Source organism: Mycobacterium sp. IS-1264, assembly GCF_001954195.1.
Taxonomy (GTDB): domain Bacteria; phylum Actinomycetota; class Actinomycetes; order Mycobacteriales; family Mycobacteriaceae; genus Mycobacterium.
The window spans coordinates 57,672-167,890 of the sequence record NZ_MBES01000058.1; the positions used below are offsets into that span (position 1 = coordinate 57,672).

The 110,219-nt window shown below is 67.6% G+C and carries 127 protein-coding genes and 1 pseudogene (2 of these 128 cut by a window edge); 94 read left to right on the forward strand and 34 right to left on the reverse strand.

The window, feature by feature from the left end; genetic code table 11:
* From rpsJ to A5744_RS12835, 14 genes are all read left to right on the forward strand, one after another.
* Positions 1-99: the 3' end of a 30S ribosomal protein S10 gene (gene rpsJ / locus A5744_RS12770; RefSeq protein ID WP_003873519.1), read on the forward strand. 207 nt of this gene lie to the left of the window's left edge; the window shows 99 of its 306 coding nt (coding positions 208-306); the start codon falls outside the window, past its left edge; it ends in the stop codon at positions 97-99.
* 14 nt (positions 100-113) lie between these two features.
* The gene (gene rplC, locus A5744_RS12775) at positions 114-767 is read left to right on the forward strand and encodes a 50S ribosomal protein L3 (protein ID WP_076061497.1); all 654 of its coding nucleotides are present in this window, start codon (positions 114-116) and stop codon (positions 765-767) included.
* Positions 767-1,429, forward strand: a complete 663-nt coding sequence (rplD, locus tag A5744_RS12780; RefSeq protein WP_076061499.1) for a 50S ribosomal protein L4 — start codon at positions 767-769, stop codon at positions 1,427-1,429. The genes rplC and rplD overlap by 1 nt, the downstream gene beginning before the upstream one ends.
* Positions 1,430-1,732, forward strand: coding sequence for a 50S ribosomal protein L23 (gene rplW, locus A5744_RS12785; protein WP_076061501.1), 303 nt, complete (start codon positions 1,430-1,432; stop codon positions 1,730-1,732).
* A gap of 29 nt (positions 1,733-1,761) precedes the next feature.
* Positions 1,762-2,604: a 50S ribosomal protein L2 gene (gene rplB / locus A5744_RS12790; RefSeq protein ID WP_076061503.1), complete on the forward strand. Its 843-nt coding sequence runs from the start codon at positions 1,762-1,764 to the stop codon at positions 2,602-2,604.
* 12 nt (positions 2,605-2,616) lie between these two features.
* Positions 2,617-2,898, forward strand: a complete 282-nt coding sequence (gene rpsS, locus A5744_RS12795; protein ID WP_007167837.1) for a 30S ribosomal protein S19 — start codon at positions 2,617-2,619, stop codon at positions 2,896-2,898.
* The gene (gene rplV, locus A5744_RS12800; protein ID WP_076061505.1) at positions 2,895-3,503 is read left to right on the forward strand and encodes a 50S ribosomal protein L22; all 609 of its coding nucleotides are present in this window, start codon (positions 2,895-2,897) and stop codon (positions 3,501-3,503) included. Before rpsS ends, rplV begins: the two co-directional genes overlap by 4 nt.
* Positions 3,503-4,330 (forward strand): 30S ribosomal protein S3, encoded by an 828-nt coding sequence (gene rpsC / locus A5744_RS12805; protein ID WP_076061507.1) that lies wholly within the window; start codon positions 3,503-3,505, stop codon positions 4,328-4,330. Before rplV ends, rpsC begins: the two co-directional genes overlap by 1 nt.
* A 3-nt stretch (positions 4,331-4,333) precedes the next feature.
* Positions 4,334-4,750: a 50S ribosomal protein L16 gene (gene rplP, locus A5744_RS12810; RefSeq protein WP_076061509.1), complete on the forward strand. Its 417-nt coding sequence runs from the start codon at positions 4,334-4,336 to the stop codon at positions 4,748-4,750.
* Positions 4,750-4,983, forward strand: coding sequence for a 50S ribosomal protein L29 (gene rpmC / locus A5744_RS12815; protein WP_076061511.1), 234 nt, complete (start codon positions 4,750-4,752; stop codon positions 4,981-4,983). The genes rplP and rpmC overlap by 1 nt, the downstream gene beginning before the upstream one ends.
* Complete coding sequence (rpsQ, locus tag A5744_RS12820; protein WP_139331329.1) at positions 4,980-5,378, forward strand: 30S ribosomal protein S17; 399 nt, start codon at positions 4,980-4,982, stop codon at positions 5,376-5,378. The genes rpmC and rpsQ overlap by 4 nt, the downstream gene beginning before the upstream one ends.
* Before the next feature lie 157 nt (positions 5,379-5,535).
* Complete coding sequence (locus A5744_RS12825; RefSeq protein ID WP_240563030.1) at positions 5,536-7,884, forward strand: arylsulfatase; 2,349 nt, start codon at positions 5,536-5,538, stop codon at positions 7,882-7,884.
* Positions 7,865-8,509, forward strand: coding sequence for a hypothetical protein (locus A5744_RS25035; RefSeq protein ID WP_240563031.1), 645 nt, complete (start codon positions 7,865-7,867; stop codon positions 8,507-8,509). The genes A5744_RS12825 and A5744_RS25035 overlap by 20 nt, the downstream gene beginning before the upstream one ends.
* Before the next feature lie 53 nt (positions 8,510-8,562).
* Positions 8,563-9,483 (forward strand): DUF4436 domain-containing protein, encoded by a 921-nt coding sequence (locus A5744_RS12835; protein ID WP_076061517.1) that lies wholly within the window; start codon positions 8,563-8,565, stop codon positions 9,481-9,483.
* Between the two features lies 1 nt (position 9,484).
* On the opposite strand, the gene pstS is transcribed toward A5744_RS12835, so the two are convergent.
* The gene (pstS, locus tag A5744_RS12840; RefSeq protein ID WP_076061519.1) at positions 9,485-10,606 is read right to left on the reverse strand and encodes a phosphate ABC transporter substrate-binding protein PstS; all 1,122 of its coding nucleotides are present in this window, start codon (positions 10,604-10,606) and stop codon (positions 9,485-9,487) included.
* Between the two features lie 201 nt (positions 10,607-10,807).
* Between pstS and A5744_RS12845 the strand changes: the two genes are divergently transcribed.
* From A5744_RS12845 to rplO, 16 genes and pseudogenes are all read left to right on the forward strand, one after another.
* Complete coding sequence (locus A5744_RS12845; protein ID WP_076061521.1) at positions 10,808-11,749, forward strand: DUF4436 domain-containing protein; 942 nt, start codon at positions 10,808-10,810, stop codon at positions 11,747-11,749.
* A 30-nt stretch (positions 11,750-11,779) separates the two neighbouring features.
* Positions 11,780-12,676, forward strand: a complete 897-nt coding sequence (locus A5744_RS12850; RefSeq protein WP_076061523.1) for a formylglycine-generating enzyme family protein — start codon at positions 11,780-11,782, stop codon at positions 12,674-12,676.
* A gap of 209 nt (positions 12,677-12,885) precedes the next feature.
* Positions 12,886-13,878, forward strand: coding sequence for a DUF4436 domain-containing protein (locus tag A5744_RS12855; protein ID WP_076061524.1), 993 nt, complete (start codon positions 12,886-12,888; stop codon positions 13,876-13,878).
* A 302-nt stretch (positions 13,879-14,180) separates the two neighbouring features.
* A complete protein-coding gene (locus A5744_RS12860; RefSeq protein ID WP_076061526.1) occupies positions 14,181-15,020 on the forward strand; it encodes a DUF4436 domain-containing protein in 840 nt (279 codons plus the stop codon).
* 36 nt (positions 15,021-15,056) lie between these two features.
* Positions 15,057-16,528 (forward strand): annotated as a pseudogene (locus tag A5744_RS12865) (HNH endonuclease signature motif containing protein).
* A 15-nt stretch (positions 16,529-16,543) separates the two neighbouring features.
* Positions 16,544-17,080 (forward strand): DinB family protein, encoded by a 537-nt coding sequence (locus A5744_RS12870; RefSeq protein ID WP_076061742.1) that lies wholly within the window; start codon positions 16,544-16,546, stop codon positions 17,078-17,080.
* A 176-nt stretch (positions 17,081-17,256) separates the two neighbouring features.
* On the forward strand, positions 17,257-17,625 hold the full coding sequence (gene rplN / locus A5744_RS12875; protein ID WP_076061527.1) for a 50S ribosomal protein L14: 369 nt from the start codon (positions 17,257-17,259) through the stop codon (positions 17,623-17,625).
* The gene (gene rplX, locus A5744_RS12880; protein ID WP_076061528.1) at positions 17,626-17,943 is read left to right on the forward strand and encodes a 50S ribosomal protein L24; all 318 of its coding nucleotides are present in this window, start codon (positions 17,626-17,628) and stop codon (positions 17,941-17,943) included.
* Positions 17,943-18,506 (forward strand): 50S ribosomal protein L5, encoded by a 564-nt coding sequence (gene rplE, locus A5744_RS12885; protein ID WP_076061530.1) that lies wholly within the window; start codon positions 17,943-17,945, stop codon positions 18,504-18,506. Before rplX ends, rplE begins: the two co-directional genes overlap by 1 nt.
* A 4-nt stretch (positions 18,507-18,510) precedes the next feature.
* A complete protein-coding gene (locus A5744_RS12890) occupies positions 18,511-18,696 on the forward strand; it encodes a type Z 30S ribosomal protein S14 (protein WP_076061532.1) in 186 nt (61 codons plus the stop codon).
* 19 nt (positions 18,697-18,715) lie between these two features.
* Positions 18,716-19,114: a 30S ribosomal protein S8 gene (gene rpsH / locus A5744_RS12895; RefSeq protein ID WP_076061534.1), complete on the forward strand. Its 399-nt coding sequence runs from the start codon at positions 18,716-18,718 to the stop codon at positions 19,112-19,114.
* Positions 19,115-19,131: 17 nt separating this feature from the next.
* Positions 19,132-19,671, forward strand: coding sequence for a 50S ribosomal protein L6 (rplF, locus tag A5744_RS12900; protein WP_076061536.1), 540 nt, complete (start codon positions 19,132-19,134; stop codon positions 19,669-19,671).
* Between the two features lie 38 nt (positions 19,672-19,709).
* Positions 19,710-20,078 (forward strand): 50S ribosomal protein L18, encoded by a 369-nt coding sequence (rplR, locus tag A5744_RS12905; RefSeq protein ID WP_139329682.1) that lies wholly within the window; start codon positions 19,710-19,712, stop codon positions 20,076-20,078.
* 22 nt (positions 20,079-20,100) lie between these two features.
* The gene (gene rpsE, locus A5744_RS12910) at positions 20,101-20,772 is read left to right on the forward strand and encodes a 30S ribosomal protein S5 (RefSeq protein WP_076061540.1); all 672 of its coding nucleotides are present in this window, start codon (positions 20,101-20,103) and stop codon (positions 20,770-20,772) included.
* Entirely contained in the window at positions 20,769-20,975 is a 207-nt protein-coding gene (gene rpmD, locus A5744_RS12915) for a 50S ribosomal protein L30 (protein WP_076061541.1), read from the forward strand. The genes rpsE and rpmD overlap by 4 nt, the downstream gene beginning before the upstream one ends.
* The gene (gene rplO / locus A5744_RS12920) at positions 20,972-21,412 is read left to right on the forward strand and encodes a 50S ribosomal protein L15 (protein ID WP_076061543.1); all 441 of its coding nucleotides are present in this window, start codon (positions 20,972-20,974) and stop codon (positions 21,410-21,412) included. The genes rpmD and rplO overlap by 4 nt, the downstream gene beginning before the upstream one ends.
* On the opposite strand, the gene A5744_RS12925 is transcribed toward rplO, so the two are convergent.
* Complete coding sequence (locus A5744_RS12925; protein WP_076061545.1) at positions 21,413-22,339, reverse strand: LLM class flavin-dependent oxidoreductase; 927 nt, start codon at positions 22,337-22,339, stop codon at positions 21,413-21,415.
* Positions 22,340-22,377: 38 nt separating this feature from the next.
* Here A5744_RS12925 and sppA point away from each other — a divergent pair, with 38 nt between their 5' ends.
* Positions 22,378-24,183 carry a signal peptide peptidase SppA gene (sppA, locus tag A5744_RS12930; protein ID WP_076061547.1) on the forward strand — a complete coding sequence of 602 codons (1,806 nt, stop codon included), beginning with the start codon at positions 22,378-22,380 and terminating at the stop codon, positions 24,181-24,183.
* Here sppA and A5744_RS12935 read toward each other — a convergent pair.
* From A5744_RS12935 to A5744_RS12945, 3 genes are read right to left on the reverse strand one after another with little or no spacing between them, the layout of a single operon-like run.
* Entirely contained in the window at positions 24,180-25,094 is a 915-nt protein-coding gene (locus A5744_RS12935; protein ID WP_076061549.1) for a class I SAM-dependent methyltransferase, read from the reverse strand. The genes sppA and A5744_RS12935 overlap by 4 nt on opposite strands.
* Positions 25,095-25,114: 20 nt before the next feature.
* Positions 25,115-26,029: a class I SAM-dependent methyltransferase gene (locus A5744_RS12940; protein ID WP_076061550.1), complete on the reverse strand. Its 915-nt coding sequence runs from the start codon at positions 26,027-26,029 to the stop codon at positions 25,115-25,117.
* Entirely contained in the window at positions 26,026-26,979 is a 954-nt protein-coding gene (locus A5744_RS12945; RefSeq protein ID WP_076061552.1) for a class I SAM-dependent methyltransferase, read from the reverse strand. Before A5744_RS12945 ends, A5744_RS12940 begins: the two co-directional genes overlap by 4 nt.
* Before the next feature lie 96 nt (positions 26,980-27,075).
* Here A5744_RS12945 and A5744_RS12950 point away from each other — a divergent pair, with 96 nt between their 5' ends.
* Complete coding sequence (locus tag A5744_RS12950) at positions 27,076-27,852, forward strand: SDR family NAD(P)-dependent oxidoreductase (protein ID WP_076061554.1); 777 nt, start codon at positions 27,076-27,078, stop codon at positions 27,850-27,852.
* Positions 27,849-29,063 carry a zinc-binding dehydrogenase gene (locus tag A5744_RS12955; RefSeq protein WP_076061555.1) on the forward strand — a complete coding sequence of 405 codons (1,215 nt, stop codon included), beginning with the start codon at positions 27,849-27,851 and terminating at the stop codon, positions 29,061-29,063. Before A5744_RS12950 ends, A5744_RS12955 begins: the two co-directional genes overlap by 4 nt.
* Here the strand turns inward: A5744_RS12955 and A5744_RS12960 are convergent.
* Complete coding sequence (locus tag A5744_RS12960; RefSeq protein ID WP_076061557.1) at positions 29,060-30,094, reverse strand: dihydrodipicolinate reductase; 1,035 nt, start codon at positions 30,092-30,094, stop codon at positions 29,060-29,062. The two genes, A5744_RS12955 and A5744_RS12960, sit on opposite strands and share 4 nt — an antisense overlap.
* A 583-nt stretch (positions 30,095-30,677) precedes the next feature.
* Here A5744_RS12960 and A5744_RS12965 point away from each other — a divergent pair.
* Both A5744_RS12965 and A5744_RS12970 read left to right on the forward strand, forming a co-directional pair.
* Positions 30,678-31,247 carry a TetR family transcriptional regulator gene (locus tag A5744_RS12965; RefSeq protein ID WP_083679287.1) on the forward strand — a complete coding sequence of 190 codons (570 nt, stop codon included), beginning with the start codon at positions 30,678-30,680 and terminating at the stop codon, positions 31,245-31,247.
* Positions 31,248-31,254: 7 nt separating this feature from the next.
* Positions 31,255-32,487: a cytochrome P450 gene (locus tag A5744_RS12970; RefSeq protein ID WP_076061559.1), complete on the forward strand. Its 1,233-nt coding sequence runs from the start codon at positions 31,255-31,257 to the stop codon at positions 32,485-32,487.
* Here the strand turns inward: A5744_RS12970 and A5744_RS12975 are convergent.
* Positions 32,484-33,131 carry a class I SAM-dependent methyltransferase gene (locus tag A5744_RS12975; protein WP_076061560.1) on the reverse strand — a complete coding sequence of 216 codons (648 nt, stop codon included), beginning with the start codon at positions 33,129-33,131 and terminating at the stop codon, positions 32,484-32,486. The two genes, A5744_RS12970 and A5744_RS12975, sit on opposite strands and share 4 nt — an antisense overlap.
* Before the next feature lie 65 nt (positions 33,132-33,196).
* Between A5744_RS12975 and A5744_RS12980 the strand changes: the two genes are divergently transcribed.
* The gene (locus tag A5744_RS12980) at positions 33,197-34,063 is read left to right on the forward strand and encodes an AraC family transcriptional regulator (RefSeq protein ID WP_076061562.1); all 867 of its coding nucleotides are present in this window, start codon (positions 33,197-33,199) and stop codon (positions 34,061-34,063) included.
* Here the strand turns inward: A5744_RS12980 and A5744_RS12985 are convergent.
* The 3 genes from A5744_RS12985 to A5744_RS12995 are packed head-to-tail and all read right to left on the reverse strand — an operon-like array spanning position 34,036 to position 36,544.
* Positions 34,036-34,914 carry an MBL fold metallo-hydrolase gene (locus A5744_RS12985; protein ID WP_076061563.1) on the reverse strand — a complete coding sequence of 293 codons (879 nt, stop codon included), beginning with the start codon at positions 34,912-34,914 and terminating at the stop codon, positions 34,036-34,038. The genes A5744_RS12980 and A5744_RS12985 overlap by 28 nt on opposite strands.
* On the reverse strand, positions 34,914-35,567 hold the full coding sequence (locus A5744_RS12990) for an L-fuculose-phosphate aldolase (protein WP_076061565.1): 654 nt from the start codon (positions 35,565-35,567) through the stop codon (positions 34,914-34,916). Before A5744_RS12990 ends, A5744_RS12985 begins: the two co-directional genes overlap by 1 nt.
* Positions 35,564-36,544, reverse strand: coding sequence for an NAD(P)-dependent oxidoreductase (locus A5744_RS12995; RefSeq protein WP_076061566.1), 981 nt, complete (start codon positions 36,542-36,544; stop codon positions 35,564-35,566). The genes A5744_RS12990 and A5744_RS12995 overlap by 4 nt, the downstream gene beginning before the upstream one ends.
* Positions 36,545-36,574: 30 nt before the next feature.
* On the opposite strand from A5744_RS12995, the gene A5744_RS13000 reads away from it, so the two are divergent.
* Both A5744_RS13000 and A5744_RS13005 read left to right on the forward strand, forming a co-directional pair.
* Positions 36,575-37,927, forward strand: a complete 1,353-nt coding sequence (locus A5744_RS13000; protein WP_076061568.1) for an FGGY-family carbohydrate kinase — start codon at positions 36,575-36,577, stop codon at positions 37,925-37,927.
* Complete coding sequence (locus A5744_RS13005; RefSeq protein ID WP_076061569.1) at positions 37,924-38,589, forward strand: GNAT family N-acetyltransferase; 666 nt, start codon at positions 37,924-37,926, stop codon at positions 38,587-38,589. Before A5744_RS13000 ends, A5744_RS13005 begins: the two co-directional genes overlap by 4 nt.
* Here the strand turns inward: A5744_RS13005 and A5744_RS13010 are convergent.
* Together A5744_RS13010 and A5744_RS13015 are read right to left on the reverse strand one after the other, a co-directional pair.
* Positions 38,586-39,503: a class I SAM-dependent methyltransferase gene (locus A5744_RS13010; RefSeq protein WP_076061571.1), complete on the reverse strand. Its 918-nt coding sequence runs from the start codon at positions 39,501-39,503 to the stop codon at positions 38,586-38,588. The two genes, A5744_RS13005 and A5744_RS13010, sit on opposite strands and share 4 nt — an antisense overlap.
* A gap of 7 nt (positions 39,504-39,510) precedes the next feature.
* Positions 39,511-40,422, reverse strand: coding sequence for a class I SAM-dependent methyltransferase (locus A5744_RS13015; RefSeq protein WP_076061573.1), 912 nt, complete (start codon positions 40,420-40,422; stop codon positions 39,511-39,513).
* Positions 40,423-40,596: 174 nt separating this feature from the next.
* On the opposite strand from A5744_RS13015, the gene secY reads away from it, so the two are divergent.
* The 11 genes from secY to A5744_RS13070 all read left to right on the forward strand — a co-directional run bounded on the left by secY (position 40,597) and on the right by A5744_RS13070 (position 50,265).
* Positions 40,597-41,922, forward strand: a complete 1,326-nt coding sequence (gene secY / locus A5744_RS13020) for a preprotein translocase subunit SecY (protein ID WP_076061575.1) — start codon at positions 40,597-40,599, stop codon at positions 41,920-41,922.
* Positions 41,919-42,464: an adenylate kinase gene (locus A5744_RS13025; RefSeq protein WP_076061577.1), complete on the forward strand. Its 546-nt coding sequence runs from the start codon at positions 41,919-41,921 to the stop codon at positions 42,462-42,464. The genes secY and A5744_RS13025 overlap by 4 nt, the downstream gene beginning before the upstream one ends.
* A 2-nt stretch (positions 42,465-42,466) precedes the next feature.
* Complete coding sequence (gene map, locus A5744_RS13030) at positions 42,467-43,270, forward strand: type I methionyl aminopeptidase (protein WP_076061579.1); 804 nt, start codon at positions 42,467-42,469, stop codon at positions 43,268-43,270.
* A gap of 63 nt (positions 43,271-43,333) precedes the next feature.
* Positions 43,334-43,879, forward strand: a complete 546-nt coding sequence (locus A5744_RS13035) for a sigma-70 family RNA polymerase sigma factor (RefSeq protein WP_076061581.1) — start codon at positions 43,334-43,336, stop codon at positions 43,877-43,879.
* Positions 43,880-43,957: 78 nt separating this feature from the next.
* Positions 43,958-44,716, forward strand: a complete 759-nt coding sequence (locus A5744_RS13040) for a zf-HC2 domain-containing protein (RefSeq protein WP_076061583.1) — start codon at positions 43,958-43,960, stop codon at positions 44,714-44,716.
* A 50-nt stretch (positions 44,717-44,766) separates the two neighbouring features.
* Positions 44,767-46,506, forward strand: a complete 1,740-nt coding sequence (locus tag A5744_RS13045; protein WP_076061585.1) for a thiamine pyrophosphate-binding protein — start codon at positions 44,767-44,769, stop codon at positions 46,504-46,506.
* On the forward strand, positions 46,487-47,134 hold the full coding sequence (locus A5744_RS13050; protein WP_076061587.1) for an SRPBCC family protein: 648 nt from the start codon (positions 46,487-46,489) through the stop codon (positions 47,132-47,134). The genes A5744_RS13045 and A5744_RS13050 overlap by 20 nt, the downstream gene beginning before the upstream one ends.
* Before the next feature lie 7 nt (positions 47,135-47,141).
* A complete protein-coding gene (locus A5744_RS13055; RefSeq protein ID WP_076061588.1) occupies positions 47,142-48,161 on the forward strand; it encodes a 3-oxoacyl-[acyl-carrier-protein] synthase III C-terminal domain-containing protein in 1,020 nt (339 codons plus the stop codon).
* Complete coding sequence (locus A5744_RS13060) at positions 48,161-49,207, forward strand: aminotransferase class I/II-fold pyridoxal phosphate-dependent enzyme (RefSeq protein ID WP_076061746.1); 1,047 nt, start codon at positions 48,161-48,163, stop codon at positions 49,205-49,207. Before A5744_RS13055 ends, A5744_RS13060 begins: the two co-directional genes overlap by 1 nt.
* A gap of 8 nt (positions 49,208-49,215) precedes the next feature.
* The gene (locus A5744_RS13065) at positions 49,216-49,713 is read left to right on the forward strand and encodes a MarR family transcriptional regulator (protein WP_076061590.1); all 498 of its coding nucleotides are present in this window, start codon (positions 49,216-49,218) and stop codon (positions 49,711-49,713) included.
* A gap of 3 nt (positions 49,714-49,716) precedes the next feature.
* Complete coding sequence (locus A5744_RS13070; protein WP_076061592.1) at positions 49,717-50,265, forward strand: TIGR03086 family metal-binding protein; 549 nt, start codon at positions 49,717-49,719, stop codon at positions 50,263-50,265.
* A 15-nt stretch (positions 50,266-50,280) separates the two neighbouring features.
* On the opposite strand, the gene mmsB is transcribed toward A5744_RS13070, so the two are convergent.
* The 5 genes from mmsB to A5744_RS13095 all read right to left on the reverse strand — a co-directional run bounded on the left by mmsB (position 50,281) and on the right by A5744_RS13095 (position 55,315).
* Positions 50,281-51,156, reverse strand: coding sequence for a 3-hydroxyisobutyrate dehydrogenase (gene mmsB / locus A5744_RS13075; protein WP_076061594.1), 876 nt, complete (start codon positions 51,154-51,156; stop codon positions 50,281-50,283).
* A gap of 12 nt (positions 51,157-51,168) precedes the next feature.
* A complete protein-coding gene (locus tag A5744_RS13080; protein WP_076061595.1) occupies positions 51,169-52,329 on the reverse strand; it encodes an acyl-CoA dehydrogenase family protein in 1,161 nt (386 codons plus the stop codon).
* A 6-nt stretch (positions 52,330-52,335) separates the two neighbouring features.
* Positions 52,336-53,856: a CoA-acylating methylmalonate-semialdehyde dehydrogenase gene (locus A5744_RS13085; RefSeq protein ID WP_076061597.1), complete on the reverse strand. Its 1,521-nt coding sequence runs from the start codon at positions 53,854-53,856 to the stop codon at positions 52,336-52,338.
* Positions 53,857-53,928: 72 nt separating this feature from the next.
* Positions 53,929-54,420 (reverse strand): pyridoxamine 5'-phosphate oxidase family protein, encoded by a 492-nt coding sequence (locus A5744_RS13090; protein ID WP_076061599.1) that lies wholly within the window; start codon positions 54,418-54,420, stop codon positions 53,929-53,931.
* 16 nt (positions 54,421-54,436) lie between these two features.
* A complete protein-coding gene (locus A5744_RS13095) occupies positions 54,437-55,315 on the reverse strand; it encodes an SDR family oxidoreductase (protein WP_076061600.1) in 879 nt (292 codons plus the stop codon).
* Positions 55,316-55,399: 84 nt separating this feature from the next.
* Between A5744_RS13095 and A5744_RS13100 the strand changes: the two genes are divergently transcribed.
* From A5744_RS13100 to A5744_RS13130, 7 genes are read left to right on the forward strand one after another with little or no spacing between them, the layout of a single operon-like run.
* Complete coding sequence (locus A5744_RS13100; RefSeq protein ID WP_076061602.1) at positions 55,400-55,972, forward strand: TetR/AcrR family transcriptional regulator; 573 nt, start codon at positions 55,400-55,402, stop codon at positions 55,970-55,972.
* Positions 55,973-56,004: 32 nt separating this feature from the next.
* The gene (locus tag A5744_RS13105) at positions 56,005-57,438 is read left to right on the forward strand and encodes an NAD(P)-binding protein (protein WP_076061604.1); all 1,434 of its coding nucleotides are present in this window, start codon (positions 56,005-56,007) and stop codon (positions 57,436-57,438) included.
* A gap of 32 nt (positions 57,439-57,470) precedes the next feature.
* Positions 57,471-58,010 carry a sigma-70 family RNA polymerase sigma factor gene (locus A5744_RS13110; RefSeq protein ID WP_076061605.1) on the forward strand — a complete coding sequence of 180 codons (540 nt, stop codon included), beginning with the start codon at positions 57,471-57,473 and terminating at the stop codon, positions 58,008-58,010.
* A complete protein-coding gene (locus A5744_RS13115; protein WP_076061607.1) occupies positions 58,007-58,711 on the forward strand; it encodes a Rieske (2Fe-2S) protein in 705 nt (234 codons plus the stop codon). Before A5744_RS13110 ends, A5744_RS13115 begins: the two co-directional genes overlap by 4 nt.
* A gap of 51 nt (positions 58,712-58,762) precedes the next feature.
* Complete coding sequence (locus A5744_RS13120; RefSeq protein WP_240563032.1) at positions 58,763-59,218, forward strand: cupredoxin family copper-binding protein; 456 nt, start codon at positions 58,763-58,765, stop codon at positions 59,216-59,218.
* The gene (locus tag A5744_RS13125; protein ID WP_076061609.1) at positions 59,215-60,147 is read left to right on the forward strand and encodes a metallophosphoesterase; all 933 of its coding nucleotides are present in this window, start codon (positions 59,215-59,217) and stop codon (positions 60,145-60,147) included. The genes A5744_RS13120 and A5744_RS13125 overlap by 4 nt, the downstream gene beginning before the upstream one ends.
* Positions 60,144-60,518 (forward strand): hypothetical protein, encoded by a 375-nt coding sequence (locus A5744_RS13130; RefSeq protein ID WP_076061610.1) that lies wholly within the window; start codon positions 60,144-60,146, stop codon positions 60,516-60,518. The genes A5744_RS13125 and A5744_RS13130 overlap by 4 nt, the downstream gene beginning before the upstream one ends.
* Before the next feature lie 17 nt (positions 60,519-60,535).
* Here the strand turns inward: A5744_RS13130 and A5744_RS13135 are convergent, their stop codons facing one another.
* Genes A5744_RS13135 through A5744_RS13155 form a run of 5 tightly spaced genes read right to left on the reverse strand, consistent with a single transcriptional unit; the run spans position 60,536 to position 64,387 of the window.
* Entirely contained in the window at positions 60,536-60,988 is a 453-nt protein-coding gene (locus tag A5744_RS13135; protein ID WP_240563033.1) for a lipoprotein LpqH, read from the reverse strand.
* Between the two features lie 58 nt (positions 60,989-61,046).
* Complete coding sequence (rfbC, locus tag A5744_RS13140) at positions 61,047-61,655, reverse strand: dTDP-4-dehydrorhamnose 3,5-epimerase (protein ID WP_076061613.1); 609 nt, start codon at positions 61,653-61,655, stop codon at positions 61,047-61,049.
* Position 61,656: 1 nt separating this feature from the next.
* Positions 61,657-62,652, reverse strand: coding sequence for a dTDP-glucose 4,6-dehydratase (gene rfbB / locus A5744_RS13145; protein ID WP_076061615.1), 996 nt, complete (start codon positions 62,650-62,652; stop codon positions 61,657-61,659).
* Between the two features lie 9 nt (positions 62,653-62,661).
* Positions 62,662-63,522, reverse strand: coding sequence for an LLM class F420-dependent oxidoreductase (locus A5744_RS13150; protein ID WP_076061616.1), 861 nt, complete (start codon positions 63,520-63,522; stop codon positions 62,662-62,664).
* 19 nt (positions 63,523-63,541) lie between these two features.
* Complete coding sequence (locus tag A5744_RS13155; RefSeq protein ID WP_076061618.1) at positions 63,542-64,387, reverse strand: LLM class F420-dependent oxidoreductase; 846 nt, start codon at positions 64,385-64,387, stop codon at positions 63,542-63,544.
* Positions 64,388-64,612: 225 nt separating this feature from the next.
* Here A5744_RS13155 and infA point away from each other — a divergent pair, with 225 nt between their 5' ends.
* The 8 genes from infA to truA all read left to right on the forward strand — a co-directional run bounded on the left by infA (position 64,613) and on the right by truA (position 69,135).
* Positions 64,613-64,834, forward strand: coding sequence for a translation initiation factor IF-1 (infA, locus tag A5744_RS13160; RefSeq protein WP_003418601.1), 222 nt, complete (start codon positions 64,613-64,615; stop codon positions 64,832-64,834).
* 33 nt (positions 64,835-64,867) lie between these two features.
* Complete coding sequence (rpmJ, locus tag A5744_RS13165) at positions 64,868-64,981, forward strand: 50S ribosomal protein L36 (protein WP_003879483.1); 114 nt, start codon at positions 64,868-64,870, stop codon at positions 64,979-64,981.
* Between the two features lie 164 nt (positions 64,982-65,145).
* Complete coding sequence (gene rpsM / locus A5744_RS13170) at positions 65,146-65,520, forward strand: 30S ribosomal protein S13 (RefSeq protein ID WP_076061620.1); 375 nt, start codon at positions 65,146-65,148, stop codon at positions 65,518-65,520.
* 3 nt (positions 65,521-65,523) lie between these two features.
* A complete protein-coding gene (rpsK, locus tag A5744_RS13175; RefSeq protein ID WP_076061621.1) occupies positions 65,524-65,943 on the forward strand; it encodes a 30S ribosomal protein S11 in 420 nt (139 codons plus the stop codon).
* 15 nt (positions 65,944-65,958) lie between these two features.
* Entirely contained in the window at positions 65,959-66,564 is a 606-nt protein-coding gene (rpsD, locus tag A5744_RS13180) for a 30S ribosomal protein S4 (protein WP_076061623.1), read from the forward strand.
* A gap of 75 nt (positions 66,565-66,639) precedes the next feature.
* Positions 66,640-67,683: a DNA-directed RNA polymerase subunit alpha gene (locus A5744_RS13185; RefSeq protein WP_076061625.1), complete on the forward strand. Its 1,044-nt coding sequence runs from the start codon at positions 66,640-66,642 to the stop codon at positions 67,681-67,683.
* Between the two features lie 32 nt (positions 67,684-67,715).
* Positions 67,716-68,297, forward strand: coding sequence for a 50S ribosomal protein L17 (gene rplQ, locus A5744_RS13190; RefSeq protein WP_076061626.1), 582 nt, complete (start codon positions 67,716-67,718; stop codon positions 68,295-68,297).
* The gene (truA, locus tag A5744_RS13195) at positions 68,269-69,135 is read left to right on the forward strand and encodes a tRNA pseudouridine(38-40) synthase TruA (RefSeq protein ID WP_076061628.1); all 867 of its coding nucleotides are present in this window, start codon (positions 68,269-68,271) and stop codon (positions 69,133-69,135) included. The genes rplQ and truA overlap by 29 nt, the downstream gene beginning before the upstream one ends.
* Here the strand turns inward: truA and A5744_RS13200 are convergent.
* Both A5744_RS13200 and A5744_RS13205 read right to left on the reverse strand, forming a co-directional pair.
* On the reverse strand, positions 69,132-69,713 hold the full coding sequence (locus tag A5744_RS13200) for a cutinase family protein (RefSeq protein ID WP_076061630.1): 582 nt from the start codon (positions 69,711-69,713) through the stop codon (positions 69,132-69,134). The two genes, truA and A5744_RS13200, sit on opposite strands and share 4 nt — an antisense overlap.
* A 32-nt stretch (positions 69,714-69,745) precedes the next feature.
* The gene (locus A5744_RS13205) at positions 69,746-70,558 is read right to left on the reverse strand and encodes a cutinase family protein (protein WP_240563036.1); all 813 of its coding nucleotides are present in this window, start codon (positions 70,556-70,558) and stop codon (positions 69,746-69,748) included.
* A 262-nt stretch (positions 70,559-70,820) separates the two neighbouring features.
* On the opposite strand from A5744_RS13205, the gene eccB reads away from it, so the two are divergent.
* Entirely contained in the window at positions 70,821-72,212 is a 1,392-nt protein-coding gene (gene eccB / locus A5744_RS13210) for a type VII secretion protein EccB (protein WP_076061752.1), read from the forward strand.
* Here the strand turns inward: eccB and mycP are convergent.
* Positions 72,177-73,487 (reverse strand): type VII secretion-associated serine protease mycosin, encoded by a 1,311-nt coding sequence (mycP, locus tag A5744_RS13215; RefSeq protein WP_139331337.1) that lies wholly within the window; start codon positions 73,485-73,487, stop codon positions 72,177-72,179. The genes eccB and mycP overlap by 36 nt on opposite strands.
* Positions 73,484-74,872 (reverse strand): type VII secretion integral membrane protein EccD, encoded by a 1,389-nt coding sequence (gene eccD, locus A5744_RS13220; protein ID WP_083679288.1) that lies wholly within the window; start codon positions 74,870-74,872, stop codon positions 73,484-73,486. Before eccD ends, mycP begins: the two co-directional genes overlap by 4 nt.
* A 132-nt stretch (positions 74,873-75,004) precedes the next feature.
* Here eccD and eccCa point away from each other — a divergent pair, with 132 nt between their 5' ends.
* The 11 genes from eccCa to A5744_RS13270 all read left to right on the forward strand — a co-directional run bounded on the left by eccCa (position 75,005) and on the right by A5744_RS13270 (position 85,849).
* Positions 75,005-78,682 carry a type VII secretion protein EccCa gene (gene eccCa, locus A5744_RS13225; RefSeq protein WP_076061635.1) on the forward strand — a complete coding sequence of 1,226 codons (3,678 nt, stop codon included), beginning with the start codon at positions 75,005-75,007 and terminating at the stop codon, positions 78,680-78,682.
* Positions 78,683-78,689: 7 nt separating this feature from the next.
* Entirely contained in the window at positions 78,690-79,943 is a 1,254-nt protein-coding gene (locus A5744_RS13230; protein ID WP_076061637.1) for a type VII secretion-associated protein, read from the forward strand.
* A 26-nt stretch (positions 79,944-79,969) separates the two neighbouring features.
* Positions 79,970-80,287, forward strand: coding sequence for a WXG100 family type VII secretion target (locus tag A5744_RS13235; protein WP_076061638.1), 318 nt, complete (start codon positions 79,970-79,972; stop codon positions 80,285-80,287).
* A 6-nt stretch (positions 80,288-80,293) separates the two neighbouring features.
* Complete coding sequence (locus A5744_RS13240) at positions 80,294-80,596, forward strand: WXG100 family type VII secretion target (protein ID WP_139331332.1); 303 nt, start codon at positions 80,294-80,296, stop codon at positions 80,594-80,596.
* Positions 80,597-80,764: 168 nt separating this feature from the next.
* A complete protein-coding gene (locus tag A5744_RS25040; RefSeq protein WP_240563034.1) occupies positions 80,765-81,265 on the forward strand; it encodes a hypothetical protein in 501 nt (166 codons plus the stop codon).
* 16 nt (positions 81,266-81,281) lie between these two features.
* Positions 81,282-81,431, forward strand: a complete 150-nt coding sequence (locus A5744_RS24655; protein WP_170874484.1) for a hypothetical protein — start codon at positions 81,282-81,284, stop codon at positions 81,429-81,431.
* A 253-nt stretch (positions 81,432-81,684) separates the two neighbouring features.
* Positions 81,685-82,128, forward strand: a complete 444-nt coding sequence (gene rplM / locus A5744_RS13250) for a 50S ribosomal protein L13 (protein WP_076061642.1) — start codon at positions 81,685-81,687, stop codon at positions 82,126-82,128.
* Positions 82,125-82,622, forward strand: coding sequence for a 30S ribosomal protein S9 (rpsI, locus tag A5744_RS13255; protein WP_076061643.1), 498 nt, complete (start codon positions 82,125-82,127; stop codon positions 82,620-82,622). Before rplM ends, rpsI begins: the two co-directional genes overlap by 4 nt.
* Positions 82,623-82,762: 140 nt before the next feature.
* A complete protein-coding gene (gene glmM / locus A5744_RS13260; protein ID WP_076061645.1) occupies positions 82,763-84,100 on the forward strand; it encodes a phosphoglucosamine mutase in 1,338 nt (445 codons plus the stop codon).
* A 46-nt stretch (positions 84,101-84,146) separates the two neighbouring features.
* Positions 84,147-84,476, forward strand: a complete 330-nt coding sequence (locus A5744_RS13265; protein WP_076061647.1) for a type VII secretion target — start codon at positions 84,147-84,149, stop codon at positions 84,474-84,476.
* A 2-nt stretch (positions 84,477-84,478) separates the two neighbouring features.
* Positions 84,479-85,849, forward strand: a complete 1,371-nt coding sequence (locus A5744_RS13270; protein WP_076061649.1) for a hypothetical protein — start codon at positions 84,479-84,481, stop codon at positions 85,847-85,849.
* A gap of 4 nt (positions 85,850-85,853) precedes the next feature.
* Here A5744_RS13270 and A5744_RS13275 read toward each other — a convergent pair whose 3' ends face one another.
* Genes A5744_RS13275 through A5744_RS24660 form a run of 4 tightly spaced genes read right to left on the reverse strand, consistent with a single transcriptional unit; the run spans position 85,854 to position 88,327 of the window.
* A complete protein-coding gene (locus A5744_RS13275; protein WP_076061651.1) occupies positions 85,854-86,897 on the reverse strand; it encodes an LLM class F420-dependent oxidoreductase in 1,044 nt (347 codons plus the stop codon).
* Between the two features lie 42 nt (positions 86,898-86,939).
* Positions 86,940-87,290 carry a nuclear transport factor 2 family protein gene (locus A5744_RS13280; protein ID WP_076061653.1) on the reverse strand — a complete coding sequence of 117 codons (351 nt, stop codon included), beginning with the start codon at positions 87,288-87,290 and terminating at the stop codon, positions 86,940-86,942.
* A gap of 32 nt (positions 87,291-87,322) precedes the next feature.
* Positions 87,323-88,162, reverse strand: a complete 840-nt coding sequence (locus A5744_RS13285) for a hypothetical protein (protein ID WP_076061655.1) — start codon at positions 88,160-88,162, stop codon at positions 87,323-87,325.
* Between the two features lie 9 nt (positions 88,163-88,171).
* Positions 88,172-88,327: an Rv1535 family protein gene (locus A5744_RS24660; RefSeq protein ID WP_170874485.1), complete on the reverse strand. Its 156-nt coding sequence runs from the start codon at positions 88,325-88,327 to the stop codon at positions 88,172-88,174.
* Positions 88,328-88,759: 432 nt separating this feature from the next.
* Between A5744_RS24660 and glmS the strand changes: the two genes are divergently transcribed.
* The 13 genes from glmS (at position 88,760) to groL (ending at position 102,266) form a co-directional block, all read left to right on the forward strand.
* Entirely contained in the window at positions 88,760-90,625 is a 1,866-nt protein-coding gene (gene glmS / locus A5744_RS13290; RefSeq protein WP_076061657.1) for a glutamine--fructose-6-phosphate transaminase (isomerizing), read from the forward strand.
* Positions 90,626-90,656: 31 nt separating this feature from the next.
* Positions 90,657-91,583: a DUF4436 domain-containing protein gene (locus tag A5744_RS13295; protein WP_076061659.1), complete on the forward strand. Its 927-nt coding sequence runs from the start codon at positions 90,657-90,659 to the stop codon at positions 91,581-91,583.
* Positions 91,584-91,586: 3 nt separating this feature from the next.
* Entirely contained in the window at positions 91,587-92,294 is a 708-nt protein-coding gene (locus A5744_RS13300) for a rhomboid-like protein (RefSeq protein WP_139329671.1), read from the forward strand.
* 10 nt (positions 92,295-92,304) lie between these two features.
* On the forward strand, positions 92,305-93,720 hold the full coding sequence (locus tag A5744_RS13305) for a bifunctional ADP-dependent NAD(P)H-hydrate dehydratase/NAD(P)H-hydrate epimerase (RefSeq protein ID WP_076061663.1): 1,416 nt from the start codon (positions 92,305-92,307) through the stop codon (positions 93,718-93,720).
* A gap of 20 nt (positions 93,721-93,740) precedes the next feature.
* Positions 93,741-95,126: a glutamate decarboxylase gene (locus A5744_RS13310; protein ID WP_076061665.1), complete on the forward strand. Its 1,386-nt coding sequence runs from the start codon at positions 93,741-93,743 to the stop codon at positions 95,124-95,126.
* A gap of 45 nt (positions 95,127-95,171) precedes the next feature.
* Complete coding sequence (alr, locus tag A5744_RS13315; protein ID WP_205866306.1) at positions 95,172-96,338, forward strand: alanine racemase; 1,167 nt, start codon at positions 95,172-95,174, stop codon at positions 96,336-96,338.
* A gap of 52 nt (positions 96,339-96,390) precedes the next feature.
* The gene (locus A5744_RS13320; protein ID WP_170874488.1) at positions 96,391-97,443 is read left to right on the forward strand and encodes an alpha/beta hydrolase; all 1,053 of its coding nucleotides are present in this window, start codon (positions 96,391-96,393) and stop codon (positions 97,441-97,443) included.
* Positions 97,436-97,897: a tRNA (adenosine(37)-N6)-threonylcarbamoyltransferase complex ATPase subunit type 1 TsaE gene (tsaE, locus tag A5744_RS13325; RefSeq protein WP_076061671.1), complete on the forward strand. Its 462-nt coding sequence runs from the start codon at positions 97,436-97,438 to the stop codon at positions 97,895-97,897. The genes A5744_RS13320 and tsaE overlap by 8 nt, the downstream gene beginning before the upstream one ends.
* Positions 97,882-98,514, forward strand: coding sequence for a tRNA (adenosine(37)-N6)-threonylcarbamoyltransferase complex dimerization subunit type 1 TsaB (tsaB, locus tag A5744_RS13330; protein ID WP_139331334.1), 633 nt, complete (start codon positions 97,882-97,884; stop codon positions 98,512-98,514). The genes tsaE and tsaB overlap by 16 nt, the downstream gene beginning before the upstream one ends.
* Positions 98,511-99,002, forward strand: coding sequence for a ribosomal protein S18-alanine N-acetyltransferase (rimI, locus tag A5744_RS13335; RefSeq protein ID WP_076061673.1), 492 nt, complete (start codon positions 98,511-98,513; stop codon positions 99,000-99,002). Before tsaB ends, rimI begins: the two co-directional genes overlap by 4 nt.
* A complete protein-coding gene (tsaD, locus tag A5744_RS13340) occupies positions 98,999-100,024 on the forward strand; it encodes a tRNA (adenosine(37)-N6)-threonylcarbamoyltransferase complex transferase subunit TsaD (protein WP_076061674.1) in 1,026 nt (341 codons plus the stop codon). Before rimI ends, tsaD begins: the two co-directional genes overlap by 4 nt.
* A gap of 242 nt (positions 100,025-100,266) precedes the next feature.
* Positions 100,267-100,569: a co-chaperone GroES gene (groES, locus tag A5744_RS13345; RefSeq protein WP_076061676.1), complete on the forward strand. Its 303-nt coding sequence runs from the start codon at positions 100,267-100,269 to the stop codon at positions 100,567-100,569.
* Positions 100,570-100,646: 77 nt separating this feature from the next.
* The gene (gene groL, locus A5744_RS13350) at positions 100,647-102,266 is read left to right on the forward strand and encodes a chaperonin GroEL (protein WP_076061678.1); all 1,620 of its coding nucleotides are present in this window, start codon (positions 100,647-100,649) and stop codon (positions 102,264-102,266) included.
* A 45-nt stretch (positions 102,267-102,311) separates the two neighbouring features.
* Here the strand turns inward: groL and A5744_RS13355 are convergent, their stop codons facing one another.
* Positions 102,312-103,535, reverse strand: coding sequence for a PucR family transcriptional regulator (locus A5744_RS13355; RefSeq protein ID WP_076061680.1), 1,224 nt, complete (start codon positions 103,533-103,535; stop codon positions 102,312-102,314).
* Positions 103,536-103,719: 184 nt separating this feature from the next.
* Here A5744_RS13355 and A5744_RS13360 point away from each other — a divergent pair, with 184 nt between their 5' ends.
* The 4 genes from A5744_RS13360 (at position 103,720) to A5744_RS13375 (ending at position 108,127) form a co-directional block, all read left to right on the forward strand.
* A complete protein-coding gene (locus A5744_RS13360) occupies positions 103,720-104,595 on the forward strand; it encodes a short-chain dehydrogenase/reductase (protein ID WP_076061682.1) in 876 nt (291 codons plus the stop codon).
* 61 nt (positions 104,596-104,656) lie between these two features.
* Entirely contained in the window at positions 104,657-105,550 is an 894-nt protein-coding gene (locus A5744_RS13365) for an alpha/beta fold hydrolase (RefSeq protein WP_076061684.1), read from the forward strand.
* A 28-nt stretch (positions 105,551-105,578) separates the two neighbouring features.
* Complete coding sequence (locus A5744_RS13370) at positions 105,579-106,448, forward strand: SDR family NAD(P)-dependent oxidoreductase (protein ID WP_076061685.1); 870 nt, start codon at positions 105,579-105,581, stop codon at positions 106,446-106,448.
* A 170-nt stretch (positions 106,449-106,618) separates the two neighbouring features.
* Positions 106,619-108,127 (forward strand): adenylate/guanylate cyclase domain-containing protein, encoded by a 1,509-nt coding sequence (locus A5744_RS13375; RefSeq protein WP_076061687.1) that lies wholly within the window; start codon positions 106,619-106,621, stop codon positions 108,125-108,127.
* Here the strand turns inward: A5744_RS13375 and A5744_RS13380 are convergent.
* Both A5744_RS13380 and A5744_RS13385 read right to left on the reverse strand, forming a co-directional pair.
* The gene (locus tag A5744_RS13380) at positions 108,124-108,870 is read right to left on the reverse strand and encodes a superoxide dismutase family protein (protein ID WP_170874486.1); all 747 of its coding nucleotides are present in this window, start codon (positions 108,868-108,870) and stop codon (positions 108,124-108,126) included. The two genes, A5744_RS13375 and A5744_RS13380, sit on opposite strands and share 4 nt — an antisense overlap.
* A gap of 37 nt (positions 108,871-108,907) precedes the next feature.
* Positions 108,908-109,243 carry a nuclear transport factor 2 family protein gene (locus tag A5744_RS13385; RefSeq protein WP_076061688.1) on the reverse strand — a complete coding sequence of 112 codons (336 nt, stop codon included), beginning with the start codon at positions 109,241-109,243 and terminating at the stop codon, positions 108,908-108,910.
* A gap of 70 nt (positions 109,244-109,313) precedes the next feature.
* Between A5744_RS13385 and A5744_RS13390 the strand changes: the two genes are divergently transcribed.
* On the forward strand, positions 109,314-110,201 hold the full coding sequence (locus tag A5744_RS13390; protein WP_076061690.1) for a LysR family transcriptional regulator: 888 nt from the start codon (positions 109,314-109,316) through the stop codon (positions 110,199-110,201).
* Here the strand turns inward: A5744_RS13390 and A5744_RS13395 are convergent.
* A protein-coding gene (locus tag A5744_RS13395) for a hemerythrin domain-containing protein (RefSeq protein ID WP_076061691.1) crosses the window boundary here: on the reverse strand, positions 110,193-110,219 show its 3' end. It continues 453 nt past the right edge of the window; only the last 27 of its 480 coding nucleotides appear in the window; its start codon lies beyond the right edge, outside the window — the gene reads right to left on this strand; it ends in the stop codon at positions 110,193-110,195. The two genes, A5744_RS13390 and A5744_RS13395, sit on opposite strands and share 9 nt — an antisense overlap.

Below are 110,219 nucleotides of genomic sequence, written 5' to 3' on the forward strand. Positions count from 1 at the left end.
CACAAGCGGTTGATCGACATCCTCGATCCCACGCCGAAGACCGTTGACGCGCTCATGCGCATCGATCTTCCGGCCAGTGTCGACGTCAACATCCAGTAGGAGATCCAGAACTCATGGCAAGAAAAGGCATTCTGGGTACCAAGCTGGGCATGACGCAGGTGTTCGACGAGAACAACCGGGTCGTCCCGGTGACCGTGGTCAAGGCGGGCCCGAACGTGGTGACCCGCATCCGCACGCCGGAGCGCGACGGCTACAGCGCCGTGCAGCTGGCGTACGGGGAGATCAGTCCGCGCAAGGTCAACAAGCCGGTGACGGGCCAATACAGCGCGGCGGGCGTCAACCCGCGCCGCTTCCTGGCCGAGCTGCGCCTGGACAACCCGGACGCGGCGGCCGAATACGAAGTCGGCCAGGAGTTGACGGCCGAGATCTTCGCCGACGGTGCCTATGTCGACGTGACGGGCACGTCCAAGGGCAAGGGCTTCGCCGGAACCATGAAGCGGCACGGCTTCCGCGGTCAGGGCGCCAGCCACGGCGCCCAGGCGGTGCACCGGCGGCCGGGTTCCATCGGCGGCTGCGCCACCCCGGCGCGTGTCTTCAAGGGAACCCGCATGGCCGGCCGGATGGGCAATGACCGGGTGACCGTGCAGAACCTGTTGGTGCACAAGGTCGATACCGAGAACGGCGTGCTGTTGATCAAGGGCGCGATCCCCGGCCGCACCGGTGGACTCGTGATGGTTCGCAGCGCGATCAAACGAGGTGAGAAGTGATGGCAGCCAACACCCTGAAGATCGACGTCAAGACGCCCGACGGCAAGGTCGAGGGCTCCGTCGAGCTGCCCGCCGAATTGTTCGATGCGCCAGCCAATATCGCGCTGATGCACCAGGTCGTCACCGCCCAGCGGGCGGCGGCCCGGCAAGGCACGCACTCGACCAAGACGCGCGGCGACGTCCGCGGCGGCGGCCGCAAGCCCTACCGGCAGAAGGGAACCGGACGGGCCCGGCAGGGTTCGACGCGGGCCCCGCAGTTCACCGGTGGTGGTGTCGTGCACGGCCCCAAGCCGCGCGACTACAGCCAGCGCACGCCCAAGAAGATGATCGCCGCTGCACTGCGCGGGGCGTTGTCCGACCGGGCACGCAACGGGCGCATCCACGCGGTCACCGAACTGGTGTCGGGTCAGACCCCGTCCACCAAGAACGCCAAGGCATTTCTGGGCACCCTCACCGACCGCAAGCAGGTGCTGGTCGTCATCGGCCGCAGCGACGAGGCCGGTGCGAAAAGCGTGCGCAACCTGCCCGGTGTGCACATCCTGGCGCCCGATCAGCTCAATACCTATGACGTGCTTCGCTCCGACGACGTGGTGTTCAGCGTTGAGGCGCTGCGCGCCTACATCGCCGCCGGCACGAGTTCTGCCGAGGAGGTAACGGCGTAGATGGCGACCATCACTGACCCCCGCGACATCATCCTGGCTCCGGTCATCTCCGAGAAGTCCTACAGCCTGCTCGATGACAACGTGTACACCTTTGTGGTGCACCCGGATTCGAATAAGACGCAGATCAAGATCGCCGTCGAGAAGATCTTCTCGGTCAAGGTCGCATCGGTGAACACGGCGAACAGGCAGGGCAAGCGGAAGCGCACCAGGACCGGTTACGGAAAGCGCAAGAACACCAAGCGCGCCATCGTCACGCTGGCGCCGGGCAGCAAGCCGATCGACCTGTTCGGAGCACCGGCCTAGCCGCGCGCGAGAGAAAGACACGATTAGACATGGCAATTCGCAAATACAAGCCGACGACCCCGGGCCGTCGCGGCGCCAGCGTGTCCGATTTCGCCGAGATCACGCGGTCGGAGCCGGAGAAGTCGTTGGTGCGCCCGCTGCACGGCCATGGTGGGCGCAACGCCCACGGCCGCATCACCACCCGCCACCGCGGTGGCGGTCACAAGCGCGCCTACCGGGTGATCGACTTCCGCCGCAACGACAAAGACGGTGTCAACGCCAAGGTCGCGCACATCGAGTACGACCCGAACCGCACCGCGAACATTGCGCTGCTGCACTTCCTCGACGGCGAGAAGCGCTACATCATTGCCCCGCAAGGACTCTCGCAGGGTGACGTGGTGGAATCCGGCGCCAACGCCGACATCAAGCCGGGCAACAACCTGCCGTTGCGCAACATCCCGGCCGGCACCTTGGTGCACGCCGTGGAGCTGCGGCCGGGCGGTGGCGCGAAGCTCGCGCGGTCGGCCGGGTCGAGCATCCAGCTGCTCGGCAAGGAGGGCAGCTACGCGTCGCTGCGCATGCCCAGCGGCGAGATCCGCCGGGTCGACGTGCGCTGCCGCGCAACGGTCGGCGAGGTGGGCAACGCCGAGCAGGCAAACATCAACTGGGGCAAGGCGGGTCGCATGCGGTGGAAGGGCAAGCGTCCTTCCGTCCGGGGTGTGGTCATGAACCCGGTTGACCACCCGCACGGCGGTGGTGAGGGCAAGACCTCCGGTGGCCGTCACCCGGTCAGCCCGTGGGGTCAGCCCGAGGGCCGCACCCGCCACCCGAATAAGCAAAGCAACAAGCTCATCGTCCGGCGCCGGCGCACCGGCAAGAAGCACTCGCGGTAGGAGTAGCGAACCATGCCACGCAGCCTGAAGAAGGGTCCGTTCGTCGACGACCACCTGCTCAAGAAGGTGGACGCGCAGAACGAGAAGAACACCAAGCAGGTCATCAAGACCTGGTCGAGGCGTTCGACGATCATTCCGGACTTCATCGGCCACACCTTCGCCGTGCACGACGGGCGCAAGCACGTCCCGGTGTTCGTCACCGAGGCGATGGTCGGCCACAAGCTCGGTGAGTTCGCGCCGACGCGAACCTTCAAGGGGCACATCAAGGACGACCGAAAGGCCAAGCGTCGATGAGCACCACTACGGAATTTCCCTCGGCGGTCGCCAAGGCGCGATTCGTCCGGGTGTCGCCGAGAAAGGCGCGCCGGGTCATCGACCTGGTTCGCGGCCGCTCGGTGGCCGACGCGCTGGACATCCTGCGCTGGGCACCGCAGGCCGCGAGCGAACCGGTCGCCAAGGTGATCGCCAGCGCCGCGGCCAACGCGCAGAACAACAACGGGCTGGACCCGGCGACCCTGGTGGTCGCCACCGTCTACGCCGACGAGGGCCCGACTTCCAAGCGCATCCGTCCGCGCGCCCAGGGCCGCGCGTTCCGAATCCGCAGGCGCACCAGCCACATCACCGTTGTGGTGGAGAGCCGTCCGGCCAAGGACCAGCGGTCCGCGAAGTCGACCAGGGCGCGCCGCGCCGAGGCCAGCAAGGCCGCCGCGAAGGCCCCGGCGAAGAAGGCCGCCGCCAAGAAGGCGCCGGCCAACAAGGCTCCCGCCAAGAAGGCTCCCGCGAAATCGGCGGCCAAATCCCCGGCCAAGAAGGCTCCCGCCAAGAAGGCGGCGGCTAAACCAGAGGCCAAATCCGCGGAAGCCGGAGAGACTTCTGAAGCGAAGGGAGGCTCCGACTAGTGGGCCAAAAGATCAATCCGCACGGCTTCCGGCTCGGGATCACCACCGACTGGAAGTCGCGCTGGTACGCCGACAAGCAGTACGCGGAGTACGTCAAGGAAGACGTCGCGATCCGTCGGCTGCTGTCCACCGGCCTGGAGCGCGCCGGGATCGCCGACGTGGAGATCGAGCGCACTCGCGACCGCGTCCGGGTGGACATCCACACCGCGCGTCCCGGCATCGTCATCGGCCGCCGCGGCACCGAGGCCGACCGGATCCGCGCCGACCTGGAGAAGCTGACCGGCAAGCAGGTGCAGCTCAACATCCTCGAGGTCAAAAACCCTGAGTCGCAAGCACAATTGGTGGCTCAGGGCGTCGCCGAGCAGCTGAGCAACCGGGTGGCGTTCCGCCGCGCGATGCGCAAGGCCATCCAGTCGGCGATGCGTCAGCCCAACGTCAAGGGCATCCGGGTGCAGTGCTCCGGCCGCCTCGGCGGCGCGGAGATGAGCCGCTCGGAGTTCTACCGCGAGGGCCGCGTGCCGCTGCACACCCTGCGCGCCGACATCGACTACGGCCTCTACGAAGCCAAGACCACCTTCGGCCGGATCGGCGTGAAGGTGTGGATCTACAAGGGCGACATCGTCGGCGGCAAGCGCGAATTGGCCGCCGCAGCACCGGCCGGCGCCGACCGTCCGCGCCGCGAGCGGCCGTCGGGCACCCGCCCGCGCCGCAGTGGCGCCTCGGGCACCACGGCGACCAGCACCGAGGCCGGCCGCGCTGCGGGCGCCGAGGAAACCCCCGCCCCCGAGGCCGCGGCGCCCGTTGAACCGCAGAGCACGGAGAGCTGAATCATGTTGATTCCCCGCAAAGTCAAGCACCGCAAGCAGCACCATCCCCGCCAGCGCGGCATCGCCAGCGGCGGTACGCAGGTGAACTTCGGCGACTACGGAATCCAGGCCCTCGAGCACGCCTACGTCACCAACCGGCAGATCGAGTCCGCGCGTATCGCGATCAACCGCCACATCAAGCGTGGCGGCAAGGTGTGGATCAACGTCTTTCCCGACCGCCCGCTGACCAAGAAGCCCGCGGAGACCCGGATGGGTTCGGGTAAGGGTTCGCCGGAGTGGTGGATTGTCAACGTCAAGCCGGGCCGGATCCTGTTCGAGCTCAGTTACCCGAACGAGCAGACCGCCCGTGCGGCGCTCACCCGCGCGATCCACAAGCTGCCGATCAAGGCACGCATCGTTACCCGAGAGGATCAGTTCTGATGGCAGTGGGAATTTCGCCTGGCGAACTGCGTGAGCTCACCGACGACGAGTTGACCGAGCGCCTGCGCGAATCCAAGGAGGAGCTGTTCAACCTCCGCTTCCAGATGGCGACTGGGCAGCTCAACAACAACCGCCGGCTGCGGACCGTGCGCCAGGAAATCGCGCGCGTCTACACCGTGCTGCGGGAACGAGAACTGGGCCTGGCTTCCGGGCCCGACGGTAAGGAATCGTGATGGCAGAATCCAAGACCGCGTCCAAGGCCGCCGCAAAGAAGGCCCCGGCGAAGGCGGCGGCGAAGGCCGCTCCTAAGCGCGCCGCCGCGCAGGACACCGCGGCGAAGGACAAGGGCCCCAAGCACACGCCGGCCGCCCCGAAGACCCGTGGCCGGCGCAAGACGCGCATCGGTTACGTGGTGAGCGACAAGATGCAGAAGACCATCGTGGTCGAGCTGGAAGACCGCATGCGGCACCCGCTGTACGGCAAGATCATCCGAACCACCAAGAAGGTCAAGGCGCACGACGAGAACAGCACCGCCGGCATCGGAGACCGGGTCGCGCTGATGGAGACGCGTCCGATCTCGGCGACCAAACGCTGGCGGCTCGTCGAGATCCTCGAGAAGGCCAAGTAGTCCCGAACGAACCCTCGGCGAGCAGTCGCAAAAGTCCCCATTTTGGACCGAGAATGGGGGCTTTTGCGTCTTCTCACAAATCTCAGCCGATTGATAACTGGCGCGTGTAATGTCCTCGGACGTTCGGTAAGTCACTACGAGGATGAGGCTGGCGGCCATGACCGAGTTTCAGGGCAAGATCGAGCTGGATATTCGCGATTCGGAGCCGGACTGGGGTCCGTACGCCGCGCCGACCGCGCCGCCGAACTCGCCGAACATCCTCTATCTGGTCTGGGACGACACCGGTATCGCGACCTGGGACTGCTTCGGCGGCCTGGTCGAGATGCCCGCCATGACGCGGATCGCCGAGCGCGGGGTGCGCCTGTCCCAGTTCCACACCACCGCGCTGTGCTCACCGACCCGCGCGTCGTTGCTGACCGGTCGCAACGCCACCACCGTGGGCATGGCCACCATCGAGGAATTCACCGACGGCTTCCCCAATTGCAACGGTCGCATTCCGCCCGACACCGCACTGCTGTCCGAAGCGCTCGCCGAACGCGGCTACAACACCTATTGCGTCGGCAAGTGGCATCTGACTCCGCTCGAGGAGTCCAGCATGGCGTCGACCAAGCGGCACTGGCCGACCTCGCGCGGTTTCGAACGGTTCTACGGATTCCTCGGGGGAGAGACCGACCAGTGGTATCCCGACCTGGTGTACGACAACCACCCGGTGAATCCGCCGGGCACACCGGAAGATGGCTATCACTTGTCGAAGGACATCGCCGACAAGACCATCGAATTCATCCGCGACGCCAAGGTGATCGCGCCCGACAAACCGTGGTTCAGCTATGTGTGCCCCGGCGCCGGACACGCGCCGCACCACGTCTTCAAGGAATGGGCCGACAAATACGCGGGCCGGTTCGACATGGGTTATGAGCGCTACCGCGAGATCGTGCTGGAAAAGCAGAAGTCGATGGGGATCGTGCCCCCGGACACCGAATTGTCGCCCGTCAACCCGTATTTGGACGTGACGGGACCGCAGGGCCAGGCGTGGCCGATGCAGGACACGGTGCGGCCGTGGGATTCGCTGGGCGACGAAGAGAAAAAGCTGTTCAACCGGATGGCCGAGGTGTTCGCCGGCTTCCTCAGCTACACCGATGCCCAGATCGGCCGAATCCTGGACTATCTCGAGGAGTCCGGCCAGCTGGACAACACCATCATCGTGGTGATCTCCGACAACGGCGCCAGCGGCGAGGGCGGTCCGAACGGATCGGTCAACGAAGGGAAGTTCTTCAACGGCTACATCGACACGGTCGAAGAGAGCATGAAGCTGTTCGACAACCTCGGCGGGCCGGAGACCTACAACCATTACCCGATCGGTTGGGCGATGGCCTTCAACACGCCCTACAAGCTCTTCAAGCGCTACGCCTCGCACGAAGGCGGCATCGCCGACACCGCGATCATCTCCTGGCCCGACGGTATTGCCGCACACGGCGAGGTCCGCGACAACTACGTCAACGTCTGCGATATCACGCCCACGGTCTACGACCTGTTGGACATGACGCCGCCGGAGTCGGTCAAGGGCATCCCGCAGAAGCCGCTGGACGGCGTGAGCTTCAAAGCGGCCCTTGCCGATCCGAACGCCGACACAGGGAAGCAGACCCAGTTCTACGCCATGCTGGGCACCCGCGGAATCTGGCACCAGGGCTGGTTCGCCAACACGATCCACGCGGCGACACCGGCGGGCTGGTCGCATTTCGACGCCGACCGCTGGGAGCTGTTCCACATCGAGGCCGATCGCAGCCAATGCCACGACCTGGCCGCCGAGCAACCCGAGAAGCTGGAAGAGCTTAAGGCGCTGTGGTTTTCCGAGGCTGACAAGTACAACGGCCTTCCGCTGGCCGATCTGGACCTCATGGAAACGCTGACACGTTTCCGCCCCTACCTGGTCGGCGAGCGGACCAGCTACACCTACTATCCGAACTGCGCCGACGTCGGCATCGGCGCCGCCGCCGAGATTCGTGGCCGGTCGTTTGCCGTGCTGGCCGATGTGACCATCGATACCACCGGCGCCGAAGGCGTTCTTTTCAAGCAGGGCGGCGCCCACGGAGGGCATGTGCTGTTCATCCGGGACGGGCGCCTGCACTACGTCTACAACTTCCTCGGCGAGCGGCAGCAGCTGGTTTCGTCGTCGGACCCGGTTCCGCTGGGCCGGCACGTGTTCGGCGTCGGCTATCTGCGGACCGGAACCGTCGCGAACAGCCACACCCCGCTCGGTGACCTCACGCTGTTCGTCGACGACAAGGAAGTCGGCACGCTCGCCGATGTGAGCACCCATCCCGGAACGTTCGGGCTGGCCGGTGCCGGCATCACGGTCGGGCGCAACGGCGGTTCGGGAGTGTCCAGTCGCTACAAGGCGCCGTTCGAGTTCACCGGTGGCACCATCAAGCAGGTCGACGTCGACCTGTCCGGCCGGCCCTACATCGACGTGGAAGCCGAAGTTGCGCTTGCGTTTTCGCGCGACTGAACTGGGCATCGGCCTGCTTTGCCTGTGCGTGGGCGTGGCGGTGGGCTGCGAGCGGACCACCGGTGGCACCGCCCCGGTGACATCCAGACATCCCGACCCGGCCGAGCCCGTACCGGGCGTCGAAGTCACCCTGCCCGACCACATCCCGCCGAACGCCGTCGCGTGCATGCCGCCACCGCCGACCAGCGGAAGCATGGCCAGGGCGGCGGTGGCGGATCCGGTGGCACCGATGATCGTCACGCCGCTGCCGGACGGCTGGAACTCGACTTCCGGCAGCGGCGACGTGGCGCTGACATCGACCGGCCCCGAAGGGATGTCGGTGAAGGTGACCATCACCCCGACGGACCTCGATCCCGGGGGAGCGTTCCTGCGCTACGCCGCCGACCTGCGCACGGCCAAGCCCGGCGTACGCCTCACCGTCGCACCGGCTCAGTTCTGCGGCTACAGCAGCCAGCTGCTGAACGGCATGGGGTCGGGCACTGCCTTCGCCGATCGCATCACCCACATCTGGACCAACACCAGGGCGTACCTGGTGGTCATCCATCTTGAAGGCCCCGCGGGCGCGCCCGGCTTCGATGCGGCGAAATCCACGGTGACGCAGCAGTTCGCGGTCGTAATCCCCTGAAAGTCCGTTTTCGTTGTTGGGCCGCTGCTAGCATCTGGCCCCGTGATGCCTCTATGACCGCCGGACCTCTGCCGCCGCCGGCGCCGGCCGGGGGGCGCGGCCGCCAGCTCGCGATCGCGTTCGCGATCCTGGTGGCCGTCATCGTCGTCTATGTCCTTTCGCTGATCGCCGTGCACCTGCTGGCCAAGTCGGCGCCCCCGCTGCCCGCGGTGGACCTGAGCAAGGTCGAGGCCGAGGACAGCGTCGTGCAGGTGCGCCTGGAGAAGCTGGATACCGTCGCCAACCGCTTGACGGTGAATGTTCTTGTCTATCCGAAGGATTCGCTGTACGACAAGAACTTCGGGGTGCTCACCACCGATGCCGCGGTTCGGCTGTATCCGGAGAACGACCTGGGGGACCTGCAGTACCCGGTGGGCAAGGCGCCGGCGCAAGTCAGCACCACCATCGGCGCGCAGGGTGATCCCGGAAACTGGCCGTTCGACTCCTACAAGACGGAGGTCATCGCGGCCGACGTGTTCACCGGCTCCGGCCCCAACCGCGAAAAGGCGCCCGCCCGTGTCGAAGCCACCGGGAAGCTCGACGGCTGGGACGCCACCGTCACCCGCGTCCACGATCCCGACGATGCCAACCCCAACGTGCAGGACAACGTGATCATCACGTTGCATAGGGCCAAGGGGCCGCTGATCTTCGACGTCGGCATCTGCCTGGTCCTGATCGCCCTGCCCGTGCTGGCGTTGTGGGTGGCCATTCCCGTGGCGTTGGGCCGGACCGCCTTCTTACCGCCGATGACAACCTGGTACGGCGCGATGCTGTTTGCGATTGTCCCGCTGCGAAACATCTTGCCCGGCAGCCCACCGTACGGTTCGTGGATCGACCAAGCCGTCGTGCTGTGGGTGTTGATCGGGCTGGTGGTCGCGATGGCGCTCTTCCTGGTCGGTTGGTGGCGCCAACGGGAGCGACGGCAAAAGCCCTGACCTACTGTGGGTTCGGTGCTCCGGTGATGGCGTCGACGGCGCTGGATACCCGTGCCTGGAAGTCGGACGACAGCGGGATGTAACCGCTTTTGTTGAGGTCGATCTGGCCGGGGCCGATGGCTGCCTGCAGAAATGCCTTGACCGCCTGGGCCACATCGGGGCTCGGGTAGGTGGAGCAGACGATCTCGTAGGTGGCCAACACGATCGGGTAGACGTCGGGCTGGGCGGGGTTGTAGAACGACGAAAGGTCGAGGACGAGGTCGTTGCCGTTGCCGATGATTTTGGCTCCGGTGATGGTCTTGCCGACCGTGTCGGTGCCGATCCGGACCGGGCGCAGCGACCTACGGCTCGCCGGAGTTTTGATCTCGGCGGCGTAAAGCCCTTGCTGCAGCGCGAAAGACAACTCGTTGTAGCTGATCGCGCCCTCGGTGGTTTTCACGGCCGCCGAGGTGCCGACGTTTCCCGCGGCGCCGGTGCCGACCCCGCCGTTGAACATCTTGCCCGCGCCCTTGCTCCACGCACCGCCCGACGCGGCCTGGAGGTAGGACTGGAAGTTGTCGGTGGTGCCGGATGCGTCGCTGCGATAGATGACCCGGATGTCCTCCGCCGGCATGGATGCGTTGAGCGCCGTTAGGGCCGGGTCGTCCCAGCGCGTGATGGTGCCGTTGAAGATCTTTGCCAGCGTGGGAGCGTCGAGCACCAACGAGTCGACGGAGCTGAGGTTGTAGGTGATGGCGAGGGGGCTGAAGACCACCGGCAGGTTCCAGGCGTCGGCGCCTCCGCATCGCTGCTTGGCGGCGGCGTATTGGTCGCCCGAGAGGGGCGTGTCCGATCCACCGAAATCGGTTTTGGCACTGAGGAATTCGCTGATTCCCGCGCCCGAGCCGTTGGCCGTGTAGTTTAGCGTCTGCCCGGAGCAGACCTTTGTGTAGGCCGCGACGAATCGGGTCATCGCATGGGCCTGCGCGGTCGAGCCGCTGGCGGCCAGGGCCTGCTTGCCGCCACAGTCCACCTTGGCCCCGGCGGCATACGCCAGGGTCGCATGGGAGTTGCTGCAGGCGGTGAGGGCGATGGCGCCCGCCGCGAGCACGCTCACGGCGGCGGCTGATCGCTTGTGCTTCACAGGCAGACATTTACCGCGACCGGATTAACAGGCAAACCAACACCGGATGAACGGGTTCGCTGAGAGGGTCGGCGGGTTGCCGGAAATTGCCTATTGATCGCGGAAATTTCGATTGCCCGCGCGGACCGCACCGGTTCGCTAACATCGAATCCTCGTGTGCTCGCCCACCGGGCTGCCGCAACCTCACGGAGGTCTTGACCGATGACCCACCAAGCTCCACCAGCGCCACCGCCCTCGACGCCTCCCACGCCGACGCCCGAGGCCGCGCCCGATGCTCCACCCAAACGGGGGGGACGGCGCACGCTGTTGGTGATCGGCATCCTGGTGGCATTCATCATTGTCTACGGCCTGTCGCTCTTCGGCGTCCACTTGCTGTCCAAATCGGCGGCACCGATCAAGCCGCCGGACTTGAACGCCACCGGCGACACCGTCGTGCTGGTGCGCCTCGAAAAGCTGGAAACCGTCGCGAATCGCCTCACGGTGAAGGTGCTGGTGATCCCCGAGGATTCCATGTTCGACAAGCGCCTCGACGTCCTCAAGACTGACACCGCGGTGCGGATGGACCCTCCTAACGATCTCGGCGACCTCCAATACCCGGCGGGCAAGTCGCCCGCGCAGGTTGCCACCACGATCGAGGCGCATGGCGATCCGAACAACTGGCCGTTCGACTCTTACAGCACAGACACCCTGTCGGCGGAGGTGCTCGTCGGGCAAGGCGATGCCCGCCAGTACATACCCGCCCGGGTGGAAGTGACCGGGGCACTGGACGGTTGGGACGTCAGCGTCCAGCGCGTGGGCGAGGCCAGCCAGGAGGCGGATCGCCCGGACAACGTCATCATCACGTTGCATCGCGCCAAGGGGCCGCTGATCTTCGACCTGGGCATTTGCCTGGTCCTGTTCGCCCTACCCACGCTGGCTTTTGCCGTGGCCATTCAAATCGCGCTGGGCAGACGGAAATTCGTGCCGCCCTTCGTGACGTGGTTCGCCGCCATGCTGTTCGCCGTGATCCCGATACGCAATTTCCTGCCGGGGTCTCCGCCGCCGGGCGCATGGATCGACCAGGTTCTGGTGATCTGGGTGCTGATGGCGCTCGTCGCTGCGATGGCCCTGTACATGTTCACCTGGTACCGACAATCGGACTGAGCCGCTTCGCGGCCGTCCTACCCTGAGGGAGTGCTCACCGAGCTAGTCGACCTGCCGGGCGGATCGTTCCGCATGGGCTCGACGAGCTTCTACCCCGAAGAGGCGCCGATCCACACCGTGACCGTCGCCGCATTCGCGGTGGAGCGGCACCCGGTGACCAATGCGCAATTCGCCGAATTCGTCGACGCCACAGGATATGTGACGGTCGCCGAGCAACCGATCGATCCGACGCTGTACCCCGGTGCGGACCCGGCCGACCTGTGCCCGGGAGCGATGGTTTTCCGCCCGACGCGGGGCCCGGTCGATCTGCGCGACTGGCGGCAGTGGTGGGGCTGGGCGCCGGGTGCGACCTGGCGCCATCCGTTCGGTCCCGAAGGCCCGGAAAGCACCGCCGACCGAGCCGATCACCCGGTGGTCCAGGTGGCCTATGCCGACGCCGCGGCCTACGCCCGATGGGCGGGGCGGCGGTTGCCGACCGAGGCCGAGTGGGAGTACGCCGCGCGCGGCGGCGCCACGACGACCTACGCGTGGGGCGACGAGGAGAAGCCCGGCGGCCGGCTGATGGCCAACACTTGGCAGGGCAGCTTCCCGTACCGCAACGATGGGGCGCTCGGCTGGAAGGGGACGTCGCCGGTGGGGACCTTCCCCCCCAACGGTTTTGGCCTCGTCGACATGATCGGCAACGTCTGGGAGTGGACCGCCACCGAGTTTTCCGCGCACCACCGGCTCGACCGGCCGCCGAAGGCCTGCTGCACACCAACGGGACCCGCCGATCCGGCCGTCAGTCAGACGTTGAAGGGTGGCTCGCACCTGTGCGCTCCGGAGTATTGCCATCGCTACCGTCCCGCCGCGCGGTCGCCCCAGTCGCAGGACACCGCGACCACCCACATCGGGTTTCGCTGCGTGGCCGATCCAGCGTCCGGCTAGCAACGTCGGGGGCACTCGCCGGTCGCGCCCGACTCGGGTCGTCCGTCCGGCAGGTGAACGGTGGATGTCCGGTGGGTGACGGAACCGCCATACGCACGCCGACATGCGATTTCGCCGCGCGGGCCGCGCGGCCGTTCGCTACCATCTGACGACGTGGCGCCCCGAAAAACTGGATCGCACCGGCCAGCTCCAGACCGGCTCCAGCAACGATGACCACGCAAGCGCGGCCGGCACCGCCCGCGGCCCCGTCGACGGACCAGCCGTCGCCGCCCGCCGTCTCGTCGACGGCGTCGTCGGGAAACGGGAAGCCACCGCAGAAGCCGAAACCCTCGAAACCGCGCATCGCGATCGGGGTGGGTGTCCTGGTGACCGTCGTCGCCGCCTACGCCCTGTCGCTGCTGGGCGTCCACTGGCTGGAAAGGTCGGAGGGGCCGCTGCCTCCGCTGGATCTGAGCCAGGGCGGGGGAGACGCGACCATCGTGCAGCTGCGCGTCGAGGAGCTGAAGCCGGTCGCACACCGCCTCTCGGTGAATGTGCTTGTGTATCCGGGAGTTTCGGCGTATGACAACCGCTACGACGTGCTCGGCACTGATGTCGCGGTGCGCCTGTATCCGACCAGCGACCTTGGGGACCTGCATTACCCGAGGGGAAAGGCGCCCGCGCAACTGAGCACCACCGTCGAGGCCCGCGGCGATCCCGGCAACTGGCCGTTCGACTCCTACCAGACCGAGCCGATCTCGGCCGATGCGTTCGTCGGAGCGGGCGACAGCCCCAAGAAAGTGCCCGCCCGCGTCGAGGTGACGGGGGAGCTGGACGGTTGGGACATCAGCGTCCACCGCGTCCACGACCCTGCCGCGCTGCCGACGTCTCGCGCCAGCGACAACGGAAATGTCGTCATCACCCTGCGAAGGGCCAAGGGGCCGTTGATCTTTGACCTGGGCATCTGCTTGGTGCTGATCAGCCTGCCTACCCTGGCGCTGTTGGTGGCCATTCCGATGGCCCTGGGCAGGAGAAAATTCCTGCCGCCGTTCGCGACCTGGTACGCCGCGAACCTGTTCGCCATCGTCCCGCTGCGCAACATCCTCCCCGGGGCCCCGCCGCCGGGCTCGTGGATCGACCAAGCGATCGTGCAGTGGGTGCTGATCGCCTTGGTGACGGCGATGAGCTTGTACATCTTCGCGTGGGTCCGGCAAGGGGACTGATTTTCGCGTGCGCCGGTGTCGGTGCTGTTAAATGCTTGTAAGAGCATAGTTTTACGCGCTGCTAGCAAACAGCTCCGTTGATAGCGTTTTACTTCGTGTCGGTGCTCAGAGACTTAGCTGCTGCCGCGGATGATCCCGCTGCCGAGGCGGCGGCCAAGTTCCTCGCGCCGGAAACCGTGGCGCCCGCTAGGGGCCCCACCAATGGCAGTGAAGCTCCGCCGGCCCCGCGACCCACTGCGACCCAGCAACAGGGACCGTCGCAGCCCGAGAAGACGGCGCATAAACCGCGACGACGACACCTCGTGCTCGATGTCTCCATCATCGTGGGAGTCGTGGTCGTCTACGTCCTATCCCTGCTCGGCTATCACTGGTTGGCCAGCGCCCCCGGTCCGTTGCCCGATCCGGACCTGAGCACCACCGACAACACCGTGGTGTTGGTGCGCTTGGAGAAGTTGGACACCATCGCAAAGCGCGTCGAAGTCAAAGTAGAGGTGATGCCGGACGATTCGATGGTCGACCATCGCCTCAATGTGTTGAACACCGACACGTCCGTGCGTTTCCTTCCGCACAACGACCTGGGAGACCTGCAATTCCCGGCCGGCAAGTCGCCGGCGCGGGTGACCACCACCATCGAGGTGCACGGCGACCCCGGTGACTGGCCTTTCGACTCATACCGGACCGATACCATCCAAGGCGACGTGCTCGTCGGAAGTGGCGAGAACCGTCAGTACATACCCGCCCGGGTCGAAGTGACCGGATCGCTGGAGGGCTGGGATCTCTCGGTCAGTCGAGTCGGGCGGGACAGCCACGACTCGGATCGCCCGGACAACGTCGTCGTGACGGTGAAGCGAGCCAAGGGTCCGCTGGTCTTCGACCTGGGTATCTGCCTGGTGCTCATCACGCTGCCGACGCTGGCACTGTTCGTGGCCATTCAGATGCTTACCGGCAGGCGACAATTCTTGCCGCCCTTTTCCACTTGGTACGCGGCGATGCTGTTTGCCGTCGTGCCGTTGCGCAACATCCTGCCCGGCACCCCGCCCGCTGGTTCGTGGATCGACCAAGCCGTTGTGATCTGGGTGCTGATTGCGCTGGCCACGGCTCTGGTGCTGTATATCGCCGCGTGGTACCGCCACTCGAGCTAGGGCGGGTTGTCGTAGGGACGTGCCATACTCGAACACATGTTCGATGGACGGCTGCACGAGTACTGGGAGCCCCCGCAGACCCAGGGCTCGCGGGCGCTGGTGGACCGCATGTGCGCCTCGTGGCGAGCCGAGGCCCGGGCGGCCGCGGCTCGGCTGGACGCCATTGGCGAACTGTTCGAGATGCGGCGGGCCCAGCGCGGCGAGCGGCCCGACTGGGCAGTGGACACGTGGGCCTCGGTGGGGGCCGAAGTGGCCGCGGCGTTTCGGATCAGCCTGGCGCTGGCCGGCAGCTTCATGCGGTACGCGCTGGCGATGCGCGAGCGACTACCGGAGGTGGCTGCGGTTTTTCGCGCTGGCGACATCGACTATCGGATGTTCCAGACACTGATGTATCGCACCGATCTGATCACCGACGCCGACGTGCTGGCGGCGGTGGACGCGACCCTGGCCGCCAATGTGGTGCGGTGGCCGTCGATGACCCAGGGCCGATTGGCCGGGCAGGTCGACAAGATCGTCGCCAGGGCCGACGCGGATGGGTGCGCCGGCGCCGAAAGAGCCAGGGCGACCGCGAGATCTGGATCGGCGATCGGGTCGCGGACGGAGTCTCGGAAATCCATGGCAGCATGCTGACCCCAGATGCGCACGCGCTGGACCAGCGGTTGAACGCGTTGGCCGCCACGGTATGTGAGCATGACCCGCGCAGCCAGCAGCAGCGCCGCGCCGATGCCCTCGGGGCGCTGGCCGTTGGGGCCGACCGGCTGGGATGTCGATGCGGGCGGCCTGATTGCGCCGCCCGAAAACGCCGGCCGGCCTCGCCGGTGGTGATCCACGTGATCGCCGAGCAGGCCACCCTCGACGGCCGCGGTAGCGCCCCGGGCTCGGAGCTGGGCGCCGACGTGCTGATTCCACCCGAGCTGCTGGCCGAACTAGCCAAGTCGGCCAAGCTGATGCCGCTCATCCACCCCAGCGATGCCCCACCCGAAAATGGTTATCTGCCCTCGGCCGCGCTGGCCGATTTCGTTCGGTGCCGGGACCTGACGTGCCGCTGGCCCGGCTGTGACCAACCGGCCGTCGACTGCGATGTGGACCACACCATCCCCTATAGCCAGGGCGGGCCCACCCACGCGAGCAACCTCAAGTGCTATTGCCGCACCCATCATCTGGTTAAGACGTTTTTCGGCTGGACCGAACAGCAGCTGCCCGACGGCACGCTGATTTTGACCTCGCCGGCCGGGCGGACATATGTCACCACCCCGGGCAGCGCGCTGCTGTTCCCCAGCCTGTGTCGCTCGATGGGTGGCATGCCCGCCGCCGAGGTCGACGTGCCCCAGGATTACTGCGCCGAGCGCACCGCGATGATGCCCAAGCGGCGGCGCACCCGCGCCCAGAACCGCGCGAGCGCCGTCGCCATCGAGCGCAACCACAACCGCCGGGCCCGCCTGGAGCGCCAGGTGCTTCTGGCCGGACCCGCCCCACCCCCGGAAGACGACGAACCGCCACCGTTCTAGGTGGAGGATGTTCCCATGCCCGCGCCGCTGCCGCCGCTCGCCGAGGAGGATCACGTCTGCGATGTCTGTGGGATCGCATTCGCCGAGACCCGGATCGACGACGCGCTCGGCGTCATTGCCGGCATACCGGACGCGGCGCGGGATGCCGCGCACGCGATACCCGCGGAGGCTCGCCGGGTTCGGCCCGGTCCCGGTGTGTGGTCGGTCAACGAGTATGTCTGCCACCTGCGGGACGTCTACGTGAGCTTCACCATCCGGCTGTACCGCGTCCGCACCGAGGACCAGCCGGCGTTCGAGCCGATGTACAACGACCTGCGGGCCCGTCGTTTCCGCTACAACGAGTGCGACATCGAAGCCACGCTCGACGAGCTGGCGAGGGCGGCGGCGGGTTTCCGCGACGAAATCGCACGAGTGCGCGACGACGGCTGGGACCGCGTGGGGTCTCGGTTGCCGGGGGAGATACGCACCGCGCGGTGGCTGGTGCGGCAGGCGATGCACGAAGGCGTTCACCACCTCGGCGACATCCGCGGCATCGGCGAAATCGCCCGCTGACGGCAATTCGCCGGCAAATTTGGCCCTGAGCTGGCCGTCCCCTAGACTCTAGGGGTTGCCTTGGGCAGACCTCGGCCGGTGTGAATCGGCCCCGCGTGCCCTTCGGCCACACAGACCGCGCACGTCAGGTTTTGGGTTTCCCCTGCCGTGCACACGCAACCAGGTCAGGAGATCGAGTGATTCAGCAGGAATCGCGGCTGAAGGTCGCCGACAACACCGGCGCCAAGGAGATCTTGTGCATCCGGGTGCTCGGCGGTTCGTCGCGACGCTACGCCGGCATCGGCGACGTCATCGTTGCCACCGTCAAGGACGCCATTCCGGGCGGCAACGTCAAACGTGGTGAGGTCGTTAAAGCCGTCGTCGTGCGCACGGTCAAGGAGCGCAGACGTCCCGACGGCAGTTACATCAAGTTCGACGAGAACGCCGCGGTGATCATCAAGCCCGACAACGACCCGCGCGGAACGCGTATCTTCGGCCCGGTCGGCCGCGAACTGCGCGAGAAGCGATTCATGAAGATCATCTCGCTGGCCCCGGAGGTGCTGTAGATGAAGGTCAAAAAGGACGACACCGTCCTGGTGATCGCCGGTAAGGACAAGGGCGCCAAAGGCAAGGTGCTCAAGGTCTACCCGGACCGCAGCCGGGTGTTGGTCGAGGGCGTCAACCGAATCAAGAAGCACACCGCGGTTTCCACCACTCAGCGCGGGGCCCGGTCCGGCGGCATCGTCACCCAGGAAGCCCCGATCCACGTTTCCAACGTGATGGTGGTCGACTCGGACGGCAAGCCCGCCCGCATCGGCTACCGGCTCGACGAGGAAACCGGCAAGCGGGTCCGCATTTCCAAGCGCAACGGCAAGGACATCTGATGACAACCGCTGAGAAGGTGCAGCCGCGCCTTAAAGAGCGCTACCGCAACGAGATTCGGGACGCGTTGCACAAGCAGTTCGGCTACGGCAACGTCATGCAGATCCCGACGGTGACAAAGGTCGTCGTCAACATGGGGGTCGGCGACGCGGCCCGGGACGCCAAGCTGATCAACGGCGCGGTCAACGACCTGGCGCTGATCACCGGGCAACGCCCCGAGATTCGCAAGGCGCGCAAGTCGATCGCGCAATTCAAGCTGCGCGAGGGCATGCCGATCGGCGTGCGGGTTACCTTGCGCGGCGACCGGATGTGGGAGTTCCTCGACCGCCTCACGTCCATCGCGCTGCCACGTATTCGTGACTTCCGCGGGCTTTCGCCCAAGCAGTTCGACGGTGTCGGCAACTACACCTTCGGTCTGGCCGAGCAGTCGGTGTTCCACGAGATCGACGTCGACAAGATCGACCGGGTCCGCGGCATGGACATCAGCGTCGTCACCTCGGCGACAAACGACGACGAAGGACGAGCGCTGTTGCGGGCCCTCGGCTTTCCCTTCAAGGAGAACTGACTAGATGGCTAAGAAGGCACTGGTTAACAAGGCCGCGCGCAAGCCGAAGTTCGCGGTGCGCAGCTACACCCGCTGCAGCAAGTGCGGCCGTCCGCGCGCGGTGTTCCGCAAGTTCGGGCTCTGCAGGATCTGCCTGCGCGAGATGGCGCACGCGGGTGAGCTGCCCGGCGTGCAGAAGAGCAGCTGGTGACGGGACATAGGACGCAACTATGACGATGACCGACCCGATCGCGGACTTCTTGACACGTCTGCGCAACGCCAATTCGGCCTACCACGACGAGGTGAGCCTGCCCCACTCGAAGATCAAGGCGAACATCGCCCAGATCCTCAAGAGCGAGGGCTACATCAGCGACTACCGGACCGAGGATGCTCGGGTCGGCAAGTCGCTGGTCATCCAGCTCAAGTACGGGCCGAGCCGCGAACGCAGCATCGCCGGTTTGCGCCGGGTGTCCAAGCCGGGCCTGCGGGTGTACGCGAAATCCACCAATCTGCCGCGGGTGCTCGGCGGCCTGGGTGTGGCCATCATCTCGACCTCCTCGGGCCTGCTGACCGACCGTCAGGCAGCCAGACAGGGCGTGGGCGGCGAAGTCCTCGCATACGTGTGGTGAGGGGTTGAGGAAAAGCCATGTCGCGCATTGGTAAGCAGCCGATTCCGGTCCCCTCCGGAGTCGACGTCACGATCGAAGGCCAGAACGTCTCGGTGAAGGGACCCAAGGGCACCCTGGATCTGAAGGTCGCCGAGCCGATCGCCGTGTCGCGCAACGACGACGGCGCCATCGTGGTCACCCGTCCCGACGACGAGCGGCGCAACCGCTCCCTGCACGGGTTGTCCCGCACCCTGGTCTCCAACCTGGTCACCGGTGTCACCGAGGGTTACACCACCAAGATGGAGATCTTCGGCGTCGGCTACCGGGTCCAGCTCAAGGGTTCCAACCTCGAGTTCGCGCTGGGATACAGCCATCCCGTGGTGATCGAGGCCCCCGAGGGCATCACATTCGCGGTCCAGTCGCCGACGAAATTCACGATCACCGGGATCGACAAGCAGAAGGTCGGCCAGATTTCGGCGAATATCCGCCGCCTGCGCCGCCCCGACCCCTACAAGGGCAAGGGCGTGCGCTACGAGGGCGAGCAGATCCGCCGCAAGGTCGGAAAGACAGGTAAGTAGCCATGGCGAAATCACAAGCTGCCGCCGTGCGAAAGTCGGTGGGGCAGAGCGTGTCCGAAGCGCGACGGGTCTCGCGGGTGCGCAGGCACGCGCGGCTGCGCAAGAAGATCTCGGGCACCGGCGAGCGCCCGCGTTTGGTTGTGCACCGGTCCGCGCGGCACATACACGTGCAGTTGGTCAACGACGAAAACGGCACCACGCTGGCCGCCGCGTCGTCGATCGAGGCCGATGTGCGCGGCGTGGACGGTGACAAGAAAGCCCACAGCGTGCGGGTCGGTCAACTGATCGCCGAGCGTGCCAAGGCCGCCGGCATCGAGAGCGCGGTGTTCGACCGCGGCGGATACACCTACGGCGGACGGATCGCGGCGCTGGCCGATGCCGCACGCGAGAACGGATTGAGTTTCTGATGACAACTGGAAGGACCGCATAATGGCGGAGCAGCCAGCCGGCGGGCAAGGCGCCCCAGAGGGCCGCGACGCGCGCGGTGACGGCCGCGATTCCCGCGGCAGGCGGGACGGCGGCGGCCGAGGCCGCGACCGTGACGGCGACAAGAGCAACTACCTGGAACGGGTCGTCGCCATCAACCGCGTCTCCAAGGTGGTCAAGGGTGGTCGGCGATTCAGCTTCACCGCACTGGTCATCGTCGGTGACGGCAACGGCATGGTCGGCGTCGGTTACGGCAAGGCCAAGGAAGTCCCGGCCGCGATCGCCAAGGGTGTGGAAGAGGCACGCAAGGGCTTCTTCCGGGTTCCCTTGATCGGCGGCACCATCACTCACCCGGTGCAGGGTGAGGCGGCCGCCGGCGTGGTGCTGTTGCGCCCGGCCAGTCCGGGTACCGGTGTGATCGCCGGTGGCGCGGCCCGCGCGGTGCTGGAATGTGCTGGGGTGCGCGACATCCTGGCCAAATCGTTGGGCAGCGACAATGCGATCAACGTGGTGCACGCCACCGTCGCCGCGCTCAAGCTCCTGCAGCGTCCCGAAGAGGTGGCCGCCCGCCGCGGACTGCCGATCGAGGACGTCGCCCCGGCCGGGATGCTCAAGGCGCGACGTGAGAGTGAAGCGCTGGCGAGTGCGACCGCGGCCCGGGAGGCGCAGCCATGAGTCAGCTGAAGATCACCCAGGTGCGCAGCACCATCGGGACACGCTGGAAGCAGCGCGAGAGCCTGCGCACGCTGGGACTGCACCGGATTCGCCATTCGGTGGTCCGCGAAGACAACCCGCAGACGCGCGGCCTGATCGCGGTGGTGAGCCATCTCGTCGAGGTGGAGCCGGCCGAGACGGGCGCCGGAGGTAAGACCAAATGACACTCAAGCTGCACGACCTACGGCCCGCGCCCGGGTCGAAAACCGCCCGCACCCGCGTCGGCCGCGGGGAGGGCTCCAAGGGCAAGACCGCGGGCCGTGGCACCAAGGGCACCAAGGCCCGCAAGAACGTCCCGGCCACCTTCGAGGGCGGGCAGATGCCGATTCACATGCGGCTGCCCAAGCTCAAGGGGTTCCGCAACCGTTTCCGCACCGAGTACGAGATCGTCAACGTCGGCGACATCAACCGGCTGTTCCCCAAGGGGGGCGCCGTCGGGGTGGACGACCTGGTGGCCAAGGGCGCCGTTCGCAAGAACTCGTTGGTCAAGGTCCTCGGCGACGGCAAGTTGACCGTGAAGGTCGACCTGTCCGCGCACAAGTTCAGCGGCAGCGCCCGCGAGAAGATCACCGCCGCGGGCGGTTCGGTCACCGAGCTCTAGTCACCGCAGCTGCGGAATCACCTCCGCGGCAAGGCGTTCCATCTGCGCGCCGTTCTCCGCGACATCCGCGGCGACGGGGTTGAGCAGCAGCATCTCCGCTCCGGCATCGATCACCTCGCGCAGTCCGCGCGCCACGTCGTCGGGTGTACCCGACACCGGAACCGCATCGATGCCCGACATTTCGCCGTAGATGCGGCGCAGCCCGGCGAGCACCCGTTCGCGCGCCCGCGCGGCATCGTCGTCGATCATCAAATAGACCCGCTTGCCGATGGTGAAGTGCGCCGGGTCTTTGTGTTGTTCGTCGAGTTCGCGGCGCACGATGCCGACGGCTTCGGCGAACGCTTCGGTGGTCGAGGAGCCCGCACCCAGAAACGAGTCGCCGTGGCGCACGGCCCTGGCCAGGGCCTTGGGAGCGAGGCCGCCGAACCAGATCGGGGGGTGCGGCCGCTGCACCGGCTTGGGCTGGATGGGAAGGTCGTCCACGTCACGGAACCGGCCGTGAAAGCTCACCCGGGGTTCGTCGGACCAGGCCGCCTTCATCAGGTCCAGGCCCTCGGTGAAATAGCTTATGTAGGTTGACTTCTCGACGCCGAACGCGGCAAACCTGCGGAATCCGCCGCCGGGTGCGACGCCGACGTCGAGGCGCCCGTGGCTGAGCCGGTCCACGGCGGTCACGGCCGAGGCCAACTGAAGCGGATCATGCAACGAGGACACCAGCACGGCGACCCCGAGGCGCAGTCGCTGGGTGCAGGCCGCGCAGTACGCCAGCAGCTCCAGCGGCGCCAGCAGGGGTGCGTCGCCGACGATCTGCTCGAGCACCCAGCCTCCCTCGAACCCGAGTTCCTCCGCGCGCGAGAGAAACACGCGCAGCCCCGCGTCATCGAAGCCGTCGAAGTCGAATTGGGGGATGGCGATCGAGAACCTCACCCCACCACCGTACGGCGGCCGATCGGTAGGCTGCGGTCATGTTCGGCTTCCTGCCTTCGCTTCCCGGCATCGCACGGTGGGGGGACGAGGTGCGTGCCGTGGCCGGTCGCGTCGATACCGCCCGCCATCACGGCGTGCCCAATGGCTGCGTGCTCGAATTGAATTTGCGCTCGGTGCCGCCGGAAAGCTCGGGCTTCGACCCGCTGGCGTTCATCACCGGGGGCGGCCGGCCGATGGCGCTGCGTGACGCGGTCGCCGCGATCCACCGGGCCGCCGGGGATTCCCGGGTCGCGGGGCTGATCGCCCGCGTGCAGCTTGCGGCGGCGCCGCCGGCGGCGGTTCAGGAGCTGCGCGAGGCCGTCGCGGCCTTCACCGCCCGCAAGCCGTCGCTGGCGTGGGCCGAGACCTATCCGGGGACGCTGTCGTACTATCTGGCTTCGGCATTCGGCGAAGTGTGGATGCAGCCGTCGGGAAGCGTCGGTCTGGTCGGCTTCGCCAGCAGCGTCACCTTCCTGCGGGACGCGCTCGACAAGGCGGGCATCGAAGCCGAGTTCGTCGCGCGCGGCGAATACAAGTCGGCGATAAACCGATACACCGAGGGCGGGTTCACCGACGCCCACCGTGAAGCCGTCACCCGAATGCTGGAAAGTCTGCAAGACCAGGTGTGGCAGGCGGTCGCCGAATCACGCAGCCTCGATCCTGCCGGGCTCGACGCGCTGGCCGACCGGGCCCCACTGTTGCGCGAGGAGGCCGTCGCCTCCGGTCTGATCGACCGGATCGGCTTCCGCGACGAGGCATACGCGCGGATAGCGGAACTGATTGGTGTGGAAGGAATTTCGCCCGAGTCCATCGACTCCGATGAGAACGCTCCGCCGCGGCTCTACCTGTCGCGGTACGCCGGTGCGGCCCAGTCCAGGTTGGCCCCGGCCTTGCCGCCGATTCCCGGCCGCCGCCCCAAACCCACGCTCGCGCTGGTCACCGTCGCGGGCCACATCGTCGACGGGCGCGGCGGGCCCCAATTCCTGCCGTTCGGCGCCTCAGCCGTCGGCGGCGACACCATTGCGGCGGCACTGCGGGAGGCGGCCGCCAACGACGCGGTGTCCGCGATCGTACTTCGGGTGGACAGCCCGGGCGGCTCGCTCTTCGCCTCGGAGACCGTCTGGCGCGAGGTGGCGCGGGCCCGCGCACGCGGCAAACCGGTGGTGGCGTCCATGGGCTCGGTCGCCGCGTCCGGCGGCTACTACATCTCGATGGGTGCCGACGCGATCGTGGCCAGTCCCGGCACGATCACCGGGTCCATCGGTGTGTACAGCGGGAAGTTCGTTGTGCGCGATCTGAAGGGGCGGCTGGGGGTGGCCTCGGATACCGTGCGCACCAACGCAAATGCCGATGCCTGGTCGATCGACACGCCGTTCACGCCGCAGCAGCGGGCCCATCAGGAGGCCCAGGCGGACCTGGTCTACGCCAACTTCGTGGAGCGGGTGGCCGAGGGGCGCAAACTGAGCGCCGATGCCGTTGATGCCGTGGCGCGGGGGCGGGTGTGGACCGGCGCCGACGCCCTGGAGCGCGGTCTGGTCGACGAACTCGGCGGCCTGCGAACCGCCGTGCGCCGGGCCAAGGTCCTGGCCGGCCTGGACGAGGACACCGATGTCCGCATCGTCAGCTACCCGGGCTCGTCGCTACTGGACTTCGTGCGACCCCGCGCGTCGTCGCAACCGGCCGCGGCGTCGCTGCCGGACGCGCTTGGCGCACTGCTCGGCCGGTCGATTGCCGGCATCCTCGAGGACGCCGGGCGGACGCTGTCCGGCACACACGTGCTGTGGCCGGGGGAGTGGCGCTTCTAGCCGGTGAGCCCGCCGCTGATGAAGATGATTTCGCCGAGCGGGTCGTCGTTTTCGGGAGGGGGGACCTCGATGCCGTTGCGCCGGAACAGTTCGGTGCGCGTGACGCCCTCGACGTCCCACCCAGAGGTCCGCAGATAGTCGACGACATGGTTGCGTTCGCCGGTATAGACCAGCGACGCCATGTCGATGTCGACGCCGTGATCCCGGAAGGTACCGGACATCTCCCGCGCCCGCTCGACGTCGAAATCGATGATGCCGGGCACGAATTCGGTGGCGATGGTGCTCCCGGGCGCGCTGAGCGCGGTGATGTTGTCGAACAGCCGATCCTGGGCCTCCGGCGGCAGGTAGATCAGCAGGCCTTCGGCCAGCCACGCCGTCGGCGCGTTGGTGTCCAGCCCGGCCGCCTTAAGCGCCGCCGGCCAGTCGCCGCGCAGGTCGATGGCGACCGTGCGCCGCGTAGCGGTGGGCTGCGCACCGATGCCGGCCAACGTGGTGGTCTTGAACTCGATCACCCGCGGCTGGTCGATCTCGTAGACCACCGTGCCGCCCGGCCACGGCAGCCGGAAGGCGCGCGAGTCCAATCCGGACGCCAGGATCACCACCTGACGCACGCCCGCGGCGGCGGCGTCGAGGAAGTAGTCGTCGAAGTACTTGGTGCGCACCGCCATTCCGTCGATCATCGCCTGCATGCGCACCGGCGAGGCGTTCTCGATCGCGTCCAGGTCGAGCTCGCCGTCCATCATCTTGGTGAACAGGTCTACCCCCACCGCGCGCACCAGTGGTTCGGCGAACGGGTCGTTGATCAAACCGCGCGGATCCTTCGTCGCCATGGCGCGGCCGGCCGCGACCATCGTCGCGGTCACGCCCACGCTGGACGCCAGATCCCAGTGGTCGTCGTGCGTGCGTGCCATGAGAGAAGCCTAGCTAGGCCCTACTTCAGGATGGCGGCCACGTAGCTCAAGTCGCCGAAGGAGGCCGCCATCGCGTCTTCGGGAAACTCAAACCCGTTGCTAGCGTACAACTCCCGGGCCGGGTGGGCCGTCACCTGCCATCCGTGGCTGTTCAGGTAGTCGACGACGACGCTGCGCTCGCCGCGATAGAACAGGTCGGCCGCGTTGAGGTTGAAACCGAAGCGCTGCCAGCGCTCGGAGATGCGCTGCAACCGCTCGTCGGTAAACGCGTTCGGGTCCGGGACGTGTTCGGTGGCCAGCCGGCTGCCCGGCGCGCTCAGCGCGGTGATGTTGTCGAACAGTCGATCCTGGGCGTCCGGGGGTAGGTAGGGCAACAGGCCTTCGGCGCTCCACGCGGTCGGCTGCCCGACGTCAAAACCGCTCTCCCGCAACGCCGCGGGCCAGTCGTCCCGCAGGTCGATGCTGACGGCACGGCGTTCGGCGGTCGGGTCGGCGCCCAGGCCGGCCAGCGTGTCGGTCTTGAAGGCGATGACCTGCGGCTGGTCGATCTCGTAGACCACCGTGCCCGCCGGCCACGGCAGTCGGTAGGCCCTGGTGTCCAGACCGGAAGCCAGGATGACCGCCTGTCGCACACCGTCATTGGTGGCGCCGGTGAAGAAGTCGTCGAAAAACCTGGTGCGCACCGCGATCTGCTCGCGCCGCGCCTTGCGGTTGAACAGCGGGTCGTCCTCGAAATCGAGCTCGCCGTCGATGATGCGGACGAACGGATCCAACCCCACGGCGCGGACCAGGGGATCGGCCAGTGGATCGTCGAGCAGCGCATCGGGCCCCTGCGACGCCACGGCGCGGGACGCGGCGACCATGGTCGCGGTCGCTCCCACGCTGTGCGCCGGTCCCCAGCTATCGCCGTCGGTGCGTCCAGAGCCGACTGTCATTTCAGGTATCCGCTCACGTAAACCATGTCGCCCATGCGCGTGTCGTCGTCCTCGAAGGGTGGAAGTCCGTTGTCCGCGAACAGCTCTCGGATGCTGATCCCGTTCAGTTCCCAGCCATGATCGGCCAGGTAGGGAGCCGCTTCGTTGCGCTCACCAAAGTAGACAAGCCCCGCCATGTCGAGATCGAAACCGTGCGCACGCCAGCGCTCGGAGATGCGTTGCATGCGTTCCTTCAACTTCTCCTCGTCCCCGGGCTGCGGGTTGGGCGCGCTCTCGGTGGCGAACCGGCTTCCCGGCGCGCTGAGTTCGGTGATGGTGTCCAGCAGGCGGTCCTGCGCCTCGGGCGGCAGGTAGCCGAGCAGACCCTCGGCGCTCCACGCGGTCGGGCGGGCCGGGTCGAATCCGGCGGCGCGCAGCGCGGCGGGCCAGTCGTCGCGCAGATCGACCGCGACCGTTCGCCGCTCGGCGGTGGGCGTGGCGCCCAGCTCGGCCAGCGTGCGGGTCTTGAATTCGATGACCTGCGGCTGGTCGACCTCGTAGACGACGGTCCCGGCCGGCCACGGCAGCCGGTACGCGCGCGAATCCAGCCCCGAGGCCAGGATCACGACCTGCTCGATACCCGCGTTCGTCGCGTCGATGAAGAACTCGTCGAAGAACTTGGTGCGCACGGCCATGTTGTCGGCCATCCGCGACATGGCCCCGGGGGATCCCCCAGATTCAGCGGTGCCGTCGTGCACGTCGTTGAGCTCGCCGGGGCTCACCTCGCCGGTCGCCAGCCGGGTGAGCAGGTCCACGCCGACCGCTCTGACCAGCGGCTCCGCGTAAGGGTCGTCGATCAGTGGGCGCTCGTCCCGGCTGGCCACAGCCCGGGCCGCCGCGACCATCGTCGCGGTCACGCCGACGCTGGACGCCAGGTCCCAGGTGTCGCCCTCATACCTCGTGGAAGTCATGTTCTCCCCTACCCGGAAATAGTCCGTCTAATATTTAGCCAATATAACAAGCGCCAACCACTGTACGCCTATTCCATTTCGCGGCAACCTTGACGGATGGCATACGCGGCAGCGGGTAAACGGGTGCTCATCACCGGCGCGTCGTCGGGTCTGGGGGCGGCCCTGGCGCGACGGCTCGCCGCCCGCGAAGCGGTGGTGGGACTGATCGCCCGCCGCCGGGATCGCCTCGACGAGGTGCTGGCCGACTGCCGGCGCAGCGCGCCGGAATCGGTGATGTGGGTGGCCGACCTGGCCGACACCGCCGCCCTGGGCGAGCTGGCGCGGCGTGTGTGGGACGGACTCGGCGGCATCGACGTGCTGATCAACAACGCCGCGATGCCGAAGCGCCGGCCCGTCATCGACCTGGATCCGGACGAGGTGGAGAACGTCATGCGGGTCAACTTCTTTGCGCCGATGCGTCTGATGCTGGCGCTGCTGCCGCGGATGCTGGCGCGCGGCTCGGGCCTGATCGTCAACGTGTCCAGTGTCGGCGGCCGGCTCGGCATCATTCACGAAACCGCCTATTGTGCAAGCAAATTCGCGTTGTGCGGCTGGAGCGAGGCGATGGCCGTGGACCTCTACGGCAGCGGCGTCGCGGTGAAGCTCATCGAGCCCGGCCCGGTCGACACCGAGATCTGGGATCACCCGGGCAGCGAGGAGCCGCTCTACCAGGGGCCCAAGGTGCCCGCCGACGAGGTGGCCGAAGGCATCATCGACGCCCTGGGCAGCGACACGTTCGAGCACTACGTTCCGGACATGAAGGCCGTCGTGGACGCCAAGAACGCCGACCTCGATGCGTTCATTGCGGGCACGGCCGCGATGGCGCCGCGGTGAAGGCGCTCGTCTACGGCGTCGCGCCGGAGGCGTCGCCCGGACCTGAGGACGCACTGACCCACAGCCCGGTCGCACTGCAGGAGATCGCGGATCCGCAACTGCCGCATCAGGATTGGGTGCTCACCCGTCCCCGCCTGACCGGCATCTGCGGTTCGGACTCCAAGCAGATCCTGATGGACTTCGGCGAGGACGACGTCGACAACGCCATGGCCGCGTTCTGTTCCTTCCCTCAGGTCATGGGCCACGAGGTGGTCGCCGACGTGGTCGCCGTGGGGCCCAAGGCGCGCGGGCTGGAGATCGGGCAGCGCGTCGTGCTGAACCCGTGGCTGTCCTGCGGGCCGCGCGGCATCGAACCGCCCTGCCCGGCCTGCGAAAGCGGCGACTACAGCCTGTGCTGGAGCTTCACCGACGGCGACATCAAGCCCGGCATCCACACCGGGGTGTCCGCCGATGTCACCGGTGGATACGCCGAGCTGATGCCCGCCCACGACAGCATGCTGTTCGGCGTTCCCGACTCGATTCCCGACGAGCTGGCCGTGTTCGCCGACCCGTTTTCGGTGTCCCTGCACGCGATCACCCGCCACCCGCCGCCCCGCGCGGGCCGCGTGCTCGTCTACGGGGCCGGCTCGCTGGGGTTGTGCGCGGTCGCGATCCTGCGGGCGCTGTATCCCGAGGTGGCCGTCGCCGTGGTGGCGCGCTTCGATGCCCAGGCGCAGTTGGCCCGGCGGTTCGGGGCCGCCAAAGTGCTCGCACACGAACCGCGCCTGGCCGTCATCGAAGAGCTCGTGGCCTGGGGCGGTGGCCGGCTGCGCCAACCGCTGCAGGGCCTGCCCATGGCCTACCCGGGACCGATCGACGTCGTCTACGACACCGTCGGCAAGCCCGAGACGTTCGAGGTCGGGGTGCGGGTCCTGCGCTCGCGGGGGACGCTGGTGAAGGCCGGCGTGCACGCGCCCGGCCGGTGGGAGTGGAGTCCGTTGTATTTCAAGGAGATCAGCTGGGTCGGGTCCAACGCCTTCGGGATCGAGGAGGTCGAAGGCCGGCGTCAGCACGCGATCGCGCACTACCTCGACCTGGTCCACGCCGGCCGGGTGGACCTGGGGCCCATGCTGACCCACACGTTCCGGCTCGAGCAGTGGCGCGACGCGTTCCTCGCGATCGCTAACCAGGGCCAGAGCGGCGCCGTCAAGGTCGCATTCGACCAGCGCTAGACCAGCGCGCCCGGGGATCCGGTGATGGGCAAGTCAATCGGGGTGATGACGTCCGGTCGTGCGTCGCACAGGAACGGGATGGCGTTGACGGCCGCGACCGCGGTGCTGTCCATCAACACGGTCATGACGTCCTCTCCAGGGTGGCCGAACCGGATCGTCGCGTCGACATGTGGCTCGCCTTCGATCACCACGCTAAAACCCTTGGGGTCGGTCCACTTTGGCTCGAGCGCGTCGTCGCTCATGGTCCAGCAGATGGCCAGCTCGACCACCGGGCGACCGCCGCGATAGCCGCGATAGGTACGCCGTTGGCCCCCGGCGGTGCCCGCGGCGTAGTCCACCCAGCCCAGATTCAGATCCCGGGTCAGCACCGCGGGCTCGACGAATGCCTCCTTGGAGTCGAGCTCGGTACCCAGCATCGTGGCGATCATGTCCAGCGTCTCGAAGTAGCCGAGGCCGTATCGTTGCTTCTCCGGGTCGAGGTGGGTCACCGGCTCACGCGGCGGTTTGCCGAATCCGAGCACCTTCCACACGTCTTGCACGGGATAGGTTGTGCAGTCCAGCGTTTCGACGAGCTTGACGCTGCGCACCCGCGGGCAGGCGCCGGTCAGGAAGCCGGCGACGACGTTGATGAAGCCGGGCTCGAATCCCGTTCCCAGGAACGTGGATTGGCCCTGTCGCGCCGCCTCTTCGAGCGCCGGGAGTTCGACCGGGTGATGGGTGCCGGTCACGAAGTCGCCCGTGGTGACGACGTTGATGCCGCGGCGCAGCATCGTTTCCACCAAGTCGTAGTCGATGGCACGCGGCATGTAGTTCACGCAGTCCGGCGCGAGATCGAGCAACGCGTCGACATCGCTCGTCGCGGTGACTCCCGTCGGGGGTCGATCCGCGAGCACGCCCGCGTCGCGGCCCACTTTGTCCGCGCCCAGGGCGTGTACGCCCACCACGTCGAAGTCGTCACGGTCGAGCAGGATGCCGAGCGCTCGGCTGCCGATGTTGCCGGTGGACCACTGGACTACCCGGTATGGCGCCATGGCTCACCGTAACTGTTGACTACGTCCAACCGCAGTCGCAGCGACTGGCTGATCTCACAGTCAGCGCGATTTCCCAGTTACGGAGTTGTCGACTCGCCGGGAGGCGCAGACTTTCGGACCCAGAAGTTACCCACAAACTTGGCCCATCTGCCCGTCAGTGGGGCTCGCCCCCTCGCAATGGCCCAAATGGTATCTGCGCACGGCGTTAGATTTGTCGAGGCAAGCCTGATGGCCAGCGGGTTCGGTGATGCTGGCACAGGGATCGTCGGCGCGTGCTTGTGCTGGTGGCATGCAGAGGGGTGCCAGTGTTATGGCTGCTGCCGCCGCCACGCCCGTTATTGCCCGCTTCATCAGTTCTTCCCTTTCTGACCCCAATGGGCGCAGTGCGACAGAGCATCTGGAGTGGTGACAGTAACGGCGTATTAGTTTCGGCAAGTTGCGTCGATGTGAAGACTTTGGGACGCTCGCGGCGTTTCGCGCGCATCGGGTTCAGGGTCAACCGGGAAGCCGTGCTTGAGCGTAGACGAACATTGTTCTAATCTGAATACTGTTCGAAACCGAACGCTGTTCGAAAGGGGCGCATGTGACGGCGGTGTCCAATGCGCCGGTGCTTCGCTACGGGGCCCTGGACCGGGCCCACCTGACGAAGCACCTGCTGCGCCTGGCCAAGCGAGTGGGCGTCAGCCGGGTCACGATGCGCGAGCTGGCAGCGGAGGCCGGCACGGCGGCCTCGTCGGTGTACTACCACGTTCGCGACAAGCGGGAACTGCTCGATCTGCTGATCGAAGCGGTGCTCGCACAGATCGAGGTTCCGGAGGAAGGCGACTGGGAAGCACGTTTGATCGCGCTCTATGCCAGCGCGTGGAAGGTACTGGTCGGCGTGCCCGGGATCGCGGCTCTGCTGCAGGAGCATCCGCACACCACCGCGGCCACCGCGATGGATCTCGCCTCTCGCGAAATTCTGCGCGAATCCGGCTTGACTGCCGAGCATTTCGAGGCGGCGCACGCGGCGTTGTACATCCACCTACTGGGATCCGTGCAACTCGAGCACACGCGCCGCGCGGGTGGCGCTGCCCGCGGGGTCGACGACAAGGCGTTTACGTACGGATTGCGCCTCATCATGGCGGGCCTGCGCGGCGAGCTCGAGAAGTGAAGCGCACATGACAGACACGGCAATCGATCTCGCCGAGCCCTCAGTGTGGGCCTCGCGCTTTCCCGACGACATGTTCGCCGAGTTGCGCGCCAGCACGCCGGTGTTTCATCAGCATCTCACCGACCGCGTCAGATCCACTGTGGGCCGCGAGTTTTGGGTGTGCACGAAACATGCCGATGTCGCGCGAGTGCACCGCGATCACGAGTCGTTTACGGCGACCCGCGGACCGCTGATTCAGGACGTAGCGCTGTTCGATTCCTATCCGGCGATCGTGAGCATGGACCCGCCGGATCACACGATTCGGCGCAAGGTCATTGCCCGCGCGTTCACCCGACGCGCGGTGGCCAAGTTGGAGGAAGGCATCCGGGCTCGGGCCAAGACCATGGCCGCTGCCCTGCGTGAGGCCGGCGGTGGTGAGTTCGTCGATCTGGCTGCGGGATTGCCAATCTCGGTGATCGGCGACATCGTCGGGATTCCCGATTCCGACCGCCCGCATGTATTCGGCTTGATCGACCGGGTGTTGAAGACTGCCGGCGCGCAGATGTCCGTGCCCGACGGGGATGACTTGCTCCCGTTCATGGAGCTGTTCCAGTACGCCAGCTCGCTGACCGCTCACAAGCGTGACCATCCCGTGGACGACATATGGAGTGCGTTGTGCACCACGGAGATCACGGAAGAATCGGGCGAGAGCTTTTTGCTGCCCTCCAATGAACTCGAAATCTTCTTCTTCATCCTCGGCTTGGCCGGCGCCGACACGACTCGAAACGCGCTGTGCGACGGCATGCGCGCCTTCGCGGCCAATCCGGACCAGATCGCAGTCTATCGATCCGACCCGGATGCGCGGCGGACGGCGGTCGAGGAGGTGATCCGTTATTCCACGCCGATCATGTTCTGGGTGCGTGGAGCAACCATGAATGTCATGATCGGCGACGTCCTGATCCCCGAGGGTGCGCGCGTGGTCACGATGTTGCGCTCGGCCAACCGCGACGAAGACGTCTTCGAGGATCCATACCGGTTCGACATTCGCCGCGATCCCAACCCCCACCAGTCCTTCGGCGGGGGCGGCGCTCATCACTGTCTCGGTGCGATGCTTGCGCGGGCGGAAATCCGGGCCGCCCTCGACGAGATCTTGCTCAACACCGGCGCCATCGAAGTCGGGGAGCCGAGGCTAACGCTCCCCGATCTCTGCAACAACATGACCGTATACGAATCGCTCCCGGTCAGTCTGGGCCAGCGCTAGGTGGGACGGGTCGCGCGATAGTAGGTGAGCCGTCCGACCACGCGTTGGCGATGCGTGGCGACTTCGGTGCAGTCGAAACCGGCACCGCGCAACAGGCGCGGAATCGCGTCGCCGAGATTGCCGGCCGCGTGCGGGCTGCGCCTGATGAGCCGCGCCAGCACGCCGGCGTCGGCCGCCGTGTCACCGCCGATATCGACCAGGTGCAGCCTGCCGCCCGGGCGCAGAACACGGAAGATCTCCTCCGCCGCAGCGGTTTTCGCGTCGTCACTCACATGGTGCAGCATCATCGACGACAGCACCCGGTCGAATTCGCCGTCGCCGTACGGCAGCCGCTCGGCGTAGCCGCGCTCGAAGCGGACCCCATCGGTCTTTCTCCGCGCCCGGTCAAGCGCCCGCGGGTCGGGGTCGCACCCAACCGCGTCCAGGTGGGGGTAGCCGCGTTTGGCGCGAATGATGAGATTGCCGGTGCCGCAGCCGATTTCCAGCACGCGACGGCAGTCGGCGAGCTCGGCCTGCGCGATCAGGGACTCGTGGACCCTTTTCATGCCCAGTAGGCGAGAGATCAGGTCGTAGCAGGGCAGCAGCGCGTCGTGGCCGGCGGCGGGCAGATAGTCATGTGGATGATGTTTCGTCACAGCATCCATGGTGAACCGGTGAACTGACCGAGAATTGGGTGATCATCGGTGAAAGTAGGACTATCTTTGGCGACATGACACGTCCAGCACGGATGGTTCGGCAGCGTGCCGGAGTGCCGATCTACGAGTACCGGACCGATCCGGACACGCCGCCGGTGTCGGTGGTGCGGTCGGGGCCCGAGGATTTCGTCGAGCGCGGTCGCCACATTCACGACTTTCCGGCGCTTTGGTACCTTCCCGCGGCCGGGCTGGTCCACGTGGCGGCCGCGGGTCAGGTGCTCGACCCGGAGCGGCTCGAGCATCGAGACGCCGGGGTCGCCGTGTTCTTCGACCCCGCCGCGCTCGGTGAAGACGCGCGATCGCCCTGGCCGGCGTGGCGGGCGCACCCGCTACTGTTCCCGTTCCTGCACGGCCAGGTCGGCGGGATACTGCGCCTGGATGTGCCCGCAGCGCGGCGGGCGGCGTGGGACGCGGCGATAAGTTCGATCGAAACCGAACTGCTCGCGCGCCAGGACGGCTATCGGCAGGCGGCGCTGGCACATCTGACCCTGTTGCTGATCGACCTGGCCCGGTTGGCCGGGCCCGTGGTGGCGGAGCTGCGGCGCAGCGGCGAACCGCTGCTGGCCGAGGCGTTCGACGTGATCGACCGGCGTCATGCCGAGCCGTTGTCGCTGCGCGACGTCGCCGGCGAACTCGGCATGACCCCGGGACACCTGACCACCGTGGTGCGCCGCCGCACCGGGCGCACGGTCGGGGAGTGGATCATCGAACGCCGCATGGCCACGGCTCGCGCGTTGCTCACGGAAACCGACCTGCCGGTCGCGGAGGTCGCACGGAGGGTCGGCGTGCCCGATCCCGGTTACTTCAGCCGGCTATTCGGCCGGGCGCACGGCGCCTCGCCCCGCGAATGGCGTCACAGGGATTCGATGTCCAGCCAGTAGTCGACATCGAAGCGATCCTCGACGGCGCGGATCGTCGCACCGCCGCGGCCGGCATAGTGCGCGGGTATCACGGCTGCGTTCGCGCGGGCGGCCTCGGTGAATATCCGGCGGCGGGTGACCGCGGCGGCCGGGGCGTCCACGTCGAAGGCGCAGGCGTCGTCGGGTCGGCGCAGCTGCAGCGGGCTGTGCGTGAGGTCGCCGACGAAAACCGCGGTCCGACCGGCATCCAGCCAGAGCACCGACGAACCCGGCGTGTGGCCCGGCGCGGGCCGCAGCCGCAGCGACTCGCTGATCCGATAGTCATCCGACCATTGCACGATCTGCCCATCGACGGGCAAGACGCTGTCGGCGAACACGAGTTGATTGCCGGGCTCCTGACCCGCGGGTCCGTCCGGCGAGAAGTGGTGGTAGTCGGCGGCCGGTACCAGGTATCGGGCGTTGGGAAACGTCGGCACCCAGGTGTCGTTCTCGCGCATGGTGTTCCAGCCGACGTGGTCGGAATGGATGTGGGTGTTGACCACCACGTCCACAGCGCTGCGGTCGATGCCCGCCGCGGCAAGCGCCGCCAGGAACCCGGTGTTCAGGTGGTCCAGGAACGGCATGTGCGGACGGTCGCGGTCGTTGCCCACGCCGGTGTCCACGACCACGGTCAGCCCGTCGACCTCGATGACCCAGCTCTGGACCGCGGCGTGCCACCGATCGGTGTCGGGATCGAAGAAGTCCGGCACCAGCAGGTCGGCGTTGTCGCGCCACCCGGACGGCGGGGTTCCGGGGAAGAACCGGGTACCCAATTCGAGCGGAAGTTCCAGTACCCGCGCCACGCTCGCCCGCCCAAACCGGACCCGGCCCATCAGGCGTTGGCGCGCAGGTAGCCGTAGACCATCCCAAAGTTGCGGTTCACGTCCTCGGGGATATCCACCGGCCCACCGAGAGCCCTTGCGCCCCAGACGATTTGCGCGGTGCGCTCGACCAGCGCGGTGATGTGCATGACCTTGTCGGGGCGGGGTCCCACGGCCACCAGGCCATGGTTGGCGATCAGCGCCGCGCCCCGGCCCTCGAGCGCCTTGACCGCATTGACTCCCACGTCCGGTGTGCCGGACGCGGCGTATTCGCTGCACCGAACGTCGCCGCCGCAATAGACCGCGAACTCGTCGATGCACGCGGGAATCGGCTCGTGCGCGATGGCGAACATGGTCGCCCAGACGGGATGGCTGTGAATGACGCTGCCGATGTCGTCGAAGGCCTGGTAGCAGGCCAGGTGCAGCTTCATCTCCGACGATGGCGCCCGGCCCTCCGCGGCCTTCAGCACCGCGCCGTCGGGATCGACGAGCACCAGATCGTCGAGTTGCATGTCCTGGTAGTCGACGGATGACGGCGTGATGACGATGTTGCCGTCGGAGCGCCGGGCCGAGATGTTGCCGGCGGTTCCCTCGACCAGGCCCCGGCGCAGCATGTCCTTGGCGGCGTCCAGCACCGCGGTTTCCGGGTTGTCAACAAATTTCATGAGGCCAGCACCTCCGGGTTGACGATATTGGCGGGTGTCTTGCCGGACAACAGCGCTTCCAGGTCGTCGGCAACCATCTGCGCCTGCCGTGCCTCAGTGTTCCACGTGGCGCCCCCGATGTGCGGGGTCAAGACGACGTTGGGCATGCCCACCAACGGGTGATCGGTCGGCAGCCATTCGCCGACGAAGTGATCGAGGCCGGCGGCGGCCACCTTGCCGGCGCGCAGGGCGTCGACGAGCGCGTCGGTGTCGTGTAGCTGAGCCCGCGCGGTGTTGAGGAAGACCACGCCGTCGCGCATGGCCGCGAACTGCTCGGCGCCGATCATGCCGGCCGTGTCGTCGGTGACCGGCGCGTGCAGCGAGACGACGTCGGCCTCGCCCAGCAGTTCGTCAAGGCCGTGGCGGGCTTCGTCGTTGTACGGGTCGTAGGCGATGACCCGCATGCCCAGCCCGGCCAGCCGCCAGCGCAGCGCGCGGCCGACGGCACCGAGCCCGACCAGCCCGGCGGTGAGCCCGGCGATCTCCCAGCCGCGGAACCGCTGATACGGGATGACACCGTCGCGAAACATGTTGCCGCCGCGGACATCCGCGTCGGCCGTCAGCAGGTGGCGGGTGGCGGCCAGGAGCAGCGCCAGCGTCATCTCGGCGACCGCGTCGGCGTTGCGGGCCGGGGTGTTCAGCACCGGGATCCCGGCGGCGGTGGCGCCGGGCACATCGACGTTGTTGGGGTCGCCGCGGGTGGACGCGACCGCGCGCAAGTCCAAGTCGAACACCGGGCCCCCGACCGAGTCGCTTTCCACCACAACCACATCGGCGGCCTCGGCGGTGATCCGCTCGGCCAGCTGCTCCGGGCCGTAGATGCGCAGCGGGCTCTGGTCGATCCACGGGTCGTACACCACATCGGCCAGCTCCTGCAGCTTCGCGAACCCCGGTCCACGCAGCGGGGCGGTCACCAAGGCGCGCGGTCTTGACGTCACGAACCCCAATGCTGGCGTACGGTGACGCGCGTGTCACGTGAAGGCCTCACAATCGGCATCGACGTGGGCAGCACCGCGGTCAAGGCGGTGGCCGCGGACGCCGACGGCCGCGTGGCGGCCCGGGTGCGGATTCCGCACGCCTTGCGGGTGCCGGCGCCCAACCGGCTGGAACACGACGCCGACGAGGCGTGGCGCCGCGGCCCGCTCGCTGCCCTTGACCAGCTCGGCCCCGGGCCCGACGCGCGGGCGGTCGCCGTTGCGGCGATGGTCCCCTCGCTGACCGCCGTCGACGCCGCGGGCACGCCGCTGACACCGGGACTGCTGTACGGCGACGAGCGGGGCCGGGTGCCGGGCGCCGACCAGCAGCAGCTGCCGGCGCTGGGCGAGGCCGCCGAGTTCCTGCGCTGGACTGCCGCCGAGGCGCCCGACGCGGCCGGATACTGGCCGGCGCCGGCGGTGGCCAACCACGCCCTCGCGGGCGAGGCACTGATCGACGTTGCCACGGCGGCCACCGCCTTCCCCCTGTTTGACGGGACGGGCTGGGACCCGGCGGCATGCGCCGACCGCGGCGCGTCCGTCGAGCAGATGCCCCGGGTGGAGACGATCGGGACGGTGGCGGGGCAGGTGCGCGGGAGCGGCGCCCTACTGGGCATCGGCGCCATCGATGCGCTGTGCGAGCAGATCGTGGCCGGCGCCGACCGCGACGGCGACGTCCTGGTGCTGTGTGGCACCACCCTGATCGTGTGGAACACGATCCCCGAGTCGCGGCAGGTGCCCGGCCTGTGGACCATCCCGCACACCGCCCCCGGCTTGAGCAAGATCGGCGGTGCCAGCAATGCCGGTGGGCTGTTCCTCGGCTGGGTCGATCGCATCCTCGGGCCGGGCGACCCCGAGTCGGTCGACCCGCGCCGGGTGCCGGTGTGGTCGCCCTACATTCGCGGGGAGCGCACGCCGTTCCACGACCCGGACCGGCGCGCCGTGCTCGACGCCCTGGATCTCACCCACGACGCCGCCTCGCTGCGGCGGGCCGCATACGAGGCGTCGGGCTTCGTCGTCCGTCAGCTCATCGAGCTCAGTGGCGCGTCGGTATCGCGGATCGTCGCCACCGGCGGTGGTACCCGGCTGCGGCCGTGGATGCAGGCCATCGCCGACGCCACCGGCCGGCCGGTCGAGGTGTCCGCGGTCGCCGAGGGCGCGGCGCTGGGGGCGGCTTTCCTCGCCCGCATCGCGGCCGGCCTCGAGACGACGATCGACGACGCGGCCCGCTGGGCCGCCACCGACCGCGTCGTCGATCCCGACCCTGCCTGGGTGGGGGCGGTCGAGGACCGCTATCGCCGGTTCCTGGAGCTGGGAAATCGGCGATCTTCTAGGCTTGTGCAATGACCGATCACGACCGCAAAGCCGCCCGCCGCGAGATCGCCGACGCCCTGTTGAACGCCCTGGAACGCAGGCATGAAATCGCCGACGTCGTGGTCGAGTCCGAAGACAAGGCGGCCGCGGTCGAGGCGATCGTCAAATTGCTCGACACGTCGCACGTGGCCGCCGAAGCGGTGATGAGCATGTCCTTCGACCAACTCACCATCAACTCGCGCAGGCAGATCCTCGCTGAACTCGAGGACCTCAACAAACAGCTGAGCTTCACGGTGGGCGAGCGGCCGGCCAGCTCGGGCGAGACGCTGCAGCTGCGGCCCTTTTCCGCCAAGCACGACCGCGACATCTTCGCCGCCCGCACCGAGGACGTCGGCGCCGCCGGCGACGGCTCCGGCGGACCGGCGGGCAACCTCGACGACGAGATCGGTGCGGCGCTGCGACGTGTCGACGACGAAGAGGCGGCGTGGTTCGTGGCCGTCGATTCGGGGCAGAAGGTCGGAATGGTATTCGGCGAGCTGGTCAACGGCGAGGTGAACGTGCGGATCTGGATTCACCCGGAGCACCGGAAGAAGGGTTATGGCACCGCCGCGCTGCGCAAGTCGCGCTCGGAGATGGCGTGGTGTTTCCCCGCCGTGCCGCTGGTGGTCCGGACTCCGGCCGCCAAACCGGGCTAAGTCAGTACTGCCGACACGTATCGGATATCGCCGAACGCGACCATCGATTGGTCCGGGAATTCAAAACCGTTGGCGGCGTAGAGTTCCTGCGTGCTGTGCACCGTCGCCTGCCAGCCGTGGTCGCCCAGGTAGGCGACGACGTCGTTGCGCTCGCCGGGATAGACCAGGTCGGCCCAGTTGAGGTTCAATCCGAGGCGCCGCCAGCGCTCGCTGATCTCCTGCCCCCGCTTTTCGATGCGTTCGCGGATGTTCGGCACGTAGCCGGTGCCCAGCCGACTGCCCGCGGCGCTCAGCGCGGTGATGTTGTCGAACAAGCGGTCCTGGGCGTCCGGCGGCAGATACCCCAGCAGGCCTTCGGCGATCCAGGCCGCGGGCCGCGTGGTGTCAAATCCACTGTCGCGCAACGCCGCCGGCCAGTCGTCGCGCAGGTCGATCCCGACGGCCCTGCGGTCGGCGGTCGGGGCCGCGCCGAGGTCGGCCAGGGTGCGGGTCTTGAACTCGATCACCTTCGGCTGGTCGATCTCGTAGAGGACGGTGCCGGAAGGCCACGGCAGCCGGTAGGCGCGGGTGTCGAGGCCGGAGGCCAGGATGACGGCCTGGCGTATGCCGGCCTCGGCGGCCTCGATGAAGAAGGAGTCGAAGAACCGGGTGCGAACGGCCATCCCCTCACCGAGGCGGCGCGGGGTGAACGCCGGATCGTCCTCGGCGACTTCGATTTCGCCGTTCATCATCCGGATGAAGGCGTCCACACCCACCGCGTTCACCAGCGGCTCGGCGAAGGGATCGTCGATGAGCGGGTTCGGCCCCTTGGATGCCATCGCCCGCCGGGCGGCGACCGCGGTGGCGGTGGCTCCGACGCTGGACGCCAAATCCCAACTGTCGCCGTCGAATCGCTTGGGGTCGCTCTGTGTCATGGGCGTCCTAACCGAGTGTTGCGGTGACGCAGGTGATGTTGCGCATCGGCGCCCGCTCGTCGTCATCGGGGAAGACGCGGCCGTAATCGGCGAACATCTCCCGCCGTGGCCGCGAGTGCACCTGCCAGCCCAGACCGCTCAGGTACTCGATGACATTGCTGCGCTCACCGTCGAAGAACAGCCCGGACAGGTCGATGTCGCAGCCCAAATTGGCCCATCGCTGGTTGAACTCGGCCGCGCGGTCGGACACCGCGACACCGGAGTCGGGATGGTATTCGGTGGCCAGCTTGCTTCCCGGCGCGGACAGCGAGGTGATGTTGTCGAAGAGCCGGTCCTGGGCTTCGGGTGGCAGGTACATCAGCAGCCCCTCGGCGCTCCAGGACGTCGGCTGCGTGACGTCAAAGCCGTTGGCGCGCAACGCCTCCGGCCAGTCTTCCCGCAGGTCGATGCCGACGGTTCGCCGGTCCGCGGCCGGCGCGGCGCCCAGGGCCGTCATCGTGGCGCTCTTGAACTCGATGACCTGGGGCTGGTCGACCTCGTACACCACGCTGCCGAGCGGCCAGGACAGCCGGTAGGCGCGGGCGTCCAGGCCGGCGGCCAGGATCACCGATTGGCGAACCCCGTCGCGGGCTGCGTTCAGGAAGAAATCGTCGAAGAAGCGGGTCCGGACCGCGATCGAATCGGTCTCCAGCGCCAGGTCGCGTTCGCCGCCGTCGGGCTTTTCGGTGGAGACGATTTCACCGTCGACCAGGCGGCGGAAGAAATCGAGCCCGACCGCGCGCACCAGCGGCGCGGCGTACGGGTCGTTGATGATCGGGTCGGTTCCGCCACTGGCCAGCGCCCGCGCCGCGGCGACCATCGTCGCGGTGGCACCCACGCTGGAGGCCAGGTCCCAGCTGTCTTGATCGGTCCGTGTCATCGCCCTCCCCACTTATTTAGCAAATGCAACGAGCCATCAGAACTCTACGCCTTGCGGGGCCTACGCAAATCAGCTGTTAGTCTCGTACACGATTTGACGCGCGACGCCGTACGTCCTGGCCTGCGGGTGTTGGGCGCGTGACGGAGGACCACCCACGGCTGCGCAGGAGGAAGAGTGCTTTCGGCTTTCATCTCATCGCTGCGGACAGTCGACCTGAGACGGAAGATTCTTTTCACGCTTGGCATCGTCGTCCTGTACCGGCTCGGTGCCGCACTGCCGTCGCCGGGCGTCAACTTCCCGAACGTGCAGCAGTGCATCAAAGAGGCCAGCGGCGGCGAAGCGGGCCAGATCTACTCGCTGATCAACCTGTTCTCCGGTGGTGCGCTGCTGAAACTCACCGTGTTCGCGGTGGGGGTGATGCCGTACATCACGGCCAGCATCATCGTGCAGCTGCTCACGGTGGTGATCCCGCGGTTCGAGGAATTGCGCAAGGAAGGCCAGTCCGGTCAGGCCAAGATGACGCAGTACACCCGGTATCTGGCCATTGCGCTGGCCATCCTGCAGGCCACCAGCATCGTGGCCCTGGCGGCCAACGGCGGCCTGCTACAGGGCTGCTCGCTGGACATCATCGCCGATCAGAGCATTTTCACGCTGGTCGTCATCGTGCTGGTGATGACGGGCGGCGCGGCGCTGGTGATGTGGATGGGTGAGCTGATCACCGAACGCGGCATCGGCAACGGCATGTCCCTGCTGATCTTCGTCGGTATCGCCGCGCGCATCCCCTCCGAGGGCAAGACCATCCTGGACAGCCGCGGCGGGGTCATCTTCGCCGCCGTGTGTGTGGCCGCGCTGATCATCATCGTCGGCGTGGTGTTCGTCGAGCAGGGCCAGCGCCGCATCCCGGTGCAATACGCAAAGCGCATGGTGGGGCGGCGCATGTACGGCGGAACGTCGACGTATCTGCCGCTGAAGGTCAACCAGGCCGGCGTCATTCCGGTCATCTTCGCGTCGTCGCTCATCTACATACCGCACCTGATCACGCAGCTGATCCGCAGCGGCAGTGGCGGCACCGGCAACAGCTGGTGGGACAAGTTCGTCGGCAGCTACCTGTCCGACCCGAGCGACCCGGTCTACATCGGCATCTATTTCGGGCTGATCATCTTCTTCACGTACTTCTACGTCTCGGTCACCTTCAATCCCGACGAGCGCGCCGACGAGATGAAGAAATTCGGCGGCTTCATTCCGGGCATCCGGCCGGGCAAGCCGACCGCCGATTACCTGCGTTATGTGCTGAGCCGGATCACCCTGCCCGGCTCGATCTACCTGGGCGCGATCTCGGTGCTGCCGAACCTGTTCCTGCAGATCGGCAATGGCGGAGCGGTCCAGAACTTGCCCTTCGGCGGTACGGCGGTTCTGATCATGATTGGCGTCGGTTTGGATACGGTCAAACAAATCGAGAGTCAACTCATGCAGCGCAACTACGAAGGGTTCCTCAAGTGAGAGTCGTTTTGCTGGGACCGCCGGGGGCGGGCAAGGGGACGCAGGCAGGACGGCTCGCCGAGAAGCTCGGGATCCCGCAAATCTCCACCGGCGAGTTGTTTCGCCGCAACATCGAGGACGGCACCAAGCTCGGCGTGGAGGCCAAGCGCTACCTCGATGCCGGTGACCTGGTGCCCTCCGACCTGACGAACCAGCTCGTCGACGATCGGCTCGACGATGCGGACGCGGCCAACGGTTTCATCCTGGACGGGTATCCGCGCTCGCTCGAGCAGGCCAAAGCGCTGCACGAGATGCTCGGACGCCGCGGCACCGACATCGACGCGGTGCTGGAGTTCCGGGTGTCGCAGGAGGAGTTGTTCGCCCGCCTCAAGGGCCGCGGCCGCGCCGACGACACCGACGACGTCATCCTCAACCGGATGAACGTCTACCGCGACGAGACCGCCCCGCTGCTGGAGTACTACAGCGACCGGTTGAAGACCGTCGACGCCGTGGGCTCGATGGACGAGGTGTTCGCCCGCGCGCTGCAAGCGCTGGGCAAGTAGCGATGAGCCCGCTGGCACGGCTGCGGGGTCGCAGGGTCGTGCCGCAGCGCAGCGCCGCGGAACTCGATGCGATGGCCGCCGCCGGCGCCGTCGTCGCGGCCGCGCTGGACGCCGTGCGCGCCGGGGCCGTCGCGGGGGTGTCGACGCTGAGCCTGGACCAGATCGCGGAGTCGGTGATCCGCGAAGCGGGCGCGATCCCGTCGTTCCTGGGCTATCACGGCTACCCGGCGTCGATCTGCGCGTCGGTCAACGATCGCGTGGTGCACGGCATCCCCTCCGCCGGGGAAACGCTGGCGCCGGGCGACCTGGTATCCATCGACTGCGGTGCGGTCCTGGACGGCTGGCACGGTGACGCGGCGATCAGCTTCGGGGTCGGGGCGCTGGATCCGGCCGACGACGCGCTGTGCGCGGCGACCAGGGAATCGCTGGAAGCCGGCATCGCGGCGATGGTGGCCGGCAACCGGCTGACCGACGTCTCGTTTGCCATTGAGACGGGCACGCATGCCGCCGAGGCCCGCTACGGCCGCGCCTTCGGGATCGTGGAGGGGTACGGGGGCCACGGCATCGGCCGGCACATGCACATGGACCCGTTCCTGCCCAACGAGGGCTCACCCGGTCGGGGCCCGCTGCTGGCCCCCGGTTCGGTGCTGGCTATCGAACCCATGCTGACGCTCGGCACCGGCAAAACCACCATCCTGGACGACCAATGGACGGTCACAACCACCGATGGCTCACGCGCGGCACATTGGGAACACACCGTCGCGGTAACGGAGACAGGGCCGCGCATCCTGACGCTCGCGTCCTGACCCCCGACGCTTTAGTGAACTAAATACCTGTTCGACTCGTTGCAGTTGGCAGGAGGTGATCGAGTGGCTCGGGTTGCCGGCACTTGGAGGGCGTCCGGGGCTGCCGAAGCCGCTCTGATGAAGGCGCTCTACGACGAACATGCCGCGGTCCTGTGGCGCTACGCGCTGCGCCTGACCGGGGACCCGAGCCAATCGGAAGACGTGGTCCAGGAGACATTGTTACGGGCGTGGCAACACCCCGAAGTCATCGGCGACACCGACAGGTCGGCGCGGGCGTGGCTGTTCACCGTGGCCCGCAACATGATCATCGACGACCGGCGCAGCGCGCGGTACCGCAACGTGGTCGGTTCGCTGGACGAGGCGGGCGCGCCGGAGCAATCCACGCCCGACGAGGTGAACGCGGCGCTGGATCGGCTGCTGATCGCCGACGCCATGGTGCAACTATCCGCGGAGCACCGGGCCGTCATCGAGCGCTCCTACTACCGCGGATGGACCACCGCGCAGATTGCTGCGGACCTTGAGATCGCGGAAGGAACAGTGAAGTCGCGACTACACTATGCCGTACGGGCATTGCGGCTCACTCTGCAGGAACTTGGAGTTACGCGATGACGGCCCGGGGTTGTGTTCGAGGACCCATCCGGGCGGTCGTCGGCTCCGAATACTTGAGGGTGACGGGAGACGAATGACATGAGGACGCCGCAATGGGGTATCGGCCCGCCCGGTGACAACGAGGTACTTGGCGTGACGATCGAAGACAGCCACCGCTACGCGATGTGGGATGCCGCATACGTGCTGGGGTCGTTGTCTGCCGTCGACCGCCGCGAATTCGAGGCGCACATGGCCGGCTGCCCGGCGTGCCGGGAGGCCGTCGCGGAACTCAGCGGCGTGCCCGGCCTGCTCTCGCAACTCGACCATGACGAAGTGTCCGCGATCGGCGAATCCGGCCCCGCGCAAGCGGTCCCGCCGGAGATGTCGCCAGAGCTGTTGCCGTCGTTGCTGGCAACGGTGCGCTGGCGCCGCCGCCGCGCCCGCGTGACCACCTGGGTGGCCTCGTCCGCCGCGGCCGCCGTGTTGGGAGTCGGGGTGTTGGTCGGCGTGCAGGGGCATTTCTCGACGCCGCCGCAGCAGGTGGCCGCGTCCGCACAGGACATGTCGCAGGTCGGCACCACCCTGCTGACCTCCACGGTGTCGCTGTCCAGTCAGCACTGGGGGACATTCATCAACCTGAAGTGCGTCTGCCTCGCCCCGATTTATGCGCACCACGACACGCTTGCGATGGTCGTGGTCGGTCGCGACGGCAGCCAGACCCGGCTGGCGACCTGGGTGGCCGAACCCGGTCACACCGCCACGCCCGCGGGCAGCATCTCGACGCCGATCGACCAGATCGCCGCCGTGCAGGTGGTTGCCGCCGATACCGGGCAGGTCTTGCTGCAGCGCTCGCTGTAAATTTCGCACCCCGCGGTGAACTGAAGTTACCCGCCGGTCGTGTCACACACATGCCCCGCAAGCAGCGCGTGGTCGACCACGTCGTCGAGCGTCTCGCGTCCATCGGAGTCGACCACATCTTCGGTGTGGACGGTGCCAACATCGAGGATCTCTACGACGCCGCGCACTTCCGGTCCGACATCACCGCGATTTTGGCCAAGCACGAATTTTCCGCCGCGACGATGGCCGATGGCTACAGCCGCAGCGGCGCCGGGCTGGGTGTGGTGGCGGCAACCTCGGGCGGCGGCGCGCTGAACCTTGTTGCGGCGCTCGGGGAGTCGCTGACAAGCCGCGTTCCCGTGTTGGCGTTGGTCGGCCAAACCGCTACCACGATGGATGGCCGAGGCAGTTTTCAGGACACCAGCGGCAGCAACGGATCGCTGGACGCCGAGGCGGTGTTTTCCGCGGTGTCGCTGTCGTGCCGGCGGGTGCTCTCGCCGGACGACATCGCGCCCGCGTTGTCGGAGGCCATTGCGGCCGCACGCGCCGGCGGCCCGGCAGTGTTGTTGTTGCCCAAGGACATTCAGCAGGGATACGTCGAGATTGATGGCGACGGTAGTTCGCATGATCCGCGTCCGATCGGAAATCCGGCTCCGATCGTCCCGGTGCTGCGAGACGCCGATGGCCCGATCACCATCATCGCGGGCGAGCAGGTCGCCCGGGACAACGCCCGCGCCGAGCTCGAAGCGCTGCGTGCGGTGTTGCGGGCGCGGGTGGCCACGGTGCCGGACGCCAAGGACGCCGCGGGCACACCCGGCCTCGGGTCCTCGTCGTCGCTCGGTGTGACCGGCGTGATGGGCCACCCGGGTGTGGCCGAAGCGGTGGCCGCGAGCGCCGTGTGCCTCGTCGTCGGCACCCGGCTGTCGGTCACCGCGCGGACCGGACTGGACGATGCACTGGCCGCGGTGCGGACGGTCTCGATCGGGTCGGCACCGCCGTATGTTCGGTGCACTCACGTGCACACCGAGGACCTGCGCGGCTCGCTGCGCATGCTCACCCAGGCGCTGTCCGGGCGCGGACGGCCGACGGGCGTTCGGGTGCCCGATGTGGTGCGCCGCACCGAGCTGACGCCGCCGCCCTGCGAGGGCGACGGCGTGCGCTACCGCGACGCCATGGCGGTGCTGGACGATGCGCTGCCCGACGGGACGGACATCGTGGTCGACGCCGGCAACACCGGCGCGGCGGCGATCCACTACCTGGGCGCGCGACGCGGCGGCAGGTTCGCGGTCGCGCTCGGCATGGGCGGCATGGGATACAGCTTCGGGGCCGGCATCGGGATGGCGTTCGGGCGCGCCACGAGTGGGCGGCCCCGGGGCCGCACCGTGGTGATCGCGGGCGACGGGGCGTTCTTCATGCACGGCATGGAGGTGCACACCGCCGTGCACTACCGGCTGCCGGTGACGTTCGTGCTGTTCAATAACAACGCCCACGCCATGTGCGTGACCCGCGAGCAGCTGTTCTACGACGATCTCTACAGCTACAACCGATTCCGCCCCAGCCGGCTCGGCGCGGGCCTGGCCGCGATGTTCCCGGGCCTGACATCCGTCGACGCGACCGATCTGGACGGGTTCGCCGCCGCGCTGCGCGTGGCACTGGACGCCGACGGGCCGGCGGTGGTCAGCGTCGAGTGCGCAGCCGACGAAATCCCGCCGTTCGCACCCTTCCTTGCCCAGGCGCCGGCCAAAGCCACTGCCCCAGAAGAGATTCCAACCTCGAAGGAGAACCGAACCGATGTCGCTGCCAGCGCTTGAGGACATTCCGACACCCATCGACGGGGTCGTCCGCATCGAAACCAGCCCCAGGGAAAAGGCCACACCGATCATCATGGAGATGATGCGGTCGGTGTACCCGCACGACCAGGTGTTCGGCGAATACTGCACCGTCAACGATTACATCGACTGCCCGCCCGACGAGCTGTTCGAGTACATGTCCGACACGCGCAGCCTCGAGGAGTGGACCTACAGCCTGCGCGGCTTCACCACGACCGACGAGCCGGGCCTGTGGCTGGCGCATGACCGGCTCGGCTCGGAAACCGAGATCTACACCCGCACCGTCGTCAACGAGCAGGCGCGGACCGTCGACTACCACTGCGCCTGGGATCAGGGCAAGCACCTGTGGATGATCTATCTGATGCGCGTCATCGACGCGCAGGTGGTGCTCGACAAGCCGGGTTCGGTTGTGCTGTGGACCAATTGCCACCACCCGTTCTACGACCACAACCCGTATCCGGAGACCGCGCCGCCCGGGCGCCCGGTATGGGTCGGTGACTTCTGGGACATGTTCGGCGCCGGCCACCTGCTGGAGATGAAGAACCTCAAGGCGATCGCCGAGTACCGCCACCGCAACGGCCTTCCGGTCACCCCGAAATGGATGAGCTGAGGACAACATGAGCCAGCCCGCCGTCAGCCTGATCGACGTCTCCAGCTATCTGCCGGGCGAGCCGATCGGCGCCGAGTACTACGCGCAATTCGCCGAATCCGATGACCTGCGCGACAACGTCATGTTCCGCGCCCCGAAGTACCGCCACCACGTCGCACCGGACGAGACCGCGATCGACATGATCGAACGGGCCGCGCAGGGGCTGATCGAACGCCACGGCCACGACGCCGTCGAAGGCGTGGACGTGTTGATCACGCACACCCAGGTGCCGGACATGGCCTTCTACGGCGAAGGGGGCGGCATCGCTCACCGGCTCGGCCTGCGGCCCTCCTGGGTGCTGGATCTGAACAACGGCGGCTGCGCCGCATTTGTGTTGGCGCTCAACGTGGCTCGTAAACTGCTGTCGACCGGCGAAGGCCACAGCGCGCTGATCGCCATCGCGCAGAACGCGGCCGGTCAGTTCTTCGACCAGCCGACGATCAGGCGCAAGGCGCAGTCGGCGGTGCCGGGTGACGGCGCCGCGGTCGGGCTGGTCACGGTCGGCGACGACTCGCCCATTCTCGACGTCGAGTGCCGCACCTACGGCGAATACGCGGGTGAGATGACGCTCTCCTACGACCCGCCCCGCAAGTGGTGGGCGGCCGGGCTCGGCGAGGGCAGCATCGGGTTCACCGAAAACAAGATCACCAAGGTGCTCGCCCGGGGCAACCGGCAGGTCCCCGAGGTGGCGCTGGCGGTCTGCGACCGAATCGGCCTGCCCGCCAAGGAGATCGACTTGCTGGTCACCAACCAACCGAATCGGGCGTTCCTGCGCAACTGGCGTGAAGCGCTCGAGTTGCCGAAGGAACGGCATCGCGACACCTTCGAAGAGTGCGGCAACCTGTTCGGCGCCGGGATCCCGGTGAACCTCGACCGCGCGATATCGGACGGACAGGTCCGGGCGGGCGACGTGGTGATGATGGCGGCCTTTGCGCACGCCGGTGACTTCGCCGGCGCGGCCGCGGTGCGGTGGGGCGGACGGGGCTGATGGTCGCAAGCCCGCTGGCGGTCGAGATCGACGACGCGTTTCCCGACGCGATCGATCCGCACGCGCTGTCGCTGAACGAAAACCCGTTTCCGCCGCTGCCGGCGGTGCGGTCGGTATTGATCCGTTCCATCGATGCGGCCAACCGCTATCCGGAGTTTCTGCCCGAGCGGTTGCGCAACCTGATCGCCGGGCGCATCGGCGTGCCCGCCGACCAGGTGGTGCTGGGCGCCGGGGCGACCGGGGTGGTGCTGCAGGCGCTGCAGGCGCTGACCGCGCCGGGGGACGCGATCGCCATGTCGACGCCGACCTTCGACGGCTATCCGATCATCGCCGAGATGACACGGCTGCGGTCGGTGACCGTTGCACTCGACGAGCACGGCCATAACGACCTCGACGGGCTGGCCGACGCCGCCGCGGCCGCGCGGGTCGTGGTGGTGTGCCGGCCGCACAACCCGACCGGCACGCTCGAGCCCGCGGCCCAGCTGTTCCGATTCCTGCGCCGCGTGCCACGCGATACCGTCGTGGTCCTCGACGAGGCCTACATCGAATTCGCCGCGGCCGAGCACCGCATTGACGTGGCGGCGCTGGTTCGGCGCTTCCCGAACGTCGTGGTGGTACGTACCTTCTCCAAGGCCTACGGGCTGGCCGGCCTGCGGATCGGTTACGGCCTGGCGTCGGGCGAGCTGGCCCGCATGCTGTGGTCCCAGCAGCTGCCGTTCGGCATCGCGATGACCAGCCTGCCCGCGGTCGCGGCGTCCTACAACGCCGAAGACCAACTGCTGCAACGGATCCGGGCGATCACCGCCGAATGTCGCTACCTCCGGATGCGCTTGGGCGCACTGGGGATCTACACCACCGACGCCCACGCCAACTTCGTGTACCTGCCGTCGAGGGGTCGGCTGTGGCGCGAGGTCTTCGCCGACAGCGGACTGCAGGTTCGCTGCTACGCGGACGGCGACGCGCGCATCACCGTGGGCAACCGGGCATCCACGCAGGCGGTGCTGTCTGCGGTGGGAAAGTCCACGCCGGGGCTGCAAGTGCGGTAAGAAAGGGCGTGGCCGCCTCCAAACGTGATCCGATCGCGGCGGCACGCGCCAATTGGGAGCGTGCCGGGTGGGGCGATGTTTCGCAGGGGATGGTCGCGGTGACGTCGGTGATGCGCGCCCATCAGATCCTCCTGGCTCGCGTCGAGGCGGCGCTGCGCCCGTACGACTTGAGCTTCTCCCGTTTTGAGCTGCTGCGGCTGCTGGCCTTCAGCCGCACCGGCGCGTTGCCGATCACCAAGGCGTCCGACCGGCTGCAGGTTCACGTCACCAGCGTGACCCACGCGATCCGCCGGCTCGAGGCCGACGGGCTGGTTCAGCGGGTGCCGCACCCCACCGACGGCCGGACGACGCTGGTCCAGATCACCGACCTCGGCCGCTCCACCGTCGAGGACGCCACCGTCACCCTCAACGAGCAGGTATTCGCCGACATCGGGATGAAGGCCGACGAATCGCAGGCGTTGGTGTCCTCCATTGAAAGTCTGCGGCGCAACGCGGGAGACTTCTAAGGCATGGACCCATTAAGTGCTCACCAGCGCGCTCAGGACGCGTTCGCCCGCGTCCTCGCCAACGTCAGCCCCGACCAGCTGGGCGCCCCGACGCCCTGCTCGGAGTGGACGATTGGGGATCTGATCGAACACGTCATCGGCGGTAACGAGCACGTCGGGCTCTGGGCGCAGACCCCCATTGAGCCGCCGGCCCGGCCCGACGACCTCGTTGCCGCGCACCGGGGGTCCGCCGCCGCGGCACAGGCGGTCTTCGCGGGTCCGGACGGGATGTCCATGATGTTCAAGCTGCCATTCGCTGAGATCCCAGGACAAATGTTCATCGGATTGCGCACCAGCGACGTGCTGACCCACGCGTGGGACCTCGCGACCGCCACCGGGCAGTCGACGGATCTCGATCCGGAGTTGGCGGGCGAGCAACTCGCCGCGGTGCGGGCGTTCGTCGGGCCCCAGTTCCGCGGGCCGGGCAAGCCCTTCGCCGAGGAGCAGCCGTGTCCACCCGAGCGTGCGTCCGCGGATCAACTGGCCGCGTTTTTGGGCCGAAAGGTCCAGTGACGCGAGGTTTCCGGCTCAGCTGCCGCGCAGTACCTCGATCACCGCGCTGAAGTCTTTGTCGGCATGGTCGGCGGCGAACTTCGCGTAGATCTCGGCGGCGTGACTGCCCAGCGGCGCCGACGAGCCGGTTGAGGCCACCGCCTCCATCGCCAGGCCGAGGTCCTTGTTCATCAGCGCGGTCGCGAAACCCGGCTTGAAGTCGTTGTTGGCCGGCGACGTCGGAACCGGGCCCGGCACTGGGCAATTGGTGTGCACGGCCCAGCAGTTGCCGGTCGCGCCGGTGATCACGTCGAACAGGGATTGCGCCGACAGCCCGAGCTTCTCGGCCAGTACGAACGCTTCGCCGACGGCGATCTGTTGCACGGCCAGCACCATGTTGTTGCACACCTTGGCGGCCTGGCCGGACCCGGCCGCACCGCAATGGATGACCTTGCCCGCCATCGGTTCCAGCACCGGCCGCGCTCGCTCCAGCGCGGACTCGTCGCCCCCGACCATGAACGCCAGCGTCCCGGCGACGGCGCCCTTGACCCCGCCGGAGACCGGTGCGTCCAGCTGCGAAACCCCCTGCGATTCCGCGAGCGAGTGCACCTCGCGGGCGTCGTTGACCGAGATCGTTGAGCTGTCGATAAACAGCGCGCCGGGCCGCGCGGCGGGTAACACGTCGACGTAGCAGCGCTTGACCAGCTCGCCACTGGGCAGCATGGTGATCACCACGTCGGCCTCGGCAACCGCATCAGCGGCGCTGTCGAATATGGTGACGCCACCCGCGGCTCCGGCCGCTGCCGCCGCCGGCACCGGATCGAACCCGCGTACGATGTGTTCGGCGGCAACAAGATTCGCCGACATCGGCGCGCCCATGTGGCCCAGTCCCAAGAACGCGATCGCCGACATTGGCTCCCTCTCCTACACGCCGGCCCGGAACCGGGCGGCCTCGGCCCGCCCGATGACGACCCGCATTATTTCGTTGGTCCCCTCCAGGATTCGATGCACCCGCAGATCGCGGACGATCTTTTCCAGACCATACTCGCGCAAGTAGCCGTAGCCGCCGTGCAGCTGCAGGGCTTTGTCGGCGATCTCGAAGCAGGTATCGGTGACATAGCGTTTGGCCATCGCGCACAGCTCGACCTTGTCGGTGTCGTCGGCGTCCAGCGCGGCCGCCGCGCGCCACAACAGCATTCGCGAGGTCTCCAGCCCGGTGGCCATGTCGGCCAGGGTGAACCGGATGGTGGGCTCGTCCAACAGGGGAGAGCCGAACGCCTGCCGTTCGCGCACATAGGCTCCCGCTTTGTCGAAGGCGGACTGCGCGCCGCCCAGCGAGCAGGCCGCGATGTTGAGCCGGCCACCGTTGAGACCGTTCATCGCGATGCCGAAGCCGGCACCCTCGCCATCCGCGCCGCCCAGCATCGCGTCGGCGGGCACCCGCACATCCTCGAAGATCACCTGCGCGGTGGGTTGCGCGTGCCAGCCCATCTTCTCCTCGGGCGAGCCGAAACTCAGCCCAGGCGTGTCCTTTTCGACGATGAAGGCCGAGATGCCGCGCGGGCCGTCGCCGCCGGTGCGGGCCATCACGACGTACACGTCGGAGGCGCCCGCGCCGGAAATGAACTGCTTAACCCCGTCGAGCACGTAGTCGCCACCCTGCTTGACGGCGCGGGTGCTCAGGGCGGCCGCGTCGGATCCCGCGTTCGGCTCGGTCAGGCAGTAGCTGGCGATGACGTCCATCGGCGCCAACCGCGGAATCCATTCCTTGCGTTGCTCGTCGGTGCCGAACGTGTCGATCATCCACGCACACATGTTGTGGATGGACAGGAACGCGGCCGTCGTCGGGTCGGCGATAGCCAACTGCTCGAAGATCCGGACCCCGTCGAGCCGGCGCAGCCCGCTCCCGCCGACGTCATCGCGGCAGTAGATCGCTGCCATGCCGAGCTCGGCGGCCTCGCGCAGCACATCCGTCGGAAAATGCTTGGTGGTATCCCATTCCAGGGCATGCGGGGCAAGGCATTTGGCGGCGAACGCGGCCGCCGTGTCGGTGATGACGCGTTCGTCGTCGTTCAGAGTAAACATGATGCTCTAATTCATTGTGGGGATGACGAATTCGGCGCCGTCCTTGATGCCGGACGGCCAGCGCGACGTGACGGTCTTGACCTTCGTGTAGAACTGGATCGACGCTGGCCCGTGCTGGTTGAGGTCGCCGAAGCCGGAGCGCTTCCAGCCGCCGAAGGTGTGATACGCCACCGGGACCGGGATCGGCACGTTGACACCCACCATGCCCACCTGAACCCGGGAGACGAAGTCGCGCGCGGTGTCGCCGTCGCGGGTGAACACCGCCACGCCGTTGCCGTACTCGTGCTCCGAAGGCAGCGCCACTGCTTCTTCGTAGTTGTGCGCCCTTACGATGCACAGCACCGGTCCGAAGATCTCGTCGGTGTAGATCGACATGTCGGGGGTGACGTGGTCGAACAGGGTCGGGCCGATGAAGAAGCCGCCCTCCAGGCTGGCATCGCCGTACGCCAGGTCGTCGCTGGTGCGGTCGCGGCCGTCGATGACGATCTCGGCGCCGGCGGCCACGCCCTGATCGATGTAATCGCGCACCCTGGCTACCGCGGCGTCGGTGACCAGTGGACCGTAGTCGGCCTTGGGGTCGAGGCTGTGGCCCACCCGCAGGTTGTTGATTCGCTCGATGAGCCTGGCGCGCAACCGTTCCGCGGTTTGCTCACCGACCGGCACCGCGACGCTGATCGCCATGCAGCGTTCGCCTGCGCTGCCGTAGCCCGCCCCGATAAGCGCGTCGACGGCCTGGTCGAGGTCGGCGTCGGGCATCACGATCATGTGGTTCTTGGCACCGCCGAAGCACTGTGACCGCTTGCCGGTCGCCGCGGCGGTCGAATAGATGTAGTGGGCGATGTCGGAGCTGCCGACGAAGCCCACGGCCTTGATGTCGGGATGGTGCAGGATGGCGTCGACGGCTTCCTTGTCGCCGTGCACCACCTGGAACACGCCGGGCGGCAGGCCGGCCTCGAGGAAGAGTTCGGCCAGACGCACCGGGACCGACGGGTCACGTTCGCTGGGCTTGAGCACGAACGCGTTGCCACAGGCCAGCGCCGGTCCGGCCTTCCACAGCGGGATCATCGCCGGGAAGTTGAACGGCGTGATGCCCGCGACCACGCCCAAGGGCTGACGCAACGAATAGACGTCGATGCCCGGCCCGGCGCCCTCGCTGTACTCGCCCTTGAGCAGATGCGGGATCCCGATGCAGAACTCGATGACCTCGATGCCGCGCTGGATGTCGCCCTTGGCGTCGGCGACCGTCTTGCCGTGCTCGAGGGACAGCAGCTCGGCCAACTCGTCGCTGTTGGAGTTGACCAGCTCGATGAAGCGCATCATCACCCGGGCGCGGCGCTGCGGATTCCATGCCGCCCAATCCTTTTGGGCCTCGACGGCCGAGGCCACCGCCGCGTCGACGTCGGCCTTGCCCGCCATCGGCACCTTCGCCTGCACCGCGCCGGTACTGGGGTTGAAAACGTCGGCCGTGCGGGTGGATTGGCCGGCGGTGCGCTTCCCATCGATGAAGTGCGGGATCTGTGTGGTCATGGTGTCCTCGGAAGTCGTATACGCGCTAATACTTGGATATCCTAGTAACTTGGCTCGGGCGGGGCAAGGCGCTCAGTGCTTGCGCACGACGCGCTCGGCTTCGCCGTCCTTCCAGATCGTGATGTCCAGGTGGCCGTCGGTCACCTCGACCGCGGACCCACCGATCAAGTCGGCCCGATAAAGGTGATCGAACTCCTGCCCTCGAAGGTCGAAGCCGGTCTGTTCGTAGAGCGCTTCGGCGTACCGCTGATGCAAGTCCTTGTCACCGACGTCCTCAACAACGCCGAACAGCTTCGCGTCGCCGTCCTTGACCTCGGTGTCGACGGTGGCGGTGTGCAGGCAGAAGCGCGGATCGCGCGACAGGTCATGGAATTTCGTCGTCCCCGGCATCCCGCCGATCCAGAGCCGATCTTCGAAGAACCTCGGCTCGATGGGGCTGATCCGGGGAAACCCGTCCGAGCGAAGCGTGCCCAACATGCAGAGGTTGCCGGTCGCGGCGTGGCGGCGGAGGAATATGGTCGCGATTCGCGGGGCTGCTGCCGTGAACTCTCTCCAGCTGATCATGGTCGCGACCGTAGCCTCAGAGAGGGTAGTTCCCCGCCTCCAGGTCCTCGAGCAGGCTCGGATGGGTGGGCCGCCAGCCGAATCTCTCCCGGGTCAACTCGCTCGAGGACGGCTGATCACGGGCGAATATGGCGCCGAGGAACCCGAAATGCTCGGCGGGCACCGACGCCGCGGGGAGATCGAGCTGGCGCCCGATGGCCTCGGCGAGCGCGCGCATGGGGTCGCCCTCGTCGCCGACGGCGTGCGCCACCGTCCCGGGCGTCGCCTCCTCGAGGACCAGGCGGAAGAGCCGGGCCGCGTCGAGGACGTGCACGGCCGGCCAGCGCTGGGCGCCGTCGCCGACATATCCGGAGACCCCGGTCCGTCGGGCCGCCTCGACGAGCAGGGAGGCGAACCCGCAGGGGCCGCCCGCCCGGTGGACCGAGCGGGGGAGGCGGACCACCGCCGAGCGGACTCCTTGGGCCGCCAGTTCCAGTGCGGCGTGGGCGTTTCGGCCGCGCCCGCCGATTAGCCCCTCGGTCGGCGCGGGGTCCCGCTCGGTGGAGGCGCGGCCGGGGATGGGGGGCGTGCCCGAGGCCATGACGAACGGCTTGCCGCTCCCCGCGAGGGCCGCGCCGAAGGTCTCGACGGCGACCGCCTCCTGCGCGACGGCCCTCTCGAAATCGTCGAAGTGGAGGAAGGCGAGGTGGACGACCCCGTCGGCGTCCTTGGCGCCGGCGCGCAGGCTCTCGGGGTCGTCGAGATCGCCGTGCAGCACGTCGGCCCCCATGGCTTTGGCGGCCTGGGCCGACGCGTCGGAGCGGGCCAGCGCCAGAACCTCGTGGCCCGCGCGGATGAGCTCGGGAACGACGGCCGAGCCGACCCCGCCGGTGGCGCCCGTGACGAAAACTCGCATGACACACTCCTCAAGTGATGGGACCGATGTCCCATCACACTACCACGGTGATGGGACAAAGGTCTCATCGCCTACCATGACCGCATGCCCCGATGGGAACCCGATGCGCGTGCGCGGCTGGTCGAGGCGGCGCTGCACCTCTTCTCCGAGCGGGGCTACGACCGAACTACCGTCGCTGAGATCGCCGATCGGGCCGGCCTGACGAAAAGCACCTTCTTCCGGTATTTCCCCGATAAGCGCGAGGTGCTGGCGGCCGGGCAGGAGACGTTGTCCCAACTCCTGACCGAGGGCATCGCCTCGGCGCCCGCGGACGCCACCCCGCTCGTCGCGGTCGCCGCCGGGCTGGAGCGCGCGGCCGGGGCGATGACCCCGCTCAATCGCGAGCTTGCTCCCCAGGTGAAGGCCGTCATCGCCACCAGCACCGAACTGCAGGAGCGCGATGCGCTCAAACAGGTCGGCCTCGCCGCGGCCATGGTGCAGGCGCTGCGAGCGCGCGGCGTGCCGGAACGGGCGGCCGCCCTGGCTGCCGAGCTGGGCGCGTTGGCTTTCAAAGAGGCGTTCGCCGAATGGATTACGGCAAAGGGCGACCAGAGCCTGGCCGAACTCGCACTCAAGGCCTTGGACGAGCTGCGCACCGCGGCCGCCGAAATTCGCTGAAGCGAGCCGGGGCCGATTAGCCTTTACCCCGTATGCACACCATCGAGGCCGACTACCTCGTCGTCGGGGCCGGCGCCATGGGCATGGCGTTCATCGACACGCTGATCTCTGAGACAGAGGCACGCGTGGTGGTGGTCGATCGCTACCACCAGCCGGGCGGGCATTGGACGACGGCCTACCCGTTCGTGCGGCTGCATCAGCCGTCGGCGTTCTACGGCGTGAACTCGTTGCGCCTCGGCAGCGACACCATCGACCGAATCGGCTGGAACAAAGGGCTCTACGAACTCGCGACGGCCGGGGAAGTCTGCGCGTACTACGACCATGTGATGCGTCAGCGGTTCTTGCCGACGGGCCGGGTCAGCTACTTCCCGATGAGCGAATATCTCGGCCTGCAAGACGGCGAAGGCCGCTTCGTGACGATGGCCGGGACCGAGTACACCGTCAACGTGGCGCGCCGCGTCGTCGATGCCACCTACATGCGCGTCATGGTTCCCTCGATGCGCCCGCCCCCGTACCAGGTCGCGCCCGGTGTCGAATGTGTCGCGCCCAACGACCTGCCCGGGCGCGGCGCCCGCGAGCGCTACGTCGTCGTCGGGGCCGGCAAGACCGGAATCGACACCTGCCTATGGCTGCTGGGCCAGGGCATCGCGCCGGATCGGCTGACGTGGATCATGCCGCGGGATTCGTGGCTACTGGATCGCGCGACGATCCAGCCCGGCTCGTTGCTCGCCGATCAGATCAAGGCCGCCTTCACCGCGCAACTGCGGGCCGTCCGGGACGCCGAGTCCGTGGAGGACCTGTTCGCGCGCCTCGAGGACGCCGGCGCGCTGCTGCGGATCGATCCCGCGGTGCGCCCCACCATGTACCGCTGCGCCACCGTCACCCGGCTCGAACTCGAGCAGCTGCGGCGCATCTCCGGCATCGTGCGGATGGGCCACGTGGTGCGTATCGACGCCGACGAAATGGTCCTCGACGGTGGATCCCTCGCGATGGACGGCCGCGCGCTGTACATCGACTGCAGCGCTGATGGCGCCGAAAAGAGGCCCGCCACACCAATTTTCGATACCGGCCGTATCACGCTGCAAAGCGTGCGCGGTTGCCAGCAAATATTCAGCGCCGCACTGGTCGGCCACGTCGAAACCGCCTACCGCGATGACGCCGTGAAAAACCGGCTGTGCGTCCCGCTGCCGCACCCGGACACCGACCTCGACTGGTTGCGCATCGCGCTGGCCGACTACGGAAACCAGCTGCGCTGGATGGAGGACCCGGACCTGACGGAATGGCTCGCCGACGCGCGGCTGGACCTGTTCGGTCACCTGATGGGCCATCTTCTGGCGCCGGCATCGGCGAAGCCCCGCGTGCGGGACCGGATACTGGGCATGGCCAAATCGGCGCTGTCTGCCACCGCCACCAAACTCGACCAGCTGATGGTCCAGGAAGCCTCACTCACCGCGCCGTCGGTGTAACCCGAGCTGATATTGGTCGGTAAAGGAGGCACGTGGCGGCGCAAAACGAACCCGTCGGCCCGCGACCATTGCGCGCGGTGCCTGACGACGGCTATGCCGACTGGAACGCGGTGTATCAGGACAATGCGGCCTGGGTGTACCGGACGCTGTTCGCTCGCGTCGGCAACCGGGCCGACGCCGAGGACCTCACCGCCGAGGTCTTCCTCGCCGCGCTGCGGCCGCTGCGCCTGAGCGCGAGCGTCGGCGAGGTCCGCGCGTACCTGCGTGCCACGGCCCGAACGGTGCTGGCCGCGCATTGGCGCGAGACCATGGGCCGCGAAATCACCGCGATCGAGGACATCGAAGCGCCACCCGATAGCGAGGAAGCGATCAGCACCGCACCACAGCGCGTCGCGCAGGTTCTCGACAATCTGCCGGATCGTTATCGCCGCATTTTGGAACTGCGGTTCCTGCAAGGCAATTCGATCAAGGAGTCCGCAACCGAACTTGGGATCAGCGTCGCCAACGCCAAAGTTCTCCAACACCGCGCTCTGCGACTGGCAGCGCAAGTCAACGATGGGGGCCAGCCATGAACGCGCGCGGATTGCGCCGCTATGTCGACGACCTGCTGCGGGGCCGTCGGCCAAAACCGTTCGCGCCCGACGACTTCGAGGCGGCGCAGATCCGCACGGCAATCGAATTGCGGGCGGCCCGGCAGGGCGCCGAGGTGGACGACGCCCCCAGCCCCGAATTCCTGGCCGACCTGCATGGTCGCCTCGCGGAGCAGATGTCCGGTTCGCGGCCGGCCGCCGCGCCGAAGGCCAATACCACGCGCCGGCAGGTCATCGTCGGCACCTCGGCCGCCGCCGCGGCCGCCGCCGCCGCGGTGTCCATCGATCGGGCGGTGACGGGCGGGCCCGCCGAAGCCCCCGCCGTCGCGGGACAACTCACGCCCAACGACGGAAGCTGGCAGCGAGTCGCGGCCAGCTCGGACGTGCCCGACGGGCAGATGCACCCCTTCGACCTCGGCTCGGTCAGCGGATTCGTCCGTCGTGTCAACGGCAAACCCGAGGCGATCTCCGGGGTCTGCACGCATCAGGGGTGCCGGCTGTGGTTCGACGCGCCCGACGACCGGCTGCGCTGCCCCTGCCACTCGACGTCGTTCTCGCCCACCGGGCAGGTGCTCACCCACCAACTGCCGATCGCACCAAAGCCATTGCCCACATTGATGGTTCGCGAGGTCGGCGGGGTGATCGAGGTGTTCGCCCCGGCGCGCCCCGACCAGTCGGCCTAGCTGCCCGGGCCCGTGTAACCCGTCGCCCTATCTCTTGGCATGGATATCCCCATGCTTCGAAAACATGTGATCGCGGCGGTGGCCGCCGGCGTCGTGCTGGCCGGATGCTCGTCTTCGCCGCCGGCAGCGCAACCGTCGGTCACCTTCGGCTCGGGCGCCAGCGCCACCCCCGGGATGCCGGGAATGAGCGGGATGCCGCCGGCCTCGGGAGCGCCGACGGGCTCGGCGTCGGCAACGGGATCGCCGGGGCCGGCCACGGGTGACCAGGTCAGCATCGACAACTTCGCCTTCGCGCCCGCGACGTTGACCGTCAAGGTGGGCGGCACCGTCACCTGGACTAATCGCGACGAAGAACCGCACACGGTGGCGGCGACCGACGGCTCGTTTCACTCACCGGGAATGGGCACGGGGGCTACGTTTTCGCACACCTTTCCGACGGCGGGAAAGTTCGACTACGTCTGCTCCATTCACCCGTCCATGCACGGCACCGTGGTGGTGACGGGATGACCAACAATGACCCGAACACGATGACCCGCCGCCAGCTCATCCGGCACTCGGCGTGGTTCGGCGCGGCGGTCGGATTCGCCGTCGTTGGCGGCGAGGTCATCTCGCATGTCGCGGGCACGGCGTCGGCCTCGCACGCTGGGGCCCGGCCCACCCTGCGGTTCGCCCAAGTCAGCGACAGCCACATCGGCTTCTCCGGTCCGCCCAACCCGGACGTCACCGCCACGTTCGGCCATGCGATCGATCAGATCAACGGCCTCGGCTACACACCGGATTTCGTCATTCACACCGGCGACCTCACCCACCTGTCGAGCCCGGAGCAGTTCGATCAGGTGAAGCAGATGCTCTCGAAGCTGCAGACTCCGCACGTGTTCACGGTGCCCGGCGAACACGATTCGGTCGATGACGCTGGGCAGAAGTATCGGAGCGTCTTCGGTGCGGGGACTCGCGGCGACGGCTGGTACAGCTTTGACGTTGCCGGTGTCCACGTCATCGCCCTGGTGAACACCTTGAACCTGAAGAAACTTGGGCATCTGGGCACCGACCAGCTGGAGTTCGTCGAGAAGGACGTCGCGGGCTTGTCCAGCGATACTCCCATCATCGTGTTCAGCCACATCCCGCTGTTCGCGATGTACCCGGACTGGGGCTGGGGCACCGACGACGCCACCCAGGCGCTGAGCTACCTGAGCCGCTTCTCGTCGGTGACATGCCTCAACGGCCATGTGCACCAACTGTTTTCCAAGACCGAAGGAAACGTGACGTTTTACAGCGGCACGACGACCGCGTATCCGCTGCCGCATCCCGGGGATGGGCCGGCGCCCAAGCCGGTCACGCTGCCGGCCGGCAAGCTGCGCGACGCCCTCGGCATTCGCGAGGTCAACTACACCAAGGGGCAGACCGCCCTGGCGTTGAAAGAGCAGAGGTTGCAATGAAATTCTTGCTTCGACTCGGCCTCGCCGCGTCCCTGGGTGTCAGCGCCGTTAGCCACGCCTACCTGTATATCCATGGCTACCAACACATCCCGATGATCGGCACCGCCTTCCTGGTCCAGGCCAGTGTGTCGTTTTCGCTCGCTGTGCTGATCGTCGCCGGCGGTCCCTGGTGGACCCAATGGGGCGCCGCCGCGATCGCGGGCGGTTCCCTGGTGGCGTTCGCACTGTCGAGGACCGTCGGGCTGTTCGGCTTTTCCGAACGCGGCTGGGACCCATCACCCCACGCGGCGCTCGCCGTCGCCTCCGAAGTGCTATGCGTGGTGCTGTGGGCCGCGCCTTTGATCAGGTCGCGTCGGCTCAGCCCCGCCTAGCAAGAACCACCGCCGTCCTAGGGGCAGGTGGCGTCGATCGTGAAGGCCTTGCTGACCTGCAGGCCCACGTTGTTCACACCGGTTGCAGTGCCGGTGATGTGGTAACTGTTGCCGTTCTTGGTGGCGCCGGCGCTGTTACCGGGCGCGCCCTCGGTGAAGCTCAGCACGACGTCGTTGATCGAGCCGAGCCCGACGTCGTGGACCACCGATGCGTCGGGCTCCAACCCGACGATCACGCCGGTGACCGCCTCGCCGATGGCGATGGAGAACTTGCCGTTGTTCGTCGCGCACACCACCGGGCCGCTGACATTCAGGGGCTCACCGCCCACGCTGACCTTCGCTTCCCCCGGCGCCGTCGCGACCGTGCTACTCGAGGGGGCGGCACTGGAGCTGGTGCTGGGCGGGGGCGCCGAACTGGACGACGGGGCGGAGGCCTTATTGCCGCTGGAACAGCCGGCAACGATCGTCACGGCTACAAGGGCGACTGACAGCTGACGCTTCACACAAGCAGTATGTATCGCGGCTCGACTATTTGCTCGGCAAGCTGGCGATGAATCGCTGCGTGTCCTCCCAGGCGGGTAGGACACCGGATTTGCGCACTTCATCGAAGCTGGGGGCGGCCGCGTCACGATCCGACAAGCTTGGTGCGGCGCCGTCGACCAAAGGCCAGTCGATTGCCAGCGCCGGATCCGTCGCACAGATGGTGTGCTCGCGTTGCGGGTTGTATTCCGACGAGCACAAGTACATCACCGTCGAATTGTCTTGCAGCGCAAGGAACCCGTGGGCGAGGCCTTCGGAGATGTAGATCGTCCTGCGGTCGGAGTCGTCGAGCAGCACGGAATCCCATCGACCGAATGTCGGTGAGCCCACACGGATATCGACGACGACATCGAATACCGAGCCCGCCACGCACGTGACGTACTTGGCCTGGCTCGGTGGCAGCTGGGCGAAGTGCAGGCCACGCAACACGCCGGCGGCCGAAACCGAGCAGTTGGCTTGCCGCACGTCCAACGAGTGACCGGCGAAGGCGCTGAACCCGCGATCGGTGAGCCATTCGAAGAACAGGCCGCGCGAGTCGCCATGGATGTCGGGAGTGATTTCCCAGGCGCCGGGGATGTCGAGCTCGCGAACTTTCATCTCATTGACCGCGCGCTTCGTAACGGGCCTCGGCATCGTCCTTCAGCGGACGCCACCAGGATTCGTTGTTCCGGTACCAGTCAATGGTGGAACGCAGACCCTCGTCGAAGTCGGTGTGCTTTGGCGCCCAATACAATTCGTCGCACAACGCCGATGAGTCGATGGCGTATCGGAGGTCATGACCGATGCGGTCGGGGACAGTGTCGAAGTCGTCGGGGTCGCGACCCAGCATCTGCAGCAGCGTGCGCAGCACCGTCAGGTTGTCGCGCTCGCCGTCGGCGCTGATCAGATAGGTTCGGCCGATCTCGCCCTTCTCCAGGATCCGCCAGACCGCGCTGTTGTGATCGTCGACGTGGATCCAGTCGCGAATGTTGGCACCGCTGCCGTACAACTTGGGCCGCCGGCCGGTGAGGACGTTGGTGATCTGACGCGGGATGAATTTCTCGACGTGCTGATACGGCCCATAGTTGTTGGAGCAGTTCGAGATTGTCGCGCGCACCCCATACGACCGCACCCAGGCCCGGACCAGCATGTCGGCGGCGGCCTTGGTCGCCGAGTAGGGGCTCGACGGGTTGTAGGGCGTCGACTCGGTGAACCGCTGCGGGTCGTCGAGCGCCAGGTCGCCGTAGACCTCGTCGGTCGACACGTGGTGCAGCCGCACACCGTAGCGCCGCACCGCTTCCAGGATGGTGTAGGTCCCGATCACATTGGTGTGCAGAAACGGCTCCGGGTCGTACAGCGCGTTGTCGACGTGGCTTTCGGCGGCAAGATGCACGACCGCGTCGGACTCGGCGACCAGCGTGGTAACCAGCGCGCCATCGGTGATATCGCCCTCCACCAGCCTGATGGCATCGCCGAGGTCCGCCAGCGACTCGCGTCGCCCGGCGTAGGTCATGGCGTCGAGCACCGTCACCGCGACATCGGGACGCTCGCGAACGGTGCTGTGCACGAAATTGGTGCCGATGAAACCGGCACCACCGGTGACCAATAGCCGCATGGTCAAACCCTAACGGGTGAGGCCCAGCGGTCCCGCCAGTTCTCCCAGTACGCGCACCACTTCGTCGTCGGGCGTCGCGTCGAGCGGCTGGACCGCGACGTGGTCTGCGCCGGCATCGAGGTGTTCGGTGAGGCGTTGCGCGATGGCCTCCGGGGTGCCGTAGGCCACCACCGCGTCGATCAACTTGTCGCTGCCCGGCTTGCGCACGTCGTCGTGGGTGAATCCCGACCGCAGCCAGTTGTTCACGTAGTTGCTGAGATCCAGGTAGAAGTTCGCGTACCGGCGGCCGATGGCACGGGCTTCGGAGGCATCGGTGCTGAGCACGACCTTGTGTTCGGGCGCCAGGAACACCGAGCTTCCGACGAGTTCGCGCGCCTTGGCCGTGTGCTGAGGTGTGGTGAGGTACGGGTGCGCGCCGGCACTGCGCTCGGCCGCCAGCTGCAACACCCGCGGGCCGAGCGCCGCCAGCACTCGCCGGCTGGTCGGCACCATCGCCGCGTCGAGTTCGTCGAGGTAACGGTCCAACGCGTCGTAGGGCTTGACGTACTCCTGGGTGTGCTCGCGGTGGCCCACCCCGATGCCGAGCAAAAACCTTCCGGGATAGGCGCTTTCGATGCGTTCGTACGACCGCGCGACCGCCGCGGCCGGCGCGGACCAGATGTTGACGATCCCGGTGGCCAGTTGTAGCGAGTCGGTTTCGGCAAGGGCAGGTTCGACCCAAGCCAGGTCAGCGTCCGGTGATCCGCCGATCCACACTGCGCCGTAGCCCAGCGATTCGATTCGGCTGGCCAGCTGCGGCGTGATGGACCGTGATCCCAGCCATACGCCGAACCGTCCCAGGTCGGGTTTTAGTGCTGCTCCCCCGGTCATTTAGGTCCCCCCTGGTGTGCTAGGTCAGCCCGAGCGGCCCCGCGAGCTCGGCCAGCGCCGAAACCAGGTTTTCATCTTTGGTCAGAACCTGCACGGGCACGTGGTCGGCCCCGGCGTCGAGGTGCTCCTTGAGCCGAGCCGCGATCTGGTCCACCGTGCCATAGGCCACCACGGCGTCGACCAGGCGGTCACTGCCCGGCCGGGTGACCTCGTCGTCGGAGTAGCCCAGACGTTTCCAGCTGTTGCGGTAGTTGGCCAGGTTGAAATAGATGTCGAGCGCTTTGCGGCCGACCGTGCGTGCCTTGTCCGCGTCGGTGGTCAGCACCACCTTGTGTTCGGGCGCCAGAAACGCTGACGGCCCGATCAGCTCGCGCGCGTGCGCGGTGTGCTCGGGAGTGGTGAGGTAGGGGTGCGCTCCGGCGCTGCGCTCCGCCGAAAGCTTCAGAACCCGCGGCCCCAGCGCGGCCACCACGCGACGTTCGGCGGGCACGCCGTGCTCGTCGAGCTGGTCCAGGTACTCCGCCAGCGCGTCATATGGCTTGCGGTATTCGGTCTGGGCCTCGGGATGGCCGACGCCGATGCCGAGGAGGAAGCGGCCCGGGTAGGCCTTGTCGATCCGGTGGAACGATTCAGCGACCGGCGCGGCGGGCGCCGTCCAGATGTTGACGATGCCGGTGGCCACCTGCAGGGTGGTCGTGGCTTCGAGGAGGGGTTCGACCCAAGCCAGCTCGGCGGGAGGCGAACCGCCCACCCAGACCGCCCCATATCCCAGGGCTTCGATCTCCTTGGCTTGCTGGGGAGTGACGCCGCGCCCGAACGATCCGAACCGGCCAAGATTGGGCTTGCTAGCTGCAGAATCAGTCATGGTGGCTGCAACCGGCGGTGTGCGGGTGCTATTCCGCGGAGGGATTTTGGCCGGGGCCGAATAACCAGGTATCCTGGATCAACGGTGCGTCTTCGCGCCGGCTTTTGCGTGCCCAGTCCCTAGGAACTTTCCTGTCACCGGCTCACGTTTCAAGTCGGTGTGAATGCTGCGCCGATGTGGGCGCAGATGCAACGAAACTAAACGACGAGGATTTGACGAGAGGTTATGGCCAAGAAGGACGGCGCCATAGAGGTCGAGGGCCGCGTGGTCGAGCCCCTGCCCAATGCGATGTTCCGCATTGAGCTGGAGAACGGTCACAAGGTGCTTGCCCATATCAGCGGCAAGATGCGGCAGCACTACATCCGCATCCTGCCCGAGGACCGGGTGGTGGTGGAGTTGTCTCCCTACGACCTGTCCCGGGGCCGCATCGTGTACCGGTACAAATAACCCACCAACAGACGAGAACAGGATCGAAAAGCCGTGAAGGTCAACCCCAGCGTGAAGCCGATTTGCGACAAGTGCAGGGTGATCCGTCGGCATGGGCGGGTCATGGTGATCTGCTCGGATCCGCGCCACAAGCAGCGGCAGGGTTAATCCCGACGCGGCCTGAACAACTGAATGCAGACCTCCCAGCACCACTAGGCGGATACGCCGCCTACCTACGCCCGGACGGAGGCCGGGCCCCGGCCCAATTCATTTTTTGGGCAGGGAACGGACTGGGACAAGACCTCCGCATGAGATAAGAGGAAACGCCACCTATGGCTCGACTAGTAGGCGTCGATCTACCGCGTGACAAGCGGATGGAGATCGCGCTGACCTACATCTTCGGCATCGGCCGTACCCGCTCCAACGAGATCTTGGCCGCCACCGGCATCGACAAGGATCTGCGGACCAAGGATCTCACCGATGACCAGCTGACCCACCTGCGTGACTACATCGAGGCCAACCTCAAGGTGGAGGGCGATCTGCGCCGCGAGGTGCAGGGCGACATTCGCCGCAAGATCGAGATCGGCTGCTACCAGGGCCTGCGGCATCGCCGCGGCATGCCGGTGCGCGGCCAGCGGACCAAGACCAACGCGCGGACCCGCAAGGGACCCAAGCGCACCATCGCAGGCAAGAAGAAGGCCAGGTAACCGATGCCACCGAAGAAGGCAAGTGGTGCTGCGGCGCCCAAGAAGGGTCAGAAGACCCGCAGACGGGAAAAGAAGAACGTCCCGCACGGCGCCGCCCACATCAAGAGCACGTTCAACAACACGATCGTGACGATCACCGACCCCCAGGGCAACGTCATCGCCTGGGCGTCGTCGGGCCATGTCGGCTTCAAGGGTTCGCGGAAATCGACCCCGTTCGCCGCGCAGCTGGCCGCCGAGAACGCCGCCCGCAAGGCTCAGGAGCACGGCGTGCGCAAGGTCGACGTGTTCGTGAAGGGCCCCGGTTCGGGCCGGGAGACCGCGATTCGCTCGCTGCAGGCCGCGGGCCTGGAGGTGGGCGCGATCTCTGACGTCACGCCGCAGCCGCACAACGGCGTCCGCCCGCCGAAGCGACGCAGGGTCTAGGAGGAGAAACAACCGATGGCTCGTTACACCGGACCCGTCACCCGCAAGTCGCGCCGGTTCCGCACCGACCTCGTCGGCGGCGACCAGGCGTTCGAGAAGCGCCCCTACCCGCCCGGCCAGCACGGCCGCGCGCGGATCAAGGAGAGCGAATACCTGCTGCAGCTGCAGGAGAAGCAGAAGGCCCGCTTCACCTACGGCGTCATGGAAAAGCAGTTCCGCCGCTACTACGAGGAGGCCGCGGGCCGTCCCGGCAAGACCGGTGACGAGCTGCTGCAGATCCTGGAGAGCCGGCTGGACAACGTGATCTACCGAGCCGGCATCGCGCGTACCCGGCGGATGGCCCGTCAGCTCGTCACCCACGGCCACTTCACGGTCAACGGCGTGCGCGTCGACGTGCCCAGCTATCGGGTGTCGCAGTACGACATCATCGACGTGCGCGACAAGTCGGTGAACTCGGTGCCGTTCCAGATCGCGCGGGAGACCGCCGGCGAGCGCCCGATCCCGAGCTGGCTGCAGGTCGTGGGGGAGCGCCAGCGCATCCTGATCCACCAATTGCCCGAGCGCGCGCAGATCGAGGTGCCGCTCACCGAGCAGCTGATCGTCGAGTACTACTCGAAGTAGACCCCCTGCACTGAACCCAGTGCAGGTCTTAGCGGCATCAAATAGCGGGTGCCGAGAAGGAGAAGAAGAAACACCATGCTGATCTCACAGCGACCCACACTGTCGGAGGAGATCCTCACCGACAACCGGTCCCAGTTCGTCATCGAACCGCTGGAGCCGGGATTCGGTTACACCCTGGGCAATTCGCTGCGGCGGACCCTGCTGTCGTCCATTCCCGGCGCGGCGGTCACCAGCATCCGCATCGACGGCGTGCTGCATGAGTTCACCACCGTGCCCGGCGTCAAGGAAGACGTCACCGCCATCATCCTGAACCTCAAGGGCCTGGTCGTGTCCTCGGAGGAGGACGAGCCCGTCACCATGTACCTGCGCAAGCAGGGCCCCGGTGCGGTCACCGCGGGTGACATCGTGCCGCCCGCCGGTGTCACCGTGCACAACCCCGGCATGCACATCGCGACGCTGAACGACAAGGGCAAGCTCGAGGTCGAGCTGGTCGTCGAGCGCGGCCGCGGCTACGTCCCGGCCGTGCAGAACCGGGCCTCCGGCGCCGAAATCGGCCGTATCCCAGTCGATTCCATCTACTCGCCGGTGCTCAAGGTCACCTACAAGGTGGACGCGACCCGCGTCGAGCAGCGCACCGACTTCGACAAGCTGATCCTGGACGTGGAGACCAAGAGTTCGATCACTCCCCGCGACGCGCTGGCATCGGCGGGTAAGACCCTGGTCGAATTGTTCGGTCTGGCACGCGAACTCAACGTCGAGGCCGAGGGCATCGAGATCGGGCCGTCGCCGGCCGAGGCCGACCACATCGCGTCGTTCGCGCTGCCGATCGACGACCTGGACCTGACGGTGCGGTCGTACAACTGCCTCAAGCGCGAGGGTGTGCACACCGTCGGCGAGCTGGTCTCGCGCACCGAGTCCGACCTGCTCGACATCCGCAACTTCGGCCAGAAGTCCATCGACGAGGTGAAGGTCAAGCTGCACCAGCTGGGTCTCTCGCTCAAGGACAGCCCGCCGAGCTTCGACCCGTCGGAGGTTGCGGGCTACGACGTCGCGACCGGGACCTGGTCCAGCGAGGGCGCCTACGACGACCAGGACTACGCGGAAACCGAACAGCTCTAAAGGCCAGAATCATCTAGACAGGAGCGACAGCAATGCCCAAGCCCACCAAGGGCCCTCGCCTCGGCGGGTCGTCTTCGCACCAGAAGGCCCTTCTGGCCAACCTGGCCACGTCGCTGTTCGAGCACGGTCGGATCAAGACGACCGAGCCGAAGGCCCGTGCGCTGCGGCCGTACGCGGAGAAGCTGATCACGCACGCGAAAAAGGGCACGCTGCACAACCGTCGAGAGGTCCTCAAGAAGATCCGCGACAAGGACATCGTGCACGCGTTGTTCGAGGAGATCGGGCCGTTCTACAGCGACCGCAACGGTGGCTACACCCGCATCATCAAGGTCGAGGCGCGTAAGGGTGACAACGCCCCGATGGCCGTTATCGAGCTGGTGCGGGAGAAGACGGTGACGTCGGAGGCCGATCGCGCGCGCCGCGTGAAAGCCTCGAAGAAGGCTGACGCTCCTGTCGCGGCTGCTGCGGCGCCGCAGGCCGCCGTCGAGCCGGAGGCCGCCGAGGGCCCGACGGCCGAGGAAGTCGAGGCCGAAACGGCTGAAGAAGTCGAAGCCGAGACGGCCGAAGTCGAGGCCGAGGCCGCCGATGAGGGCGACGGAGCCACCGACAGTTAGCGAGGACGTCCGTCTCCGGCTCGATATCGCCTACGACGGAACGGATTTCGCGGGCTGGGCAACCCAGGCCGGGCAGAGAACCGTCGCCGGCGTTCTCGACGAGGCGCTGACGACGGTTTTCCGCACCCCGGTGCGGCTGCGCGCCGCCGGGCGCACCGACACCGGCGTGCACGCCACCGGGCAGGTGGCACACGTCGACGTCCCGGACGACGCGCTGCCCAACGCTTACCCGCGCGCACCCCGCGTCGGCGAACCGGAATTCCTGCCGCTGCTGCGGCGCCTGGGCCGGTTCCTGCCCACCGACGTCCGGGTCCTGCGGATCGTCCGCGCCCCAGCGGGTTTCGACGCCCGCTTCTCGGCACTGCGCCGCCATTACGCTTACCGGTTGTCCACGGCGCCCTACGGCGTGGAGCCGCAGCGGGCGCGCTACGTCACCGCGTGGCCGCGCACACTGGACCTTGACGCGATGAGCACGGCGTCACGAGACCTGTTGGGGCTGCATGACTTTGCGGCGTTCTGCCGTCAGCGAGATGGCGCCACCACGATCCGGGATCTGCAGCGGTTGGACTGGTCGCGCGAGGGCGAGTTGATCACCGCGCACGTGACCGCCGATGCGTTCTGCTGGTCGATGGTGCGGTCACTGATCGGGGCGCTGCTGGCCGTCGGCGAGCATCGGCGTCCGGTCACCTGGTGTCGCCACCTGCTCGCCGCGACGGACCGGTCCAGCGACTTCGCGGCCGCGCCCGCGCACGGGCTGACGCTGATCGGCGTGGACTACCCACCCGATGGCGAGCTCGCGTCGCGGATCCTGATCACCCGCGATCTGCGCACGCGCTAGAGCCGGGCGGCGGCGAAGCTGGCGGCCTGATCGATCAGGCCGGAGTTGAGATACGACGGCTGCAGGTGTGACGGCCAATTCATGCCATTGCGACAGATCGGGTCGCCCTGTGCGCACTGGTCGATCGTCTTACCGGCGAAGGCGGGGGCGACCTGTCGGGTGCCATTGCCGAACAACGCAACCGCGGCGACGTGCTGATCCGCCCCTGGCGGTATCCGGCCCCAGGTCGCGAGATCAACTACCTCGGCACCCAGGGAGTAGCCGCCGAGCACCTCGCGGGTGTTCGGGCACTGCTTGGCCATGGATTGAACGTGGGCGCTGATGTCGTTGGCGCCTGCGTCGACGCTGATGTTGGCGGGATAGTTGACCCCATACGCTCCGACCGGCATAGGTGTCTTGCCGCGCAGCGAATTGAGGAACGCATCGCCGATGGCGCCGAGTCCGGGTGGTTCCTCCCGGCCCCGGGCGAATACCACTTCGGCGCCCGGGCACGCCGCCGATGCAATCGGCGCCATGGCGGGGGCGATCACCAACGTCGCGGCGAACAATGTCGCGGCCGCGAAACCGCGCAGCCTCATGGGCCGATATATTAACCGGCCAGCCTATGCGGTCAGTGGATCGCCGAGACCAGATCAGGCGAAGGCGTGGGCACCGCGGGCGCGGGAGCCGGCGCCGTCGTCGGAGGAATCGACGGTCCGGGCCCTGGCGCCTGTGGTACGGAACCCGGTGACTGCGGTACGGATCCCGGCGATTGCGGACCGGATCCCGGCGATTGCGGGCCGTACCCCGGTGACGTGGGGCCGTAGCCCGGTGAGGTGGGTCCGTACCCGGGTACCTGCTGGCCGGTTCCGGCCAGCAGCTTCGACGCGACGAAGGCCGCGGCCTGGGTGGTGTATACGGGCACATACCCCTCGGTGTGCCCGGTCCACTCGTTGCCCTGGCCTGCGTGGCAGATCGGGTCTTGCGGGTTGCACAGGTCGATCGCCTTGGACCCGAGCAGTGTGCTTTGGGCCGGCAGTGTTCCGCCGGCGCGGTCGGCCACGTCGCCGAAGGTGGCGACGGCCGCGATGTTGCTGGCGTATTGCGGGGGGAGCGAGTTGCCCCAGTTGATGCCCCCGATGGGGACGCCGGCAACGATGTCCATCACCGAGGCGCCCTGGGAGTAGCCGCCCAGCACGATCTTGGTGCTCGGGCACTTCTCCACGCTCTTCTTGACGCGGTCGATGGTGTCGTTGGCGCCGTCACCGCCGTGCAGCTGCAGCTTGCTGGCGGCGTAGTTCACCCCGTACGGCAGGATGTTCATGCCGGTCTGCTGGCGCAGCGAGTCGACAAAGGCGTCGCCGACGCGGCCCAGGCCGGGCGGCTCGTTGGTGCCGCGGGCGAAGATCACCTCGGCATCCGGGCAGTCGTCGGCGGAGGCCATCGACGCCGTGGGGAGGGCGAGCAGGCCGGTCGCAGTGACCAGCGCGGAAGCGCCCAGGCCGACCCAGCGAGCCGCGGACCGCGCGCCACCCGCCCGAGGGCTACGTATGCGGTGGGTAAACACCCGGAAATTTTACCCGGATCCGGCAAACCCGAAACTCCGTCGACCTGTGGATAAGCCTCCGCACCGCGCTCGGCGTGCGGTTTACCGTGAGCGGAAATACGTATTCGACAAATTTCCCGGCGGAATTTTGGACCGATCCTTGCCCCCACAATCGCCGACCCGCGTGCAAATCGGCGCGTACCGGTTTCTGCTGCGTCGCATCGAGTGCGCGTTGCTGACCGGGAACACCGGCGTCTCCGGCCGGCACCTCCGGGCGCGGAGGGTATCGCTTACGGCCGGGTGTGCGCTGGCGGCCGTCGTTGTCGCCGGATCCGCGCTACTTGCTTTGCTGCGACCGCAGGTGGCGTTCGATCGCGCATCGATCGTGATGGGCAAGCAATCCGGAGCGCTGTACGTGCGGGTGGGTGACATTTGGCATCCGGTGCTCAACCTGGCTTCGGCACGATTGATCGCACGAACCAATGCCAACCCGCAGCCCGTGCGCGAGTCCGACCTTGCCCGCACCAAACGCGGTCCGCTGCTGGGCATTCCGGGTGCGCCGCAACTTCTCGGCCCGCCGCTGTCGGCCGAGGAATCCGTGTGGACGATCTGCGATACGGCCGGCAGCACGCCGACCACGGTCCTCATCGGGCCCGCGGGGGAGCCGGCGGTCCGCCGACTGGGCCCCTATGACGCCGTCGTGGTGGCTCCTGGCTCGGGTTCGCCGGCTTACCTGCTCTACAACGGACAGCGGGCGGTCGTGGATCTCGCCGACAGCGCCGTGGTACGCGCGTTGAGGTTGGAGGGCCGCGCGCCGCGAGTCGTCTCGCCGTTATTGCTCAGCGCCATTCCCGAGGCGCCGCCGATCGCGCCGCCGCCAATTCGCGACGCGGGCGCGAAGGCCGCCGGACTGCCCGGATTTTCGGTGGGCGATGTGTTGCGCATCACACGAGCCGGGGGTGAGGAGTATTACGTCGTTTTGGCCACCGGTGCGCAGCGAATCGGTCAGGTCACGGCGGATATGCTGCGTTTCAGCAATTCGCACGGCAGCGCGAACATCATTACGGCGGCGCCGGACGTAATCCGCGCCGCGCCGATCGTTACGACGCTGCCGGTGGCGAGTTTCCCCGACCGCGCGGCCCGCGACGGCGGCTTGAGCGATGCCGATACCACCGTGTGTGCGTCGTGGACTGCCACGTCCGGGCATTCCGACATCGCTTTCCTGGCGGGCAGCAGGCTGCCGTTGCCGGACGGCCAGGTATCGGTGACGTTGTCGCAGGCGGACGGCCGTGGGCGTGCGCTGGACGCGGTATACCTGTCTCCCGGCCGCGTCGCCTACGTGCGGGGCAACGCCCAAGGCGGCGCACGGTACCTCGTCACCGACACCGGGGTGCGGTTCGCGGTTCACGACGACGACGCGGCACACGACCTCGGGCTTCCGGCTGCCGCGCTCCCGGCGCCGTGGCCGATGCTGGCGGCCCTACCGTCCGGGCCCGAACTGAGCAGGCAAAGCGCGTCAGTCGCTCGAGACACTCTTGCGGGTCCGCCTTAACCGACTCTTGGCCGCGCCGATGATCAGGGCCGCCGCCAGCGCGGCCAAGCAGATCGCCGCGCCACCCAAGGCGGTGTTGCGGCCTTGACGATCAAGCGGCGCCGGTGCCAGAGGGGGAGGCATCGGCACCGGCGCCGGGCCTGGTTTGGACGTGTTGATCGGTGGAATCGAGTCGGTGCTTACCGCGGCAAGGGCATCGATGGTGCCGTTGCCGACGACCGGATCCCATCCGGCCGCCGGGTGATGGGCGGTCAATTCGATGCGCTGCATCACCTGTCGCGCGGTCATCGTCGGGAATCGCGCTCGGATCAGCGCAGCCAACCCGCTGACCACCGGCGCCGCGTAGCTCGTGCCGGAAAGCGATGCTGAGCCAAGCGAATTCATCGCCTCACCGACGGCGGCGACGTCCACCCAGGGGCCGGCAAGGGTGAAGGCCGATGGCGCGCCCTCGGCGTTCACCGATCCGACGGCCAGCACGTAGTCGTCATACCAGGCCGGGCTGACCGCGACGGTGACGCTGTCCCATGTCGCGTCCGGACGCTGCGGCGGGCACTGCGCGCTGCCGCCGGTGTTGCCGGCCGCGGCAACGATTACCGCGTTCTTGACGTCGACCGCGTAGGCCAATGCCGCGCCCAGCGACCGGTCGTCGAGCGGCGATGCGACCGGAACGCACGCGACCGATGAAATGTTGATCACCGACGCGCCGAGATCGGCGGCCGTCCGGACGGCTCGCGCCATCGTGTCGACATCACCCACTCCGGCGCTGGACCGGTCGTTGGCCGGAGCGAACTTGGCACTCGACTGGCGGATGCCGATCAGGGTGACGTCGGGCGCCATGCCGGCGAAGCTATCGGCCCTGGGATCCGGTGTCGCAGCGATGATTCCGGCCACCAATGTGCCATGCGCGTCGCAATCTTGAGTGCCGTCGCCGGTGGACACATAGTCACCCCCGGGCACCACATCGGGTAGCCGACCGTGCCGCGAGACACCGGTGTCGATGACCGCGACCCGCTGGCCGGCACCGCGGGTGAGCTGCCAGACCCGCTTTAGGTCGAGATGTGCAAACTGCTCGCCGCCCGGGCTCGCATCCGACGACATCGTCGTGCAAGCCTCGCGTTGCACGGTCGGCCGCGGCGGTGCGGGCAGGACCGGCTTCGGCAGCCACGTGTCGTCGATCTTCGGTGGCGAAACCGCGTGCGCCGACGGTGTTCCGAATTGGGCTAGCGCCGCCAGCGCCGATGCCGCCAGCAGCCGCACCACGCGTGACGCGGTCAACTCCATGTCGGATGGAGGCCACGAACGGCGCCATAGACACCGCATATCCAGCAGGTCAGGGGCACCATCGCGATCAGGGCCAGACACTCCACCAGCTCAACGCCTCGCCGCACTAGGGGCGACTGGGGTATCGCCGGAGTCATGAAACCCAGGAAGAGCGCCGCGGCGACGAGCATCGCCGTCATCGCCGCTATCCACGGTCCTCGATCCGGGATGGCGGCCGTGGCAATTGCGAATGTTGTTCCGGTAGTGACGATTCCCCCGACGACAAATATCAGAGCGCGTCTCCTGTCAACGCCATGCGCGTGCAGCAGCAGCACCGCACCGGTGACAGTGGCGAGAGCGATGCAGCCGAGCCTCGGTGCGCCGGTGACAACGGTGACCACGGCGCCCAGGGCGGCCGAACCCGAGAATGCCGCGAGCAGGCTTGTCAGCCAGTTGTCGGCACGGGTCGCTTTGGCAGTCAAACGATCCTGGGTATCCAGGCCCGGTGCGGGCGGCAGCCGAGGCGACAATCCGGCCAGCATGATCGACACCCGTGCCGCCATTTCGAGCAGGCCTAGCGAGGCCAGCGCGGATACCGACCCGATGATGTGCAGGGGGGCCGTTGTGATGACACCCACCAATGCGACGATCGCGACCGCCATCGCGAAGCACGACACCGCGGTCAACGTGACACGACCACAAGCCGATACGCGCATAGCCAACACCGACGTCACGGCGGCCGCCATCGCGGCCAGCAGCACACCGGGAGTGCCCGGAGCGCCAGGTACAGCAAGAAAGCCCGCGACCGCCGCAGATAAGGTGGCGATCAGGCCGAGCGTGAGCCCCGCCATCGGGTCGCCGTGGGCCCGGTGCGCGAACGCGGCCAACAGCAGAGCGAGGAAGCCTGCGAATGCCACGATGCCGGCAGTGGAGTAGCGGGTGGCATTGCCGCTGACGGCGTTTCGAATGAGCGTGATGCCCCCGATACCAGCAAGGCAGCTCGCCACTAGCGCGCCTACGAGGCGATTCACCAGCCCGTGCTGGGACTGTTCCGGAACGCGGGCTGTGGGACCCAGGATCGCCGAAATCGCCTCCGCCACATCGTCGCAGCGAGCAACGGGGAGCGGAGGCCGCGCTTGGCTCAGCACCATGACGGCCCCATTACGGATGCCGTTCTGTGCCAACGTTGTCGACGCATCCAATACTGACGAACCGAGGAGGGACAGGTGGTAACGGTCCCCGGTGGGGCAACTCGAATTTTCGATGTCGAGGCTTGCCAGGCTGTCAAGGATCGACGGGATCAGAGTGGCGACGGGGACCCCGGCGGGCAGCGACAAATCGACGAGTGCACTGCCGGCATGAACCGACACGCGGCGCAGTCCCGGATCCGACACGGACAAGGGCAACCCCTTCAGACTTGAATTGTCGGCACGGTAACCCGTTTTCGATCGCCCGGTTTCCGGCTATCCACAGGCGAGTTGCGTCCGATTCGGGTGCTCCTTACCGTTCGTCAAACGGTGGGAGGGGCCGGCGTGACTGAGGTTTTTGCGCCTGCGGTGCGCCGTCCGGCGCCCGCGGTCGAGACGACGGACGTCAACATTGACGCGCCGCCCGAGCTCCAGCGTTCCTCGTCGTCCGGCACGCTGGTGCGCCTGGCGCCCGTTTTCATCTCCCTCGGGAGCCTTGGCGCGGTGGCCGCGGCCTTCCTTTCGGGGTCGACCATGACTCGCAGTCCAACGTTTCTGGCTTTTCCCGTGATGATGCTGGGTTCGATGATTGCGACGACGGTGGCCGGACGAGGCCGTCGGCACAGCGGAGGCATGGAAGCAGATCGAGTCGAATACCTCGCATACCTAAGCCGCCTGCGCGCGACGGTCGCGGAAACCGCTGCGGCACAGCGCTCGTCACTCAGATGGAGACATCCCGATCCCGAGACGTTGTGGACGATGATCGGCGGACCGCGAATGTGGGAGCGGCAAGCCAGGGACGGCGACTTCTGCGTCGTCCGCGTCGGCGTCGGAACCCAGCCGCTCGCCACGCGTTTGGTGGCCCCGGAAATCCCAATCGCGGAGCTCGCGGACCCGGTCACGGCAACGGCGTTGGACCGTTTTGTCCGCGCGCACTCGACAATCGAGGAAGCGCCGATTGCGATTAGTTTGCGGGCGGCTACGACGGTAACGATCGATGGCGATTCGGGCGAAGCGCGCGGAGTCCTGCGAGCGATGGTATGTCAACTCGCCGTGTTACATCCTCCGGACCAGTTGCTGATCGTCGCCGTGATCAGCGAGGGGAACAGGTGTCACTGGGATTGGCTGAAATGGCTGCCGCACAACCAACATCCGGCCGCGCTCGATACGTTGGGGTCGGCGCGAATGGTGTATCGAAGCCCGCAAGAAGCTCAGCGTGCCCTGGCCGGTACGAATGGGCCGCACGCGGTGGTGATCAGCGACCGTGGCCAGCGCGTCGCGGCCGGTGTGATTGGGGACGCGACCATCCTCGAGGTCGGCGCTGGCAGCACGCCGTTGGCAATCAGGGATGCCGGCGAAACTTTGGCGCTGGAGCGCCCCGACCAAATGGACGCCCTCGATGCGTTGATCTGTGCGCGGCGGCTGGCCGGGTACCGAACCGAAGCGGCCTCTCGCGGGAGCGAAGGCCTGGGCTGGTCGGATCTGATGGGGCTAGGCGACCTCTCGCGTTTCGACCCCGTCACTGCGTGGCGCAGCCAGGACCGCCACCATCGCCTCCGCGTTCCGATCGGGGCGACGGTCGACGGAAAGTCGCTCGAGCTCGATATCAAAGAGCCCGCCGAAAACGGCATAGGTCCCCACGGCCTCTGCGTGGGCGCCACCGGCTCGGGCAAGTCGGAATTGCTGCGCACCGTCGCATTGGGCATGATGGCGCGGAACTCGCCCGAGGTGCTCAATCTGCTCCTCGTCGACTTCAAGGGCGGCGCAACGTTTCTCGATCTGGCGCGTGCTCCGCACGTCGCTGCGGTCATCACCAACCTGTCGGACGAGGCGCCGCTGGTGGCCCGGATGCGGGATGCGCTGGCCGGTGAGATGAACCGGCGGCAGCAATTGCTGCGAGCGGCGGGCCATGGCAGCGTCGCGGCCTACGAAGAAGCACGGCGGGCCGGCCTGCAATCGGCCGCCCTGCCGACATTGTTCATCGTCGTCGACGAGTTCTCCGAACTGCTCAGCCAGCATCCTGATTTCGCCGACATGTTCGTTGCGATCGGCCGGCTCGGCCGGTCGTTGGGCATGCATCTGTTGCTGGCCAGCCAGCGCCTCGACGAAGGCCGGCTGCGAGGCCTGGAAGCACATCTTTCTTACCGGGTATGCCTGAAGACTTTGTCCGCGAGCGAATCGCGGATCGTCCTGGGAACACTCGACGCGTATCAACTACCGAATACGCCCGGTGCCGGTTACCTGCGCTGCGGTGGCGGCGAGCCGATTCGTTTCCAGACCGCATTCGTCTCCGGACCGCTGTCCGCCCTGCCGACTGGCGTCACCACCGCGACGAGATCGCCTTCCGTGCAGCCGTTCAGCACGCGCGCCGCAGGCCCAATCACACACGACGCCGGGACAAGTCGGCCACCCGCGCAAACCGTACTGGGCGCGGTGTTGGACCGGCTGTCCGTGCACGGGCCTCCCGCGCACCAAGTCTGGCTCCCGCCGCTCGGTCCGACACCTCCGCTGGGAAGCCTGTTGCGCGACACCGGATCGCCGAGGGGCGGCCTGATCGCACCCATCGGCGTCGTCGACCGTCCTTTCGAACAGTGCCGGGCGCCGCTCATGGTCGACTTGTCCGGAGCCGCAGGCAATGTCGCGATCGTCGGAGCGCCTCAATCAGGAAAGTCGACAGCGCTGCGCACACTGGTCACCGCGCTGGCGGCCACTCACGATCCACGCCAGGTGCAGTTCTACTGCCTCGATTTCGGCGGCGGAACGCTGGCGTCCCTAGATAGTTTGCCCCACGTGGGCACCGTCGCCGGCAGGGCCGAGCCGGCGCTGGTCGCGCGCATGGTCGCCGAAATGGAATCGATCGTGCGCTCTCGGGACTTGGATCGAACCGGTGCGGCATCCGATTCCACTCGGCAGGCCGACATTTTCCTCGTCGTCGACGGCTGGGCGACCCTGCGCCATGAGTTCGACGCGCTCGAGGAAGCGATCACTTCTCTGGCGGCGCAGGGGCTTTCATTCGGCGTGCACGTAGTCTTGTCAGCGTCGCGCTGGGCCGAGATCCGGCCGTCGCTGAAAGATCAGATCGGGACCCGCATCGAGTTGCGGCTGGGTGACCCCGCCGATTCGGAAATCGACCGCAAGCGGGCACAGCAGGTGCCGCGCGACCAACCCGGCCGCGGCCTTTCCCACGAGGGGCTGCACATGTTGATCGCGCTGCCGACGAACCCGAGTGAGCTGGCACGCCGTGACGGTGAGTCGGCCGCGCCCCCGATACAGCTGCTGTCGGCGCACGTGGACCGCGAGGCCGCCGTCCACCGAGCGGGCGATGAATTCGCAGGGCGCATCCTGCTCGGGCTCGAGGAGCGCCGACTGCAGCCGGTCACAGTGGATTTCGATCAGCATTCACATCTGTTGATTCTCGGAGACAACGAGTGCGGAAAGACGGCGACGCTACGGACCCTGTGCCTCGAGATCGTACGCACTAATAGTGCTGCGCAAGCACAACTGTTGATAGTCGATTATCGGCGCTCCCTGCTCGGGGTCATCGAGTCGGAACATCTTGGCGGCTATGCCATGTCGCCGGCAGCACTGGGTGCATTGCTGCCCGGTGTCCTCGACGTGTTAAGACAGCGAATGCCCCCTCCGGAGGTGAGCCAGGCGCAGTTGCGAGCCAGGTCTTGGTGGTCCGGTCCGGATATCTACGTCGTAGTCGACGACTACGACCTGGTCGCGGGCCCGGCCGAGAATCCGCTGGTGGCTATCACCGAGTTTATGCCGCATGCACGGGATCTGGGACTGCACCTCGTCGTGGCGCGGCGCAGTGGTGGCGCGGCGCGCGCCCTGTTCGAGCCTCCGCTGGCCGGTCTGCGCGACCTCGGTTGCATGGCGCTCGTGATGAGCGGACGTGCAGACGACGGTGCGCTGTTAGGCTGCCGCCCCGTCCGGCTGCCACCGGGTCGCGGTGTTCTGGTCGCTCGTGCCGGTGACGAACAGCTTGTACAAGTGTTTTGGAGCCCGCCGGCATGAGCCTATCGTGAGCGCTCATCGCGCCATCATCGAGGCCGGGCCGGGCACGATCCGCCGATTGTGTTGCGGCTCAACCAAGGTCGCCGACGCCGAGATGACTGAGATCACGAGGACCGCGCTGGAATCGATCGACGATCCGGTGGCACTTGTGGACGGGCGGCCGGTCGCCGTCGATTCGGTGTGGCGGACCGCGCTGCGGTCGGTGGGCTGCTCGAGGCCGGGCCCACACAAAGCCATGGTCGTGGTGCACCCGTCGTGGTGGTCAGCGTCGCGCGTCGGCCTGGTGACCGCCGTTGCCAAGGGCCTTGCCGACGATGTGTCCGCACGCCCGCGATCGTGGCTGCTGAGGCAGTCGTCCAAGCCCGAACCGGAGGCGGCGGTAGTGGTGGAGATCGCCGAACGGCTGGTGTCGATCGCCGGTGTCGACGTCGTCGCCGTACCCCGCCGAACGGAATCAGGGCTTGTCGCCGATCAGGTGGCGCGTGTCGTCGACGAGATCGCATGCGGGACAACGACGGTCACGCTGATCGACGCGCCGGCCACGGTGGCCGGGGCAACGGCGCTTTCGACATTGATCGCCGGCGCGCTGCGTAGCAACGGCCGGACGGTCGTGGAGATCGGTGACTCTGCGCTGCCAAGTCTTGCCGCGTCGGCGCAGCCGTCCTTGTCGGCCCACGACGAGCCGGCCTTATCGCCGTCGAACCCGAAGGTCGGTTCGTACGCGTGGATGCTCAGAGGAATCGGGGCGGCCGTCGTCGTCCTGGCCGCGGCGGTGCCGGCGGTGGCCTCTGTGGGGCGTCACGGTGTCACGCGCGCGGATACTGCGGCCACGACCTTTCTGGTGGAAGGCCGGGTAGCGCTGAGGGTGCCGGCGAACTGGCCCACGCAGCGGGTGATTGCAGGACCCGGTTCAGCACGGGTGCAGGTGACGTCGCCATCAGATCCCGAAGCGGCGTTGCACGTCACACAGTCGCCGGTACCGGAGGAGACGCTGGGCGACACCGCAGAGCGATTGAAACGCGCGATCGATGCCGTGCCCGCCGGGGTGTTCGTCGACTTCAACCCCTCCGGCAACAGCGCGGGCCGGCCGGCGGTGACCTACCGCGAAGTGCGCGCCAGCCACCAGGTCCGCTGGACCGTGGTGCTGGACGGAACGGTCCAGATCAGTATCGGATGCCAGAGCCGGCCCGGCAGCGAGGATGCCATCCGGGACGCATGCGAGGAGGCGGTCCGATCCGCCCACGCGATCAACGGAACCTAACGGGCGTCCGCATGGTCGTACTTGGTATGGGAACACCGAACACACTGAGCGCCGACTTCGACCTGATGCGCTCCGTCGCGGCGACCACCGATGCCCGCAACGAAGAAATCCGGGTGATGCTGCAGGCATTCATCGGCCGCGTGAGCAGTGTGCCGCAGTCGGTGTGGGGTGGGCTCGCCGCCGCGCGGTTCAAGGATGCGGTCGATCGTTGGAACGCCGAGTCGATGAGGCTCTACCACGTCCTGCACGCAATCGCCGAGACGATTCGGCACAACGAGGCCATGCTGCAGGAGGCCGGTCAGATTCATGCCGACCACATCGCCGCTGCCGGCGGAAATCTCTGAGCGGGGCTGTCGATGGATCCGGTGTTGTCGTACAGCTTTGGCGAAATCGAATTCTCCGTGCGCCAGGAGATTCACGCCACGTCAGCCCGTTTCAATGCTGCGCTGGACGAGCTGAGGTCGCAAATAGCTCCGTTGCAGCAGTTGTGGACTCGCGAAGCCGCGGCCGCATATCAGGCCGAGCAGCTCAAGTGGCATCAGGCGGCGACGGCGCTCAACGAGATATTGGTCGACCTTGGAAATGCGGTACGCGACGGCTCGGATGAGGTGGCGGGCGCCGACCGCCGGGCGGCGGGGGCCTGGGGAAGGTAGCCGGATGCACGAGACTCTGTGCGGTCCTGGCGGAGGAGAGCCGTCAGGACCGCACAGTCATTTCTACCTGGATTGCGACGCAGTCCTCCGTCGATGGTTTAGCGTCCTGGTCAACGGGTGGGAGGGGGTCCGCGCGTGTCACCAAGAAAACGCGGGTGGGTCCTGGGTTTGCTGATTCTCGTCATCGGTATCGGCGGAGGTTGGCTTCTGGCGGGCCATACCGCATTGGATACCAGCTCGTCCTCGCCTACGGGCGCGACGCCTTCTACCGAGACGATCACTGTCACCGTGCCTGACAACGCCGTACAGGTCGGCCCTGATCAAACCGTCCATAAAGACAACGTCGAGATTCCTGACACCGCTTTCGAGAAGATGCATGCACCTCCGGCTTCAGCGGTCTCGACATGGGGACCGCTGATCGTCGGTGTCCTAGCGGCTATCGGGGCATCCCTGGGCGTATTCGTCACATTGCTCCAAAAGAACAGGTCCGATAACCGTAGTGAGTGGTGGCGGCGTACCACGTGGGCGTTTGAGCGCACCTTCAGCGTTAACGACGCGGAAGCCACACTGGGCTGGAAGGTGCTCGGTACGCTCATGCGCTCTACCCTGGCTACTAGTGATGATTCTGAGATTGTGCAGGTAATCGCAGAGCAAGTGGCGCTCGGCTGACCGGACAGGAGGGTCCGTGACAACAACGTCGCAAACGGAGAACGACCGTCGCAAGCAAGAGCGGAGCCTCGACGTCCGTAAGGCCGCCGCGCAGGCCGCGGTAGCTGCCAGCGAAAATACGGGCCGTGAGGTTGATCCGCGGGTCAAGGAACTCGCCGAGTCGTAGCAATTGAAAGCGGGCGTCGGTCAGTCCTCGTGTGATGCCGCAGCCAGAACCGTTAACGCCCTCAAACTGATCTACCGCCGCCAGTCTGCCCATTTTGACCTGCGGGGATGCGGGTCGGTAAGCTGCTCGGTTGGCGTGCGGTACGCCAGGGCCTCGGGTCAATGTCGGTCGCCGAGATCAAGCCCCACCGTCAACGCCTGACCGATACCCGGGTCACACCGGGATCCACCTCGAGAAGAAGAAGGTAAGCGCTGTGCCCACATACGCGCCCAAGGCGGGTGACACCACGAGGTCGTGGTACGTCATCGACGCCACGGACGTGGTGCTTGGCCGCCTTGCCGTCGCGGCAGCCACCCTGCTGCGCGGTAAGCACAAGCCGACGTTCGCTCCCAATGTCGATGGCGGCGACTTCGTCATCGTCATCAACGCCGACAAGGTCGCCATCAGCGGCGACAAGCTGCAGAACAAGCTGGCCTTCACCCACTCGGGGTATCCCGGCGGCCTGCACAAGCGCACGATCGGCGAGCTGATGGAAAAGCACCCGACCCGCGTCGTGGAAAAGGCGATCGTCGGCATGCTGCCCAAGAACAAGCTCAGCCGTCAGATCCAGCGCAAGCTCCATGTCTACGCGGGCCCGGAGCATCCCCACATCGCACAAAAGCCGGTTCCGTACGAGATCAAGCAGGTGGCCCAGTGACCGAAACAACCGAGGCCGTCGAGACCGCGGCGACCCCAGAAACCCCGGAAACCCCCGCCGCTCCGGCCGAGACCCCGGCGGCCAAGCCCAGCGAACCGTTCGTGTTCGAGCGGCCGATCCAGACCGTCGGCCGCCGCAAGGAGGCCGTGGTGCGGGTCCGCATCGTGCCCGGCACCGGCAAGTTCGACCTCAACGGCCGCAGCCTCGAGGACTACTTCCCCAACAAGGTGCACCAGCAGCTGATCAAGGCCCCGCTGGTCACCGTCGATCGGGTGGAGAGCTTCGACATCTTCGCGCTGCTGCACGGCGGGGGCCCGTCTGGTCAGGCCGGCGCGCTGCGCCTGGGCATCGCCCGGGCGTTGATCTTGGCCTCGCCGGAGGACCGGCCGGCTCTGAAGAAGGCCGGGTTCCTCACCCGTGACCCGCGTGCCACCGAGCGCAAGAAGTACGGCTTGAAGAAGGCGCGCAAGGCGCCGCAGTACAGCAAGCGCTGATCACCGATCACTTTCTGGCCGCAACCGTGCATCTACTGCACCTTTAGCGGCGTGTCCGCGCGCAAACACGCACGGTTTCGTCCAGAAATGAACGGGCATGTGTTAGGTGCACGACCGTCAACTGTGAGAGGTTTATCCGCATGGGTCGACTATTCGGCACCGACGGCGTTCGCGGGGTCGCCAATCGTGAGTTGACCGCCGAGCTGGCGTTGGCGCTGGGCTCGGCGGCTGCGCGGCGACTGGCGAGCGCGGCGGGACCGGGCCGCCGAGTCGCCGTGATCGGTCGCGACCCGCGAGCCAGCGGCGAAATGTTGGAGGCGGCGGTGATCGCAGGCCTGACCAGCGAGGGCGTGGACGCGCTGCGGGTGGGGGTGCTGCCGACCCCCGCGGTGGCCTACCTGACCGGCGCCTACGACGCCGACTTCGGGGTGATGATCTCGGCGTCGCACAACCCGATGCCCGACAACGGCATCAAGATCTTCGGCCCCGGCGGCCACAAGCTGGACGACGACACCGAGGACCAGATCGAAGAACTGGTCGCGGCCGGGCCCGGGCTGCGCCAGGTCGGCGCCGGGATCGGCCGTGTTCTCGACGCCGAGGATGCGGCCGACCGCTACCTGCGCCACGTCGGCAAGGTCAGCACCGCACCGCTCGACGGCCTGACCGTGGTCGTCGACTGCGCCCACGGCGCGGCGTCGGTGGCCGCACCGCGCGCCTATCGCGCGGCCGGCGCCCGGGTCATCCCGATCCACGCCGAGCCCAACGGACTGAACATCAACGACGGCTGCGGCTCGACGCACCTGGATTCGCTGCGGGCGGCCGTCATCGACCACCGCGCCGATCTGGGCCTGGCGCACGACGGCGACGCCGACCGGTGCCTGGCGATCGATGCCAACGGCGAACTCGTCGACGGCGACGCGATCATGGTCGTGCTTGCGCACGCGATGCAGGAGGCCGGCGAGCTGGCCTCGAACACGTTGGTGACCACGGTGATGAGCAATCTGGGCCTGCACCTGGCCATGCGCTCGGCCGGGATTACGGTGCGCACCACCGCCGTCGGCGACCGCTATGTCCTGGAGGCGTTGCGGGCCGGCGAGTACAGCCTCGGCGGCGAGCAATCCGGCCACATCGTGATGCCCGCGCTGGGCTCGACCGGCGATGGCATCGTCACCGGCCTGCGGCTGATGACCCGCATGGTGCAGACCGGCAAGTCGCTGGCCGACCTTGCCTCGCAGATGCAGACGTTGCCGCAGGTGCTGATCAACGTCGAGGTCGCCGACAAGGCCGCCGCCGCCGCGGCGCCCGCGGTGCAGGCCGCGGTGGAGCGGGCCAAAGCGGAGCTCGGTGATACCGGGCGAATTCTGTTGCGCCCCTCGGGAACTGAACCGATGATCCGCGTGATGGTGGAAGCGCCCGAAGTGGACGTGGCTCGGCACGTCGCCACCCAAGTCGCCGAAGCGGTGAGCGCTCAGGGCTGATCCGCTATCCGGGAACCCCGACGGGGGATCCCGCGTCGGATTAGGCATGAGATTCGATAGTCCAGGACGACACAACGCTTTTACCCGCACCGGGGTCGACGTCGCCGCGGTGCATAGGGTCGCCGACCAATTGCGCGGTGCCGCCGAGCTGGTCGACGCCGCGGTGAGTGACCACCTGGCCGGGCTGGCGTTCGGCGGCGCCACCGCGGGGCGGGCGCACACCGCGCGCGGCGACGCTTTGCGCGGCCAGTTGGAGCAACTTGTGGCGCAGTTGTCGCAGTGGTCGCGGGCGTCCGTCGCGATCGCTGTGGCCCTGCGGTCGGGCGCCGAACGCTATGCCGACGCCGAGTTGTATGCCGCAGCGCAGATCGCCTGATAGTGGGCGATCGTTTGGATGTAGCCGAGCGCCTTGCCGAGGGCCGGCTCGCCGTCGAGCACACGCAAACATACGTGCGCGCTTGCCAGGCGCTGGGTTACGAAGAGTCCGACCTCACGTCGAACCCCAGCCAGATCCGCGACGGGTACGGAACCGAAGACGGCCTGAATCTTCACGCGCTCGACCGTGATTGCGCGGAGCTGCGGGCCGCGGGCGACGCAGTGACGGAAGGGCTGCGCATGCAGCGCGCCCAGCTCGGCGAGCTGGCGGCGGCCTGGACGGGACCCGGGGGAGACGCGGCGCTCGCGTTTCTGCAGCGTCATTGCGATGAAGCAGCCACCCTTGCGACCGAAGTGCGCGCTGCGGCCCAGCGATGCGAGTCGCTGCGCGACAACTTGTGGTGTCTGGTCGACGCAAAGGTCGCGACTGCCGTCGCCATCGACGATCGCACGGCGGCGCAGCGCCCGACTTGGTTGGCCGCCGCCGCTTCCCTCACGACCGGGGCCGGGGATCGGTGGACCGCCGCGGAGATCGTCCGGGAGCAGGTGAAACCCTACGTGGACAACGACATTCGCAACGAGTGGGTGAGCTCGATGCGCTCGTCGCTCGCCGGGGTCGCTGCGTCCTACGACATGGTCACCGACAGGATGGCCGCCACGCCGGTCGTGTACTTCGAGCTTCCCGGCGACCTCGGCCCCGGCTGGCAGCCGGTCGCGCCGGTCCCGCCGGGCGCGCCCGCTCTGCCCGCTCCGCCCGCGGCGGCTGTGGTAACACCGGCCGCTGCGGCACCGCCCGCGGTCGCACCCGCCGCCGCGGCACCGCCGGCGGCCCCTGCCGCGGCACCGCCGACTGATCTCGCTCCGCTACCGGATTTGGGAACGTCGCTTGGTGGTGCTTCGGGGATGCCCAGCGGCGCGGGAGATCTCGGCGGACTGAGCGGTCTTGGCGGCCTGGGCGGACTCGCCAGCCGAATCGTCGGTGCGATGGGTGGGCTGTTGGGGTCGGCGGGCGATGCGCATGGCGGCGAAGACCCATTCGACGAGGATGCGTTCGGCGAGGATCCGTTCCATCCGGACGATGAGCGCGACGATTCCGACGACCGGACCGATGACGACGCGGAAGAATCCGAGCCGCCCGAAAAGGGCGACAAGGCCGCCGGGGATAAACCGGTTGACGCAGCGTTCGAAGCGCCCCCACCGGTGGGCGCGCCGCCGGTTGAAGCGCCGCCACCGGCTGACACGCTCCCGCCGGCCGAAGCGCCGCCGGGTGAACCGCCGCCGGCGGCCGCGCCCGCACCGGCCGCTGGACCGCCGACCGACGGATCAACCCCCTGCCAGATCGCCGCCGATCAGCTTCCGCAGGCGGGACAGTGAGTGCTCAGGAGGGCCGCAGCTGGAGCGCTTCCTCGACGAAGCGCACGGACTCTTCGGCGTCGGTCGCCATCGGGCTTACCAACAGCGTCGTGACGCCGGATTCGGCGAAGGCGGCCAGGCGCTCGGCGATGAAGCCGCGCGGTCCGACGAGCGACATCCCGCGCACCAATTCGTCGGGCACCAAGTCGATCGCCTCACGCTTGCGGCCGGAGAGATACAGCGCCTGGATCTTGTCCGCGACCTCGCCGTATCCGTAGCGCGTCGCGAGGTTGTGGTAGAAGTTGCGGCCCTTGGCACCCATTCCGCCGAGATAGAGGGCTAGCTGCGGCTTGGCCCACGCCAGCCGGTCGTCGACATTCTCGCCGATGGCCAGCGACGCGTGCACCATGACGTCTAACGGTCCCAGAGCCGGATCCCGTTTTGCGGCACCGGCTTTCAGCGCTTCGCCCCAGACCGAGTCGGCCTTCTCGGGAAGATAGAAGACCGGCTGCCAGCCCTCGGCGATCTCGGCGGTGAGCTCGACGTTCTTCGGTCCCAGCGCCGCGATCGTTATTGGAATACGTTCGCGCACAGGATGATTGATCAGTTGCAAGGGTTTACCCAAGCCCGTTCCGCGATCCGCGGGCAGCGGGAGCTGATAGTACTTGCCGTCGTATTGCACCCGCTCGCGGCGCCACACCTTCCGGCAGATCTCCACGACCTCGCGGGTGCGGCCCAGCGGGGCGTCGAACGGGACGCCGTGAAACCCCTCCATCACCTGAGGCCCCGACGTGCCGATGCCAAGACGGAACCGGCCGTCGGACACGAAGTCCAGGCCCGCGGCGGTCATCGCCAGCAACGACGGCGTGCGGATGTAGATGGGAACCACGCCGGTGGCCAATTCGACGGTGTTGGTCTTGGCGGCCAGGTACCCGAGTTGGCTGATGGCGTCGTAGGAATACGCCTCGGCCACCACCGCGATGTCGATGCCTTCTTTCTCAAGTTCGACGACGCGGTCGACGGCCTCTTTAAACCCGCCCGAATAATCCAGAGCGATCCCGATTCGCATCAACGATGCATACCACGAGGTGAATTTCGCTCGACGTGGACCTCAGCCTGCCGACGTGCCCGTCCAGTACTCCGCGAACCGCTGACCGTCGCCGGTGAGACGGAGGATGTCATTGCCGGTGAACGAGACCGGGCCGTCCGGGCCCTGGCCAGTGCCGACCCACCGGCCGGCGAGGAATGCGCCGTCGGAAAAGGGCCCGATTTCAACAGAAAACGTCAAGCCCGACACCATGTTTCGTGTCTGCTCGACGATCTGCTGGAGCTCGTCGGGCCCGTGTACGTCCCGGTCGGGCCAATGGCCGACGAAGTCGTCGGTGACGATCTCGGCCGCGACCGGTCGGCCGGCCCAGAGTTCGGCGATCCAGCGGTTGTAGAGCGTTTGGACGTTAGCCATTGCGCGCGACTACCCGTTCGGTGTGGCCGCAATCACTTCAGCAGCGCGACGATTTTTTCTTCCGGCGTGATCGGCGGTGCGTCGGGGTCCACGGGATCCGTCTTGGGCAGGTGCGCGTCCGGGTCGGCGAAGGCGCGATAGGTCTTGTCGCCAGCCAGCGTGGCGAGCAGGTACCCGGTCAGCAGCGCCCGAACCGATCGCTGCGTGCCGCGATGCGCGCCGGGCAGCCCGACCGCTTTTGTCAGCCGCCGGCCCTCGACCAGGCCGCCGGGTTGGGCCTTATTGACGATGCGCAGCGTGGCCGCGGTCCACGCGCGCGAAAGCGCCAAGGCGTTGGAATTCAACGTCTTTGGGTCACCCGGCGCGGTCAGAATCAAACCCGGGACCCCCAGCGTCGCGGCCGGCTGCTCGGCCGGGGGACTGGTGACGGTCGGGAACAGCGCCGCCACGGCCGCGGGCTTGGCCGGCATGCCGGCCGCCGCGAAGACCGCGGCCGAGCCGCCGAAACCGTGGCCCACCACGCCGAGCTTGGCGGGGTGCACGCTGATCTTGCCGGGCCCGAGCCGCACGCCGGCCACGATGTCGAGGGTGGTGCCGAGATCGAAGGCCAGGTTGAGCACCGAGGGCGCCAGGCCGCGTTCGGTATCGGGGGCGGCGGCCACGAGGCCCCACGACGCCAGATGCTCCAGCAGGCCCGAGTAGCGGGCGACGCCGGCCAGCCACGTGTGACCGAACGCGACACCGGGCAGATTCAGTCCCGCTTCCGGCGTGTAGACCACCCCCGGCAAACCGGCGAACGCCAGGTCACCGCGCAAAACCCGATGTGGGCCGCGCCGGCTTAGAGCTTTGACGAGCTTGCGGGTTCGGGCCACGCGTCGACGTTAGCGCACCTCGATCAGCCCGAGCCGCCAGAGCGCCGCGTACACCTGGCGCAGCGGAATGCTCAGCAAACGAGCGGCCGTCTCCAGCACGGGGTCACCCCGATCGATCGGCGGCCGAGGGCTCGCCACCGCTTCGTCGTACGGAACAGCAGTCATGATCCGCTCCTAAAAGATTGCGCGGAAGTTCCGAGATGAATTTGCGGATATCGGCATTGAGGTCTACGAGAGCTGACAACTAAAAACAAATTGATCGATGGTGGGGCGGTCTGTGTTGCGGCATAACTACTGCGCCGCAACATCATTCGTCGTAGTGACGGTTCCTTTCACTTGCCGATATCCCGAATTTTAAGTGTGCGTCGCGATGGAGCAATGAAAGTATAGGAAACGTCAGAAATACATTAGGTGACAAACACGCATTGTTTAGGAATATGATTTCGGCTGAAATGTAGGCGCCGCGGACGCCCGTGGCGTGCGTTTCGCGAACGACCGCGCCCGGCGATGCCCGCCTCTCGGCACATTTACGCAGGTCAACGCGCTGCCGGTCCGGCCTGCTGGGACCGCCAGGGCCGCTCCACTACCCTGTGCAGGATGTGCGGAATCGTCGGCTACGTCGGGCAGCGCCCTGCCTTCGACGTCGTCATGGACGCACTGCGCCGGATGGAGTACCGCGGCTACGACTCGTCGGGAATCGCACTGCTGGACGGCATGGGCAAACTCACCGTGCGTCGCCGGGCCGGCCGGCTGGCCAACTTGGAGAAGACGACGGCCGAGATGCCGGCCGAAGCGCTAACTGGAACCACCGGGCTGGGCCACACCCGCTGGGCCACCCACGGCCGGCCCACCGACCGCAACGCCCACCCGCACCGCGACGCCGCCGGCAAGATCGCCGTCGTCCACAACGGGATCATCGAGAACTACGCCGACCTGCGCCACGAACTGGAGGCCGACGGCGTCGAGTTTTCCAGCGACACCGACACCGAAGTCGCGGTGCACCTGGTTTCGCAGGCCTACCGCCATGGCGCAACGGCCGGTGATTTCGTGGCCTCGGTGCTGGCCGTGCTGCGCCGGCTGGAGGGCCACTTCACCCTGGTGTTCGCCAACGCCGACGAACCCGGCACGATCGTCGCCGCCCGCCGGTCGACGCCCTTGGTGCTGGGGGTCGGGGAAGGCGAGATGTTCGTCGGCTCCGACGTGGCCGCGTTCATCACCCACACCCGCAACGCCGTCGAACTCGGCCAGGACCAGGCCGTGGTGCTCAAGGCCGACGGCTACCGGATCACCGACTTCCACGGCAACGAAGACGTGGAATACCGCGAGTTCTACATCGACTGGGACCTGTCCGCCGCCGAGAAGGGCGGCTACGAGTTCTTCATGCTCAAGGAGATCGCCGAGCAGCCCACCGCGGTGGCCGACACCCTGCTCGGCCATTTCGTCAACGGCCGGATCGTGCTCGACGAACAGCGACTGTCCGACCAGGAACTGCGCGAGATCGACAAGGTGTTCGTGGTCGCCTGCGGCACCGCGTATCACTCGGGGCTGCTGGCGAAATACGCGATCGAGCACTGGACGCGGCTTCCCGTGGAAGTGGAGCTCGCCAGCGAATTCCGTTACCGGGACCCGGTTTTGGATCGCAGCACGCTGGTGGTCGCCATCTCGCAGTCGGGCGAGACCGCGGACACCCTGGAAGCGGTCCGGCACGCCAAGGATCAGAAGGCCAAGGTGCTGGCGATCTGCAACACCAACGGCTCGCAGATCCCGCGCGAGTGCGACGCGGTGCTCTACACCCGCGCCGGCCCGGAGATCGGCGTCGCCTCGACCAAGACATTCCTGGCGCAGATCGCCGCCAACTATCTCGTCGGCCTGGCGCTGGCGCAGGCCCGCGGCACCAAGTATCCCGACGAGGTCGAAAGCGAGTACCGCGAGCTGGAGGCGATGCCAGACCTGGTGGCGCGGGTCCTCGCGACGGTCGAACCGGTGGCGGCCCTTGCCCATCGGTTCGCCCAGTCCTCGACCATCCTCTTCCTGGGTCGCCACGTCGGCTACCCGGTCGCGCTGGAAGGCGCGCTGAAGCTCAAAGAGCTGGCCTACATGCACGCCGAGGGTTTCGCGGCCGGCGAACTCAAGCACGGCCCGATCGCGTTGATCGAGGACGACCTTCCCGTCATCGTCGTCATGCCCTCGCCGAAGGGGTCGGCCACGCTGCACGCCAAGCTGCTGTCCAACATCCGCGAGATCCAGTCCCGCGGCGCGGTGACGATCGTGATCGCCGAAGAAGGCGACGACACCGTGCGGCCCTACGCCGATCACTTGTTCGAAATCCCCTCGGTGTCAACACTTTTGCAGCCTCTGCTGTCGACCATCCCGCTGCAGGTGTTCGCGGCGTCCGTGGCGCAGGCCCGCGGTTATGACGTCGACAAGCCCCGAAACCTGGCCAAATCCGTCACCGTCGAATAGTCGTTGAACTCGACAGGGGGAGTCGTCGCTGATGAAATTGGGCATCGCGGGTCTGCTGCTCTTCATCGCGGCCTACATCGCATCGACCACGTTGTACGGCAGCGCCGGTAAGGGCCCGCATGACCTGACTCGAGCGCAGCCGACCTCCGACGGCACCACGGTGACGATCGACCTGCAGGACGTCGCGCAGAGCAACACCGTGCTGATGACCAACATGTCGATCGCGCCCGGGCCCGCGCTGCTGGATCCGCGCACGCACGGGCTCACCGAAGACCTCAGCGTGGTGGTCACCTCCACGGCAACGCCCACCAAGCGCACGTGGTCGAAAGACGTGCTGCCCGGCACGTTTCCGGTTCCGCTCACCCTCAGCGGTGACGTGACCAACTGGCCTTTCGACCACTACGTTTCGGGGCCGGTCACCGTCGAACTCTTCCGCGGTCCCGAGCAAAGGCCCGAACGGGCCGCGGTGAGGTTCGTGGACCGGCTGGCCGGCTGGCAGATCGACATTCCCGCCCCCGCCACGGCCGACGGCCTGGCGCCCTACCAGGTGAAGCTGCAGCGGTCGGCGGGCACTGTGGCGTTCGCCGTCGTCATCGTCGGGGTACTCGTCGGGCTGGCCGCCCTCGGCCTCGTCGTTGCGGTTCTGACGGCGCTCGACAAACGGCAGTTCCAGCCGCCGATGACGACGTGGTATGCGGCGATGCTCTTCGCGGTGGTACCGCTGCGCAACGCGCTGCCCAACGCGCCGCCGTTCGGCTCCTGGATCGACGTCCGGGTCGTGCTCTGGGTGGTCGTCGTGCTGGTGCTCTCGATGATGGTGTACATCACCTGCTGGTGGCGGCACTTACCGCCCGATTTCGTCAAACCTGGAAAGCCGGCCGAGAACCCAGCTGGGGAAGCAGCGGAGTCGCCTCCGGACGAGTCAGCGACGGCCGCGTCGCCGGCGTGCAACAGTTGAGCGGTGGCCAATGCATCGGTGAGGACACGACTGCGCGGCATGGCGCTCGCGGTCTGGCGCTTCATCATCGATGCGCCGCTGACCTACAGCTGGCTGTTGGTGCTGCTGATCACGACGATCGTGCAAAATCAACTTCCCGGGCGGGAACTGCACTCCGTGCTGCTGCACCGCTCCACCAACATCCACGAGTTGGGCACCAACCCGCTGGGTGTGCTGTTCTCCAGCCTGCTGTGGATCGACGGCAAGAACCTGGAGCCGTTCTTACTGCTGTTCACCCTTTTCCTGGCGCCGGCCGAACACTGGCTGGGCCAGCTGCGCTGGCTCACCGTGGGATTGACGTCGCACATCCTCGCCACCTACATCAGCGAAGGCATCCTCTACTACGCGATCGAGGAACACGAAGCGCCGGAAAGGCTGGTGCACGCGCGCGACATCGGCGTCAGCTATTTCCTTGTCGGCGTGATGGCCGTGCTGACCTATCACATTGCGCGGCCGTGGCGCTGGGGCTACCTCGGCGTGCTATTCGTCATCTTCGGTTTCCCGCTGCTCACGATGAACCATCACGCGCTGAACTTCACCGCGATCGGCCACTTCGCGTCGATCCTCATCGGGCTCTGCTTCTACCCGATGGCGCGTGAGCGCAAGCGCCCGCCGCTGAACCCGGCGAAACTCGGAACCGCATTCCGCCGCTTCCGGTCCGGGGAAACCTAGGCTGGCTTCGATGCGGCATTACTACTCCGTAGACGCGATCCGCGACGCCGAAGCGCCGCTGCTGGCCAGCCTGCCCGACGGGGCCTTGATGAGACGGGCCGCCTTCGGGCTGGCCACCGAGATCATCGCGGAACTCACCGCCCGAACCGGCGGGGTCGCCGGCCGTCGGGTGTGTGCGGTCGTCGGCTCGGGCGACAACGGCGGCGACGCGCTGTGGGCGGCGACCTTCCTGCGCCGTCGCGGCGCGGGAGCCGATGCGGTGCTGCTCAAGCCGGATCGCACGCACCGCAAGGGGCTGGCGGCCTTCCGGAAAGCCGGCGGGCGCGTCGTCGAAAGTGTCCCGGCCACAACCGATCTCGTCATCGACGGGGTCGTGGGCATTTCCGGCTCGGGACCGCTGCGGCCGGGGGCCGCCGAGGTGTTCGCCGCCGCAGAGGGGATTCCGGTGATCGCGGTCGACACCCCCAGCGGGATCGACGTGGAGACCGGAGCGATCACCGGCCCTGCCGTGCGGGCGGCGCTGACCGTAACCTTCGGGGGGCTCAAGCCGGTGCACGCGCTGGCCGACTGCGGGCGCGTCGTCCTGGTCGACATCGGGCTCGATCTGCCGGAGACCGACATGCTGGGTTTCGAAGCCGCCGACGTGGCCGCGCGGTGGCCGGTGCCCGGCCCCCACGACGACAAGTACACCCAGGGTGTGACGGGGGTGATGGCCGGCTCGTCGACCTATCCGGGTGCGGCGGTGCTGTGCACGGGGGCCGCCGTCGCGGCCACCTCCGGCATGGTCCGCTATGCCGGTAGTGCCCACGCCGAGGTGCTCGCGCAGTGGCCGGAGGTCATCGCGGCGCCCACCCCGGCGGCCGCCGGGCGGGTGCAGTCGTGGGTGGTCGGGCCGGGCCTGGGCACCGACGACGCCGGGGCCGCGGCGCTGTGGTTCGCGCTGGAGACCGACCTGCCGGTGATCGTCGACGCCGACGGGCTGACCATCCTGGCCGCCCATCCCGATCTCGTCGCCAACCGCGCGGCGCCGACCGTGCTGACCCCGCACGCCGGCGAATTCGCGCGGCTCGCGGGTAGTCCGCCCGGCGACGATCGCGTGGGCGCCGCCCGCAAACTGGCCGACACGTTCGGCGCCACCGTGCTGCTCAAGGGCAACGTCACGATCGTCGCCGACCCCGGCGGCCCGGTCTATCTCAATCCAGCCGGGCAGTCCTGGGCCGCGACCGCGGGCTCCGGCGACGTGCTTTCGGGCATGATCGGCGCGCTGCTGGCCTCCGGGCTGCCGGCCGGAGAGGCGGCCGCGGCCGCGGCGTTCGTGCATGCCCGCGCGGCGGAGCTGTCCGCCGCCGACCCCGGACCCGGCGAGGCGCCGACGTCGTCGTCGCGGATGGTCCCGCACATCCGGGCCGCCCTGGCCGCCCTGTAGCACCAACGAAAGGATCCGCCGTGTCCCGCAGTCATCCGTCGGTGCCCGCGCACTCGATCGCCCCCGCCTACACCGGCCGCCTGTTCACCGCGCCCGTTCCCGCGCTGCGGCTGCCCGAGGAGTCGATGGAGCCGGAGGCCGCCTACCGCTTCATCCACGACGAGCTGATGCTCGACGGCAGTTCCCGGCTGAACCTGGCCACCTTCGTCACCACGTGGATGGACCCCGAGGCCGGCAAGCTGATGGCCGAGACGTTCGACAAGAACATGATCGACAAGGACGAATATCCCGCGACCGCGGCCATCGAACAGCGCTGCGTGTGCATGGTGGCCGACCTGTTCCACGCCGACGGCCTGAGCGACGACGACCCGGGCAGCGCCTGCGGGGTGTCCACCATCGGCTCCAGCGAGGCGGTGATGCTGGGCGGCCTGGCCATGAAATGGCGCTGGCGGCAGAAGGTCGGCAAGGGGTGGGAAGGCCGCACCCCGAACCTGGTGATGGGCTCCAATGTCCAAGTGGTTTGGGAGAAATTCTGCCGCTACTTCGACGTCGAACCCCGCTATCTGCCGATGGAGGAGGGGCGCTACATCATTACGCCCGAGCAGGTCGTCGACGCCGTCGACGAGAACACCATCGGCGTGGTCGCGATCCTGGGCACCACCTACACCGGCGAACTCGAGCCCATCGCCGAGATCTGCGCGGCGCTGGACAAACTCGCCGCCGACGGGGGCGTGGATGTGCCGGTGCACGTCGACGCCGCCAGCGGCGGCTTCGTGGTTCCGTTCCTGCATCCGGAGCTGAAGTGGGATTTCCGGCTGCCCAGGGTGGTGTCGATCAACGTCAGCGGCCACAAGTACGGGCTGACGTATCCCGGTGTCGGGTTCGTGGTGTGGCGAAGCAAGGAGTACCTGCCCGAGGACCTGGTGTTCCACGTGAATTACTTGGGTGGCGACATGCCGACGTTCACGCTGAACTTCTCCCGCCCCGGGAACCAGGTCGTCGGCCAGTACTACAACTTCTTGCGGCTAGGCCGCGACGGCTACACCAAGGTCATGCAGGCCCTGTCCATGACGGCGCGGTGGCTGGGCGAACAGCTACGCGAGGCCGACCACTGCGAGCTGATCTCGGACGGCTCGGCGATCCCGGTGGTCAGCTTCCGGCTCGCCCGCGGCCTGGGCTACACCGAGTTCGACGTCTCCCACGAGCTACGTGGCTACGGGTGGCAGGTGCCCGCGTACACCATGCCCGACAACGCCACGCACATATCGGTGCTGCGCATCGTGGTTCGCGAGGGCCTGTCCGCCGACCTGGCCCGGGCCCTGCACGACGACGCCCGCACCGCGCTGGCCTCGCTCGACAAGCTCAAGCCGGGCGGGCACTACGAGGCCCAGCACTTCGCGCACTGACGCTCGCGGGCGGGCCGCGGAGCCGGTTCTGGGACAATGGCGGCCGTGGCCGTTACGCCGATATCCCTGAGCCCTGGGGTCCTCGCCGAGGCCGTCGTGGACCTGGGCGCGATCGAGCACAACGTGCGGGTGCTGCGCGAGCACGCCGGTCCCGCGCGGCTGATGGCTGTCGTCAAGGCCGACGGCTACGGCCACGGGGCCACCCGGGTCGCCCGCGCCGCACTGGCCGCCGGGGCGGCCGAGCTGGGCGTCGCCACGGTCGACGAGGCGCTGGCGCTGCGCGCCGACGGGATCACCGCGCCGGTGCTGGCCTGGCTGCACCCGCCCGGGCTCGACTTCGGGCCCGCGCTGCTCGCCGACATCGAGATCGCCGTGTCCTCGGTGCGCCAGCTCGACGAGCTGCTGGACGCGGTGCGCCGCACCGGCCGCACCGCGACCGTGACCGTCAAGGTCGACACCGGGCTGAACCGTAACGGTGTCGCCCCCGCGTCATACCCGTCGATGCTCACCGCGCTGCGCCAGGCCGTCGCCGAGGACGCCGTCCGGCTGCGCGGGCTGATGTCGCACATGGTCTACGCCGACCAGCCCGACAATTCGATCAACGACGTTCAGGCGCAGCGGCTCGGCGACATGCTGGCGCAGGCGCGCGACGCGGGGGTCACCTTCGAACTTGCGCACCTGGCGAATTCGGCGGCCACCATGGCCCGTCCCGACCTGGCCTTCGATATGGTGCGTCCGGGCATCGCCGTGTACGGCCTGAGCCCGGTGCCGCAGCTCGGCGACCTGGGGTTGATACCCGCGATGACGGTGAAATGCGCTGTCGCGCTGGTGAAGTCGATCCGGGCCGGCGACGGTGTGTCGTACGGACACACCTGGATCGCCGAGCACGACACCACCGTGGCACTGATGCCGATCGGCTACGCGGACGGTGTTTTCCGGTCGCTGGGCGGCCGGCTTGATGTGTTGATCAACGGGCGGCGGCGCCCGGGCGTCGGGCGGATTTGCATGGACCAATTCCTCGTCGACCTGGGTCCCGGCCCGATCGACGTCACCGAGGGCGACGAGGCGATCCTGTTCGGGCCCGGCGGCAGCGGCGAGCCCACCGCCCAGGACTGGGCCGACCTGCTCGGCACCATCCACTACGAAGTGGTGACCAGCCCGCGCGGGCGCATCACCAGGACCTATCGCGAGGCCGGAACCGTTGAGCGATAAGAGAACCCGCAGGCGCCACCGGGAAAGGGTTTGGCTTGCGGGGGGCACCGGGCTGACCGCGGTCGCCACCATCGTCGGGGCCTCGGCCCGCCGCTCGATGATCCAACGGGCCACGGACGTCGAAGACCCTTACGCCGACGAGGATTTCGAGACAATAAGCAGCGACCGCAGCTACGTGGTGATCACGGCCGACGGCGTGCCGCTGGCCGTCCGCGAAGTCGGCCCGGTCGACGCGCCAGTGACCATGGTCTTCGCCCATGGCTTCTGTCTGCGCATGGGCGCCTTCTACTTCCAGCGCACCCGGCTCGCCGAGAAATGGGGGCCGCGGGTGCGGATGGTCTTCTACGATCAGCGCGGGCACGGGCTCTCCGGCGAAGGCGAGCCCGAAACGTACACGCTGACCCAGCTGGGCCAGGATCTGGAAGCCGTGCTGACCGAGGCCGCGCCGCAGGGGGTCGTCGTGCTGGTCGGCCATTCGATGGGCGGCATGACGGTGTTGTCGCACGCCCGGCAGTACCCCGAACAGTACGGGCGCATGATCGTCGGCGCGGCGTTGATTTCCTCCGCCGCCGAAGGCGTTGCCCGTTCCCCGTTAGGGGAAGTGCTGAAAAACCCTGCGGTGGAAGCGCTTCGGTTCACCGCCCGCTCCGCCCCGAAGCTGACGCACCGCGGCCGCAATGTGTCGCGGTCGCTGATCGCGCCGGTTCTGCGGGCCGCGTCCTACAGCGACCTGCACGTCAGCCGAAGCCTGGACGCCTTCTCCCAGCGCATGATGAACGGCACCCCGATCGCCACCCTGGTGGGATTCTTGCGGGCACTGGAAGTGCACGACGAAACCGCCGGGCTGTGGACGTTGCTGCGCATTCCGACGCTGATCGCCTGCGGTGACCACGACCTGATCACCCCCGATGAGTACTCGAGGAAGATGGCGGCCTGTCTGCCGCAGTCCGAGCTTGTCATCGTCACCGGGGCCAGTCACCTGGCGCTGCTGGACAAACACGAAGCCATCAACGACGGTCTGGTCCGGCTGGTCAACCGCGCCACGCCGAGCAAGGTGGTCCTGCGCTACCGGCGTCTGCGGGAACGGTTCCGGCGTCATGCCTGAGCAGGGCACCGCCACCTGCGAGCGCGTCGAGGACACCGTCGCGCTGGGGTCCCGGCTGGGCAAGCAGCTGCGCGCCGGCGACGTGGTGGTGCTCTCCGGTCCGCTCGGCGCCGGAAAGACGGTGCTGGCCAAGGGTATTGCCGCGGCGATGGATGTCGACGGCCCGGTCACCTCACCGACGTACGTGCTGGCGCGGGTGCACCAGGCGCGGCGACCCGGCGCGCCGGCGATGATCCACGTCGACGTCTACCGGCTGCTGGACCACCGGGGCGCCGACCTGCTCGGCGAGCTCGACTCGCTGGACCTCGACACCGAGCTCGACGACGCGGTCGTCGTGGTGGAGTGGGGCGAAGGCCTGGCCGAACGCCTGTCCGAGCGGCACCTGGACGTCCGCCTCGAGCGGGTCAGCCACTCCGACGCGCGGATCGCGACCTGGGAGTGGAACAGCTCGTGAATATCGTTCTCGCCCTGGACACTTCGACGCCTGCAGTCACGGCCGGCGTCGTGCGACTGTCCGATCATGCCGTGCTGGCCGAGCGTGTCACCGTCGACGCCCGGGCGCACGCCGAACGGCTCACCCCGAATGTGCTTGCGGCGCTTGGCGATGCCGGGCTGACGATGACCGATCTGGACGCCGTGGTGGTGGGTTGCGGCCCCGGCCCGTTCACCGGCTTGCGGGCGGGGATGGCGACGGCCGCCGCGTATGGTCATGCACTCGATATCCCCGTGCGGGGGGTATGCAGCCTGGATGCCATCGGCGTGCTGACCACCGGCGACACCTTGGTGGTCACGGATGCCCGGCGGCGCGAGGTCTACTGGGCGCGATACCGCGACGGGGTCCGCATGTTCGGCCCGGCGGTCAATGCGCCTGCCGACGTCGACCCCGGACCGGCGCGGATGGTGGCCGGTTCGCCCGAGCACGCGGCCCTCTTCGGTCTGCCGGTGTGCGAGCCCGTCCATCCGACGCCGGCCGGGCTGGTGGCCGCGGTGCCCGACTGGTCGGAGCGCCCACTGCCGCTGGTGGCGCTGTATCTGCGCCGGCCCGATGCCAAGCCGTTGGCGGCTCGATGACCGCCTGCAGCGAGCCCGTGACACTCGGCGCGTTGACCCCCGCCGACGCGCAGCGGTGCGCCGAGCTAGAGGCATTGTTGTTCCCCGGTGACGATCCATGGCCGGCGGTGGCGTTCAACCGCGAACTCGCCAGCTCGCACAACCACTACGTGGCCGCGCGCGCCGCCGGCCGCGTGGTGGGCTATGCGGGCATCTCCCGGTTGGGCCGCAAACCGCCGTTCGAATACGAGGTGCACACCATCGGTGTGGACCCCGCATTCCAGGGGCGGGGCATCGGCCGCCGCCTGCTCGACGAGTTGCTGAATTTCGCCGAAGGCGGCGCGGTCTATCTGGAAGTGCGCACCGACAACGAGGCGGCCATCGCGTTGTACCGCAGCGCCGGGTTCACCCAGATCGGCCTGCGCCGGCGCTACTACCGGGTCAGCGGCGCCGACGCGTACACGATGCGGCGGGTGGGGGCACCTCCCGCTTGCGGGGGAGCATTGTGACCACCATCCTGGCTATCGAAACCTCCTGCGACGAAACGGGAGTCGGCATCGCGCGGCTGGACGCTGACGGTGCAGTGACACTGCTGGCCGACGAGGTGGCATCCAGCGTCGACGAACACGTCCGGTTCGGCGGGGTGGTGCCCGAGATCGCCTCGCGGGCGCACCTGGAAGCCCTGGGTCCCGCCATGCGTCGCGCGCTGTCCGCGGCCGGTGTGGAACGACCCGACGTCGTCGCCGCCACGATCGGGCCCGGCCTCGCCGGTGCCCTGTTGGTGGGAGTGGCTGCGGCCAAAGCGTATTCGGCCGCGTGGGACGTGCCGTTCTACGCCGTCAACCACCTGGGTGGGCACCTGGCCGCCGACGTGTACGAACACGGGCCGCTGCCCGAGTGCGTGGCGCTGCTGGTGTCCGGTGGCCACACGCATCTGCTGCACGTGCGTTCGCTCGGCGAGCCGATCGTCGAGCTGGGCAGCACCGTCGACGACGCCGCGGGCGAGGCCTACGACAAGGTCGCGCGCCTGCTGGGCCTGGGCTATCCGGGCGGAAAGGTGCTCGACGACCTGGCCCGCAGCGGCGACCGCGAGGCCATCACTTTCCCGCGCGGCATGACCGGCCCGGCCGACGACCCGCACGCGTTCAGCTTCTCCGGGCTCAAGACCGCCGTCGCGCGATACGTCGAGAGCCACCCCGACGCCGCCACGGCTGACATCGCCGCAGGCTTCCAGGAAGCCGTCGCCGACGTGCTGACCATGAAGGCGGTGCGGGCGGCGACCGAACTCGGCGTCGGGACCCTGCTGATCGCCGGGGGAGTTGCCGCCAACTCCCGGTTACGGGAGCTGGCCACGCAGCGCTGCGCGGCGGCGGGCCTGACGCTACGGATCCCCAGACCGCGGCTGTGCACCGACAACGGGGCGATGATCGCCGCGTTCGCCGCGCATCTGGTGGCCGCCGGGGCGTCGCCCTCACCGCTGGACGTGCCCAGCGACCCCGGGCTGCCGGTGGTAAAAGGGCAGGTCAGCTGAGTGCTCGGCGCCAACCCGAGGGAAGCAGCAGGGCGGCCTTGAGTGCTAGCACTCTCATGTATAGAGTGCTAGGTGGCAATCGGCCAACCCCCCGTGTCGGCACCCGCGACGACGGCGCGAGGGTGCGGACGGATGCCGAAACACCTGACAATTCGGGCGGTTCGGGGCAAGCCCCCGGACCGACCGCCAACTCCGGTCCGGGCACGCCCCGGACCCGACCCAAATAGTGGAGGGCTCCAATCGTGGCGAAGGTGAACATCAAGCCACTCGAGGACAAGATTCTCGTGCAGGCCAACGAGGCCGAGACCACGACCGCGTCCGGTCTGGTCATTCCTGACACCGCCAAGGAGAAGCCGCAGGAAGGCACCGTCGTCGCAGTCGGCCCCGGCCGGTGGGACGAGGACGGCGACAAGCGGATCCCGGTCGACGTGTCGGAGGGTGACACCGTCATCTACAGCAAGTACGGCGGCACCGAGATCAAGTACAACGGCGAGGAATACCTCATCCTGTCGGCACGCGACGTGCTGGCCGTCGTATCCAAGTAAAGAACCGTGTTCCGCCCCGGCGATCCCCTGTAACCACGGGTGATTTCCGGGGCGGCTCGCGTTGAAGGGGAGCCTTGATGAGCAAGCTGATTGAGTACGACGAAACCGCGCGCCGCGCCATGGAGGCCGGCGTCGACAAGCTCGCCGACGCGGTACGCGTGACGCTGGGCCCACGTGGCCGGCATGTGGTGCTGGCCAAGGCATTTGGCGGGCCCGCGATCACCAACGACGGCGTCACCGTCGCGCGCGAGATCGACCTGGAAGACCCGTTCGAGAACCTGGGCGCCCAGCTGGTGAAGTCGGTGGCCACCAAGACCAACGACGTCGCCGGTGACGGCACCACCACAGCGACCGTGTTGGCCCAGGCACTGGTCAAGGGCGGCCTGCGCATGGTCGCCGCCGGGGCCAACCCGATCGCGCTCGGCGCCGGAATCGGCAAGGCCGCCGACGCGGTGTCCGAGGCGCTGCTGGCCGCCGCCACCCCGGTGTCGGGCAAGGAAGGCATCGCGCAGGTGGCGACGGTCTCCTCGCGCGACGCGCAGATTGGTGAACTCGTCGGCGAGGCCATGAGCAAGGTGGGCCACGACGGCGTGGTCAGCGTCGAGGAATCCTCGACGCTGAGCACCGAGCTGGACTTCACCGAGGGCGTCGGCTTCGACAAGGGATTCCTGTCGGCGTACTTCGTCACCGACTTCGACTCCCAGGAGGCGGTGCTCGAAGACGCGCTGATCCTGCTGCACCAAGACAAGGTCAGCTCGCTGCCCGACCTGCTGCCGATGCTGGAGAAGATCGCCGAGGCCGGCAAGCCGCTGCTGATCATCGCCGAAGACGTCGAGGGCGAAGCCCTGGCCACGCTGGTCGTCAACTCCATCCGCAAGACGCTCAAGGCCGTCGCGGTCAAGTCGCCGTTCTTCGGCGATCGCCGCAAGGCCTTCATGGAAGACCTGGCGATCGTGACGGGCGGACAGGTCGTCAATCCCGACGCCGGCCTGCTGCTGCGCGAGGTCGGCACCGAGGTGCTGGGCACCGCGCGGCGCGTGGTGGTCAGCAAGGACGACACCATCATCGTCGAGGGCGGCGGCTCCGCGGATGCTGTCGCCAATCGCATCAAGCAGCTGCGCGCCGAGATCGAGGCGAGCGACTCGGACTGGGATCGCGAGAAGTTGCAGGAGCGGCTGGCCAAGCTGGCCGGCGGGGTGGCCGTCATCAAGGTGGGCGCCGCAACCGAGACCGCGCTCAAGGAGCGCAAGGAAAGCGTCGAGGACGCCGTCGCGGCCGCCAAGGCAGCGGTCGAAGAGGGCATCGTCGCCGGCGGCGGATCGGCGCTGATCCAGGCCGGTAAAAAGCTGCAGGAGCTGCGCGCGTCGCTGAGCGGCGACGAGGCCCTCGGTGTCGACGTGTTCGCCGAAGCGCTTCCCGCACCGCTGTATTGGATCGCCACCAACGCGGGGCTGGACGGCGCGGTCGCGGTCAACAAGGTCAGCGAGCTACCCGCCGGGCAGGGACTGAACGCGGACACGCTGAACTACGGCGACCTGGTCGCCGAAGGCGTGATCGATCCCGTCAAGGTCACCCGCTCGGCGGTGCTCAACGCGGGGTCGGTGGCACGGATGGTGCTCACCACCGAGACCGCGGTGGTGGACAAGCCCGCCGATGAGGACGACGACCACGGCCACCACCACGGCCACGCACACTAGTACCGCCTTACACGAAACAGCCCCGGCGTCATTGCCGGGGCTGTTTCAGTTAATCCACGCGGCTAGTTCGAGGGCCACGGCGACTTCAAGGCTGTTGTGGTTGAGTGGTTTGGGTAGCAGGCGTTCGGCGCGCGCGATCCGGGTCAAGACGGTGTTGCGGTGAGCGAAAAGAACTTTCGCGGCGCGCGGCGCGTTTGACTGCTCGCGGAGATAGATACGAAGGGTTTCGCGCACTTCGGGATTAGCGTCGGCGAGGTCGCCGAGCGTGTGTCGGAGGAATTGCCGCGCAGCAGCCTCGTCATGGCTGACCAACGCAACCAGTTGAATGGATTCCCATTGGGCTAGCCGCACGCGGGTTGCGCGCATGAGCAATCTCTGGGTGGCGAGCGACTCGAGATGACTGCGCCGGAAGCCGTCGATGCCACGGGCTGGGGAACCCAGCGCCACGAAGACGTGGTCGTGATTGTTGAGCACGTTGTCGAGGGAGCGGGGGTCAAAGTGATCATCGCTGGGCACCCAAACCCACAGCGCGCCCACGCTAGCGGTCACTGTCAGGGGCCGGCGCCCTCCGACGGCAGCACCCAGCGCTTCGGCGGTCTGGTCTAGGGCCGCGACGTCGGGCTCGGCCTGGTCGCTCCACACGATCGCGGCCAGGTGGGACCGATCGAGGGCGTAGCCCAGCCGGGTTTCGGCGATCGCGCGACGAACGGGTGCGCCCTGGATAAGCAGGGTGACGGTTTCAAGGCGTTCAGCCTGAGTCCCGCGGGTGAGTTGCTCGCGCTCGGCGTGCATCTGTGCCGAGACCTGGGCGATGGTGGCATCGACGTAGCCAAAGATCGACCGGGCGCTGTAGTCGAGCAGCTCCGGGAGCTCCTCCGGGTCGTCGGTGAGGCTGAACGCGATGCCCATCCAGCGTCGCCACGCGACATTTTGCCCCGCGCGCCAGGCTTGCAGAACTCCGTCGTCGAGGCCGCGGCGGGTGAGGTCGCGGGCGATGACCCTGGGCTCGGGGCCGGGGTTAGGGGGCACCGGTGCGGCGGGGTCGCGGCGAATCGATTCGGCCCAGAACACAAAGTTGGCCCGGTTGCTGCGCCTCATCTCCGCGATGAGCGCCGGGTCCTCTGCTAGGGCGGGGTCCTGATCGGTCAGCGTTGCTACGTCGATCTCGCGGAGGAGCTCGTCGAGCACCGCACCGGGTGCGTCGAGTATCTGCTGCACGCCGGCCTGCATGAGTTCTGCAACTCGTGGCGAGGGTCGCTCCCACACCATGCCGACACCATAACAGCGGCAGGGCAAATGCACATTAATGCGCCTAAATGATGGGCAGCCGCTCATTGGCTTCGGGTGGTTTCGCTCGGACCATTACCAGTGACAAACAACAAAGCTCGAGCTCACCCACGCCGCGAACCCGGACCCGCATCACCGAACCGGTGATCTCAAGTCAGGAGGAAACATGTTCTCTGCCAACCAAACCTTGTCCGGCAAGACCGCGTTCATCACCGGCGCGGCCGGCGGGATCGGCGCAGCCACCGCCCGTGTCCTGCATCGTCGGGGCGCCAACGTCGTGCTCATCGACCTGCAACAGCGCGCCGCCGATGCGGTCGCGGACGAGCTGGGCTTGCACCGCACGCTGCCCCTTGCCGTCGATGTCACCGATGCCGAGTCGCTGCAGGCCGCCGTAGCTTCCGCCGTTGACGAGTTCGGCGCAATCGACGTCGTGTTCGCCAACGCCGGGATCGCCGCCGATCCCCCGACCAGCATCTTGACCATCGACCCTGCGCAGTTCGAGAAGGTCGTCGAAGTCGACTTGCTCGGAGTGTGGCGCACGGTGCGCGCAGCGCTACCCCAGATCATCGCCAACCGCGGCTATGTCCTCATCACGTCGTCGATTTATGCGTATGCAAATGGCACCATCAATGCTCCGTACGCGATGTCGAAAGCCGGTGTCGAACAACTCGGTCGCGCGCTGCGCGTCGAGCTCGCCGGAGCCGGTGCCTCGGCTGGGGTCCTCTACCCGGGCTGGGTCAAGACCAACATCGCCCGCACCGCGTTCGGCGGAAATGACACCGTCACCCGTTTCCGCGCCCGCGCCTACCCTCCGTTCCTGCGCGTGGCCATCGAGCCCGAGCAGGTGGCCGAGGCAGTAGCGGCCGGCATCGCCAAGCGGTCGCCACGGATCGTTGTACCGCGCCGCTGGATCCCCTACATCCTGCTCAACGGCGTGCTCAACCCGCTGTCTGACGCCGCGCTGGTACGCGACCGCACCGCACAGCGATTCGTTCGCGAAATCGAGCAATCCGCGGCCAACACCGAGCACGCCAAGGCATGACCCATGCCGATCACTAACCGAACCCACACCCGCGCTGACCACATCCCGAAAGGAGCAACCCATGACGACCCGTCTCGACGTGGAGTTTGTGTCTGACGACGCGACCTGCCGTGCCTGGCTGTATCTGCCGCAGACGACGCAACCACGCCCCGTCATCGTGATGGCCCACGGCTTGGGTGGCATCCGTGAGATGCGCCTCGACGCCTACGCCGAGCGGTTCTGCGCCGCCGGCTACGCGTGTCTGGTTTTCGACTACCGCCACTTCGGCGCCAGCGACGGCCAGCCGCGTCAGCTGCTTGACGTCGAGCGCCAACTGGCCGACTGGTCGGCCGCGATCGCCTTCGCCCGCAGCCGCGCCGACGTCGACAACAAGCGGATTGTGTTGTGGGGCACCTCATTTGGTGGCGGGCACGTGATCGTGGCCGCGGCTCGCGAGTCCGGCATCGCCGCCGTCATCTCACAGTGCCCATTCACCGACGGCATCGCCTCGGTGCTGGCGATGAACCCGCAGACACTGGTCAAGGTCAGCGCCCGCGCTATCGCCGATGTCATCGCCGGCCGCCTCGGAAAGGGCCCGATCATGGTGCCCACCGCCGGTCCGCCCCGGTCGGCGGGCTTGATGACGGCACCCGACGCCGTGCCCGGCTACCTGGCGCTGGTCCCCGACGGCGCCCCGTTCCACAACGAGGTGGCCGCACGGGTAGTGCTACAGGTTCCCACGCACAGCCCGGGCCGCTACGCGGCCCGGGTGGACTGCCCGATCCTGTTCTGTGTCTGCGAGACTGACAGCGTCGCTCCGGCCAAGGCCACCCTGCGCCACGCCGTGAAGGCTCCTCACGGGGAGGTGCGCCTTTATCCCGAAGGCCACTTCGACATCTACGTCGGCGAGCCGTTCGAGCGCGTCGTCGCCGACCAAATCGCCTTCCTGCACCGGCACGTTCCGGTCATCACCTGAGCCCCACCACAACCCGAAAGAATCCATCATGGCTCGCTACGCTGTCACCGGACGCACCATCGTCATCACCGGCTCCAGCGGAGGCCTCGGTTCAGCCCTGGCCGAAGACTTACGCGCCCGCGGCGCCAACCTGGCGCTGCTGGATCTCAACCTGGACGCCACCACCGCTGCGGCCCAACAACTTGGCGGCGACACCGTTGCCAAGGGGTTCCGCGCCGACGTGCGCGACCTCACCAGCCTGCAGGCAGCCATGACCGACGCCGCCGAGCACTTCGGACGCATCGACATCGTAATCGCCAACGCCGGTATCGACACCATGGCGCCCATGGCCAGCCTCGACCCCGCGGCGTTCGAGCGGGTCATCGACATCAACCTCACCGGAGTGTGGCGCACCTTCCGCGCCGCGCTGCCCCACGTGCAACCCCACCAGGGATACCTGCTCGCCGTGTCCTCGATGGCCGCGTTCGTGCACTCCCCGCTACAGGCGTCCTACACCGCGAGCAAGGCCGGTGTCTGGGCCATGTGCGACAGCATCCGCCTCGAAGTGCGCCACCTGGGCGTCGGTGTCGGCAGCGCCCACCCCACGTTCTTCCGCACACCGATGATGGACGACGTGGTCGCCGACCCCGCTGGCCGGGAACTGTGGGGCGGCAACGAAAAAGGCCTCTGGAAGATGGTCCCGATGCAGACCGTCATCGGCGGCATCGTCGATGGTATCGAACGCCGCGCCAACCAGATCATCGTCCCAAAGACGCTGACTCTGACCGCAAAAACACCCGGATTGTTCCGACCCCTTTTCGACCGGATCGGCTTCCGCGACTCAAGCATCCGCCGGGCAATCGAACTCGCGTCCAGCACCGGATGGCATGACGACCAAGCACATTCGCGCCACCGCTAACAGCCGGTGAGGTGGACGGGCAACTCGGAGCCTTTTCGCCGCGGAAGATGATCCTGGTCGCCGGTCCGGCAGGCGGCGAGGACGACGCCGACGGCCAAGGTCATCACCATCACTAGGTAGTGCCGAAGAAACACCCCCGGGTTCATTGCCGGGGGTGTTTCGTTATTGGCATGGATCGCATCTGGCAGTGGGCGTGGGATCGGTACGCGTCGAGGTACTCGTGGGCAGGCTGGGCGCTCACTCTCCCCCTGGCGCTCCCGGTTTATCTCGCCTGGTCGTTGGGCATTGTCGCTTTCGAGAGGTCCGATCGCTACGCGGAGGCGGCCGCGGTGACCGTGGCCGCCGTGCTCGCGTACGCGTATTTGCTGGTAATTCCCGGCGGAAGGGATGCGCGGCTCATCGAGCGGTGGGCCGTTGGCGACGACGTCGATCGAGAAAGCGCACTGCGCGCCAGCTACAGCCTTGGCCGGAAAGTGATCGCGAGGGGGCTGGTCGTCACCTTTGTCTGGATCGCGGCGCTGTTCGTCGGTGTCGGGATGATCGCCGGAGCAAGCGGGTCGCGGCTCATCCAGTACGCGATTCTGGGTGCCATCGCCGGGACTGCCGGCCAGCTGATCACTGTGCACAGCTACACCGAATCAATCCTGCGGCCCGCCAGGGCTGCGATGGTCTCGGATACGGATATCGGCGATTCCCTGCCTCGCTCTCGCCCGGCGTTCGCCACGTGGACCAACGTGGCCATGCTTGCGGTGGGATTCGCGTTCGCCGTCGCGGGCGCAATCCTGGGAGCCATTTTGGACGTCGCCAGGCACGGCCCCGCCCTCGCCATGATGATCGGTGGTGTGCTGGTGCTCGTCATCGGGCCGTCGCTCTGGGCCGCGTACTCGCCACTCCTGCAACCCATTCGCGATCTCGCCGCAGGAACTGAGCGTGTTGCGGCCGGCGATTTCAGCCAACGCCTGCCGGTGGTGCAAGATGACGACCTCGGCGCGCTGGCGGCGTCGTTCAATCGCATGCAGGCGGGTCTGACTGAGCGACAACGACTTCAGGGCGCGTTCGGGTCCTATGTCGACCCGGCGCTGGCGGCCCGACTGCTCGAGCAGGGTGACGACGTCTTCAACGGGGAGCGTCGCGAGGTGACGGTGATGTTCGTCGACATCCGCGACTTCACCCCGTTTGCCGAAGCGAATACCGCCGAGGACACCGTCGCCCGGCTCAACGCCCTGTTCGAAATCGTCGTGCCCGCGGTCGTCGATGCCGGTGGGCACGTCAACAAGTTCCTCGGCGACGGCGCGCTAGCCGTTTTCGGTGCCCCCAACGATCTCGCGGACCATGCCGATGCGGCGGTGAGCGCGGCGGTGCTGATTCATCGCCTCGTCGCGCGGCGTTTCGACGGTGCGCTTCGGATCGGAATTGGCATCAACACCGGCAAGGTGATCGCCGGAACCATCGGCGGCGGGAGCAAGCTGGAGTTCACCCTGATCGGTGACACCGTCAACGTCGCCGCCCGCGTTGAGCAGCTCACCAAGACCACCGGTGACGCGATCCTTCTCACCAAACAGACTGCCGACGCCTTAGCGTGTCGGCCGGCCGGACTCATCGACCGGGGATCACATGAGCTGAAAGGAAAGTCGGCCGCGGTGGCGGTCTTCGGGCTCGACCCAGCGACCACTGATTAGCGGCCGCGCGGCAATACCGGCGGAGTCGTCACCGTGATGGTCGGCGTCGACGTGAAGGTCGGGGTGGTGACCGTGACGGTGCTCGTGCTCGTCGACGTGGACGGCGGCGCGACGGCCGTCGTGGTGGTGATCGTGGTGGCGGTAGTCGTCTCTGTGGTGGACGACGTCGTCGTCGCGGCCGCTGCGGCAATCACGCCGCAGGCCACCCGCTTGGCCGATTCACCGGTGGAGCCGTTGCTCAAGTTATCCGGGTCCTGGTGGATGACCAGTGCGCTACCCGAGCCGTTTCTCAGGTCCGCGGCCGTGACCGAGTTCGTTGTGGTGACGAGTTTCGCCGAGCCATCGGTGCGCACCTGCAACGCGGTCAGCTCGCCGCTCGCGGGATAGCCGGTGTGACCCGGTGCCTGGTAGACGCCCCCGGCCGAACTGAAGTCCCCGGGGTCGCATCTGCCGATCGAGTGGATCTGCAGCCCGTGGAAACCCGGGCTCAGCACCTGGTTGGCGCCGGCCTCGACGGTCACCGTCGCGTAGCCGTCGGCGAAATCGAAGGTGGCGTTGGCCACGACAGTCCCGTCAGAGCTCTTCAACTGCGTGGCCATTCTCTCCGCGCCGGCCGGCGACGTGGTCAGCGGTGACGTGTTGGGCTGGCTGCCGCGCTGGTTCGTGCATGCGCCCAGCGCTGCCGCGGTGGCGGCCAGTACCGCGGCCGCAACGGCTACTTCCCTCTTCAAGCCCGTATTCATGCACGGGACCTACCCGAATTCGACGATGTCAAACTCGCTACAGCAGCGGGCGCGGGTCGAACACCACGCGCACCCGTTGGGCGCGCCCGTTTTCGACGTGACACCAATTCACGACGGGGACCGGCTCGCCGCCCTTCGGATGCAGGTTGAACCACGTCAGCACGTCGCGGTCGTCGGCCAACATCTTCTCGACGGTGATGTCATCGAGCATCTGGGCGAAGCCCGCGAGTTGCTTGACGTAGTCGTCGGCGCCGCTGGCGGTGCCCATCGGTCCGGAGAACGTCACGTCGTCGGCGAGGATCGCGCGCAGGCCATCGAAGTCCTTGCGCTTCCAGCTGTCGAAATATGTCCGTGCGATCTGTGTCGGTTCCATGCCTTCATCCTCCCCGCGGGAGTGGCATACGTCGAAGATATGTTGCTGATCCGACGCATAATCAGTAGTTATGGAGCTGCATCAACTCGAGTACCTAGTCGCGGTGGCGGAAGAGGCGAGTTTCACCAAGGCGGCCGCGCGCGTGCATGTCGCGCAGCCAGGGGTCAGCGCGCAGATCCGCCGACTGGAGTCCGAACTCGGCCAGGCGCTGTTCGACCGCTCGGGCGGCTCGGTGCGACTGACCGACGCGGGTGCCAGGGTGCTGCCGCCGGCGCGGGCCGCGCTGGCCGCCGTTCACGAAATCGCTGCTGTCGCAGAGCAACTGCGGGGGGTGCTGCGCGGGCGCGTCGCGGTCGGAATGATGCCGTCGTGCCCACCCGACGTCATCACCGGCACGCTTGCCGTGTTTCACGACGAGCATCCCGGCGTCGAGATCAGCTTGGTGGAGGCGCCGTCGGCCGATCTGATCGCCGGCATTCGTGACGGCGCGATCGATCTGGCCGTCGTCGGGTTCGCGTCGGCGCTCGGCCGCGGCATCGAGGTAACGGTGATCAACGACGACGTGTTGGTGGCGGCCGTCGCACCGGGCAGCGCCCTCGCCCGACGGACTTCGATCTCATTGCGAGCGCTCGCCGAGCATCCGCTCATCTGCCTGCCGCGCGGCGCGGGCATCCGGGCCGGCCTCGACGAGGGGTGCGCGGCCGCCGGTATCCGCGCCAACATTGCGCTGGAGGCCAGCAACCCGGTGGTGGTCGGCGATCTCGCGGCACGGTCGCTCGGCGTTGCGGTGCTGCCGCAGTCCTACGTGCGCACCCGCGACGATCTGCACCCGATCCGCATCGGGCGTCCGGCAATGCGCGTTCGCGTCGGTGTGGCGTGGCGTTCCGACGGCAGGCTGTCACCGGCCGCGACGGCGCTAGTCGAGTTGTGGCGCCGGCGGGCCGATAAGTCACAGTGAGCTCAGCACGGCCGCACG

What these genes read in the sequence shown, in the direction of transcription:
- rplB (WP_076061503.1), top strand. Translation starts at nt 1,762, where the DNA reads ATGGCAATTCGCAAATACAAGCCGACGACCCCGGGCCGTCGCGGCGCC.
- A5744_RS13200 (WP_076061630.1), bottom strand. Translation starts at nt 69,713, where the DNA reads ATGAGGCTGCGCGGTTTCGCGGCCGCGACATTGTTCGCCGCGACGTTG.
- A5744_RS12970 (WP_076061559.1), top strand. Translation starts at nt 31,255, where the DNA reads ATGACAGACACGGCAATCGATCTCGCCGAGCCCTCAGTGTGGGCCTCG.
- A5744_RS12845 (WP_076061521.1), top strand. Translation starts at nt 10,808, where the DNA reads ATGACCCACCAAGCTCCACCAGCGCCACCGCCCTCGACGCCTCCCACG.
- rplO (WP_076061543.1), top strand. Translation starts at nt 20,972, where the DNA reads ATGACACTCAAGCTGCACGACCTACGGCCCGCGCCCGGGTCGAAAACC.
- A5744_RS24660 (WP_170874485.1), bottom strand. Translation starts at nt 88,327, where the DNA reads ATGACTGCTGTTCCGTACGACGAAGCGGTGGCGAGCCCTCGGCCGCCG.
- A5744_RS13050 (WP_076061587.1), top strand. Translation starts at nt 46,487, where the DNA reads ATGTCGCTGCCAGCGCTTGAGGACATTCCGACACCCATCGACGGGGTC.
- A5744_RS13235 (WP_076061638.1), top strand. Translation starts at nt 79,970, where the DNA reads ATGGGAACACCGAACACACTGAGCGCCGACTTCGACCTGATGCGCTCC.
- A5744_RS13125 (WP_076061609.1), top strand. Translation starts at nt 59,215, where the DNA reads ATGACCAACAATGACCCGAACACGATGACCCGCCGCCAGCTCATCCGG.
- glmM (WP_076061645.1), top strand. Translation starts at nt 82,763, where the DNA reads ATGGGTCGACTATTCGGCACCGACGGCGTTCGCGGGGTCGCCAATCGT.
- map (WP_076061579.1), top strand. Translation starts at nt 42,467, where the DNA reads ATGAGCCCGCTGGCACGGCTGCGGGGTCGCAGGGTCGTGCCGCAGCGC.
- rfbC (WP_076061613.1), bottom strand. Translation starts at nt 61,655, where the DNA reads ATGAAAGTTCGCGAGCTCGACATCCCCGGCGCCTGGGAAATCACTCCC.
- rpsM (WP_076061620.1), top strand. Translation starts at nt 65,146, where the DNA reads ATGGCTCGACTAGTAGGCGTCGATCTACCGCGTGACAAGCGGATGGAG.
- rplD (WP_076061499.1), top strand. Translation starts at nt 767, where the DNA reads ATGGCAGCCAACACCCTGAAGATCGACGTCAAGACGCCCGACGGCAAG.
- A5744_RS13280 (WP_076061653.1), bottom strand. Translation starts at nt 87,290, where the DNA reads ATGGCTAACGTCCAAACGCTCTACAACCGCTGGATCGCCGAACTCTGG.
- A5744_RS13275 (WP_076061651.1), bottom strand. Translation starts at nt 86,897, where the DNA reads ATGCGAATCGGGATCGCTCTGGATTATTCGGGCGGGTTTAAAGAGGCC.
- rpmC (WP_076061511.1), top strand. Translation starts at nt 4,750, where the DNA reads ATGGCAGTGGGAATTTCGCCTGGCGAACTGCGTGAGCTCACCGACGAC.
- A5744_RS12950 (WP_076061554.1), top strand. Translation starts at nt 27,076, where the DNA reads ATGGCATACGCGGCAGCGGGTAAACGGGTGCTCATCACCGGCGCGTCG.
- rimI (WP_076061673.1), top strand. Translation starts at nt 98,511, where the DNA reads ATGACCGCCTGCAGCGAGCCCGTGACACTCGGCGCGTTGACCCCCGCC.
- A5744_RS13385 (WP_076061688.1), bottom strand. Translation starts at nt 109,243, where the DNA reads ATGGAACCGACACAGATCGCACGGACATATTTCGACAGCTGGAAGCGC.
- sppA (WP_076061547.1), top strand. Translation starts at nt 22,378, where the DNA reads ATGTTCGGCTTCCTGCCTTCGCTTCCCGGCATCGCACGGTGGGGGGAC.
- rplW (WP_076061501.1), top strand. Translation starts at nt 1,430, where the DNA reads ATGGCGACCATCACTGACCCCCGCGACATCATCCTGGCTCCGGTCATC.
- A5744_RS13090 (WP_076061599.1), bottom strand. Translation starts at nt 54,420, where the DNA reads ATGATCAGCTGGAGAGAGTTCACGGCAGCAGCCCCGCGAATCGCGACC.
- rplQ (WP_076061626.1), top strand. Translation starts at nt 67,716, where the DNA reads ATGCCCAAGCCCACCAAGGGCCCTCGCCTCGGCGGGTCGTCTTCGCAC.
- rfbB (WP_076061615.1), bottom strand. Translation starts at nt 62,652, where the DNA reads ATGCGGCTATTGGTCACCGGTGGTGCCGGTTTCATCGGCACCAATTTC.
- rpsS (WP_007167837.1), top strand. Translation starts at nt 2,617, where the DNA reads ATGCCACGCAGCCTGAAGAAGGGTCCGTTCGTCGACGACCACCTGCTC.
- A5744_RS12890 (WP_076061532.1), top strand. Translation starts at nt 18,511, where the DNA reads ATGGCTAAGAAGGCACTGGTTAACAAGGCCGCGCGCAAGCCGAAGTTC.
- A5744_RS13040 (WP_076061583.1), top strand. Translation starts at nt 43,958, where the DNA reads ATGAGGACGCCGCAATGGGGTATCGGCCCGCCCGGTGACAACGAGGTA.
- A5744_RS12870 (WP_076061742.1), top strand. Translation starts at nt 16,544, where the DNA reads ATGCCCGCGCCGCTGCCGCCGCTCGCCGAGGAGGATCACGTCTGCGAT.
- A5744_RS13070 (WP_076061592.1), top strand. Translation starts at nt 49,717, where the DNA reads ATGGACCCATTAAGTGCTCACCAGCGCGCTCAGGACGCGTTCGCCCGC.
- rpsD (WP_076061623.1), top strand. Translation starts at nt 65,959, where the DNA reads ATGGCTCGTTACACCGGACCCGTCACCCGCAAGTCGCGCCGGTTCCGC.
- A5744_RS13085 (WP_076061597.1), bottom strand. Translation starts at nt 53,856, where the DNA reads ATGACCACACAGATCCCGCACTTCATCGATGGGAAGCGCACCGCCGGC.
- rpsE (WP_076061540.1), top strand. Translation starts at nt 20,101, where the DNA reads ATGGCGGAGCAGCCAGCCGGCGGGCAAGGCGCCCCAGAGGGCCGCGAC.
- A5744_RS13150 (WP_076061616.1), bottom strand. Translation starts at nt 63,522, where the DNA reads ATGACCGGGGGAGCAGCACTAAAACCCGACCTGGGACGGTTCGGCGTA.
- rplV (WP_076061505.1), top strand. Translation starts at nt 2,895, where the DNA reads ATGAGCACCACTACGGAATTTCCCTCGGCGGTCGCCAAGGCGCGATTC.
- rplE (WP_076061530.1), top strand. Translation starts at nt 17,943, where the DNA reads ATGACAACCGCTGAGAAGGTGCAGCCGCGCCTTAAAGAGCGCTACCGC.
- A5744_RS13185 (WP_076061625.1), top strand. Translation starts at nt 66,640, where the DNA reads ATGCTGATCTCACAGCGACCCACACTGTCGGAGGAGATCCTCACCGAC.
- A5744_RS13080 (WP_076061595.1), bottom strand. Translation starts at nt 52,329, where the DNA reads ATGTTTACTCTGAACGACGACGAACGCGTCATCACCGACACGGCGGCC.
- A5744_RS12940 (WP_076061550.1), bottom strand. Translation starts at nt 26,029, where the DNA reads ATGACAGTCGGCTCTGGACGCACCGACGGCGATAGCTGGGGACCGGCG.
- rpsK (WP_076061621.1), top strand. Translation starts at nt 65,524, where the DNA reads ATGCCACCGAAGAAGGCAAGTGGTGCTGCGGCGCCCAAGAAGGGTCAG.
- A5744_RS13045 (WP_076061585.1), top strand. Translation starts at nt 44,767, where the DNA reads ATGCCCCGCAAGCAGCGCGTGGTCGACCACGTCGTCGAGCGTCTCGCG.
- A5744_RS12975 (WP_076061560.1), bottom strand. Translation starts at nt 33,131, where the DNA reads ATGGATGCTGTGACGAAACATCATCCACATGACTATCTGCCCGCCGCC.
- mmsB (WP_076061594.1), bottom strand. Translation starts at nt 51,156, where the DNA reads ATGTCGGCGATCGCGTTCTTGGGACTGGGCCACATGGGCGCGCCGATG.
- A5744_RS13355 (WP_076061680.1), bottom strand. Translation starts at nt 103,535, where the DNA reads ATGGTGTGGGAGCGACCCTCGCCACGAGTTGCAGAACTCATGCAGGCC.
- A5744_RS13115 (WP_076061607.1), top strand. Translation starts at nt 58,007, where the DNA reads ATGAACGCGCGCGGATTGCGCCGCTATGTCGACGACCTGCTGCGGGGC.
- rplF (WP_076061536.1), top strand. Translation starts at nt 19,132, where the DNA reads ATGTCGCGCATTGGTAAGCAGCCGATTCCGGTCCCCTCCGGAGTCGAC.
- A5744_RS12855 (WP_076061524.1), top strand. Translation starts at nt 12,886, where the DNA reads ATGACCACGCAAGCGCGGCCGGCACCGCCCGCGGCCCCGTCGACGGAC.
- A5744_RS13295 (WP_076061659.1), top strand. Translation starts at nt 90,657, where the DNA reads ATGAAATTGGGCATCGCGGGTCTGCTGCTCTTCATCGCGGCCTACATC.
- A5744_RS13130 (WP_076061610.1), top strand. Translation starts at nt 60,144, where the DNA reads ATGAAATTCTTGCTTCGACTCGGCCTCGCCGCGTCCCTGGGTGTCAGC.
- A5744_RS13100 (WP_076061602.1), top strand. Translation starts at nt 55,400, where the DNA reads ATGCCCCGATGGGAACCCGATGCGCGTGCGCGGCTGGTCGAGGCGGCG.
- A5744_RS13095 (WP_076061600.1), bottom strand. Translation starts at nt 55,315, where the DNA reads ATGCGAGTTTTCGTCACGGGCGCCACCGGCGGGGTCGGCTCGGCCGTC.
- A5744_RS12825 (WP_240563030.1), top strand. Translation starts at nt 5,536, where the DNA reads ATGACCGAGTTTCAGGGCAAGATCGAGCTGGATATTCGCGATTCGGAG.
- A5744_RS13390 (WP_076061690.1), top strand. Translation starts at nt 109,314, where the DNA reads ATGGAGCTGCATCAACTCGAGTACCTAGTCGCGGTGGCGGAAGAGGCG.
- A5744_RS13055 (WP_076061588.1), top strand. Translation starts at nt 47,142, where the DNA reads ATGAGCCAGCCCGCCGTCAGCCTGATCGACGTCTCCAGCTATCTGCCG.
- rplC (WP_076061497.1), top strand. Translation starts at nt 114, where the DNA reads ATGGCAAGAAAAGGCATTCTGGGTACCAAGCTGGGCATGACGCAGGTG.
- A5744_RS12835 (WP_076061517.1), top strand. Translation starts at nt 8,563, where the DNA reads ATGACCGCCGGACCTCTGCCGCCGCCGGCGCCGGCCGGGGGGCGCGGC.
- A5744_RS12990 (WP_076061565.1), bottom strand. Translation starts at nt 35,567, where the DNA reads ATGAAATTTGTTGACAACCCGGAAACCGCGGTGCTGGACGCCGCCAAG.
- A5744_RS13205 (WP_240563036.1), bottom strand. Translation starts at nt 70,558, where the DNA reads ATGGCCTCCGCCGACGACTGCCCGGATGCCGAGGTGATCTTCGCCCGC.
- A5744_RS13370 (WP_076061685.1), top strand. Translation starts at nt 105,579, where the DNA reads ATGGCTCGCTACGCTGTCACCGGACGCACCATCGTCATCACCGGCTCC.
- A5744_RS12985 (WP_076061563.1), bottom strand. Translation starts at nt 34,914, where the DNA reads ATGGGCCGGGTCCGGTTTGGGCGGGCGAGCGTGGCGCGGGTACTGGAA.
- A5744_RS13265 (WP_076061647.1), top strand. Translation starts at nt 84,147, where the DNA reads ATGAGATTCGATAGTCCAGGACGACACAACGCTTTTACCCGCACCGGG.
- rplX (WP_076061528.1), top strand. Translation starts at nt 17,626, where the DNA reads ATGAAGGTCAAAAAGGACGACACCGTCCTGGTGATCGCCGGTAAGGAC.
- A5744_RS13060 (WP_076061746.1), top strand. Translation starts at nt 48,161, where the DNA reads ATGGTCGCAAGCCCGCTGGCGGTCGAGATCGACGACGCGTTTCCCGAC.
- A5744_RS13010 (WP_076061571.1), bottom strand. Translation starts at nt 39,503, where the DNA reads ATGACACAGAGCGACCCCAAGCGATTCGACGGCGACAGTTGGGATTTG.
- A5744_RS13155 (WP_076061618.1), bottom strand. Translation starts at nt 64,387, where the DNA reads ATGACTGATTCTGCAGCTAGCAAGCCCAATCTTGGCCGGTTCGGATCG.
- A5744_RS12960 (WP_076061557.1), bottom strand. Translation starts at nt 30,094, where the DNA reads ATGGCGCCATACCGGGTAGTCCAGTGGTCCACCGGCAACATCGGCAGC.
- A5744_RS12935 (WP_076061549.1), bottom strand. Translation starts at nt 25,094, where the DNA reads ATGGCACGCACGCACGACGACCACTGGGATCTGGCGTCCAGCGTGGGC.
- A5744_RS12945 (WP_076061552.1), bottom strand. Translation starts at nt 26,979, where the DNA reads ATGACTTCCACGAGGTATGAGGGCGACACCTGGGACCTGGCGTCCAGC.
- glmS (WP_076061657.1), top strand. Translation starts at nt 88,760, where the DNA reads ATGTGCGGAATCGTCGGCTACGTCGGGCAGCGCCCTGCCTTCGACGTC.
- A5744_RS13375 (WP_076061687.1), top strand. Translation starts at nt 106,619, where the DNA reads ATGGATCGCATCTGGCAGTGGGCGTGGGATCGGTACGCGTCGAGGTAC.
- A5744_RS13005 (WP_076061569.1), top strand. Translation starts at nt 37,924, where the DNA reads ATGACCGATCACGACCGCAAAGCCGCCCGCCGCGAGATCGCCGACGCC.
- A5744_RS13360 (WP_076061682.1), top strand. Translation starts at nt 103,720, where the DNA reads ATGTTCTCTGCCAACCAAACCTTGTCCGGCAAGACCGCGTTCATCACC.
- rpmD (WP_076061541.1), top strand. Translation starts at nt 20,769, where the DNA reads ATGAGTCAGCTGAAGATCACCCAGGTGCGCAGCACCATCGGGACACGC.
- infA (WP_003418601.1), top strand. Translation starts at nt 64,613, where the DNA reads ATGGCCAAGAAGGACGGCGCCATAGAGGTCGAGGGCCGCGTGGTCGAG.
- A5744_RS13105 (WP_076061604.1), top strand. Translation starts at nt 56,005, where the DNA reads ATGCACACCATCGAGGCCGACTACCTCGTCGTCGGGGCCGGCGCCATG.
- groL (WP_076061678.1), top strand. Translation starts at nt 100,647, where the DNA reads ATGAGCAAGCTGATTGAGTACGACGAAACCGCGCGCCGCGCCATGGAG.
- A5744_RS13380 (WP_170874486.1), bottom strand. Translation starts at nt 108,870, where the DNA reads ATGAATACGGGCTTGAAGAGGGAAGTAGCCGTTGCGGCCGCGGTACTG.
- rpsH (WP_076061534.1), top strand. Translation starts at nt 18,716, where the DNA reads ATGACGATGACCGACCCGATCGCGGACTTCTTGACACGTCTGCGCAAC.
- rplP (WP_076061509.1), top strand. Translation starts at nt 4,334, where the DNA reads ATGTTGATTCCCCGCAAAGTCAAGCACCGCAAGCAGCACCATCCCCGC.
- tsaE (WP_076061671.1), top strand. Translation starts at nt 97,436, where the DNA reads ATGCCTGAGCAGGGCACCGCCACCTGCGAGCGCGTCGAGGACACCGTC.
- A5744_RS13305 (WP_076061663.1), top strand. Translation starts at nt 92,305, where the DNA reads ATGCGGCATTACTACTCCGTAGACGCGATCCGCGACGCCGAAGCGCCG.
- truA (WP_076061628.1), top strand. Translation starts at nt 68,269, where the DNA reads ATGAGGGCGACGGAGCCACCGACAGTTAGCGAGGACGTCCGTCTCCGG.
- A5744_RS12980 (WP_076061562.1), top strand. Translation starts at nt 33,197, where the DNA reads ATGACACGTCCAGCACGGATGGTTCGGCAGCGTGCCGGAGTGCCGATC.
- A5744_RS13365 (WP_076061684.1), top strand. Translation starts at nt 104,657, where the DNA reads ATGACGACCCGTCTCGACGTGGAGTTTGTGTCTGACGACGCGACCTGC.
- A5744_RS13120 (WP_240563032.1), top strand. Translation starts at nt 58,763, where the DNA reads ATGCTTCGAAAACATGTGATCGCGGCGGTGGCCGCCGGCGTCGTGCTG.
- A5744_RS13015 (WP_076061573.1), bottom strand. Translation starts at nt 40,422, where the DNA reads ATGACACGGACCGATCAAGACAGCTGGGACCTGGCCTCCAGCGTGGGT.